110 protein-coding genes (2 of these 110 only partly in view) are annotated in these 113,802 nt (G+C 61.6%); 53 read left to right on the top strand and 57 right to left on the bottom strand.

What is annotated here, in order from left to right; all coding sequences use genetic code 11:
• The 14 genes from AB8B20_RS06460 to radA all read right to left on the bottom strand — a co-directional run.
• Positions 1-869: the 5' portion of an HlyD family type I secretion periplasmic adaptor subunit gene (locus tag AB8B20_RS06460; protein WP_439072041.1), read on the bottom strand. It extends 442 nt beyond the left edge of the window; the window shows 869 of its 1,311 coding nt (coding positions 1-869); the start codon lies at positions 867-869; its stop codon lies beyond the left edge, outside the window.
• The gene (locus AB8B20_RS06455; protein WP_439072040.1) at positions 859-2,706 is read right to left on the bottom strand and encodes a type I secretion system permease/ATPase; all 1,848 of its coding nucleotides are present in this window, start codon (positions 2,704-2,706) and stop codon (positions 859-861) included. The genes AB8B20_RS06460 and AB8B20_RS06455 overlap by 11 nt, the downstream gene beginning before the upstream one ends.
• 11 nt (positions 2,707-2,717) lie before the next feature.
• On the bottom strand, positions 2,718-3,473 hold the full coding sequence (locus AB8B20_RS06450; RefSeq protein ID WP_439072039.1) for a hypothetical protein: 756 nt from the start codon (positions 3,471-3,473) through the stop codon (positions 2,718-2,720).
• A 146-nt stretch (positions 3,474-3,619) separates the two neighbouring features.
• Entirely contained in the window at positions 3,620-4,309 is a 690-nt protein-coding gene (locus tag AB8B20_RS06445; protein WP_439072038.1) for a hypothetical protein, read from the bottom strand.
• Positions 4,252-4,434 (bottom strand): hypothetical protein, encoded by a 183-nt coding sequence (locus AB8B20_RS06440; RefSeq protein WP_439072037.1) that lies wholly within the window; start codon positions 4,432-4,434, stop codon positions 4,252-4,254. Before AB8B20_RS06440 ends, AB8B20_RS06445 begins: the two co-directional genes overlap by 58 nt.
• 75 nt (positions 4,435-4,509) lie before the next feature.
• Positions 4,510-7,083, bottom strand: coding sequence for a TonB-dependent hemoglobin/transferrin/lactoferrin family receptor (locus tag AB8B20_RS06435; protein ID WP_439072036.1), 2,574 nt, complete (start codon positions 7,081-7,083; stop codon positions 4,510-4,512).
• Between the two features lie 220 nt (positions 7,084-7,303).
• Entirely contained in the window at positions 7,304-8,248 is a 945-nt protein-coding gene (locus tag AB8B20_RS06430) for a FecR family protein (protein WP_439072035.1), read from the bottom strand.
• A 112-nt stretch (positions 8,249-8,360) separates the two neighbouring features.
• Positions 8,361-8,891 (bottom strand): RNA polymerase sigma factor, encoded by a 531-nt coding sequence (locus AB8B20_RS06425; protein ID WP_439072034.1) that lies wholly within the window; start codon positions 8,889-8,891, stop codon positions 8,361-8,363.
• Between the two features lie 311 nt (positions 8,892-9,202).
• Entirely contained in the window at positions 9,203-10,015 is an 813-nt protein-coding gene (locus tag AB8B20_RS06420; protein WP_439072033.1) for a class I SAM-dependent methyltransferase, read from the bottom strand.
• A 241-nt stretch (positions 10,016-10,256) separates the two neighbouring features.
• A complete protein-coding gene (locus AB8B20_RS06415; RefSeq protein ID WP_439072032.1) occupies positions 10,257-11,390 on the bottom strand; it encodes a hypothetical protein in 1,134 nt (377 codons plus the stop codon).
• Between the two features lie 199 nt (positions 11,391-11,589).
• On the bottom strand, positions 11,590-12,330 hold the full coding sequence (locus AB8B20_RS06410; RefSeq protein ID WP_439072031.1) for an SDR family NAD(P)-dependent oxidoreductase: 741 nt from the start codon (positions 12,328-12,330) through the stop codon (positions 11,590-11,592).
• 163 nt (positions 12,331-12,493) lie between these two features.
• Positions 12,494-13,987, bottom strand: coding sequence for an amidophosphoribosyltransferase (purF, locus tag AB8B20_RS06405; protein ID WP_081421779.1), 1,494 nt, complete (start codon positions 13,985-13,987; stop codon positions 12,494-12,496).
• Positions 13,988-14,022: 35 nt separating this feature from the next.
• Positions 14,023-14,655: a CvpA family protein gene (locus tag AB8B20_RS06400; RefSeq protein ID WP_068731040.1), complete on the bottom strand. Its 633-nt coding sequence runs from the start codon at positions 14,653-14,655 to the stop codon at positions 14,023-14,025.
• 238 nt (positions 14,656-14,893) lie between these two features.
• Positions 14,894-16,354 (bottom strand): DNA repair protein RadA, encoded by a 1,461-nt coding sequence (radA, locus tag AB8B20_RS06395; RefSeq protein ID WP_184517454.1) that lies wholly within the window; start codon positions 16,352-16,354, stop codon positions 14,894-14,896.
• 472 nt (positions 16,355-16,826) lie between these two features.
• Here radA and AB8B20_RS06390 point away from each other — a divergent pair, with 472 nt between their 5' ends.
• The 4 genes from AB8B20_RS06390 to map all read left to right on the top strand — a co-directional run bounded on the left by AB8B20_RS06390 (position 16,827) and on the right by map (position 18,877).
• Entirely contained in the window at positions 16,827-17,093 is a 267-nt protein-coding gene (locus AB8B20_RS06390) for a hypothetical protein (RefSeq protein WP_139285819.1), read from the top strand.
• A gap of 276 nt (positions 17,094-17,369) precedes the next feature.
• Complete coding sequence (locus tag AB8B20_RS06385) at positions 17,370-17,729, top strand: hypothetical protein (RefSeq protein ID WP_439073038.1); 360 nt, start codon at positions 17,370-17,372, stop codon at positions 17,727-17,729.
• A gap of 159 nt (positions 17,730-17,888) precedes the next feature.
• Positions 17,889-18,101 carry a ParD-like family protein gene (locus tag AB8B20_RS06380; protein WP_439072030.1) on the top strand — a complete coding sequence of 71 codons (213 nt, stop codon included), beginning with the start codon at positions 17,889-17,891 and terminating at the stop codon, positions 18,099-18,101.
• A complete protein-coding gene (gene map, locus AB8B20_RS06375) occupies positions 18,098-18,877 on the top strand; it encodes a type I methionyl aminopeptidase (RefSeq protein WP_439072029.1) in 780 nt (259 codons plus the stop codon). Before AB8B20_RS06380 ends, map begins: the two co-directional genes overlap by 4 nt.
• 94 nt (positions 18,878-18,971) lie before the next feature.
• Here map and AB8B20_RS06370 read toward each other — a convergent pair whose 3' ends face one another.
• The gene (locus AB8B20_RS06370) at positions 18,972-22,448 is read right to left on the bottom strand and encodes a bifunctional diguanylate cyclase/phosphodiesterase (RefSeq protein ID WP_439072028.1); all 3,477 of its coding nucleotides are present in this window, start codon (positions 22,446-22,448) and stop codon (positions 18,972-18,974) included.
• A gap of 326 nt (positions 22,449-22,774) precedes the next feature.
• On the bottom strand, positions 22,775-23,503 hold the full coding sequence (locus AB8B20_RS06365; protein ID WP_439072027.1) for a sulfite exporter TauE/SafE family protein: 729 nt from the start codon (positions 23,501-23,503) through the stop codon (positions 22,775-22,777).
• 77 nt (positions 23,504-23,580) lie between these two features.
• Here AB8B20_RS06365 and AB8B20_RS06360 point away from each other — a divergent pair, with 77 nt between their 5' ends.
• Positions 23,581-23,967: a tautomerase family protein gene (locus AB8B20_RS06360; protein ID WP_439072026.1), complete on the top strand. Its 387-nt coding sequence runs from the start codon at positions 23,581-23,583 to the stop codon at positions 23,965-23,967.
• Here the strand turns inward: AB8B20_RS06360 and alr are convergent.
• The 3 genes from alr to AB8B20_RS06345 form a co-directional block, all read right to left on the bottom strand.
• Entirely contained in the window at positions 23,964-25,154 is a 1,191-nt protein-coding gene (gene alr / locus AB8B20_RS06355) for an alanine racemase (RefSeq protein ID WP_439072025.1), read from the bottom strand. The two genes, AB8B20_RS06360 and alr, sit on opposite strands and share 4 nt — an antisense overlap.
• Positions 25,155-25,252: 98 nt before the next feature.
• Positions 25,253-26,752 carry a replicative DNA helicase gene (locus tag AB8B20_RS06350; RefSeq protein ID WP_439072024.1) on the bottom strand — a complete coding sequence of 500 codons (1,500 nt, stop codon included), beginning with the start codon at positions 26,750-26,752 and terminating at the stop codon, positions 25,253-25,255.
• A 594-nt stretch (positions 26,753-27,346) separates the two neighbouring features.
• Complete coding sequence (locus AB8B20_RS06345) at positions 27,347-28,597, bottom strand: class I SAM-dependent methyltransferase (RefSeq protein WP_439072023.1); 1,251 nt, start codon at positions 28,595-28,597, stop codon at positions 27,347-27,349.
• 256 nt (positions 28,598-28,853) lie between these two features.
• On the opposite strand from AB8B20_RS06345, the gene AB8B20_RS06340 reads away from it, so the two are divergent.
• The gene (locus tag AB8B20_RS06340) at positions 28,854-29,999 is read left to right on the top strand and encodes a hypothetical protein (RefSeq protein ID WP_439072022.1); all 1,146 of its coding nucleotides are present in this window, start codon (positions 28,854-28,856) and stop codon (positions 29,997-29,999) included.
• A 92-nt stretch (positions 30,000-30,091) separates the two neighbouring features.
• Here the strand turns inward: AB8B20_RS06340 and rplI are convergent, their stop codons facing one another.
• From rplI to rpsF, 4 genes are all read right to left on the bottom strand, one after another.
• Entirely contained in the window at positions 30,092-30,676 is a 585-nt protein-coding gene (gene rplI, locus AB8B20_RS06335) for a 50S ribosomal protein L9 (RefSeq protein ID WP_089263933.1), read from the bottom strand.
• 49 nt (positions 30,677-30,725) lie between these two features.
• The gene (locus tag AB8B20_RS06330) at positions 30,726-31,694 is read right to left on the bottom strand and encodes a hypothetical protein (RefSeq protein WP_439072021.1); all 969 of its coding nucleotides are present in this window, start codon (positions 31,692-31,694) and stop codon (positions 30,726-30,728) included.
• 124 nt (positions 31,695-31,818) lie between these two features.
• Complete coding sequence (gene rpsR / locus AB8B20_RS06325) at positions 31,819-32,058, bottom strand: 30S ribosomal protein S18 (RefSeq protein WP_002711478.1); 240 nt, start codon at positions 32,056-32,058, stop codon at positions 31,819-31,821.
• 5 nt (positions 32,059-32,063) lie between these two features.
• Complete coding sequence (gene rpsF, locus AB8B20_RS06320) at positions 32,064-32,537, bottom strand: 30S ribosomal protein S6 (protein WP_068731054.1); 474 nt, start codon at positions 32,535-32,537, stop codon at positions 32,064-32,066.
• Between the two features lie 369 nt (positions 32,538-32,906).
• Between rpsF and fabD the strand changes: the two genes are divergently transcribed.
• The 12 genes from fabD to AB8B20_RS06260 all read left to right on the top strand — a co-directional run bounded on the left by fabD (position 32,907) and on the right by AB8B20_RS06260 (position 44,155).
• On the top strand, positions 32,907-33,866 hold the full coding sequence (gene fabD / locus AB8B20_RS06315) for an ACP S-malonyltransferase (RefSeq protein WP_439072020.1): 960 nt from the start codon (positions 32,907-32,909) through the stop codon (positions 33,864-33,866).
• A 21-nt stretch (positions 33,867-33,887) separates the two neighbouring features.
• The gene (fabG, locus tag AB8B20_RS06310; protein WP_089263936.1) at positions 33,888-34,625 is read left to right on the top strand and encodes a 3-oxoacyl-[acyl-carrier-protein] reductase; all 738 of its coding nucleotides are present in this window, start codon (positions 33,888-33,890) and stop codon (positions 34,623-34,625) included.
• 296 nt (positions 34,626-34,921) lie between these two features.
• Positions 34,922-35,161, top strand: coding sequence for an acyl carrier protein (locus tag AB8B20_RS06305; RefSeq protein ID WP_006020277.1), 240 nt, complete (start codon positions 34,922-34,924; stop codon positions 35,159-35,161).
• Between the two features lie 124 nt (positions 35,162-35,285).
• Entirely contained in the window at positions 35,286-36,551 is a 1,266-nt protein-coding gene (fabF, locus tag AB8B20_RS06300) for a beta-ketoacyl-ACP synthase II (protein ID WP_089263937.1), read from the top strand.
• A gap of 113 nt (positions 36,552-36,664) precedes the next feature.
• Positions 36,665-37,942, top strand: a complete 1,278-nt coding sequence (gene mltG, locus AB8B20_RS06295; RefSeq protein WP_439072019.1) for an endolytic transglycosylase MltG — start codon at positions 36,665-36,667, stop codon at positions 37,940-37,942.
• 119 nt (positions 37,943-38,061) lie between these two features.
• Positions 38,062-38,949 (top strand): YicC/YloC family endoribonuclease, encoded by an 888-nt coding sequence (locus AB8B20_RS06290; protein ID WP_439072018.1) that lies wholly within the window; start codon positions 38,062-38,064, stop codon positions 38,947-38,949.
• Between the two features lie 2 nt (positions 38,950-38,951).
• Positions 38,952-39,626, top strand: a complete 675-nt coding sequence (gene gmk, locus AB8B20_RS06285) for a guanylate kinase (protein WP_089263940.1) — start codon at positions 38,952-38,954, stop codon at positions 39,624-39,626.
• A gap of 4 nt (positions 39,627-39,630) precedes the next feature.
• Positions 39,631-40,254: a TIGR00725 family protein gene (locus AB8B20_RS06280; protein WP_089263941.1), complete on the top strand. Its 624-nt coding sequence runs from the start codon at positions 39,631-39,633 to the stop codon at positions 40,252-40,254.
• Positions 40,255-40,339: 85 nt separating this feature from the next.
• Positions 40,340-41,128, top strand: coding sequence for an ABC transporter permease (locus AB8B20_RS06275; protein ID WP_439072017.1), 789 nt, complete (start codon positions 40,340-40,342; stop codon positions 41,126-41,128).
• A complete protein-coding gene (locus tag AB8B20_RS06270; RefSeq protein WP_439072016.1) occupies positions 41,125-42,165 on the top strand; it encodes an ABC transporter ATP-binding protein in 1,041 nt (346 codons plus the stop codon). The genes AB8B20_RS06275 and AB8B20_RS06270 overlap by 4 nt, the downstream gene beginning before the upstream one ends.
• An 11-nt stretch (positions 42,166-42,176) precedes the next feature.
• Positions 42,177-43,256, top strand: a complete 1,080-nt coding sequence (locus AB8B20_RS06265) for an extracellular solute-binding protein (protein ID WP_439072015.1) — start codon at positions 42,177-42,179, stop codon at positions 43,254-43,256.
• 74 nt (positions 43,257-43,330) lie between these two features.
• Positions 43,331-44,155 carry an ABC transporter permease gene (locus AB8B20_RS06260; RefSeq protein WP_439072014.1) on the top strand — a complete coding sequence of 275 codons (825 nt, stop codon included), beginning with the start codon at positions 43,331-43,333 and terminating at the stop codon, positions 44,153-44,155.
• Positions 44,156-44,168: 13 nt separating this feature from the next.
• Here the strand turns inward: AB8B20_RS06260 and AB8B20_RS06255 are convergent, their stop codons facing one another.
• The 5 genes from AB8B20_RS06255 to AB8B20_RS06235 form a co-directional block, all read right to left on the bottom strand.
• Positions 44,169-44,666, bottom strand: a complete 498-nt coding sequence (locus tag AB8B20_RS06255; RefSeq protein ID WP_439072013.1) for a hypothetical protein — start codon at positions 44,664-44,666, stop codon at positions 44,169-44,171.
• 6 nt (positions 44,667-44,672) lie between these two features.
• The gene (locus tag AB8B20_RS06250; protein ID WP_439072012.1) at positions 44,673-45,170 is read right to left on the bottom strand and encodes a hypothetical protein; all 498 of its coding nucleotides are present in this window, start codon (positions 45,168-45,170) and stop codon (positions 44,673-44,675) included.
• A 30-nt stretch (positions 45,171-45,200) separates the two neighbouring features.
• Entirely contained in the window at positions 45,201-46,580 is a 1,380-nt protein-coding gene (locus AB8B20_RS06245; protein WP_439072011.1) for a caspase family protein, read from the bottom strand.
• Positions 46,581-46,661: 81 nt separating this feature from the next.
• A complete protein-coding gene (locus AB8B20_RS06240) occupies positions 46,662-47,720 on the bottom strand; it encodes an alcohol dehydrogenase (protein WP_439072010.1) in 1,059 nt (352 codons plus the stop codon).
• 118 nt (positions 47,721-47,838) lie between these two features.
• Positions 47,839-49,152, bottom strand: coding sequence for an HdeD family acid-resistance protein (locus AB8B20_RS06235; RefSeq protein WP_439072009.1), 1,314 nt, complete (start codon positions 49,150-49,152; stop codon positions 47,839-47,841).
• Between the two features lie 52 nt (positions 49,153-49,204).
• Between AB8B20_RS06235 and AB8B20_RS06230 the strand changes: the two genes are divergently transcribed.
• Positions 49,205-49,414, top strand: coding sequence for a hypothetical protein (locus tag AB8B20_RS06230; protein ID WP_439072008.1), 210 nt, complete (start codon positions 49,205-49,207; stop codon positions 49,412-49,414).
• Here the strand turns inward: AB8B20_RS06230 and rsmA are convergent.
• The 6 genes from rsmA to lptF all read right to left on the bottom strand — a co-directional run bounded on the left by rsmA (position 49,398) and on the right by lptF (position 57,102).
• Complete coding sequence (gene rsmA / locus AB8B20_RS06225) at positions 49,398-50,270, bottom strand: 16S rRNA (adenine(1518)-N(6)/adenine(1519)-N(6))-dimethyltransferase RsmA (protein WP_439072007.1); 873 nt, start codon at positions 50,268-50,270, stop codon at positions 49,398-49,400. The genes AB8B20_RS06230 and rsmA overlap by 17 nt on opposite strands.
• The gene (gene pdxA, locus AB8B20_RS06220) at positions 50,267-51,271 is read right to left on the bottom strand and encodes a 4-hydroxythreonine-4-phosphate dehydrogenase PdxA (RefSeq protein WP_439072006.1); all 1,005 of its coding nucleotides are present in this window, start codon (positions 51,269-51,271) and stop codon (positions 50,267-50,269) included. The genes rsmA and pdxA overlap by 4 nt, the downstream gene beginning before the upstream one ends.
• 42 nt (positions 51,272-51,313) lie before the next feature.
• Complete coding sequence (locus AB8B20_RS06215) at positions 51,314-52,243, bottom strand: SurA N-terminal domain-containing protein (protein WP_414717154.1); 930 nt, start codon at positions 52,241-52,243, stop codon at positions 51,314-51,316.
• Positions 52,244-52,337: 94 nt separating this feature from the next.
• Entirely contained in the window at positions 52,338-54,788 is a 2,451-nt protein-coding gene (locus tag AB8B20_RS06210; protein ID WP_439072005.1) for an LPS-assembly protein LptD, read from the bottom strand.
• 50 nt (positions 54,789-54,838) lie between these two features.
• A complete protein-coding gene (gene lptG, locus AB8B20_RS06205) occupies positions 54,839-55,936 on the bottom strand; it encodes an LPS export ABC transporter permease LptG (protein ID WP_175366134.1) in 1,098 nt (365 codons plus the stop codon).
• The gene (gene lptF, locus AB8B20_RS06200) at positions 55,933-57,102 is read right to left on the bottom strand and encodes an LPS export ABC transporter permease LptF (RefSeq protein ID WP_309945670.1); all 1,170 of its coding nucleotides are present in this window, start codon (positions 57,100-57,102) and stop codon (positions 55,933-55,935) included. The genes lptG and lptF overlap by 4 nt, the downstream gene beginning before the upstream one ends.
• Positions 57,103-57,616: 514 nt before the next feature.
• On the opposite strand from lptF, the gene AB8B20_RS06195 reads away from it, so the two are divergent.
• From AB8B20_RS06195 to AB8B20_RS06185, 3 genes are all read left to right on the top strand, one after another.
• Positions 57,617-59,119 (top strand): leucyl aminopeptidase, encoded by a 1,503-nt coding sequence (locus AB8B20_RS06195; RefSeq protein WP_439072004.1) that lies wholly within the window; start codon positions 57,617-57,619, stop codon positions 59,117-59,119.
• Between the two features lie 9 nt (positions 59,120-59,128).
• Positions 59,129-59,581, top strand: coding sequence for a DNA polymerase III subunit chi (locus AB8B20_RS06190; protein ID WP_093758304.1), 453 nt, complete (start codon positions 59,129-59,131; stop codon positions 59,579-59,581).
• An 84-nt stretch (positions 59,582-59,665) separates the two neighbouring features.
• A complete protein-coding gene (locus AB8B20_RS06185) occupies positions 59,666-60,259 on the top strand; it encodes a hypothetical protein (RefSeq protein ID WP_246297406.1) in 594 nt (197 codons plus the stop codon).
• A 40-nt stretch (positions 60,260-60,299) separates the two neighbouring features.
• Here AB8B20_RS06185 and AB8B20_RS06180 read toward each other — a convergent pair whose 3' ends face one another.
• The 3 genes from AB8B20_RS06180 to AB8B20_RS06170 all read right to left on the bottom strand — a co-directional run bounded on the left by AB8B20_RS06180 (position 60,300) and on the right by AB8B20_RS06170 (position 62,864).
• Positions 60,300-62,162, bottom strand: coding sequence for an ABC-F family ATP-binding cassette domain-containing protein (locus tag AB8B20_RS06180; RefSeq protein ID WP_439072003.1), 1,863 nt, complete (start codon positions 62,160-62,162; stop codon positions 60,300-60,302).
• Between the two features lie 84 nt (positions 62,163-62,246).
• Positions 62,247-62,423 carry a hypothetical protein gene (locus AB8B20_RS06175; protein ID WP_439072002.1) on the bottom strand — a complete coding sequence of 59 codons (177 nt, stop codon included), beginning with the start codon at positions 62,421-62,423 and terminating at the stop codon, positions 62,247-62,249.
• Between the two features lie 180 nt (positions 62,424-62,603).
• Positions 62,604-62,864 carry a sulfur globule protein precursor gene (locus AB8B20_RS06170; protein WP_439072001.1) on the bottom strand — a complete coding sequence of 87 codons (261 nt, stop codon included), beginning with the start codon at positions 62,862-62,864 and terminating at the stop codon, positions 62,604-62,606.
• 278 nt (positions 62,865-63,142) lie between these two features.
• Here AB8B20_RS06170 and ndk point away from each other — a divergent pair, with 278 nt between their 5' ends.
• Together ndk and AB8B20_RS06160 are read left to right on the top strand one after the other, a co-directional pair.
• Complete coding sequence (gene ndk, locus AB8B20_RS06165; RefSeq protein WP_068731078.1) at positions 63,143-63,565, top strand: nucleoside-diphosphate kinase; 423 nt, start codon at positions 63,143-63,145, stop codon at positions 63,563-63,565.
• Between the two features lie 83 nt (positions 63,566-63,648).
• Positions 63,649-64,482 carry a TerC family protein gene (locus AB8B20_RS06160; RefSeq protein ID WP_089263957.1) on the top strand — a complete coding sequence of 278 codons (834 nt, stop codon included), beginning with the start codon at positions 63,649-63,651 and terminating at the stop codon, positions 64,480-64,482.
• 75 nt (positions 64,483-64,557) lie between these two features.
• Here the strand turns inward: AB8B20_RS06160 and AB8B20_RS06155 are convergent, their stop codons facing one another.
• The gene (locus AB8B20_RS06155; protein WP_439072000.1) at positions 64,558-65,727 is read right to left on the bottom strand and encodes an autotransporter outer membrane beta-barrel domain-containing protein; all 1,170 of its coding nucleotides are present in this window, start codon (positions 65,725-65,727) and stop codon (positions 64,558-64,560) included.
• Positions 65,728-66,190: 463 nt separating this feature from the next.
• On the opposite strand from AB8B20_RS06155, the gene AB8B20_RS06150 reads away from it, so the two are divergent.
• Positions 66,191-66,394, top strand: coding sequence for a cold-shock protein (locus tag AB8B20_RS06150; RefSeq protein ID WP_089263958.1), 204 nt, complete (start codon positions 66,191-66,193; stop codon positions 66,392-66,394).
• Between the two features lie 93 nt (positions 66,395-66,487).
• Here AB8B20_RS06150 and AB8B20_RS06145 read toward each other — a convergent pair whose 3' ends face one another.
• Positions 66,488-67,414 (bottom strand): ketopantoate reductase family protein, encoded by a 927-nt coding sequence (locus tag AB8B20_RS06145; protein ID WP_439071999.1) that lies wholly within the window; start codon positions 67,412-67,414, stop codon positions 66,488-66,490.
• Positions 67,415-67,656: 242 nt separating this feature from the next.
• Here AB8B20_RS06145 and AB8B20_RS06140 point away from each other — a divergent pair, with 242 nt between their 5' ends.
• Genes AB8B20_RS06140 through AB8B20_RS06120 form a run of 5 tightly spaced genes read left to right on the top strand, consistent with a single transcriptional unit; the run spans position 67,657 to position 72,316 of the window.
• Positions 67,657-68,952 carry an ABC transporter substrate-binding protein gene (locus AB8B20_RS06140; RefSeq protein WP_439071998.1) on the top strand — a complete coding sequence of 432 codons (1,296 nt, stop codon included), beginning with the start codon at positions 67,657-67,659 and terminating at the stop codon, positions 68,950-68,952.
• Positions 68,953-69,012: 60 nt separating this feature from the next.
• A complete protein-coding gene (locus AB8B20_RS06135; RefSeq protein ID WP_439071997.1) occupies positions 69,013-69,918 on the top strand; it encodes a branched-chain amino acid ABC transporter permease in 906 nt (301 codons plus the stop codon).
• Between the two features lies 1 nt (position 69,919).
• Positions 69,920-70,885 (top strand): branched-chain amino acid ABC transporter permease, encoded by a 966-nt coding sequence (locus AB8B20_RS06130; protein ID WP_439071996.1) that lies wholly within the window; start codon positions 69,920-69,922, stop codon positions 70,883-70,885.
• Entirely contained in the window at positions 70,882-71,637 is a 756-nt protein-coding gene (locus tag AB8B20_RS06125; RefSeq protein ID WP_439071995.1) for an ABC transporter ATP-binding protein, read from the top strand. Before AB8B20_RS06130 ends, AB8B20_RS06125 begins: the two co-directional genes overlap by 4 nt.
• A 1-nt stretch (position 71,638) precedes the next feature.
• Positions 71,639-72,316 (top strand): ABC transporter ATP-binding protein, encoded by a 678-nt coding sequence (locus AB8B20_RS06120; protein ID WP_439071994.1) that lies wholly within the window; start codon positions 71,639-71,641, stop codon positions 72,314-72,316.
• Positions 72,317-72,365: 49 nt separating this feature from the next.
• Here the strand turns inward: AB8B20_RS06120 and AB8B20_RS06115 are convergent, their stop codons facing one another.
• Entirely contained in the window at positions 72,366-72,728 is a 363-nt protein-coding gene (locus AB8B20_RS06115) for a hypothetical protein (protein WP_439071993.1), read from the bottom strand.
• Positions 72,729-73,058: 330 nt separating this feature from the next.
• Here AB8B20_RS06115 and AB8B20_RS06110 point away from each other — a divergent pair, with 330 nt between their 5' ends.
• Positions 73,059-75,044: an adenylate/guanylate cyclase domain-containing protein gene (locus AB8B20_RS06110; protein ID WP_439071992.1), complete on the top strand. Its 1,986-nt coding sequence runs from the start codon at positions 73,059-73,061 to the stop codon at positions 75,042-75,044.
• Between the two features lie 57 nt (positions 75,045-75,101).
• The gene (locus tag AB8B20_RS06105; protein WP_439071991.1) at positions 75,102-75,683 is read left to right on the top strand and encodes a TetR/AcrR family transcriptional regulator; all 582 of its coding nucleotides are present in this window, start codon (positions 75,102-75,104) and stop codon (positions 75,681-75,683) included.
• Here AB8B20_RS06105 and AB8B20_RS06100 read toward each other — a convergent pair whose 3' ends face one another.
• Positions 75,684-76,634: a fatty acid desaturase gene (locus AB8B20_RS06100; protein WP_439071990.1), complete on the bottom strand. Its 951-nt coding sequence runs from the start codon at positions 76,632-76,634 to the stop codon at positions 75,684-75,686.
• 20 nt (positions 76,635-76,654) lie between these two features.
• A complete protein-coding gene (locus tag AB8B20_RS06095) occupies positions 76,655-77,692 on the bottom strand; it encodes an alpha/beta fold hydrolase (RefSeq protein ID WP_439071989.1) in 1,038 nt (345 codons plus the stop codon).
• A gap of 337 nt (positions 77,693-78,029) precedes the next feature.
• Between AB8B20_RS06095 and AB8B20_RS06090 the strand changes: the two genes are divergently transcribed.
• Positions 78,030-78,854, top strand: a complete 825-nt coding sequence (locus tag AB8B20_RS06090) for an alpha/beta fold hydrolase (RefSeq protein ID WP_439071988.1) — start codon at positions 78,030-78,032, stop codon at positions 78,852-78,854.
• A 267-nt stretch (positions 78,855-79,121) separates the two neighbouring features.
• A complete protein-coding gene (locus AB8B20_RS06085; protein WP_439071987.1) occupies positions 79,122-81,098 on the top strand; it encodes a DNA/RNA non-specific endonuclease in 1,977 nt (658 codons plus the stop codon).
• A gap of 38 nt (positions 81,099-81,136) precedes the next feature.
• On the opposite strand, the gene purN is transcribed toward AB8B20_RS06085, so the two are convergent.
• Together purN and purM are read right to left on the bottom strand one after the other, a co-directional pair.
• On the bottom strand, positions 81,137-81,829 hold the full coding sequence (gene purN / locus AB8B20_RS06080) for a phosphoribosylglycinamide formyltransferase (protein ID WP_439071986.1): 693 nt from the start codon (positions 81,827-81,829) through the stop codon (positions 81,137-81,139).
• Positions 81,801-82,874 carry a phosphoribosylformylglycinamidine cyclo-ligase gene (gene purM, locus AB8B20_RS06075; protein ID WP_439071985.1) on the bottom strand — a complete coding sequence of 358 codons (1,074 nt, stop codon included), beginning with the start codon at positions 82,872-82,874 and terminating at the stop codon, positions 81,801-81,803. Before purM ends, purN begins: the two co-directional genes overlap by 29 nt.
• 168 nt (positions 82,875-83,042) lie before the next feature.
• Between purM and AB8B20_RS06070 the strand changes: the two genes are divergently transcribed.
• The 5 genes from AB8B20_RS06070 to AB8B20_RS06050 all read left to right on the top strand — a co-directional run bounded on the left by AB8B20_RS06070 (position 83,043) and on the right by AB8B20_RS06050 (position 88,630).
• Positions 83,043-83,597, top strand: coding sequence for a CDP-alcohol phosphatidyltransferase family protein (locus tag AB8B20_RS06070; RefSeq protein WP_068731090.1), 555 nt, complete (start codon positions 83,043-83,045; stop codon positions 83,595-83,597).
• Positions 83,598-83,643: 46 nt separating this feature from the next.
• Positions 83,644-84,321: a DnaA ATPase domain-containing protein gene (locus AB8B20_RS06065; protein ID WP_089263968.1), complete on the top strand. Its 678-nt coding sequence runs from the start codon at positions 83,644-83,646 to the stop codon at positions 84,319-84,321.
• A 157-nt stretch (positions 84,322-84,478) separates the two neighbouring features.
• Positions 84,479-86,680, top strand: a complete 2,202-nt coding sequence (locus AB8B20_RS06060; protein WP_120292383.1) for an RNA degradosome polyphosphate kinase — start codon at positions 84,479-84,481, stop codon at positions 86,678-86,680.
• Between the two features lie 12 nt (positions 86,681-86,692).
• Entirely contained in the window at positions 86,693-88,198 is a 1,506-nt protein-coding gene (gene ppx, locus AB8B20_RS06055; RefSeq protein WP_439071984.1) for an exopolyphosphatase, read from the top strand.
• Between the two features lie 138 nt (positions 88,199-88,336).
• The gene (locus tag AB8B20_RS06050) at positions 88,337-88,630 is read left to right on the top strand and encodes a hypothetical protein (RefSeq protein WP_439071983.1); all 294 of its coding nucleotides are present in this window, start codon (positions 88,337-88,339) and stop codon (positions 88,628-88,630) included.
• 93 nt (positions 88,631-88,723) lie between these two features.
• Here the strand turns inward: AB8B20_RS06050 and rnd are convergent, their stop codons facing one another.
• From rnd to AB8B20_RS06035, 3 genes are all read right to left on the bottom strand, one after another.
• Entirely contained in the window at positions 88,724-89,872 is a 1,149-nt protein-coding gene (gene rnd / locus AB8B20_RS06045) for a ribonuclease D (RefSeq protein WP_309945700.1), read from the bottom strand.
• Positions 89,873-89,973: 101 nt separating this feature from the next.
• A complete protein-coding gene (locus AB8B20_RS06040) occupies positions 89,974-91,449 on the bottom strand; it encodes a protein adenylyltransferase SelO (protein ID WP_439071982.1) in 1,476 nt (491 codons plus the stop codon).
• A gap of 50 nt (positions 91,450-91,499) precedes the next feature.
• Positions 91,500-93,179 (bottom strand): methyl-accepting chemotaxis protein, encoded by a 1,680-nt coding sequence (locus AB8B20_RS06035; protein ID WP_439071981.1) that lies wholly within the window; start codon positions 93,177-93,179, stop codon positions 91,500-91,502.
• Here AB8B20_RS06035 and AB8B20_RS06030 point away from each other — a divergent pair.
• The 4 genes from AB8B20_RS06030 to AB8B20_RS06015 all read left to right on the top strand — a co-directional run bounded on the left by AB8B20_RS06030 (position 93,151) and on the right by AB8B20_RS06015 (position 98,490).
• Positions 93,151-93,378, top strand: a complete 228-nt coding sequence (locus AB8B20_RS06030; RefSeq protein ID WP_439071980.1) for a hypothetical protein — start codon at positions 93,151-93,153, stop codon at positions 93,376-93,378. The two genes, AB8B20_RS06035 and AB8B20_RS06030, sit on opposite strands and share 29 nt — an antisense overlap.
• A gap of 309 nt (positions 93,379-93,687) precedes the next feature.
• Positions 93,688-95,460 carry an aspartate--tRNA ligase gene (gene aspS / locus AB8B20_RS06025; protein WP_175366117.1) on the top strand — a complete coding sequence of 591 codons (1,773 nt, stop codon included), beginning with the start codon at positions 93,688-93,690 and terminating at the stop codon, positions 95,458-95,460.
• 67 nt (positions 95,461-95,527) lie between these two features.
• Positions 95,528-97,837: an NADP-dependent malic enzyme gene (locus AB8B20_RS06020; RefSeq protein ID WP_068731100.1), complete on the top strand. Its 2,310-nt coding sequence runs from the start codon at positions 95,528-95,530 to the stop codon at positions 97,835-97,837.
• A gap of 197 nt (positions 97,838-98,034) precedes the next feature.
• On the top strand, positions 98,035-98,490 hold the full coding sequence (locus AB8B20_RS06015; protein ID WP_089263975.1) for a DoxX family protein: 456 nt from the start codon (positions 98,035-98,037) through the stop codon (positions 98,488-98,490).
• A 7-nt stretch (positions 98,491-98,497) separates the two neighbouring features.
• On the opposite strand, the gene AB8B20_RS06010 is transcribed toward AB8B20_RS06015, so the two are convergent.
• The 4 genes from AB8B20_RS06010 to AB8B20_RS05995 form a co-directional block, all read right to left on the bottom strand.
• On the bottom strand, positions 98,498-99,055 hold the full coding sequence (locus tag AB8B20_RS06010; RefSeq protein WP_439071979.1) for a dihydrofolate reductase family protein: 558 nt from the start codon (positions 99,053-99,055) through the stop codon (positions 98,498-98,500).
• Positions 99,056-99,077: 22 nt separating this feature from the next.
• On the bottom strand, positions 99,078-100,022 hold the full coding sequence (locus tag AB8B20_RS06005) for a polysaccharide deacetylase family protein (RefSeq protein WP_231080493.1): 945 nt from the start codon (positions 100,020-100,022) through the stop codon (positions 99,078-99,080).
• Positions 100,023-100,172: 150 nt separating this feature from the next.
• On the bottom strand, positions 100,173-100,748 hold the full coding sequence (locus tag AB8B20_RS06000) for a glutathione peroxidase (protein ID WP_231081120.1): 576 nt from the start codon (positions 100,746-100,748) through the stop codon (positions 100,173-100,175).
• A gap of 97 nt (positions 100,749-100,845) precedes the next feature.
• Positions 100,846-102,480, bottom strand: coding sequence for a L,D-transpeptidase family protein (locus AB8B20_RS05995; RefSeq protein WP_439071978.1), 1,635 nt, complete (start codon positions 102,478-102,480; stop codon positions 100,846-100,848).
• Positions 102,481-102,709: 229 nt separating this feature from the next.
• On the opposite strand from AB8B20_RS05995, the gene AB8B20_RS05990 reads away from it, so the two are divergent.
• From AB8B20_RS05990 to AB8B20_RS05970, 5 genes are all read left to right on the top strand, one after another.
• A complete protein-coding gene (locus AB8B20_RS05990; RefSeq protein ID WP_439064636.1) occupies positions 102,710-103,225 on the top strand; it encodes a CreA family protein in 516 nt (171 codons plus the stop codon).
• A gap of 616 nt (positions 103,226-103,841) precedes the next feature.
• A complete protein-coding gene (locus tag AB8B20_RS05985; RefSeq protein ID WP_439071977.1) occupies positions 103,842-104,003 on the top strand; it encodes a hypothetical protein in 162 nt (53 codons plus the stop codon).
• Between the two features lie 48 nt (positions 104,004-104,051).
• Positions 104,052-104,438: a hypothetical protein gene (locus tag AB8B20_RS05980; RefSeq protein WP_439071976.1), complete on the top strand. Its 387-nt coding sequence runs from the start codon at positions 104,052-104,054 to the stop codon at positions 104,436-104,438.
• 175 nt (positions 104,439-104,613) lie between these two features.
• Positions 104,614-105,063 carry a nuclear transport factor 2 family protein gene (locus AB8B20_RS05975; protein ID WP_093758327.1) on the top strand — a complete coding sequence of 150 codons (450 nt, stop codon included), beginning with the start codon at positions 104,614-104,616 and terminating at the stop codon, positions 105,061-105,063.
• Positions 105,063-105,899, top strand: coding sequence for an SDR family NAD(P)-dependent oxidoreductase (locus AB8B20_RS05970; RefSeq protein ID WP_244558278.1), 837 nt, complete (start codon positions 105,063-105,065; stop codon positions 105,897-105,899). Before AB8B20_RS05975 ends, AB8B20_RS05970 begins: the two co-directional genes overlap by 1 nt.
• 15 nt (positions 105,900-105,914) lie before the next feature.
• Here the strand turns inward: AB8B20_RS05970 and AB8B20_RS05965 are convergent, their stop codons facing one another.
• The 3 genes from AB8B20_RS05965 to pdxR all read right to left on the bottom strand — a co-directional run bounded on the left by AB8B20_RS05965 (position 105,915) and on the right by pdxR (position 107,941).
• On the bottom strand, positions 105,915-106,160 hold the full coding sequence (locus AB8B20_RS05965) for a DUF6719 family protein (protein ID WP_089263984.1): 246 nt from the start codon (positions 106,158-106,160) through the stop codon (positions 105,915-105,917).
• 13 nt (positions 106,161-106,173) lie between these two features.
• Positions 106,174-106,326 carry a hypothetical protein gene (locus AB8B20_RS05960; RefSeq protein ID WP_165826841.1) on the bottom strand — a complete coding sequence of 51 codons (153 nt, stop codon included), beginning with the start codon at positions 106,324-106,326 and terminating at the stop codon, positions 106,174-106,176.
• 121 nt (positions 106,327-106,447) lie between these two features.
• Complete coding sequence (gene pdxR / locus AB8B20_RS05955) at positions 106,448-107,941, bottom strand: MocR-like pyridoxine biosynthesis transcription factor PdxR (protein WP_439071975.1); 1,494 nt, start codon at positions 107,939-107,941, stop codon at positions 106,448-106,450.
• 118 nt (positions 107,942-108,059) lie between these two features.
• Here pdxR and AB8B20_RS05950 point away from each other — a divergent pair, with 118 nt between their 5' ends.
• The gene (locus AB8B20_RS05950; protein WP_439073037.1) at positions 108,060-108,767 is read left to right on the top strand and encodes a pyridoxamine 5'-phosphate oxidase family protein; all 708 of its coding nucleotides are present in this window, start codon (positions 108,060-108,062) and stop codon (positions 108,765-108,767) included.
• A 42-nt stretch (positions 108,768-108,809) separates the two neighbouring features.
• Here AB8B20_RS05950 and AB8B20_RS05945 read toward each other — a convergent pair whose 3' ends face one another.
• Positions 108,810-109,592, bottom strand: coding sequence for a cobalamin-binding protein (locus AB8B20_RS05945; RefSeq protein WP_439071974.1), 783 nt, complete (start codon positions 109,590-109,592; stop codon positions 108,810-108,812).
• Positions 109,593-109,705: 113 nt separating this feature from the next.
• Between AB8B20_RS05945 and AB8B20_RS05940 the strand changes: the two genes are divergently transcribed.
• Complete coding sequence (locus AB8B20_RS05940) at positions 109,706-110,104, top strand: PaaI family thioesterase (RefSeq protein ID WP_439071973.1); 399 nt, start codon at positions 109,706-109,708, stop codon at positions 110,102-110,104.
• 173 nt (positions 110,105-110,277) lie between these two features.
• Positions 110,278-110,910, top strand: a complete 633-nt coding sequence (locus tag AB8B20_RS05935) for a GNAT family N-acetyltransferase (protein ID WP_439071972.1) — start codon at positions 110,278-110,280, stop codon at positions 110,908-110,910.
• Positions 110,911-110,999: 89 nt separating this feature from the next.
• On the opposite strand, the gene AB8B20_RS05930 is transcribed toward AB8B20_RS05935, so the two are convergent.
• Positions 111,000-111,299, bottom strand: a complete 300-nt coding sequence (locus tag AB8B20_RS05930) for a hypothetical protein (protein ID WP_089263988.1) — start codon at positions 111,297-111,299, stop codon at positions 111,000-111,002.
• 126 nt (positions 111,300-111,425) lie between these two features.
• Positions 111,426-112,109 carry a DUF2161 domain-containing phosphodiesterase gene (locus tag AB8B20_RS05925; RefSeq protein ID WP_439071971.1) on the bottom strand — a complete coding sequence of 228 codons (684 nt, stop codon included), beginning with the start codon at positions 112,107-112,109 and terminating at the stop codon, positions 111,426-111,428.
• A 128-nt stretch (positions 112,110-112,237) separates the two neighbouring features.
• Here AB8B20_RS05925 and AB8B20_RS05920 point away from each other — a divergent pair, with 128 nt between their 5' ends.
• A complete protein-coding gene (locus AB8B20_RS05920; RefSeq protein ID WP_439071970.1) occupies positions 112,238-112,717 on the top strand; it encodes an MgtC/SapB family protein in 480 nt (159 codons plus the stop codon).
• A gap of 264 nt (positions 112,718-112,981) precedes the next feature.
• Positions 112,982-113,802, top strand: partial view of a DEAD/DEAH box helicase gene (locus AB8B20_RS05915; protein WP_439071969.1) — the start only. Its footprint extends 1,285 nt past the window's final position; only the first 821 of its 2,106 coding nucleotides appear in the window; the start codon lies at positions 112,982-112,984; the stop codon falls past the right edge of the window.

Here is a 113,802-nt window from a genome sequence, read left to right as displayed (position 1 = left end):
GCGATAATATCGATCCGCTTGAGCTGATCTTCTGCAGTCACCTTCCGTTCGACATATTCCGCCGTCTGGCCCTCGATGTCGCGCAGGCTGCTGGCGACTTCGCTGCGGAGGTCCTGGTCGACCTGAAGCATCTGCAACTGTGTTTCGGAAATCTTGCCGCCGGATTGCGCCTGGGCTTCAACGAGCCGGCCGCGTTCGCCGTCGAGGTTTGCCGCTTCGCGTTCCAGCGCCATCATCCGCTGAATGGGCACCAGCCCTTTCTCCCAGAGTTCGCGCACGCCAGTCAGTTCGCGTTGGATCAGGCCGATGCCGCGAATTTTCGCTTCCTCCTGAGCCACGAGGCCGCGCACTTCCTTGCCGTATTGAAGGGCGCGTTCGCGAAGCTGCGCCTTCTGGCCTAGGCGGGCCTCGCGGCGCAGTTCAAACAGTCTGCTTTCGCCTGCCATGAGCTGCGCTATCTCCGGATCGGCGGCGCGCGATCTGATTTCGTCGGGAAAGGCGATGACGCCAGCCTCGTCGCGCTCGGCGCGGAGTCGCGCCCGTCGCACCGCGAATTCATCGAGCCGCTTGGTGACGATGGCGAGATTGGCGCGCGTTTGCGTCGCGTCGAGGCGCATCACCATGTCGCCTGCGGTGACGCGTTGTCCTTCGCGGACCAGAATTTCGCCGACCACGCCGCCGGTCGGGTGCTGGACTTTCTTGACGTTGGTATCCACGACGAAGTGCCCTGCGGCGACGACCGCACCGGCCAGATTGGTCGCGGCGGCCCATCCGCCGATGCCGCCCACCAGCACAACACCCGCCAGCGTGGCGATTCCGAGATGGCGCAGGATCGAGTGGGAGACCGCCGAGACATTGCTATCGGGCATCGCGATCTTCCATATCGTCGTGAGGATGTGTGCTCATTCCCGACTTGTCGGCGGGATTTGCGATCACCCGCAGCGGCGCCAGAGACCGCGCGGTGGCCGCATGGCCGGTCGTCGTGCCACTGCCGTGTGCTGCGGGGGCGGGAGTCTTCAGCGTTTTGCTGAGGACGTCCGCGCGCGGACCGAATGCCTTGGCGCGACCGCCTTCCATCACCAGGACGAGGTCGACGGCGCCGATCGCACTCGGACGATGTGCGATGACAATGGCAATGCCCTTGCGCTCGCGGATGGCGGCGATGGCGCGGATGACCGCCGCTTCGCCCTCGACGTCGAGATTGGCATTGGGCTCGTCGAGCACGACCAGGAACGGATCGCCATACAGCGCGCGTGCCAGCCCGACGCGCTGGCGCTGGCCGGCGGACAGGGCGGAGCCGGCTTCGCCGATCCGCGTCTGGTAGCCATTTTCCAGGCGCAGAATGAGATCGTGCACGCCGGCAGCTTTAGCCGCGGCGACGATGGTCTCCGAGTCCGGGTCGTCTTCGAAGCGGGAGATATTCTCGGCAATGGTGCCATCGAACAGTTCGACGCCCTGCGGCAGATAGCCGATATCGCGACCGAGCATCTCGCGGTCCCACTGGTCAAAGCTGGCGCCATCGATGCGTACCTTGCCGCTGGCCGGTCGCCACGCGCCGACCAGCGCGCGTGCCAATGTGGACTTGCCGCTGCCACTATGACCGATGATGCCAAGAGCACTTCCGGCGGAGACGGTAAAGCTCAGCCCCGTGACCGTCGGCCGTTTCTCTCCGGGCGGCGCGATGGTCATCGCCTCGACGCGCAGATCGATATGGGCGCGTGGCAGTGCCATCGTCTTCGGGGCTTCTGGCATGCGCGTCAGCAATTCATCGAGCCGTGCCCAGCTCTGCCGGGCCATCAGGAACGGCTTCCATGTCGAGATGGCCAGATCCACGGGCGCAAGCGCGCGGCCCATCATGATCGAACTCGCCACCATCACGCCGGCGCTGGCTTCCTGCCTGATCACGAGATAGGCGCCCACACCGAGCATGGTCGACTGCAGCAGCGCACGCAGCGCGCGGGCCACACCACCGAGGCCTCCTGCCACGTCGCCAGCCCGCCGATTGGCCGCCAGATAATCCGCATTGGTGCGATGCCAGCGCGCGGCCATCCGGCCGCCGAGGCCCATCGCGCGCACCACTTCGGCATTGCGACGGCTGGCCTCCATCACCGCATTACGAAACATGCCGTGTTGCACGGTCTCGCGGGCTGGTCCCCTGGAGCGGGCATTGGTGAGAAGGGTGAGGGAGACGAGGACGATCGCCCCCGCGAGTGCCGTAATGCCTATCCAGAAGTGAAACACGAAACAGATGGCGAGGTAGAACGGCATCCACGGCAGGTCGAAGAAGGCGGTGGGACCGGGGCCGGACAGGAAGCCGCGCACATTGTCGAGGTCGCGCAACGGCTGCAGGCCATCGCCCGGCAAGGGCATTTCAAGCGGCAGGCTGACAACGGCATCATGCACGCGGCCGGAGAGCTGGTGATCGAAGCGCTCGCCGATGCGCAGCAGAATGCGCGATCGAATGATGTCGAAAAGGGACTGAAAGGCGTAGAGCACTGTCGCCAATACGCCAAGGCCGATCAGTGTTGAAACGCTGCGGCTGGCCAGCACGCGGTCATAGACCTGCAGCATGAACAGCGGCGCGGTCAGCGCGAGCACGTTTACGATGCCGCTGATCACGGCGATCCCCGCGACGGCGGGCTTGAGTGGCGAGATGGCCGCCGCAGCCAATGGCTGCGACGGAATGCGCTGTGAAGCTTTCACCACGACAGCTCTGCTCAGACGGTGAAGTGGCCGTCCAGGATCAGACCAAGCATGTCTGTCCCGACATAGCCGTCGAGCTGGATCGAGTTGGCACCATCAGTGATGGTGAGCACGTTGCTATTGTCCCACCAGTTGCTGTGGTTGAAGAACAGGTCGACATAGTTCGAGATGTTGGTCACGCCCTGCAGGTCGAGGGTGTCGAAATCGCCCGCGGCCGCGTGAAAATCCAGCACGACGTCATTGGCCCATCCGTCGGCGAAAACGAGCGTATCGTTGCCAAGACCGCCAGTGAAACTGTCATTGCCACCGAAGCTCAGCATGACATCGTCGCCGGCGGTTCCGGTCTGGATGGTGCCTTGTTCGGCAAAATAGCCGTAGAGGCCGTTCAGGCTGCCATTCTGCGACAGATCGGCGATCGCGGCATCGAAGGCCGGCGTCAGCGTTGCGCCGCTGAATCCAATCGACAGACCGGGGTCCTGGACCCACAGGTCGGTCGATGAGACATAGGCCAGATTGCTGCCGAGTGTCAGGTTGGTGACCGTGCCATCGATGACGCCCGGCGTATAGGAGAAGTCATCGCCGTTCACGATGACCGACGATTTGTCATTGTCGACGCCGCCGACGATGCGTGTGCCTGCATACCATTGGTCGGTGGTGTTCTTCACGGCGTTGAAATTTCCGGTGCCGCGATATTCGAAATTGTCGATCCAGTTATCCAGGTAAGCGGGCAGGTTGCTGCTTGCTTCGCTGTAGGTGATGGTCAGTGCCATTGTCGTTCCTCAGGATTTGGGGTGTCGGGACGTCGTGGTCCGGCGTCGCGTCGGGATCAGCTTGCGGGCGATCCCGATGCAAGGGCTGACGCGACATCAGTGTCGCGTCAGCAAGTCGCGTGGTTGCCAGTTCGTAGCGAAGCCTGTTAGACGAAGGCGATATCGCTCCAGTCCAGTGTGCCGCCGCCGTCGAAGTTCACGATGATGGTGCTGGTCAGCCCGTTCGTTGCATCGGCATAGGTGATGACATTGCCGGACAGGCTGCCGCCTGCACTCTGGAATGCCGCGGCATTTGCCCAGCCGAAACCTGAGAACTGGATCTGATCGGCGTCGTCGAAGAAGTCGGTGATGACGTCGTTGCCCCAGCCCTGGGCAGTGGTACCCGCGGCAGTGTCGTAATAGTCGGCGCTCCAGCGGAATGTATCCACCGATACGGCGCCGTTGCCGCTCAGCACGTCATTGCCCGCGAAGCTGAGGAGAACGTCGTCGCCCGTCGTGCCGGTTTGGTTCGTTCCCTGTTCGGCGAAGTAGTCCGTCAATCCCGCAAACGACTGACCGAAGAACGTCCCGCCATCGACCTGCCCGCCATGCGATAGCGAATAGATCGCCTGATTGAAGGTGGTGGTGACGGGCATGTAGCCGCTGCTATTGGTGATGATCAGTTCCTGATCTTGCACCCACAGATCCGTGGCCGGCACATATTCAAGATTATGGCCGAGCGTGAGCGATTCCACGTCGCCGTTGAACGCACCGGGCGAATAGGTGTAGTCATGGATATTCATGATGACGGAAGGCAGATTGTTGTCGGTGCCTTCGGTATCGACACCGGCGACCATTGATCCTGGCCGGTGAACGAGGTGGAGAACCAGCCGTTTCCGTTGTAGGTGAAGTTGGCATCGTACGACGCCAGATAAGTCGCGAGATTACTGCTCGCAGCCGTGAGCTGAATATTTAAGGTCATTCTGGATATCCTTCTCTGCTGTTATGCCCGTCGTGCGACGAGCGACCCATCCCCGGCAAGGGAGCTTGGGGATTCCTAAAATTTGTAGTTCAGTGACACCGTCGCAGTGCGGCCCGGCGCGGCGTAGAAACTGGCGCCGACCGCGGGTGCATAAGCGAGGTCGGTGACATTGTTCACGGCGAAGCGCAGCTTGGTCGCTTCGTCGAAGCTGTAGGACCCATAGATGTCGTAAACACGGTAGCCCGGCATCTCGTAGCCGCTGCGCAGCGAACCCAAAGCAGGGGCGGTCTTCGAGACGTCGACGATGCGTGTGCCGAGCGTCAGCTTCTCGTCGAACAGTCGGATGCCGGCATCGAGCGTGACGCGCAGCTTCGGCTGTTCGAAGATGACGGCGGCGCCGAGGCCGCTATTGATAGGCATGTTCCTGCCCGACGGGGTCGTGAAGCTGTCGGCGAAGTCGGTGTCTATGCGCGTCACCGTGCCGCCGATATAGAGGAATCGCGCGTCGTAATTGGCCTCGATCTCGACGCCCTTCATGCGGGTGACGCCATTGAGATTGACGTAGGTCTGGTACTGTTTGGCGGCTTCCGTATTCCGGATCTGACCGAAGCTGATGTAATCGGTGATCTCGCGATAGAAGCCGACGCTCTTGAAGCGGATTGTGTCGCGCTCGGTCAGGATGCCGTTGGCTAGGACATTGAACCCGGCCTCATAGGTGTCGCCGCGTTCCGGACGCAGGAATGGGTTCGGCGCGTAGCCATTGATTTCATTTGCGTCGTGGCCGCCATTCAGGAACGATTCCATGATTGTCGGGGGCCGATAGCTCTTGGAATATTTGGCGAAGGGCTGCAGCCAATCGGTGGGCTGAAAGGCAACCGTGAAGCTCGGTAACCAGGCGCCGCCGGATTTATCGATCTCCACATCATAGCTCGGATAGACAGGGGGACCGTAGATCGGCTCATATTTCGGCAGAATAGTGTCCCAGCAGCCGCGCCGGTTACAGCCGGCCGGCTTACCGGGGTCGGTCATCTTCTGACCGATGACCGGCGGCTTCGGATCGCCATAAATCGTCGCATTGCCAGCGATATGATACCAGTCGTAGCGGACACCGCCGATCAGGGTCACCCATTCCGTTGGCTTGAGAGTGGCCGTGCCGAAGCCACTGGCGACGTCGCGATCTCCGCTCGGTGTGCCGCCGGTCAGGGTGCTGGAATAGTCGACGCCGTTGGCGTCGGTGAAGCCGCGTTGCAGCTTCGTCTTGCCGGTGTCACTGAACGCTTCCAGGCCGTAATTGAGCGCCAGCGCGCCAATTCCCGTCTCGAAGCGACTGGTGTTCTCGACGCTGCCGCCCAGCGTCGAGAATACGAAGTTCGAAGGCCCGGTCAGCGCAAAGGCGCCATCGGAGACCGTGTCGTTCTTGAGGTGGTTGTAGTAGAGCTTTGCTTTCAGATTGACGATGTCATTGCCCGGATTCCAGTCGAGCGCTGACGTGAATGTGTCGTTGGCGACCTGTTCGCTGGACTTGAGGATGCCCCCGCGTGCGATCGTGTCATCGTAGTTTCCGGTATTGTACCGGGAATCGTTATGCAGCCAGCCGATCGTGATCTTGACGTCTTCGGTCGTCAGTGCCTCGGCCTTGAGGATCGTCGAGAACACCTCCTGGCCGGAGAACAGGAAGACATTGCCGTCATAGGCCGTGGTGCCGCCACCGATCGTGCCGTTCTTGCCGATATCGTAGGCGCCGATGTTCTTGTAGCTGACGCCGCCGAGCACCGAGAAACGCTCCGACACGCGGACGGCTGCGGCCGTCGAACCGTCGAAATTGTTGGTACCCGTAGTGGCATTCACCATGCCGCCATATTGATTGCCGGGCTTGATCAGGTCGTCGGCGATGAAGGTGCGGAAATTGACAAGGCCGCCGAGCGCGCCGGCGCTTCCAACGCCCGATGTCGTGCTCTTCTCCACGTCGATCTGGCGCAGGAAGGCGGTGTCGACATAGGTCCGCTGCGTCGCACCGTGGCCGCTGCGCTGGAAGTTCTGCCGCGCGCCGTCGATCATGGTGGCAATGCGGTCCTGGTCCTGCAGGCCGCGGATATTGACGCTGATGCCAGGGTTCTGCGCCGCCGAGCGGTTGGCATAGACGCCGGCGACATTGTCCAGGAGATCGCGTGCGTTGCGTGTCGGGCTGCTCTCGATCGCCTCGCGGGAAATCACGCTGACCGCGGCCGGTCGCTGATAGACCCAGTCCGGCGTTCCCTGATAACCGGAGCCCGTCGTATTATCGCTCCTGGCCGCATCGACGACGATCGTATCGAGCTGGACGCCGTCGCCCGAAGGGACGGGCCCCGCGCGGCTCTGCGACGGATCGATCAGCAGCGCGGCTTTCGGGCCGGTGATGCGATACGTAATTCCCGTGCCGGCCAGGAGCTGTGCGAGCGCCTGTGCCACGGTGTAGTTGCCGTTTAACGGTTGGCTGCGGATGTCTGGCGCGAGCTGGATCGTGTAGAGGATGCGCCATCCGCTGCTGGCGCCGAGGTCGGCAATTGCGGCTGCAAGAGGTTTGGCGGAAATGTTGAGCGGGTAGGTCGTGGAAGCGGTCGCTGTTGCGTCGACACTGTTTTGGCCAAAGGCCGGTATTGTCGTGATCAACGGCAATATGCCGATCAGCCCGCTCGCCACATGGCGAGCGACGCCCCGTCTACCCCCGAACCGCATTACGCACGAACTCCGCTGTCTCGTTGTTTGCTGTGCGCCGCCCCAGCGCCGCGAAGAGCTTCTGCTCTTCACCCAGTTCAACGAGTCACGAAATCAAACCCACATCAGGTCGGTGCGTGTTGCGGTTTAGAATTCCGGTAAACAGCGGAGGAATTCAGTAGATAACGGTCACCCAGGGGGTGATCTGGGCGACGTTGCCCTCGATCATGCCAGCAATGGCTGTGAGGCTTTCATCGACATTCGTGGTCGGAAACGTGCCGGAGACGAGCAGATCGCTGAAGCGACCGCGGATGACGATGCGGCTCGATGTCTGACGCTGCAGCGCTTCGACGACCCGATATAGCGGAACGCGGTCGAAGACCAGGCGACCGGATATCCACGCCAGCCTCGCCTCAATATCTCCGGTTTCGACGGTGCCGAGTTTTCCGCCTGACACGCGCATATGCTGGTTTGCCGATAGCTTGACGGTCGTATCGCGGTCCTGGCCGGCGACCGACACCAGTCCGCGTTGAACCGTCACCTCGACACCATCAGCCGTTCGGTCGATATTGAAGGCAGTCCCGAGCACGCGGATTTCGCCTGCGCCGCTGTCGACCATGAAGGCCGTCTGGTCTGGCTTTACATCGAAGAAGGCCTGGCCACGGCGTAGGACGACCCGGCGTCGACCATCCTTGAAGTCCAGGTCGAGGGCAGTGTCGGCACCGATGTTCAGGCGGGAGCCGTCCGGCAGGTCGCGGGCGACCACCTGACCACGCGCCGTGACAATATCTGCTTGCCAGTTCTCGACCATCGATGGATTGACGAACCAGATGACGCAGGCCGCTGCGATCGCTGCCGGCAATGTCGGCCACCATCCCATCCGGCGCCGGGCCGCGATGTTGCCGCGACGATGGTCGCGTGCAGCCAGCCGAATGGCAGGCTCCTCAAGCTGCTGCCAGATCGCCGCTGCTTCGCGATACGCAAGTTGATGACGATGATCCTCATTGAGCCATTGCCGAAAGGACGCTTCGTCGGCCTCAGTTGTCGTCCCGTCGCGTCGGATGAGCCAGAGATCAGCGGCGGCGCACTGTGCTTTCGTTGGCCGGTCGCCAGGTTTCATCAGCAATTCCTTCGATCGATCGAAAAGGCGACGCGGGAATGCTCCTGCCGTTAGAAGCGTTCCAGCTACTCCTACCTTTACAACGAGCGACGAGAAAGAACCCACATCCATTTTAGCGGAAATCTTTGCTGGCGAGGTTGAGATGATCATTCACAGCGGCGCGGCAGTGTTGCATGGCGCGTAGCAGATGTTTTTCGACGGCACTCACGGAAATGCCGAACCGCTGTCCGATCTCGGCATTGGATTCGCCATTGACACGTCGGCGAATGAAAATCTCGCGGGTTCGGGTGGGGAGCTGCGCGAGCGCGCGATCCAGTGCAGCGACGGCTTCGCGCGCCTGCAATGCTGCATCTTCCGATGGCTGCCCGGGGCTGAGCTGTTCAGGCAGTACGTCGGCGAGCATATGATGCCGCCGCGATGCCGTCAGGTTATGGTCGATCGCGGCGTTCCGGGCTGCAGCGTAGAATACTCGCTTGTTGTCTTCATCCGAGCCGTTAGTCCCGGCGGCAAGCACCCGGGCGAAGACATCCTGGACGATCTCCGAAGCCACTTCACGATCACGGACCCGGCGACGCACGAGCGTTTCGAGATGAGCGCGATGTGACGTAAAGAGCCTCGCGATCGTGCTCTTCCAGAGGGTCATGATGTCACGCGTTCGAACAAGACGGGCTTCGATGCGTTGCGGCGATCATTGAGAACGGGGCAATAGCTGACCCATACAAACGATATGTTGTCTGTATGACGAGATCGTCGACCATGTCACCGACGGCGCCAATGTCGCTATCGGAAATCTCGCTCATCACCGGTTCCTGTAGTCAGGATATTCCTGATTGTCCGGCAGAGATAGACGGTACCACTGTCCAGCTCAAGTTATTGATGAGGACATGATATAGAACGGTTCGAAATTCACGGAAGCCCGGCCATGCGAAGTGCCGGCACGGGATATTCCGACACTCAGGCCGCAGCCACGATCATGTGTGCCTGAATTTTAGCAGCAACCTCGCCGTTGCCATGTCTGCGCGCAATTTCAGATGCTGCGTAGTCAGTTGCAGCTTCCAGTTTTCCCGCGTCTCTGGCTTCGATTTCGGTGCGAAGAACAGTTCCCTGACAATAAGCAACGGCCGGAAGGCGCGGCGAGGATGCACGGCTTTGTTCGGCTCTTGTCTCGATCATCACATGGGAGAAACCTGCGTCCTCCAGCTCGCGACGGATCAGTGCCGTATCGTGGTAGCCGTGTGGCGTGCGCGCCAGAAAGCGCGGCGGATCGTCCGGGAAGATCTTTGCGAGAGCATTCGTCACATCGTCAGCAAATACATTGTCCTCGATGCGATCCCATACATTGAATAAAAGATGTCCTCCGGGCTTCAGAACTCGCTTCGCTTCGCGGTAGGCAGATGGGCGATTAGGAAAGAACATCGCACCGAACTGACAACACACGAGATCGAAGGCCGCATTTTCAAACGGGAGCGCCAGAGCATCCGCTTGTCGCCATGTGATGCGATTGTCCGGAGCTTGCCGCGACGCAGCGTAGTCGAGCATCGGCTGGTTGAGGTCGGTGACAATATAGCTTGCGCCGGGGGATAATCTTGGCGCCAACGCGCGGGTGACAACTCCGGTGCCCGCGGCGATTTCCAGAACGGCGCCTGGCGCGAAAGACGCTGCGCGTTGTGCGAGATCTGCGGCGTAGGGCTCGAAAATCAACGGCACCATATAGCGGTCGTAGTTTTCCGGAATCGAGCCAGCGAACAACTTGTCGGTTTCCAGCATTGCTATCACCCGTCGTCCGTTTGATGGCGCGCGAGACTAGCATGGATTGTCGGCTTCGTCCCGAAGGGCGAGAGCCGGGCCAGGGCCATTGCGTCTGGCCGAACGTCAGTGATTCAAATTCTCCAACCGGGAGCTCGAACGATGCGGCTGTCCAGATGAGGGACAGCTCCATTGTCCGTGTGCATCAGGATGGGGCGTGCATCGTCAGGACCAGAAACAGTCGGTCTGATTGTCGCGATGACTACTTCAGCGCATCCGAGACCAGCCTGAATTTCTGGATGCGCTTTCCGGTGTCGACTTCGGCCGTGTAGACGTTGCCCTTGGCATCGACAGCCATGGCGTGAATCCAGTGGAACTGGCCGGCCTGGCGGCCGTTGCGGCCGAAGGTGCCGACGACCTTGCCATCGTCGCGATTGATGACGCGGATCTCGTTGTTCTCGCCATCCGCCGTCAGCAGCCAGGTCTGTTTCGGGTCGGGCCACACCGCGAGATCCCACACCGCGCCGTTGCCGAGCGTGGCCTTCTCGTAGAACCACTCCTTCACGAAGCTGCCGTCCTTCTTGAACACCTGCACGCGGTTGTTGATGCGGTCGCAGACATAAACAAGGGCGTCATTGGCGAGCTTCACGCAATGCACGGGATTGCCGAACTGCTGTGCCACCGGCGCGTTCGGGTCGTAAGCCGCCTGCTTGTCGTCATTCGGCTTGTTGCCATAGGCGCCCCAGTGCCGCTTGTAGGCGCCGGTGGTGGCGTCGAATACGATGACGCGGCGATTGCCGTAGCCGTCGGCGACATAAATCTCGTTGGCATCCTTGTCGATGGCGGTCTCGGCGGGCTTGCCGAGCTGGGTGGTGTCGTTGCTGCCCTTGCTCGGCGCGATCTTGCCGATCTGCATCACGAACTTGCCGTCGGTGGTGAATTTCAGGATTGCATTGTCGTTGTCCAGATTGCCGCCGACCCAGACGAAACCATCGTCGCTGACCTCGATGCCATGCTCGCGGCCGACCCATTCATAGCCTTCGCCGGGCCCGCCCCATGAGCGCAGCAGATTGCCGGCGGCATCGAACTCCAATACGGGCGGCGCTGAGACGCAGCACTTCGAACGCGGCGGATTGAGTGCCGCGCCTTTCTCGTCATCGGTCAGCGAGCGCGGGCGGTGGATCACCCAGATGTGGCCGTCCTTGTCGGTCGTGATGCCGCCGACCTGGCCGAGGATCCAGTTGTTCGGCAGCGGCTTCGGCCAGGACGCGTCGACCTCGAAGCGGGGGATATCGGCGGCGCGGGAGGAGGGAGGTGCGAGGGACAGCGCGGCGAAAGCGAGGGCTGCTGTTGCAAGTGCACGCAGTGACCGCGCGCGATGAGTTGGCGACGCCATGACGACCTCCCTGATTGTCGGTGCGGGTTGTCCCGCTTGGGAGGGAGTGAAGGCTTGAGATTGGGAAGAGTCAATCCTGTGCACTCTCGGTCGTCATGCCCGGACTTGTTCCGGGCATCCACTCCTTGGCCGCAACGTTAGACGTGGATGGCCGGGACAAGCCCGGCCATGACGGAGTGAGGGGCGTTCTACGAAATCGTCATGACGGCGCATGGAAGCCCATCACCTTGCCGGTCTTATAGTCATAGAATTTCCCGGTCTCGGTCCAGGACGGCAGGCAGAGCGGCACGATGGTCTCGGCAACTTGCGCCGGCGTGTCGAGTGTCTCGGGATCCTCGCCGGGCATCACGATGGCGCGCATGTGCGTGCGCACGGGACCGGGATTGAACAGGTTGACGCGGATGTTCGTCGTGGCGGTCTCGTTGGCCCAGACGCGCACCAGCGTTTCCAGCGCAGCCTTGGAGACGGCATAGGGGCCGCGATAGGCGGAAGCCTTGCTGGCGGTGCCGGATGTGAGGAACACCGCGCGCCCGGCATCGGACTGCTGCAGCAGTGGCTCCATGCAGCGGATCAGCTGGAAGTTGGCCGTGAGGTTGGTGGCCATGGTGTCGTTCCAGGCCTTCAGCTCGATATGGCCGAGCGGCGACGAGGGGCCTGCGACGCCAGCATTGCCGACCAGAATGTCGAGCTTGCCGTGGCGCTCATGCAGAGCGGCGCCGAGCCGCGACAGGCCGTCGAGATCGGTGATGTTCAGCGGCACCAGCGTGGCGCTGCCGCCCTCGGCACGGATCGCGTCGTCGAGTTCTTCGAGGCCGCCCTGGGTGCGCGCCACGGCGACGATGTGCGCGCCGGCCTTGGCCAGCGCCAGCGCAGTGGCATAGCCGATGCCGCGCGAGGCGCCGGTGACGAGGGCGATGCGGGAGGCGAGGGGAAGGGTCATGGCGCGGCTCATAAATCTCAGGCGTCATCCCCGCGAAGGCGGGGATCCATACACGGGAGGGTTATGATGCGGAAAGGTGGTTGTGTCTAATCCAGAGCCAAACAAATTAGATCGTGGCTATGGATCCCCGCTTTCGCGGGGATGACACCCGATAAGACTGCGATCAGCTCGCCTCGGCCAGCAGCGAGAGCTGCCGCGGGGCATCGATCTCGCTCATGTCGGTGAGCGGGGTCGGATAGTCGCCGGTGAAGCAGTGGTCGGCGAATTTCGGATGGGCGGGATCGCGGCCGGGTTCGCCCATGGCGCGGTAGATGCCGTCGACCGAGACGAAGGCCAGCGAGTCCGCGCCGATCAGGTCGCGCATTTCTTCCAGCGTGTGCGTGGCGGCCAAAAGACCCGCGCGGTCCGGCGTGTCGATGCCGTAATAGTCGGGATGGGTGATCGGCGGCGACGCAATACGGAAGTGGACTTCCCTGGCGCCGGCGTCGCGCATCATCTTGACGATCTTCTTCGAGGTGGTGCCGCGCACCAGACTGTCGTCGATCAGCACAATGCGCTTGCCTTCGATGGCGGCGCGGTTGGCCGAATGTTTCATGCGCACGCCGAGTTCGCGCACGCTCTGGGTCGGCTGGATGAAGGTGCGGCCGACATAGTGATTACGGATGATGCCGAGTTCGAACGGCACGCCCGAAGCGCGGGAGTAGCCGATCGCGGCAGGCACGCCGGAGTCCGGCACCGGCACGATCACGTCGGCTTCCACATGGGTCTCGCGGGCGAGCTGTTCGCCCATTGCCTTGCGGGTGTCGTAGACCGAACGTCCGCCGACGATCGAGTCCGGACGTGCGAAATAGATATATTCGAAGATGCAGGGGCGCGGCGCTTGCGGCGCGAACGGCTTGTGGCTCTGCGCGCCGTTCTCGTCGAACACGATGACTTCGCCAGGCTCGATGTCGCGAATGTACTTGGCGCCGATGATGTCGAGCGCGCAGGTTTCCGAGGCGAGGATCGGCGAGCCGTCAAGTTCACCCAGCACCAGCGGGCGGATGCCGAGCGGATCACGGGCGCCGACCAGCTTCTTGTTGGTCAGCGACACCAGCGCATAGGCGCCTTCGATGGCGCGGAGTGCTTCAATATAGCGGTCGATGAAACGGTTGCGCTTGGAATGCGCGACGAGGTGCAGGATGACCTCGGTGTCGGTCGTCGACTGCATCATCGCGCCGTTCTTCACGAGCTCGCGGCGCAGGGTCAGACCGTTGGTGAGGTTGCCGTTATGGGCTACTGCAAAACCGCCGGCATTGAGTTCGGCGAATAGCGGCTGGACGTTGCGGAGAATGGTTTCGCCCGTGGTGGAGTAGCGGGTGTGGCCGACGGCGGCGGTGCCGGGCAGGCGCTCGATCACTTCGCGGCGGGAGAAGGTGTCGCCGACGAGGCCGAGGCGACGTTCGGAATGGAAGCGCTTGCCGTCGAAGGCGACGATGCCGGCCGCTTCCTGGCCGCGATGCTGGAGGGCGTGGAGACCGAGCGCGGTGATCGCCGCCGCATCGGGATGGCCGTAGATACCAAATACACCGCATTTTTCGCGGAGCATGTCGCCGTCTAGATCGGGATTTCGCATGGTGGTGCTCGCGTCGTCGGAAGGGCTCTGCATCGGATCCATCGCGCCTTTCAGGTGTCGCGAGAAACTAAGAACGCCTAGCGTCCCGCCGGTTTGCCATCGATCAGCTTTTTCAGGCTGTCGCGGGCAGGTTTGGAATAGCCATCCGCGGCGCCGGGCGCTGCGGGCTCGGCGTCGGTCGTATCCTCATCGGGTTTGTTTTTCTTGAACCTCTTCAAGATGGTGTTTTCAGGGTCATCCGGCAAGAGTGCCATCAGCCAATCGCCGGTTCCCTGCAGCACGACGCGCGATTTGGCACCCGTGACCCAGTCCGGACGCTGCTTGTCCGGGACCAGCCATGAGAAGAACAGGAAGGCGACGACCACGATCAGGAGGCCGCGGGCGAGGCCGAACAGGAAGCCGAGCGTGCGGTCCAGCGCGCCGATGCGCGAATCCAGGATCATGTCGGAGATGCGGACGGTGATGATCGAGACCACGATCAGCGTGCCGATGAACACGCCGGCCACCACCACGATGCTGGCGACGGTATCGTTGTTGAAATAAGTTTTAGCGGTCGGGAGCAGCTTCTGGAAAGCAAATAGCGTGACCAGCGCCGCTGCGCCCCAGGCCGCGATCGACAGGATCTCGCGCATGAAGCCGCGGACCATGGCCAGCAGGCCGGAGATCAGCATGACGCCGAGCAGGACAAGGTCGAGAATCGTGATCGGCATCGGCTGGTTAGGTCCGCTCGTGAATCAGAAACCGCGAATCGGCACAGGCTGCCGCTTCAGGTGACGGTGATATGGCACGTCTCGCAAGGCCGGAAAACCGCTATCGGCCGCAAGAGCACACCTGATCACACCATTGTTCCGCTTTCGGCAGAGTGCCTTAACGGAGCGTGTTGCACATCTGCGCAGTCTGTCGCGCGCGCATTCTATAGCGGCCGCGGCAGCGCAGGTCACGTCGCTGTCAGCCGTCCTGGCGCTTGAATCGCGCCGGTACGGTATTTTTCTCGGTATCTGTGCTTTTGCTGTTGTCGCGCGTGGGTTTGACGCCGCGCGCAGCGATATCGGCGACCAGCGAGGTCAGGCCGCCGATGGTATTCAGCGACAGTCCGGCGTCGCCGCCGGGGTCGCCGCGCGCCGATTCCGGCAGCACTGCGCGGCCGAAGCCGAGTTTTGCCGCCTCTTTTAGCCGCGCCGAGGTCTGCGCCACCGGGCGCACTGCGCCGGACAGCGAGATTTCGCCGAAATAGACCGCGTCGGTGGGTAGCGGGGCATTGCAGAGCGACGACACAAGTGCTGCGGCCGCGGCCATGTCGGCGGCGGGCTCGTTGATGCGCAATCCGCCGGCGACATTGAAATAGACGTCGTAGCCCGACAGCTTGACCCCGCAATGGGCCTCCAGCACGGCCAGCACCATGGACAGCCGGGATGAATCCCAGCCCACCACGGCGCGGCGGGGGGTGCCCAGTGTGGTCGGCGCAACCAGAGCCTGCAGTTCCACCAGCACCGGGCGGGTGCCCTCCATGCCGGCGAAGACGGCGGTGCCCGGCGAGCCGAGATCGCGATCGGACAGGAACAGCTCGGACGGGTTGGAGACCTCGCGCAGGCCGAGACCGGTCATCTCGAACACGCCGATCTCGTCGGTGGGGCCGAAGCGGTTCTTCACTGCGCGCAGGATGCGGAACTGCTGCGAGCCTTCGCCCTCGAAGGACATCACGGCATCGACCATATGCTCGACCACACGGGGCCCGGCGATCTGGCCGTCCTTGGTGACATGGCCGACCAGGATGATGGTGGCGCCGGATTTCTTGGCAAAGCGAATGAGCGCCTGCGCCGAGGCGCGGACCTGGGTCACGGTGCCCGGCGCGGATTCCACGGTGTCGGTCCACATGGTCTGGATCGAGTCGATCACGATCAGCCGCGGCACCGTGCCTTCGGACAGCGTGGCGATGATATCTTCGACCGAGGTCTCGGACGCGAGCTGCACCGAGGCGTCTGCAAGGCCCAACCGCGACGCGCGCAGCCGCACCTGTGCCACGGCTTCTTCGCCGGAGATGTAAACCACGCGATGGCCGGCCCGCGCCATCAGGCTGGTGGCCTGCGTCAGCAAGGTCGATTTACCGATGCCGGGATCGCCGCCGATCAAGAGCACCGAGCCGCGCACGAAACCGCCGCCCGTGACGCGGTCGAGCTCGCCCATCCCCGAGGCAATGCGCGGCGCATCGTTGCTCTGGCCGGTCAGGCTTTCGAGATTGAAGGTGCGCCCCTTGCGCTTGGAGCGCGCGCTGACCGGAATCGTGGTGACGCCGGTGGTGTCCTCCTCGGCCAGCGAATTCCACTCGCCGCAGGCGTCGCACTTGCCCTGCCACTTGTTATAGGCGGCACCGCAATTCTGGCAGACGAAGGAGAGGAGGTTTTTGGCCATTGGTGGAGGGAATCGCGGCTGTGGGTGTTTTTGGTTTGTTCTCTTGGTCTACGCGGTTGAACGGGGCATTTGCAAGTTTCTTCTCGAAGGGTTCGCCAGCCTTGCCGGGTGGGACGCATTGACCGGCACATGGGCAAGGTCTATTTGGTTGCCAAAATTCCGACGCGCGAGAACTGGTCGGCAATGTCGGCCTGGATCGCCTTTGCCGCGGCGATGCCGGAGGTGCAACCTCTGCAGTGGTCCTGTTCAACTTGGCGATTGCTTACGCTCGGTAGACGCGCCGCGAGCAGAATCCAGATGCAAGCAGTGGTGAGCAATCGAGGCTGCTTGACCAACCAGCTGAGCTGCAGTCCAGCGCTTCGCGAGTCCAATTTGTTCCGCGCAGGAGCTCGCGTGGAACTGCCATGCGACGAATCCTTCATTAACCTCCGCCCGATAGCCTCACCGCAGTGACGTCAGCGTGAGGTGTGCCGTGCGTATTTTGATAATCGTGCTGGGTGCAGCGACGCTGGCGACGCCGGTACTTGCCTCTGACTACCGTGATGCGCGCTATCGCGCCGGCACCGCGCGCTATCCCATCACGATGGATACCGGCATTCGCGCGCCGCCGCCGCTTTACTATGTGGAAGCGCCGCCGCGTTATGTGCGGGATCTGAGAACGGGCGAACCGGGCCAATGGGTGGTTCGCCAACCGAGTGTGTTCGAGCAACTCTTCGGGCTGCCCCGCGACGGTTATTAGGTTGGCTGCTGAGGCCGATTGATCTCAGGTCGGGCTCTGCGGTGAATCCAGGCGCAGTGCAGCTGTGTCTGCCTTGGCATCCTCATATGTTGCCGTCATCAAATCTTAAGCACGTTCATCAAGGTAAATATCAGGACCGCGTTGACCGGTGGTGGTGCTTGGCTGAGTGTCGCGCATCAGAGCGATACGAACTCATTTCAAACAAGCTCGCCACGGGGTCTCATCATGAAGAAATTGATTGCTGCTGCGATGTTCGCCACTGTCGCCGGAATGGCGATGCCCGGTGTTGCCTCGGCGGGTTGCTATAACTGCTACACACCGCCGCCGTGCCAGACCTGCTATCAGCAGCAGGTGGTGCCGCCGCAGTATCGCACGGTCGAAGAGACGGTGATGGTCGCTCCCGGTCGCACCGTCGCGCGCCGCACGCCAGCGCAGTACGAGACGGTGATGGTGCCGAAGACCGTGATGGTCGCGCCTGCGCGCGTCGATTACGAGCGCATTCCGGCGCAATACGCCACGCAGCAGCGTGTCCAGATGGTCGCTCCGGCGCAGGTCTATTACGCACCGGTGCAGCAGGGCTGCTCGACCTGCAATCGCGGCTTCAGCTTCGGCTCAAGCTACGGATACGGCTACTAAGCCGCGGATAGCTCAGATTTTCAGGACTGCGATCGGCCGCCTCAGGGCGGCCGATTTGCGTTTGGGGAGGGCGGTGCAGGCAGTCAGGACAAACCGCTCTTGGCTTTCTCGCATGCGTGGAATATATGATTCATATACGAATCATATATGAGGCCCCCGATGGGTATCGTGAATATCGATGACGATCTGCACGATCAGGTGCGCAAAGCGAGCACAGTATCGTTGCGTTCGATCAATGCGCAGGCCGCCTATTGGATCAAGATTGGCATGCTGTGCGAGACCAATCCGACGCTCAGCTTCAACGAGATCATGGCGCGTGAACTTAGCTCTGCAGGCGTTTCGGCTCGGCCACTGGCTGTCAGCGCAGCATGACGAAGCGGCCTGAGGAACTGGCCTTGCTGGCCGAATCCGGACGGCTGCTGGCGTCCGTCTTCGGGCTGCTGGATCGCAGCTCGCTCGCCGGCCTATCGACGCTTCACGTGAATGAAATGGTCGAGCGGTTCATCGTCGACGATCTCCAGGCCCGACCCGCAAGCAAGGGCCAATATGGCTATGGTTTCGTGTTGAATGCGTCGGTGAACGATGTGGTCTGCCACGGCGTCCCATCTCAATCGCACGTGCTTCGCGACGGCGACATCGTCAATTTCGATATCACGCTCGAGAAGAACGGCTACATCGCGGATTCCAGCAAGACCTATCTCGTTGGCGAGGTGAATCCGGCCGCCAAAAGGCTAGTCGAGACCACCTATGAGGCCATGTGGATGGGCATCCGGGCGGTTCGCCCGGGCGCACGGCTCGGAGACATCGGCTGGGCGATCGAACGACATGCCAGGCGCAACGGCTATTCCCTGGTGCGTGAATATTGCGGTCATGGCATCGGCCGGGAGATGCATGAGGAACCGCAGGTTCGGCACTTCGGAAAGCCGGGGACGGGCCTCGCCCTGCGTGAGGGCATGGTGTTCACGATCGAGCCGATGCTCAATCGCGGCCGGCGGAGTGTGAGAACCATGGGTGACGGTTGGACTGTTGTGACGAGAGACGGGTCGCTGTCCGCCCAATTCGAGCACACCGTTGCCGTGACAGCGTCCGGCGTGTCGGTGCTGACGCTGCGTCCCGACGAACCAGGGCGTGGACTCCAAAGCGCGTAGCCAAATCCGAATGGCGCTTTCGGAGCCGTGGCCGATATCGTGCTTCGTTGCAGCGGCGGCGCGGCTCACCTGATCGCCGTTTGAAACGCGGCGGTCATCTCCCCGCGGTGATGACCTCTGCGCACAACTCGCCGTCAGCAGCACCATTTCCAAATGAAACTGCGGCATCGAGGTCGAATTCGGAGAGCGGGACGGGCCGACCGAACAGAAAGCCCTGGACGAGGTCCACGCCTGCAGCCTGCAGATATTCAAATTGCTCTTCGGTCTCGACACCCTCCGCCGTCGTTGCGATGCCAAGACCATGGGCCAGCGCAAGCACCGAGGACACTACCGCTGCGCAATCGCGGCGATTGGGAGCGCCTTGTGCGAAGGATTTGTCGATCTTGATCCTGTCGAACGGGAAATTGGTCAAATAACTTGCCGTTGAATAACCAGTGCCAAAATCATCGAGCGCTATGGAGATGCCGAGATTCTTCAGCTGCCGTATCGTCCCCAGATGCGCCGTCGCGTTCTCAAGAAGAGCCGTCTCCGTAATTTCCAACTCCAGCCGTTCAGGCGAAAGACCCGTCTCCATCAGAGTATCCAGCATGACGTCGAGCAGCTTTCCCTTGCTGACTTGAACCGCAGAGATGTTGACCATGATCTTGAGGTGAGCCGGCCACGACGCTGCATCCGTGCAAGCCTGGTGCAGGATCCACTCGCCAAGAGGAAGGATCAGCCCCGTCGCTTCCGCGAGCGGAATAAATTGGTCGGGAGCGATGAGCCCTTTCGACGGATGCCGCCAGCGGACCAGCGCCTCGGCGCCGCGGATCTGCCGTGTCTTGGCGTCAACCACCGGCTGATAGTGCACTTCGAATTCATTTCGCGCGATCGCGTCCCGCAGTTCGTTTGCCAATATCTTCTGCGAGTGGGCAGCCTCAATCATTTCGGACTGGAACAGGCGGAAATCGTTTCGCCCGCCCGTCTTGGCGTCGTAGAGCGCGAGATCTGCTTTTCTCAACAGGTCCTCGGGATCGACGCCCTGTTCCGGAGCGAGGGCAATTCCAATGCTGATCCCGATGCTGGCCTGGTGGCCGTTGAGATCAAATGGCTGAGCAATGGCATCGATGATCCTGAGGGCAAGCACGATTGCACCCTCCTGCTGATTGGGGCCGCCGTCCTGGATGATCGCAAACTCGTCACCGCCAAGGCGGGCCACCACATCGGTTTCGCGAGTCGACGATTTCAGTCGTTGTGCGAACTCAACAAGCAAACGATCCCCAGCGGGATGTCCCAGCGTGTCGTTAACGGTCTTGAATCTATCGAGGTCGAGCATGACCACGGCAAAGCCATCGTCATGGCGGCCAAGACGCTGGCTCGCCTCCTCAAGTTTCTCGGTAAACAGTGTTCGGTTGGCAAGTCCCGTGAGCGCATCGTGACGCGCCAGGTGAACGATCTCGGCCTCTGCGCGCCGCCGTTCGGTGATGTCTTCGTGCGTTGCAACCCAACCGCCGTCCTTCATCGGCTGTCGGGTGACGAGCATCAATCGCCCATCCGCAAATTCATCGACCCTGGCCGAGCTTGAATCGGTCGAGTGCTGGCCCAATTCAGCTATCTTTTTCCTGATGGCTGGTTCGCTCGTCCCGCCCTTGAGAATGCCACGGGAGACGCGATCGGCGATGATAGCCTCATGAGGCGTCCCGACTTTCAACAAAGCCGGAGGCAACTGGTATAGTTCCGCATAACGATCATTCCAGACAACGAGCCGTTTCGCTCCGTCGAACATGCAGAGACCCTGCGACATGTTGCTCAGCGCAATGTCGAAGCGTTCGTTGGTCTGCTCCAGCTCCACGGCTTTCGTGGCCAGCAACTGCTCCCTGTGTTTTTGCGCCGTGACATCTTCATGAGTCGCCAGCCACCCTTCGGTCGGCATCAGATGGCGCGTCATCGAAATGAGGCGCCCGTCGACAAGCTCCTGGACCTCTTTCTCCAGCTTCAGTTTGGCGTCGACAAGGACATCCGCAGCCATTTCGCAATTTGTTCTCTTCGCCCGGCGATATTCAATGATTTGCCGCAGCGTAGTCCCTGGCTTCACCTGTTCCTCGCTGAGGTGATAGATTTCCGCATAGCGCGCATTTGAAAGAATGATCCTCTGCTCACCATCAAATAGCGAAAGACCCTGCGACATGTTGTTCATCGCGGCGTCGAAGCGCATGTTGATCCGCTCGAGTTCAGCAGCTTTATCAGTCAACAAGCGCTGTGCGCGTTTCTGCTCGGTGATGTCTTCATGGGTTGCGACCCATCCGCCATCCGCAATCGACCTGCGTTGAATTAAAATCACGCGACCGTCGGCAGTCATAAAAATCTGTCTTTGCTTCGTCGGAATCTCCTGAACATCCCCCTCGATGGACAAATCGTGCTTTCCGCGATCTTTGAGGGCCTGCAGCATGAGAGACAAAGGTGTTCCGGGCCTGACGAGTTCTTCCGGGAAACCGTACATCTCGCGGAAGCGGCCATTCGAAACCACCAGATTCTTGTTCGCGTCAAACAGGCAGAGCCCTAGCGACATGTTGCTCAAGGCAGCATCGAACTGCATGTTCGTTCGTTCCAGAATCCTAGTTTTCACGGCAAGACTATTCGTCTGGCGCAAAATCCTAAACGTGCCGAACAAGATGACGGCAACGATCATGGCGACGAGCGGGCCCACCATGTAAAGGTGCTGGCGCCATGGTCCCAGCACCTCACTGCGGGCGTATGTGATGACCAAGACCAGCGGCAGTCCGGGCACAGCCTTGTACCCCGCGAGGCGCGCGATGCCGTCGATAACGCCTATCGTCTCGTAGGTGCCCGCTTCCGATTTTGGCAGATATTCGGAGACGAGCGGGCTATCCGCGAAAGATTTTCCGATGGCTCCTTTTCTCGCGGGCTCTCGCGCAAGAACCCGCCCCGTGCCCGCGCGATGCAGCAACAGCACGGATCCGCCCTTGCCGACATCGATCGCGCGATAGACCTGCGTGAAATGTGTCGGGTCGAGCGGCGCAGTTACGACCCCTGCAAAGCCGCCGTCGGCGTTGCTTAACCGGCGCGACGCCGCCGTCAACCATTTGTCGGTGACAGCCGAGGGATAGGGGGGCGCAATAAACAGCCGGCCATCGGCCTGATCGCGTTGAGCGGTGAAGTGCAACATGTCGGAGATGTTGCTTCGCGGCGGCGTGCGATCGTAGGAATGCGCCAGAAGGTTACCAGCTGCATCTGTCCAGCCGACGGCAACGACGATCGATGAGGCCTTCTTGAGAAGACGCAACGCGGTATTTGCGGCTTCGGGCGTTGCATACTTTCCCGAAAGGTTATCTTCGCGAATTCTCTCGGCTTCGAGCAGTGTTCGATCGATCCCCTCAAAGGTCAGCGCCGTGTGTTCGGCGAGAATCTCGGCGATGTTCAGTGCTGCCTTTCTTGCCTCAGAGAGCGCCGCATGATGGCGCGCCTGCAGATCCACCAAAAACACAACGATGATCGACGTCGCAAAGAAGACGCCGAGCACCACCAATGAAAATCCTGGCAGCCGGGCCAGTCTTCCATAGAACGCGCGCATGAAGCGTCCAGTAGTCGTTACAAATGAAACAAATGAAATTCCGGATTTCAGCGTGGATGACGAACCTTAATAATAGGTTGGAAATATTGGCTTTACTGTACGCGGCGAGGCAAAGGATTATGTTGCACTGCGCACGTTGGAAATGCGGATTCGCGAGATACTAATACCTGTTGCTGGTTGATCGCCATCTATGAACATCAGTCGTACGTACTTGTAAGTAATCGATACAACTTTAAACAGCGCCAGTTTCCAGCGGCCTGCAGTCCGGTTGAGTCTGCAATTAGCGGGGTAGCGGACATATTTACCGCGATTTGTGAGTCCACTCCCTAGATCAGCGCCATGCCTGACAGCACCATGCTTGCGCCAGCCAGAAGCATGATCCCGTCCATGACCAGGCGGAACGTCTCGACGCTCAGTTTCAGTACGTAGCGCTTGGCGATGAACGCGCCGGCCATCAGCGAGGCGCCGGCGATCAGGCCTTTCACGAGCACGTCGAGATCGAGCGCGCCAAACCGCTGGAAGGTGACAGACTTGCTGAGATACAGACCGAGCGAACTCGCGGCTTCGGTGGCGAGGAAGGCGCCCTTGGCGAGGCCGTAAAACAGAAACAGTGGCACGCTGAGGGGGCCGCTGGAGACGACGATGCCGGTCAGATAGCCAATGATCGCGCCGCCCAGCGCGAGTTGCCACAGGCTGATGGTGAAGGAGCGCCGCGCCAGCCAGTGGCGCAGTGGCACCATGGCAATGAAGAACAGTCCGATCGTGAGATCGACCACATGCGACGGCAGCGTCAGCAGCGTGCGTGCGCCGAGGGCTGCAGCTGGAATGCCGGTGAGCGAATAGGCAGCGGTGGCGCGCCAGTCGACCTCGCGCCACCAGGCGAGGATGCGCGACAGGTTGGCCATTACGGCGGCGACCGCCATGATCGGCACGGCTTCCTTCGGGCCGAACTGCCAGACCAGCACCGGCATCAGCATAATCGACGAGCCGGTGCCGACGATCCCGGAAATGGTGCCGGCGATAAGGCCGACCGTGCAGACGAAGATGAAGTTCACGGCGCGACTCTCCAAGCGCGGGACGTTACAAGAGCGCTCCAGTGGTGTAGGTGCAACCGATCCGATGGGAGAGGGCGATGCCAGTCACAAGAATGGTCACCGGAGAATGGGCGCGGGGCCGCGAGATCGAGGTCATCGAGGCCGTGCAGTCGGCGATGCTGGCGCCGCTCAAAATTCCTGACTGGGACCGCGACGTGACGGTGGACACCTATAGCGACACGCAGCGCATCGTGCCGACCGGGCGCTCGCAGCGCTTCACGCGGGTCGAGATCACGATGTTCGCCGGCCGCTCCATCGAGGCCAAGCGCAGCCTCTATAAGATGATCGTGCAGAACCTTGCAGCGCTCGGCGTTCCGGAACTCGAGATCAAGATTGTCCTGAACGAACAGCCTTTGGAGAACTGGGGCGTGCGTGGCAGCCTGCCGGCCTCGGAGATCGAACTCAGCTTCAAGGTCGACGTCTAGGACGCGGCAGTGGGCTCTGCGGCGGCGGTGCCTTCGCCGCCCTTGTAGACCCGCAGGTAGCGTCGGCCGAGGCTGGTCAGCACCTCATAGGCGATGGTGCCGTAGTGATGCGCGAGTTCGTCGACGGTGATGCCGTCGCCGATCAGCGTCGCCAGATGGCCGCGGCGGGCGGCGTTGTGGGGCAGGTCGGTGATGTCCACCGCGAGCAGATCCATGGAGATGCGGCCGGCGATCTGGCAGCGCTGGCCGGCGATGATGACCTCGGCGCCGCGGGTGCCGTCGCTGCTGCCGGCCGCGCGGAAATAGCCATCGGCGTAGCCGGCCGCGATGATCGCAAGTCTGGTCGGACGCCGCGCCACCCAGGTGGCACCGTAGCCGACACTGTCGCCGCGCTCGACACTGCGGGTCTGCAGGATGCGCACCTTGAGATCGACCACAGGTGCCATCGGGTTGTCGGCTTCCGGCGTCGGATTAACGCCGTAGAGCGCAGCACCCGGACGCATCAGATCGAACTGATAGGCCGCGCCGAGATAGATGCCCGACGAATTCGCGAGGGACGCAGGCACGCCGGAGAACAGCGATGACGCCTCGCGGAAACTGGAATATTGCCGGGCGTTCATCGGATTGTGCAGTTGTTCAGCACAGGCGAGGTGGCTCATCACCAGCGTGAAGCCGTGATCGCCCGAGCCGAGGCGCGGGATAAGGCCCTGGACGTCAACCAGGCCGAGGCCGAGCCGGTTCATGCCGGTGTCGATATGCACCGCCGCGCCGCCCTTCCAGCCTGTGCGGCGGCAGAACATGTCCCATTCGGCTAGTTCGTTGAGATCGCCGATCACCGGCTGCACATTGATGGCGGCCAGCGCATCGCCGGAATTCGGCGGAAAACCGTTCAGTAGATAGATTGCGGCTTCGGGCGCGGCCGCGCGGGCGGCGCGAGCTTCGTCGAAGGTCGCGACAAAAAAGGTCTTGCAGCTCGCCTTCGCCAGCGCGCGCACCACGGGGGTGATGCCGCAGCCATAGGCGTCTGCTTTCACCGCCGCGCCGCATTCGGCGGGCACGCCATGCTTTTCGAGTTTGCGCCAATTGGCGACGATGGCGTCGAGATCGATAGTCAGGATGCCGCTGGCGTCTGCGGGCAACTCCATATCCGCGGGAGTTGTTGGTTTGGGGGCGGAGACGCTGTTCATCGAAATGTCCTGGCACAGGGATCGTGTGATGGGATCACACGATCGAATTCTGCGCCGCACAATATGCGCGCGTCAGAGACGGTTCAACCGCACCCGCGTCACTCCTGCGGGGCGCGGAACTGGGCGCCACCGGCGAGATCGCTGAAGCGGGTGAACTGGCCTTCGAACTGCAGGTCGACGGTGCCTGTGGGGCCGTGACGCTGCTTGGCGATGATGACTTCGGCCTTGCCGTGCGCAAGATCCATCTCGAGCTGCCATTTCTCGTGTTCGGGCGTGCCGAGTCGCGGCTCCTTAGCCTGCAGATAGTATTCCTCGCGATACACGAAGACCACCACGTCGGCGTCCTGCTCGATCGATCCGGATTCACGCAAGTCGGACAGCTGCGGATGCTTGTCTTCACGATTTTCGACCTGACGCGAGAGCTGCGACAGCGCGACTACCGGGCAGTTCAGTTCCTTCGCCAGCGCCTTGAGGCTGGTGGTGATCTCGGTGACTTCCTGCACGCGGTTGTCGGAGCGCTTGCCGGAGCCCTGCAGCAGCTGGATGTAGTCCACCATGATGACGTCGAGGCCCTTTTGCCGCTTCAGGCGGCGGGCGCGGGCGGTGAGCTGCGAGATCGATAGGCCGCCGGTTTCGTCGACGTAAAGCGGCAGGTTCTGCAGCTTGATGGTGTAGTCGCGGATCTTGTCGAATTCGGCTTGGGTGATGCCGCCGCGGCGGATCGCGCTGGAGGAAATCTCGGTCTGCTCTGCGAGAATACGCGTGGCGAGCTGTTCGGCCGACATTTCGCACGAGAAGAAGCCGACGACGCCGCCATTGATGGTCTTCATGCTGCCGTCGGGCTGCACTTCGGACTGATAGGCGGCGGCGATGTTGTAGGCGATGTTGGTGGCCAGCGAGGTCTTGCCCATGCCGGGACGTCCGGCGAGGACGATCAAGTCGGAGCGCTGCAAGCCGCCCATGCGGGCGTCGAGGTCGCGCAACCCGCTGGAGATGCCCGACAGTTTGCCGTCGCGCTGATAGGCGTTGGCCGCCATGTCCAGCGCGGTGGTCATTGCCTGGGAGAAGCGCTGGAAGCCGCCGTCATAGCGGCCGGCTTCGGCCAGCTCATACAGCCGACGCTCGGCGTCCTCGATCTGGGCGCGGGGGGCGAAATCCACCGGAGCGTCATAAGCGACGTTGACCATGTCCTCGCCGACATTGATCAGCTGGCGGCGGATTGCCAGTTCGTAGATCGTGCGGCCGTAATCCTGCGCATTGATGATGGTGGTGGCTTCGGCGGCGAGGCGGGCGAGATATTGGCCCACGGTCATGCCGCCGAGATCCGTGTCGGTCGGCAGGAAGGTCTTCAGCGTCACGGGTGTGGCGATCTTGCCGGCGCGCACGATGGCAGCGGCCGTTTCGAAGATGGTCTGGTGGATCGGCTCGAAGAAATGCTCGGCCTTGAGGAAGTCCGAGACCCGGTAGAAGGCGTCGTTATTGACCAGGATCGCGCCCAGCACGCCCTGTTCCGCCTCGATATTGTGCGGCGCCGACCGATAGGCCGGGGTGCCCGCCTCGGGGGAGAGCTTGAGAACGTTCGAATCGAATGCGGCCATGGTCTCTATTGGGTCTTCCGAATTGGGCGGATGAACGGCGTGGTTACGCGGGCGTCGGCGACTAAGCGCCTGACGGTCTCCGAGTGGAAGGACGAAGCGGCCTTATGCACGATTCACACATCAAGGCGGGGGAATTCCGGCCGGTGGCGCGCATTGCGCTTGACGCTTCCACCGCAGCAAGGGGAGGGGTCTGAATCATTGCTTAAGGAACCTGGAAAAATTGCGCCCCGCGCCTGAACCGGATGGCGATCTCTCGCACTTACAAGAGAGCCAGCCGCTGGCAGGCACGGCAGTGGCGGAACCCCACGGGGAGCCGGGCGTTGGCTTCAAAACGAATAAGAGGCGAAGGATAGATCCATGAGCCAGCGTCACCAGCATCCCGATGCCGGAACTCAGGCTGCCGGAACCGACGGTTCTGCGTGGTTGTCCACACTGATCGACACGTTCGAGCGCACCGCGCAGCTTGAAAATGTCCCATGCGATACGAAAGCGCTCTCAGCCGCCAAAGCGCGCCTCCAACGCCCCGCCATTCTGCGGCCACGGCCTGTCTTGCGCCGCCGGCATGCGACGCTCCTATTCCAGCACTAAACCAGCCTATTCGCCGGCAATCTGCAGACGCGGTTGCTGGCTCCGTTCCCTGGCTCGAAGCCGAGCTTCCTCCCGCCCGATATAATCGCGCGTGAGCGGCACAACGTCCTGACGTTTGGTGAGCTGGATCTGGAAGTTCATCACGTTCTGCATGCGAAACGACATTTCGGACGCCGCCAGATAGAACTCCCACATTCGCGCAAAGCGCTCGTCATAGAGCCGCACGGCTTCCTCGCGTCGTGCCATGAAGCGCTCACGCCATGCCTTGAGCGTCTCGGCATAATGCAGCCGCAGGAATTCGATGTCCGAGACCAGTAACCCGGCCCGTTCGATGGCCGGGAGAACTTCCGACAAAGCGGGGATGTAGCCGCCGGGGAAAATGTACTTGGCGACCCATGGATTGGTGATACCGGGTCCCTCAGGGCGGCCGATGGAGTGCAGCACCATGACGCCGTCCTCTGTCAGGAGTTCAGCGCATCGCTTGAAGTAGGTGTCGTAATGGTCGACGCCGACATGTTCGAACATGCCGACGGAGACGATGCGGTGGAATGGACCGGGGATGTCGCGATAGTCCTCGAGCAGGAATTTTGCGCGGTCTTTGAGGTTTTTCTCGCCGGCCCGGGCATTGGCGACCTGCAGCTGTTCGGTGGACAGCGTAACGCCGGTGACATTGGCACCGGTCATCTCTGCTAAATAGAGCCCAAGCCCGCCCCAGCCGGAGCCGATGTCGAGTACGCGTTGGCCTTTTTCGATGAGCATCTTGGCCGCGAGGTGGCGCTTCTTGGCAAGCTGGGCGTCGTCCAGGGTCGCGTCCGGTCCTTCGAAATAGGCGCAGCTATATTGCTTGTCGGCATCCAGAAACAATGAGTAGAGCCGGCCGTCCAGATCGTAGTGATGGGCAACGTTGTTGCGGGAGCGCTTGCGGGGATTGAACTGCTGGGCGTGGCGCAGGACGTAGCGGAGCCACCATTGCAGCTTGGCCCAGCGGGGCGCCATGTCAGGCTGGTTCAGGGCGATGGCGAGCAGATCGGCAATGGTGCCACGCTCCATAACGAGGAGCCCGTCCATGAATATCTCGCCGAGTGCCAGTTCGGGATCGAGAAGTAGTCGGCGTTGGGCGGCTTTGGTGACGAAGCGGGCAGAGACGGGAGGCCCGGAGCCATCACCGAAGGTGAATTGTTGGCCGGAGGCCGTAGTGAAGGTTATTGCCCCTCGGCGAATGTACTGACTCAGGAAGAATCGCAACAGACGGTCCATCGAAATCACCCCAATGATCCGATCACGCGCAAACTGAAGCAACAGCGTAACTTCCCGCCGTGCACGAGATCAACTGTCTCCCTAGCTCTTGACTAGAAGATAGTAGCGGCGCACCGCCTGTGCCAATGCGCACGCTGCAATGCCGCTATCCCGATTGTTCCGATCACATCGTTGCGATATGTCGATGCTTCCATTCACGTCACAATCGGATACAAGGTGATCCGCGTGATTAAGCTAGCCACATCAGGAGATTGAAATGTTGAGCCGAGCGCTCAGTTTAGCGACGGTGATGCTCCTGATTGGCTTCGCGGCAGTCCCGGCACAGGCCCAAAACCTCGAAGCCGGAAAGTCACCCTCCCAGATTTTCGCGGGCGGCTGTGCCGTCTGCCATAAAAGTCCGCGCGGGCTGCTGAAGACGGTGGCACCCGGTCAGTTGCCGGCCTTCCTGCGCCAGCACTACACCACAAGTACAGATATGGCGGCGTCGATGGCCGCTTATGTCGTGTCCAACGGGACGGCCGACCGCCGTCCTGCCGGGGATAACCTGACGCGTCAGGGCCGTGAACTCACGACCGAGCAGAAGCCGGCCCCGGCCGATGCCAAGCCCGGTGCTGCGCCGCCGTCCGAGGCTCCGCCGCCGGGACGCCGGCTACGTCCGCAGGAGGCCGCCAAGCCCGATGCCGATGTTGCACCAGCTCAGGCCGAGCCCGGCACGCGCCAGGGCCGCAATGCCCGGCGACAGGCGCGCCCGGCGACAGACAATCCCGAAGCGAAGCCCGATGCGGCCAAGCCCGTAGACGCACAGTCGCCGGCTGCCGCCGAAGCAGAGCGTCCCGCGCAGAAGCAAAAGCTCGGCAAGAAGGGGCGCCGTCATCAGGAAGAGCCGCCGAAGGCCGAACCTGTGAAGGACGAGCCCAAGGTCGACCCCAAGACGGAGCCGAAGGCTGAACCCAAGTCTGAGCCGAAGGCTGAGCCACGGCCGGAGCCGGCGAAGACCGAGCCTGCGAAGCCCGCTGAAGAGAGCAAGCCTGAGGCGAAGCCCGAAGCCAAGCCTGAGACGCCGGCACTTCGTCCAGATCCCGTTCCGTCGGTCACGCCGGCACCGAAGGCGCCTGAAGGGGAAAGCCGTCCGGCGCCAGCCGAGCCGGCGCCTCCTGCGCCGGCAGCCCCTGCGTCTCCGCCCGCAGCAACGCCGGCCCCGGCTCCAACGCCTCCGCCAGCCGCAGCTCCGCCGCCAGCGGTCGTGCCTCCCGCAACTCCGCCAGCGTCCGCGCCGACTCCTGTAGCTCCAGCCGCGCCTTCGCCGGCACCGGCCTCGCCGCCACCACCGCCTCCCGCGTCGGCTGCACCACCGGCGCCTCCGGCCTCGTCAGGCTCGCCGGTGCCGCCGATCTCGCAGTAGTAGATCAGCCGTCGTTTGAGTGAGGATACAAAAAAGCCCGGCCAATCTGGCCGGGCTTTTCTCGTTTGAGCAGAAGCTCCGAGGTCCGTAGCTTAGCCGTTGTCTTCTTCGGCGTTGCCCTGTGCGTCCGGATCGAAGAACTCGCCGGCGGCGGCGAGTGCTTCGGCGGCTGCGTCCTGATCTTCCTGACGGCTCGAGATGTCTTCGCCGCGGTTGATGCGCTCGGCTTCGTCGGCCGAACGGGCAACGGTGACGCTGACGCTGACTTCGACTTCCGGATGCACGGCGATCGAGATCTTGTGCTGGCCGATGGTCTTGATCGGCGCGTCGAGCAGAACCTGGCTGCGGGCGAAGGTGACGCCGTCAGCTTCGAAGGTGGCGATGATGTCGCGCACCGACACCGAGCCGAACAACTGACCGGTTTCTGACGCCTGACGGATGATGACGACGTTGCGGCCGTCGATCTTCTCGGCAACCGTGGTGGCTTCCGCCTTGGCCTTGATGTTGTTGGCTTCGAGGTCAGCCTTCATGCCGTCGTACTTGGCGCGGTTGTCGGCGGTGGCGCGCAGCGCCTTGCCACGCTTCAGCAGAAAGTTGCGGCCGTAGCCGTCCTTGACGCGGACGACTTCGCCCATCTGGCCGAGCTTGGCGACGCGTTCGAGCAAAATGACTTCCATGATCGTTCTCCTTTAAGTGTTGAGCAGGTGTTGAGTTGAGGTGAGTTGGTCAGGCCACCGTCGAAGAAGGTGGCTTGCGTGCGAGAAAACGTTGGCGAAATCCGAAGAAGGCATCGGCGAGGCCGAGGCCAACCATGGTGAGGATGGGCCAGCCGAGGACGAGCACCATGGCGTAGGTCAGACCGAGCACCATCACGCGGCTTTTCATGCCCATGGTCAACGTATGCAGCGCGGCGAAGCCGGTGAGGGCATAGGCCATCATCAGCGCCGAGGTGACGATCTGCGAAAAGATGCCGACGATGCCGCCCATGAAGGACAGCGCGATGGCCAGACACAGCGCGACCATCGTCATCGGCGGCAGTGCTGCGGATTTCAGCTCAGGCCACGGCCGATTCAGCCGGCCCGATGTCACGATGATGCGGCCGGCGAGCCAGAGATTGAGCGTCAGCGTCATGATCGCGACGATGGCGGCGGCAGCCGGAGCGATCGTCACCAGCGCATTGATGACCTGTTCGGAGTCGCCAGCGCCGCCGCGCGATCCCAGGATGCGGGTCAGAGCGCGGCGCAGCGCCGAGACGATAGTGTCGCCATCGGTGCCGAGCGTCAGCAGCGCGCCCATAGTCGTGAATGCGGCGAAACCCGCTGTCCACAGCAGCATACGGCCGACCGGATACCATTCGACCACGGGCGGTGTCGCGGCTGCGCCATTCACGCCCGGCACTTCTACAGTCACTGGACGGCCGAGCAATGCGAGATGGCCGAGCCACCATGCGGGCAGTGCCACGGTGAAGACGAAGGCGGCGAGATAGGGCATGCCGAACAGCAGGCCGAGCGAGGTGCCGGCTGCGATGCCGCCGATGGCAGCAGTCACCGGACCCCAGCCGAGAGCGGCCACCATCAAGGGCAGCGGCGCGAGATAGAACAGCAAAAGGGAGATCAACGCGCCCGAAATGATCGAGGCGAACATCAGCGCCGAGGCAGCGCCGGCGGCAAACGCGATGAGAAGACTTGCGATCATCAGCTGTCCCGCCCCCTTTGAGCGGTTAGAGGCACTTGCCCCAACCATCGGCGACCGGACGACCCGGAAGCCTTATGAGAAATAGAAGCGACCGGCGGCGCGAGGCCGCCGGTCGAAAACCGCCTTAGCGGATAACGTAGGGGAGCAGACCGAGGAAACGCGAGCGCTTGATGGCGCGGGCGAGTTCACGCTGCTTCTTGGCGGAGACGGCCGTGATGCGGCTCGGCACGATCTTGCCGCGCTCGGAAACGTAACGCATCAGCAGCTTGGAATCCTTGTAGTCGATCTTCGGCGCGTTCGGACCCGTGAACGGGCAGGTCTTGCGACGGCGGAAAAACGGACGACGTGCACCAGCTTCAGCCATTATTCTTACTCCTCAACCGATGCTGCTTCGTCGTCGCGCGGACGACGCGGACCACGATCACCACGGAAGCCACCGCCTTCACGGTCGCCACGGAAACCGCCGCCTTCGCGGTCGCCACGGAAGCCACCGCCACGGTCGTCGCGCTCACGATCGCGATCGGCCTTGCGCATCATGGCGCTTGGGCCTTCCTCGTGCTCTTCGACGCGGACGGTCAGATAACGGATGACGTCTTCGCTGATGCGCTCCTGGCGCTCGATCTCGGTGACCGCCGCGGACGGGGCATCGAGGTTCATCAGCACGAAGTGCGCCTTGCGATTCTTGTTCATGCGATAGGTCAGGGAGCGCACGCCCCAGTTTTCCATCTTCACGACCTTGCCGCCGAGACCTTCGACGATGCCGGTCATCTGGGTGGTGAGGTCTTCGACCTGCTGTGCGCTCGCATCCTGACGTGCGAGAAATACATGCTCATAAAGAGGCATGGCTGTCCTTTCCAAGGTTAGCGCGTTTCCCGGCGGCAAGCCCTTCGAACCCTTATGGAAAGGACTCGATATTGCTCAGAAGGCGGGAGCACGGGACGACGGACCAACTGGCCCTATCGCAACAAACCTGTGTGTGATTTTGCTGTGACCGTCCGTTCAGCTCCCGGCCGGGATCTGCGGATCGGGGCCTTATACGGATTTTCCCAGTAATGGCAAGCGAAACAGGGGCCAAATGAGTGGATTCCGGGAGCGGGCGGGAACCCGGATCGTGGTGCATCCTGGGCGCTGCGGCTTGACATTCCCCGTCGTGCCAGTGTCTTACGGCGCACGTTTGAACGAGTTTAAGCCAAAAAACATGACGGGGCGTCAATGACCGCAGCATTTACCTTTCCGGGGCAGGGTTCCCAGGCGGTCGGCATGGGCAAGGCGCTCGCGGATGCATTTCCAGCCGCCAAGGCCGTGTTCGACGAGGTCGATTCGGCACTCAACGAGAAGCTCACGGGAATCATCTGGGATGGCCCGGCCGAGACGCTGCAATTGACCGAAAACGCCCAGCCGGCGCTGATGGCGGTGTCGCTGGCGACCATGCGGGTGCTCGAGGCCGAGGCCGGCATCTCGCTGGCCAAGGACGCCGCTTTCGTGGCCGGCCACTCGCTCGGCGAATATTCGGCGCTGGCAGCGGCGGGAAGTCTCTCGGTCACGGATGCGGCCCGCCTGCTGCGGACCCGCGGTCTGGCCATGCAGAAGGCCGTGCCGGTGGGTGTCGGCGCCATGGCGGCGTTGCTCGGCCTCGATTACGAGACCGCCGTGGCCGTGGCTGAAGAAGCTGCACAGGGCGAAGTGTGCCACGCCGCCAACGACAATGGCGGCGGTCAGGTGGTGGTGTCCGGCAACAAGGCTGCGGTCGAACGCGCACTGGAGATCGCCAAGACGAAGGGCGCCAAGCGTGCGATGTTGCTGCCGGTGTCGGCGCCGTTCCATTGCAGCCTGATGCAGCCCGCCGCCGACGTGATGGCGGAGGCGCTGGCCAAGGTCACGATCAACAAGCCGGTGGTGCCGCTGGTGTCCAACGTACTGGCCGCGCCGATCTCGGATCCCGATGAAATCCGCCGCCGCCTGGTCGAGCAGGTCACCGGCACCGTGCGCTGGCGCGAATGCGTATCCTATATGGCAGGCCAGGGCGTGACGCGTTTCCTTGAGGTCGGCTCCGGCAAGGTGCTGAGCGGGCTCGTCAAACGCATTGCCGAAGGCGCCGTCGGCGTCGCTGTTGGTGGACCCAATGACATTGCCGCCGCCAAGGATGCGCTCGCAGCAGCGCGTTCGGCTTAAGCGGCCAGAGGAGAAGACAAGATGTTCGATTTAACAGGCAAGACGGCGCTCGTGACCGGCGCGACCGGCGGCATCGGCGAAGCCATCGCCACGGCTTTGCATGCGCAGGGCGCGACGGTGGCACTGTCCGGAACGCGCAAGGCGGTTCTCGAAACGCTGGCCGCGAAGCTCGGCGATCGCACGCATGTGCTGCCGTGCAATCTTTCCAACGCCGCTGAGGTCGAAGAGTTGGTGCCGTCAGCCGAGAAAGCCATGGGCCAGCTCGACATCCTCGTCAGCAATGCCGGGATCACCCGCGATAATCTGTTCGTCCAGTTGAAGGACGAAGACTGGGATGACGTGATCAACGTCAATCTGACCGCGACCTTCCGCCTCGCACGCGCCGCGACCAAGCTGATGATGCGCAAGCGCTTCGGCCGCATCATCGCCATCACTTCGGTGGTCGGCGTCACTGGAAATCCCGGGCAGGGGAATTACACCGCAGCGAAAGCCGGCCTGATCGGCATGATGAAAACGCTGGGAGCGGAATACGCCAAGCGCAACGTGACGGCCAATTGCATTGCACCCGGTTTCATCGCAACGCCGATGACCGATGTGCTCAATGACAAGCAGCGCGAAACGATTCTGACCAAGGTGCCGGCAGGGCGTCTTGGCTCGCCGGAAGATATTGCGGCAGCAGCGGTCTATCTGAGCTCAAATGAGGCGGCTTACGTCACCGGACAGACGATTCATGTCAATGGCGGCATGGCGATGATCTAAGCGTCGGGGAACCCCAACGTCGTGATTTAATTGAGGTTTGGACAGTCGCCGGGCTATGTGGCCAAGCCAAATGAAGTATGGTAACCGAACCTCCAACGGTGGGGCAAAGAAGGCCATTGCAGGAATTTGAAACCCTGTATATTGGCGGGGACGAGCCTGCCGTTTTCGCGAGGCTCCGTCCGGGACGACGGGGTCAATCCAGAGACGCGCAACTGCGCAAGGTTTAACGAGTTAAACGCTCCACGATGGCTCGTATCGTCTGCGGACGGGCCCAATGTAACAAGCACGAGGTTGATATGAGCGAGATTGGCGAGCGAGTGAAGAAGATCGTGGTTGAACACCTTGGTGTTGAACCCGAGAAGGTGGTCGATGCCGCGAGCTTCATCGATGATCTCGGCGCTGACAGCCTCGACACGGTCGAGCTCGTGATGGCGTTCGAAGAAGAGTTCGGCTGCGAAATTCCGGACGATGCCGCCGAGACGATTCTGACCGTCGGCGACGCAACCAAGTTTCTCGAGAAGAACGCAAAGAGCTGACACCTTCGCGCGACACATTTTGAAGCCGGCCGGATCGCGTTTGTGCGATCCACCGGCTTCTTGCTGTGACGCGTAGGCATTGCTCAAAGGCATTGGCTCAAGGATGGGCCATGGAGGTACGACAATGAGGCGGGTGGTCGTCACAGGCCTTGGCATGGTGTCGCCACTTGGCTGCGGCGTCGAGCCGACCTGGAAGCGCATCCTCAACGGTGAGAGCGGCGCAAAGCGGATCGATACATTCGATGTATCCGATCTCACCAGCCAGATCGCCTGTGTGATTCCACGCGGCGACGGCACGGGCGGTACCTTCAATCCCGACCAGTGGATGGAGCCGAAAGACCAGCGCAAGGTCGACGACTTCATCATCTATGCGATGTGCGCCGCCAAGCAGGCGCTCGACGATGCCAACTGGCACCCCGACAATGAAGACGATCGCTGCGCCACCGGCGTGATGATCGGCTCCGGCATCGGCGGTCTGTCCGGCATTGCCGATACCGCATTGCTTCTGAAAGAGCGCGGCCCGCGCAAAGTGTCGCCGTTCTTCATTCCCGGCCGCCTGATCAATCTCGCTTCGGGATATGTCTCGATCGAGCACGGCCTTAAAGGCCCCAATCACTCCGTCGTCACCGCATGTTCGACCGGCGCACATGCGATCGGCGATGCCGGCCGTCTGATCGCGCTCGGCGACGCCGATGTCATGGTCGCCGGCGGTACCGAGTCGCCAATCAGCCGTTTGGCGATGGCCGGCTTCGCGGCAGCACGCGCGCTGTCGACCAATTTCAACGAAGCGCCGGAGAAAGCGTCGCGGCCCTACGACAAGGACCGCGATGGTTTCGTCATGGGCGAGGGTGCCGGGGTCGTGGTGCTCGAAGAGTACGAGCACGCCAAAGCGCGCGGCGCACGCATCTATGCCGAGATCATCGGCTACGGCATGTCGGGCGATGCCTACCACATCACCTCGCCGACGCCCGACGGCGATGGTGCGTTCCGCAGCATGAACGCTGCGATGAAGCGCGCCGGCATTGCCGCGGCCGACATCGACTACATCAATGCGCACGGCACCTCGACGCCACTCGGCGACGAGATCGAACTCGGCGCGGTTCAGCGCCTGCTTGGCAATGCCGCGTCAAAAGTGTCGATGTCATCGACGAAGTCGTCGATCGGCCACCTGCTCGGTGCGGCTGGTGCGGTCGAGGCCATCTTCTGTGTGCTTGCGATTCGGGATAACATCGCGCCGCCGACGATCAATCTCGACAATCCGTCGGTGGAAACTGCGATCGATCTCGTCGCATTGACCCCGCGCAAGCGCGAGATCAACATTGCCTTGTCGAATTCATTCGGTTTCGGCGGTACTAATGCGTCCGTGATCCTACAGCGCGTGGCTGGTTAGAGAACCTCCACCGTTTCGCCGTATTCCGCGCTAATTCCTACACTGGGCGTATGTTATTGACGGGGATCGTGTTGTCCCCGTCACGATTGAACCGACAGGATCAGGTACTATCGATGAGTGAGAGGCCGCCCATTTCGCCGAGGAGTCCGCGTGCCGCGCTGGAGCCGGAGCAGGTTCCGCCGCCGCCGAAGCGTTCTGATCATGCGCGTAATCCGCTCGTGGTTGCCGGTAATGCCATCATCACCATCATTATCGTCGCCATGCTCGGTGCAGGTGGCGCGTATGTCTATGGTCGCCAGGCGCTGGAAGCGCCGGGACCGCTGCAGGAAGAAAAGGTCGTCAATATCCCCGCGCGTGCGGGCAAAGGCGACATCGCCGAAGCGTTGCTGCGCGAAGGCGTGATCTCAGCCAATCGCTGGGTTTTCATCGGCGCCGTGTTTGCGCTGAAGGCCAGCTCGGAACTGAAGCCCGGCGAATATCTGTTCCAGAAGAACGCCAATCTGCGCGATGTCATCGGCACCATCGTCGAAGGCAAGGTCGTGCAACACTCCATCACGATTCCCGAGGGCTTGACCTCCGAGCAGATCGTCGCGCGGCTGACCGATAGCGACATCTTCACCGGCTCGATCCGTGAAATGCCACGCGAAGGCACGTTGTTGCCCGAGACATACAAATTCCCCCGTGGCACGCCGCGCGACCAGGTGATCCAGCGCATGCAGCAATTGCAGAAGCGCGTGCTGGCCGAAGTCTGGGAACGCCGTAACGCCGACATTCCGGCGAAGACGCCTGAACAACTGGTGACGCTCGCCTCGATCGTCGAGAAGGAAACCGGCCGCGCCGATGAGCGCAGCCGAGTGGCCGCCGTGTTCGCCAATCGTCTGCGCCAGAAGATGAAGCTGCAGTCCGATCCGACGATCATCTATGGCATCGTCGGCGGCAAGGGCACATTGGGCCGTCCGATCAAGCGCAGCGAGATCCAGCAGCCGTCGCCCTACAATACCTATGTGGTGGAAGGCCTGCCCCCGGGTCCGATCGCCAATCCGGGCCGTGCGTCGCTTGAGGCGACTGCCAATCCGGCACGCACCCGCGACCTGTTCTTCGTTGCCGACGGCACCGGCGGTCACGCCTTCACCGAGACCTACGACGCGCATCAGAAGAACGTCAGCAAGCTGCGTGCGCTCGAGAAGGCCGTCCAGAACGACGCTGTCGAGCCGCCGGAAGAGGCTACGCCTACCGGAGCGGCGACGGATCCTGCCGCCGCGACGGGTACAAGTCCGGTCAGGCCCGCCGCACCGGCCAAACAGCGTGCCCGTACGGCTCCTGCGCCAGCCGCGCCGGCCCGTCAGGGCGCTGCGCAGTCGACGGGTACACCGCCGGTTGTCCAGCAATAGGCCGTACCACCAAGCCTGCGCCGGCTTCTGCTTCGAATTCCCCTTGGCCTGAAAAGGCCCTAACCTGAGCCGGTTCGCGCCTTGCGAATCTTACTCGTATTCTTTGGAGACGTTCCGCGATGGCGTTGTCGAGCATGACCGGCTTTGCGCGAAGCCACGGCACCAGCGGGCCTTACAGCTTCGAGTGGGAGCTGAAATCCGTCAACGCCAAGGGCTTCGACCTGCGCTTCCGGATGCCCCCGGGTTTCGACGAAGTCGAGGCGGTCGCCCGCAAGCGCGCCACTGAAGTGCTGTCACGCGGCACGGTTTACGCGAACCTCACCGTTAAGCGCAGCAATGCGGCTTCGACCGTGCGGATCAACGAAGAGGTGCTGAATTCGGTGCTGAGTATTGCCGCCGAATTGGCCAGCAAGATCGATGCTGTCGCGCCCAGCGTCGATGGCCTGATGAATATCAAGGGCGTGATCGAAGTGGTCGAGCCGGAGACGGATGAGGCCGAGGACAAGGCGGCGAAGGCTGCCGTGACCGCAGCATTCGAAGAGGCTCTCACCGCGCTGGTCGCCATGCGCAAGCGTGAGGGCATGACGCTTGGTGACATCCTGTCCCAGCGTCTGAATGAAATCGAGGCGCTGTCGAAGAAGGCTGAGGCTGCGCCCGGCCGCAAGCCGGAAGCCATTCGTGCACGGCTTGCCGAACAGATCGCCACACTGCTGGAAGCCTCGGATCGTTTCGATAGTGATCGGCTGAATCAGGAAGCGTTGATGATGGCGACCAAGGCCGACATCCGCGAAGAACTCGACCGCATCGCGTCGCACATTTCGCAGTCGCGCGAAATGATCAAGAAGGGTGGTCCGGTGGGGCGGCGGCTGGATTTCCTGTCGCAGGAGTTCAACCGGGAGGTTAACACCTGCTGCTCGAAATCCAACGATCTGGAATTGACTAGCACCGGCCTGGAAATGAAGAACGTGGTCGAGCAATTCCGTGAACAGGTACAAAATCTGGAGTGACCATGTCCGGGGGCAGCCGAAATTTTCAAGAAGCTGGCTTTGACGGAGTCGAGCGGCGTGGGCTGATGTTCGTGCTGTCATCGCCATCCGGTGCCGGCAAGACGACGCTGACGCGGCTGCTGATCGACCGGATGCCGGGGCTGCAACTGTCGGTCTCGGCCACGACGCGCCCGATGCGGCCCGGCGAGGTTGACGGCAAGGACTACATCTTCGTCGACAAGCCGCGCTTCGAGAAGATGGCCAAGGGCAATGAACTGCTCGAATGGGCCACGGTGTTCGATAACCGCTACGGCACGCCGCGTGCGCCAGTGGAAGCCGCGCTCTCAGCCGGCAATGACGTGCTGTTCGATATCGACTGGCAGGGTACGCAGCAATTGCGCGAGAAGGCGCGGGCCGACGTCGTCAGCGTCTTCATCCTGCCGCCCTCGGCGGCCGATCTCGAAAAACGACTTCATACCCGCGCGCAGGATTCGGACGAAGTGATCCGCGGGCGCATGAGCCGCGCCAGCCACGAGATGAGCCACTGGGCCGAATACGACTACATTGTCATCAACCACAATGTGGAAGAGGCCTATAGCGAGGTGCAGTCGATTCTCAAGGCCGAGCGCCTGAAGCGCGAACGCCGCACCGGCCTGACATCTTTCGTGCGCGGATTGCAGCAAGAACTCGAAGGCTAACATCATGCAGGCATTGTTCTGGAATGAGCGCACGCAGCAGCTCAGCGATGGCGCACGGCTATTCGATCCGCTGGCGCTCACGTGGCGTGATGATGCCGTGGAGCAGGGTGGAGAAGCTGTGACGGCTTCCGAGGCGTTGCTGCGGCTCGCAGTAACGCGCAAGCTGCGCCGCGTGCCGATCGGCATCATCGGGCCGCGAGACGCGACACAAGCGCAACGCGATCTCGCCGAACAGATGGGCGCAGCATTGGCGCGCCATGGCCTGCAACTGTTGTGCGGCGGCAAGAACGGCGTGATGGAAGCTGCGTGCAAGGGCCACGCGCAGGAAGGCGGCATGCCTGTTGGTCTGCTGCCCGATGAGGAATGGCACGCAGCCAATCCCTATGTTGCGATCCCCATCGCAACGGGCATCGGCCCCGCACGGAATGCCATTATCGCGCGCGCCTGTCTCGTGCTGGTCGCGATTGGCGGAGGTGTCGGGACACTCTCGGAGATGGCGCTGGGACTACAGTTCAATCGTCTGGTGCTGGCGATGGCCGATGCGCCAGAGGTGAATACGGTCGAGCGCGTCGCTGATGTCGACGGCGTCATTGCTCGCATCGCAGCACGCCTTCTCGCAAATGCATAACTTTGCCGCTCTGTCATAAAACTGATATGCCGCCGTTATACTGAGGCGCAGACTTCAGCATCACATTTGACAGGGGACATGGCTCGTGCCGTTCGTCGCGATCGCCTATCTGATTTTTCTCGCGGCGCCAGTCCTGTTGCTATTTGTCGGTTCATTTGGAGAAGTTTGGAGCGGCACGCTGCTGCCGTCAGGCTTCACTTTGCGCTGGTATCAGGAAGTCGCGGGCGACCCGAGCTTTCGCCGCGCTTTCACCACCAGCCTGAGGATCGTCGCGACCACCTGCATCCTCAACATCCTGATCGGACTTCCGCTCGCTTACGCCATTCATGCCGGCGCGCGGGGTGGTGTGCGGCTTGCGGCGCGGATCGTCACGCTGATGCCGATTGCCGTGCCCGAACTGGTTCTCGCTTTCGGCTTCATCCTCGTCTTCTCGTCGGACGCATTGCCGTGGCTCGGCAGTTTTTGGCTGCTGGCGGCGGGGCACCTCGTATTGACGCTGCCCTATACGGTGACGGCACTTGTCGCCGATATGGATCAGCTCGGGCTCGCCGAATATGAGCACGCAGCCGCAACGCTCGGCGCATCGTTTCCGGCACGTATGTGGGACGTCACACTGCCGCAGCTGCATACGAGTCTGCTGTCCTGCATGCTGACAGTGGCAGCGCTGTCGATCGGCGAATTTCAATTGTCCAACCTGGTCTCGGGCTTTCTGTCGCGGACCTATCCTGTGGTGCTGTTGCAGGCGTTCTATGGCGCGACGGGCTTTGCCTGCGCGGCCACCGTCGTATTGCTTGGGCTTGCGATGATCGCATCGCTGACCAGCGGGCTGACGGCGCGGGTCACCGGCCGGCGTAAAGTGGGGGCAGGCGCGTGACGCTGCGATACGATCAAGTGAGCTACAGCTATCCCGGCACGAGCACTGGTGTGTTCGACATTGCCCTGGAGATCGGCCGCGGCGAATTGCTGGCGATCATCGGCGCGTCGGGGTCGGGCAAGTCGACGATTTTGAAATTGCTGGCGGGCTTCCTCAAGCCTGACTCCGGGCGCATCCTGATCGATGGCAAGGACGTCGGCGCGTCACTGCCCGAGGCGCGTCGTCTGGGTGTCGTGTTTCAGAACTATGCGTTGTTCCCGCATATGCGGCTTTGGGAAAACATCGCCTATCCGCTGAAGGTGCGCGGTATCGCCAAACAGGATCGGCGCGCGCGTGCCATCGAGATGCTCGGACGTGTCGGCATGGGCAAGCGCGCGGAAGACTATCCAGCAGAATTGTCCGGCGGCCAGCAGCAGCGCGTTGCGCTGGCCCGTGCGCTGGTGTTCGAGCCGCAGGGACTGCTGCTCGACGAGCCGCTGTCGGCGCTCGATGCGGGGTTGCGACTGGAAATGCGCGACGAAATTCTGCGCGTGCAGCGTCAGGCCGGCATTGCGACGCTGCTTGTGACGCATGATCAGGAAGAGGCGCTGTCGATTGCCGACAAGGTCGTGATGATGCGCGACGGCCGCATCGTGCAGATCGGCACGCCGCGCGAATTATACGAGACACCGGCCGATGCCAGTGTCGCGGCCTTTGTCGGTCAATCCAACCTGTGGTCCGGCAGCGTCTCCGGTGATGGCATGGTGACAACGCCGATTGGCGCGCTGGCCTGTAACACGCAGGGCAAGAGCGTTGGTGCGAAGGTCATCGTGTTCGTGCGTCCCGAGCGCGTCGAGCCGATCACCGGGCCGGTCGATGCGAGTAATCCCTGCTGCTTCGCAGGCAGCATGTCGGCCGACCGCTATCTTGGCCCCGTCAGGCGGATCGATATGGCCGTCGCCGGCGGGGCCATCCGTCTCGAAACCCATCTGCGCGGGCCGATCACCGGCGTGACGATCCCGCACGATGCCATCCGCCTTCTTCCCCCGACCTCATAAAGGAGATCGACATGAACCGACGCAAGTTTCTGAGCGGTGTTGCCGCAGCTTCCCTCGCCATTGCCATCAGCCCGGCCGCATGGGCTTTCGAAGGCGCCGAACTCTATACCGGTGAAAAAGCGCTGTACGAAGCCGCCCGCAAGGAAGGCCTCGTCGTGTCGTTCGATACCGGGCCGACCTGGGCCAACTGGGCCAACCAGTTCAAGGCCTTCCAGAAGCGCTATCCCGGCGTCGAGATGGTCTATAACGACCTCGGTTCGGCCGCGACCGTCGTCGCCCTCGACAAGGCGCGCAATCGTCCGCAGGCCGACACGGCCTATTACTTTGCAGCGTCCGCTCTGGACGCAGCAAAGGCTGGCGTCGTCGATGGCTTCAAGCCGGTGAATTTCGACAAGCTCGCCGATCCGCTGCGCGAGGCCGAAGGCCGCTGGTTCACCATCCACACGCTGAGCGTGGCGTTTCTCGTCAACACCAAGCTGGTCAAGACCGTGCCGCAGAGCTGGGCCGATCTTCTGAAGCCGGAATACAAGAACGCCATTGTGTATCAAGACCCGCGCTCGACGGGGCAGGGCCAGGTGGTGGCCTTCGCCGCGGCCTTCGGCAATGGCGGCAGCATGGACAATGTCGCGCCGGGTATCGACTATCTCGGCAAGCTGACCAAGGCCGGCAACGTGCTGCGCACGGTCGGCACCACGCCTTACGCGCAGTTCCTGAAGGGCGAGATCCCGATCTGGATCGGCTACGAGAACGACGGCCTGAAAGCCAAGTTCACCGACGGTCTCGGCGATGGCGTGTCCGTCGTCATTCCGAAGGAAGCGTCGGCAGCCGCGCCATACGCGATCTCGCTGGTGAAGAACGGCCCGAACCCGAATGCCGGCAAGCTCTGGCTCAACTTCATCATGAGCGATGAAGGCCAGAAGATCTTCGCCGAAGGTTATGTGCGTCCGGCTGTGCCCGGTGTCAGCCTGCCGCCGAGCGTTGCCGACAAGATGCCGGCCGCGCCGCAGGTGCAGGCGATGGATATCGCCAAGGCCACCGCGAAGAAGGCCGAGATCGACGCCGGCTGGGCCAAAGCCGTCCTCGGCCAGTAAGCCGAAACCCACCACAGCGATCCCCGCGTCAGTGCAGGGATCGCCTCGTTCGTCATGCTGCAACAAGGACCACGATGAGCGCCCGCGTCCCGACATCCATGCTCGCTGCATTCGCCGTACCCGGCAGCGTGGTGCTGGGGCTGTTCTTCCTGATCCCGGTTTGTGCGGTGTTGGTCGGCGCCTTCGCGGACGGCGGCAGTGCATTCGGTCGTCTCGCGGGCGATCCCGTGTTCTGGAACGGCCTGCGCGGCACGATGGTGCTGGGGACTGTCGCGCCGTTGTTCTCGCTCGTCGTCGGCTTCTGCGTGGCGCTTGCACTGGCGCGGTTCGCGCCGGGCCTGCGCACCGCAGCGCTGATTGCCATCTCGCTGCCGCTGACATTTTCGGGGCTGATCGTCGCCTACGGTTTTATCCTGCTGCTTGGCCGCGCCGGCTTCGTAACATTGTTGCTGGCTAAGCTCGGCTTCGATCCCGCGGTGATCGGCGGCTTCATCTTCTCACCGGTAGGACTGGGACTGGCCTATTCCTACTATCTCGTGCCGCGTGTCGTGTTGATCGTGCTGCCCGCGATCAGCAACTTCGATCGCAACCAGATGCTCGCCTCGCGCTCGCTCGGTGCGGGGAGTTTCCGAACGCTCATTGAAGTGATGCTGCCGCAGATCCTGCCGAGCCTGATCGCGGCCTATTGCCTGACGGCCGCAGTTGCCGTCGGCGCTTATGGTACGGCGCTGGCGCTGGCCGGTACGCAAGTGAACATTCTGCCGCTGGTGCTCTACAGCAAGATCTCGGAGACGGGGACCGATCTGCCGGCGGCGTCCGCTGCCTCGATCGTGCTGGTGGCCATCTGCGCCGTCGTGGTGTCCATCGGTGAGGCCATGCGGCCGCAGCGGAAGTCGTAGTCGCTACCGCCGATCATTGCTTGCTGGCCGTCCAGCGACCGGTGCAGCCATTCGACATTTGCATCGAGCCGCCGCCACCGCGGCCGGACAGGCGGCCGGTCATGACCGCACTCACACTGCCGCTGCTGCCGACTCCCTGCAATACGCCGCTCGGACTGATGCTACCGCCCCCGCCGACACTCCCGCCGGAGATCGTTAATGTGCTGCTGGCGGTTTTGCCCGCGCACACCGCCGACTGACCGGTGAAAGTGATCTGCCACATGCCGTCGAATCTGGCGGCGCTGCCGCCCTCACCAGCGCCGCGGCGGGCCGGAGCGGCACGCTGCTCGGATCGCTCGCGGCGGGCTGGTTTGGCGGCAGGCGGCTCGGAGGACGAGCCGGACAGCGACTTACTGTCATTGCCGAGACTTCCGCCGGTTGCGCCCTGACTCCATGCGTCGCTGCTGCCGAGTGCGATGATGAGCAGACAGGGGAGAATGACGGATTTCATGATGATGTGCGGGATTGTCATGGGCGCTTACTGCTTGCTTGCGACCCAGCGGCCCGAGCATCCATCGGATCGCTGGAAAACTCCCGAGCCGGTACGGCCGGAGAGGCGACCCTGGCTGGTGACGCGGATACCGCTGTAGTTTCCGCTTCCGCGCACTGTCCCGTTGGCGCTGACCGGGGCGCTGCCGTCTTTGCCGATCATCCTTCCGTTGGCCACGACGAAGCTTTCCGTGAATGTGTCGGAACAGCCGGAGGTGCCTACGCTCGATATCGACCAGGCGCCGTCGAAATTTCCGCCGCCTCCCGCGCCCTCGCCACGGTTGCGCGGCGCGGTCTGACGGCGCGGCGCGCGGCGTTCGGAACTTTCGCGTTGGGCAGGCGCCGCTGATCGGGATTCGGGGGAGGAGCCCGACAGCGTCTTGCTGTCGTTGCCAAGGCTGCCACCGGTTGCGCCCTGTGCCAGAACTGCGTCTCCCGAAAATGTCAGAATGGCCAAACCAAACAGAAGTCCAGATCGAAAAATCATGTTCAATAACTTTCAAAAAACAGATCGAACTTACAATTTCGCGTCAGGCCCCATCGTGGCGTTGGCGCAGATGGCGCCGACAATCGGACATGATTTTCCTGTTTTGGTGCATTGATCGATGGCCGCATCGCGCGCCTGTGCAAGCGTGGGCCGCGCGACAAGCGACCAGTTGCCGCCGAGAGCTGCGAATGCACCGCAATTCGTTCCGTAAAACGACAGTTCGAGCGGGCAGGGAGCCGTGCCGCATTGGGCGCGTGCCTTGGTCACGGCTGACTTGCGGGACGGTTGATCCCACGACATGCCCCATTTCTTGTTCTTGATGTCGTAGACGATCGAGCCCCATTGTTTCTGGTCGCTCGCGCTGCGCAAACGCTGCAGCAGCCCCTCGGTCGGCTCTCCCGTTGGCGGCATGCCGCCCTTGACCTGGAAATCGCGGATCGCAACCGCGATTCCATTCTTGCTGTTCAGTGGCTCGGGATCGAAATTCAGCTCATAAAGCCGGTCGCTGATTTCCGTAAGCTTGATTGGATCGGTGATCGGCAATTTGTCGAAGTCGATCCGCGGCGCATCGGGCAGGCGTGCTTCCTGCACGGGCTTCTGCGGCACGACGAGCGGCACGGTGGCTGTTGGTGCCACGAAGTAGAATGTGCCATCGATCGGCGATGACGACACCCAAGGCTGTTGCGAGCCGCCAGTGGCGCGCTTCACCGCAAGGCCGACCTGATTGAAGGTCTGGAAAATATCGAGCCCGGCCTGACGCACAGTACTTGCCAGTGCCTTGGTGTAGGGGCTGTTACCATCGCTGCCGTCCTGCGCCACGCTGCCGGGCTGGGTCGCATAGGAGATCAGGGTGCCTTCCGGTGCGCGCATCTGGGCAAGGCCGCCTTCCGAGGCGCGCAGGCCACGCGACCCGAACGGATTGTTCCGGCAGGCATCGAGGATGACCATGTTGAGGCGCGTGCCGGAGCCCTGCATCTGCCGCAGCACCAGATTGATATCGACCATCTGGAAGTCGACATCCGCCTCGCGGGTGGGATTGGCGTTCACCGGCACGAGGTAATTGGAGCCGCTGACCTGCACGCCGTGGCCTGCGTAATAGAACAGGGCGACGTCAGCGCCCTGAACCTGCCGGCCGAAATTCTGCACGGCGAGATCAAGTGCGCTTTTGTCCAGGTCCAATTGCGCAGTGCCGCCGATCAACGTGAAGCCGAGACCGCTCAGCGTCTCCGCCATCAGCTTGGCGTCGTTCTTCGGGTTATCGAGGCGGGTGATGTTCTGGTAGCCGGAGTTGCCGACCACAAGCGCGATGCGCTTCTCGGCCAATGCAGCGCTGACCGAGAGCAGCAAAGTCAGGGCCATCAGCGCGGCAATTCGCGCAAGCGACCTGACCGGTTGGACGAAATGGTCCATGAATCCCATCCTGCAATGGGACATATCCTAGCCCGGATCGCATGAAGCGCAATCCGGGCCGGAGCCTGAGTGCAGTCTAATTCAGTTGGTCAGCATGATCCGGCCGACGACCTTGCCGGCGCGCAATTCGTCGATCCACTTCTGCGCATCGCCCATCGGCTCCGCCTTCATCGGCGTCGGCTTGAGCTTGCCCGCGCGGGCCAGAGCCATCAGCTCCTTGGCTTCCTCAAGCGTGCCGACCATGAAGCCTTCGACGGTCATGCGCTTGTAGATCCATTGCACCATGGGCAGGCTGAACTCGCCGCCCATCAGGCCGGACACCACGATCTTGCCACCCCGCGCAACAGTGGCCACCGCGAAGTTCATGGATTTGTCGTTGCCGGCAAAGTCGACCACGCCATCGAAGCCGCCGTCATTTTCCTTCACCATGCGCCTGGCGACATCGGGCTCGGAAGGGTCATAGGCGAAGGCTGCGCCGTTCTTCAGCGCGGCTTCGCGTGCCGCCGGATTGAGATCGGCCACCGAGATCGGCTGCTTGAACATCGCCTGGGCCAGTGCGAGACCGGCCATGCCGACGCCGCCGAGACCCACCAGCAGCAGGTTGCGTTGCCGCGGACGATCGACGAGACGTTTGAGTGCGCCGTAAGCGGTGATGCCTGAGCACATCAGCGTCGCGGCCATGTTGATCGGTAGTGGATCGTAATCGAGCAGATACTTCTCGTCCGGCACCAGCACATGCGTCGCAAAACCGCCGTCGAGTGACACGCCGAGGAAGCGGTTCTTGGCGCAGAGGTTCTCATCGCCTGCCAGGCAGTCGCGGCATTTGCCGCAGCCGATCCACGGGAAGACGGCCTTCTTCTTGCCGATCAGCGATTGATCGCCATCAGGACCGACTTCATCGACGATGCCAGCGATCTCGTGGCCGAGCGTAAAGGGAAGCGTCATGCCGCGGGTGGTGTCGAGCTTCTTGCCACCGCCCAGATCTGCATAGCCGTCCTGGATATGCAGGTCGGAATGACACAGCCCGCAGCATTCGATGCGGACGAGTACTTCCTTGCCTTGCGGCTTCGGTGTGTCGACGATGGTTTCGCAGAGCGGAGCGTCGAATTTCACCAGAGACTGGCGTTTCATAAGAGCCATTTTTGTTTTCCCTAGACTTCGTTGCATCCTAGCAATCACAGGATGGGGGCAAGTTCAAGGGTGCGAAAGATCGCCAGGTTCGCACCTTCTTGCCCACGTCGCGGTCGTCTTGAGAGACTCATGTCGCGCGCATGCGGGCCCGGGCTGCGCGACGAATGCTGAGCCTTCTAAGGCGCGACCATGCGGGGGAGATTTGTTCTGGCTCGGGCTCGACCACCGCCTGCAGCAGCCGCGCATAGTCGAGGATCAGACCGGGCGTCCATGCCATTGCTTCGGCGCGGCGTCGCAACACGCTTGCAACCCACAATTCGGGCGTGGCCACGGCCTGGAAAAATGCACGCCAAGGCCGATCGGTGCGTCCAAGCACACCTTCGAGTGCCGCATCGAGCGCGTGTGCCACGGCGGTCGAGCAGTTGCGGCTGGTGAGGTTATAGGTCGTATCAACGCGGTATGTGCGCCAGAAGTGGCGGACGCGAACGCGGTCGATGCGCGTGAAACGGATATGTTCAGTGGCCTCGCACCATCCTTCTGCTTCCTCGGCATAGCTCGGCTGAAAACGGCCGGGCAGGTCGTTCTCGACGCCAGCGCGCAGCACGCGGCCGAACTCATCCGGCGCGCGATCAATTTCGACGGCGGGGTAGTGGCTGACATAGACATTGGGCGCCAGCTCGAGTGCTGCATGCCCGGTAGAAACAATCCCATTGGCATCAACGGCGGCAATGTAGCGATCCACCAGCGGACGGCGCCGCGCGTTGCGGCCCGGACCTGCGGGTGTCCAGACATGCACGACGAGATCGTCCTTGCCGGCATCATCCGGCGTGGCGGGCACCCACAATGCGGTCGGAAACGCGCCGCCCACCAGCATCGAGATGGGTGCATCCGGTGGCAATCGCCGCAAGCGATTAGCCAGCAATGTCGTGCTCAACCCCGACACGATCAGGAGCGCGCCGATGTTAAAGCCGATCGTGCCCTCGTACCAGGTCGGCCACGGCTCCAGTGTCGTGGCGGCGAGCATCAGCTCGACAGTGCCGGCACCGATTGCCATCCGCCAGTTCTCGAAGCGCACCAGCCACGCGCTGACGATGCGCGCGCTGCCGTCGAGTAGCAGCACGCCGCCCAGCAGCATCGCGATCAACAGGTTGGAATGACGCGGCTGCGCGATGATGATAACGGCCGGTACGATCAGGATAACGGCCTTGGCGAACTGATAGGGCCGACGTGTGACGGCAAGCAGAGCAGCCAGCAGGCTGACAATGCCTTCCAGCAGCAGCAGGTAGCCGAAATAGTGAGGGCGCACGATCGTGCTGCCATCGAACGCGTCGATCACGATAGCGAGGCCCAAGGCAGCCCACAGCACGCCGATCGCGAGCAGCAACCGCCAGCGCCGTTGCACCACTTCCGCGCCCAGCAGGAGGAGCAGCAGACGTATCATCGGTTGCCCATGATCCCAGTTTCCAGGGCCAGATATAGCCAGCGGATGATTAATGTTTTTAGCGAGGAGCCCGGCTCTGGTCGGTATCTATGCGGCGATGGGACTGATGTGGGGCGCAGGCGCGCTGATCGGCCCGGTCTTCGCCGGCGCTGCGATGCAGGGACTGACGCATGGGCTGCCGATGTTCGTGGCACTCGCCTGCACATGTTTCATGTGGGCCGCGATCAGGAGCCCGGCGCAGGAGATCAAGGCGTCGGCGTAACGCTCTTGGTTTTTCGGATCTCGGATAATTCGCGTGCCATTGCGACAAAACCTGACACCGGAACCGTCTCGGCACGCCGGGTAACGTCGACATCGGCAGCTGCGGCGAGCCGCTCCGGATCGACGCCGAGGGATTTCAGGCTCTGCCGCAGCATCTTGCGGCGCTGATTGAATGCTGCAGCGGCCACCTGTTCCAGCAGGCGTCGTTCGCAGGCCTCTGGCTGCGCGCGGGGAACGAGGCGCACAACCGATGACGTCACCTTCGGGGGCGGCGTGAAGGCGGCCGGCGAGATGTCGAACAGGATTTTGGTTTCGGCGCGCCAGTTCGACAGCACACCGAGCCGGCCATAAGCCTCGTCATCTTCGACCGCGACGATGCGTTCGGCGACCTCGCGCTGGAACATCAGCACCATCATGTCGTACCAGGGCGGCCACGGCTCGGTGCACAGCCAGTCGATCAGGAGCTGCGTGCCAATATTATAGGGCAGGTTGGCGACGATCTTGGCGCGCTCGCCTGATAGCATCGGGCGCGGATCGAAGGTCTGGGCGTCGCCGATAACGATCTCGAGCCGACCAGGATAGTGCGCGGCGATTTCCTTGAGCGGGCCGAGTGCACGCTCGTCACGCTCAACGGCGATAACGCGCCTGGCGCCGGCGGCCAGCAATGCACGGGTGAGGCCGCCGGGGCCGGGACCAACCTCGATGACCGTGCAATCTTCCAGCGGGCCGGCGGCGCGGGCGATGCGTGCGGTGAGATTGAGGTCGAGCAGAAAATTCTGGCCGAGCGATTTGCGCGCCTGCAGATCGAAACGTTTGATGACGTCACGCAGCGGCGGCAGATCGTCGATCCCGCTCATGCGGATTGCGTCGCAGCCATGCGGGCCGCGAGTTTCAGCGCCGCAATCAGGCTCGATGGATTGGCCTTGCCGGTGCCGGCGATGTCGAAGGCGGTGCCATGATCGGGTGAGGTGCGGATGAAGGGGAGGCCGAGCGTGACGTTGACGCCCTCATCGAAGGCGATGGTCTTGATCGGGATCAGCGCCTGATCGTGATACATGCAGATCGCACAGTCATAGGTCGCGCGGGCCGCGGGATGGAACATGGTGTCGGAGGGCAAAGGCCCGCGTGCGTCGATGCCTTCGTTCTGCAACACGGTGACCGCGTGCATGATGAAGGCCTGCTCCTCGTCGCCCATCGAACCATCTTCGCCGGCATGCGGATTGAGGCCAGCAATGGCCAGTCGCGGCCGCTTGATGCCGAAACGGGTCTTCATGTCGTTGACCACGATGCGCGCGGTGGCAGTGATCAGCGGGCCGCTCAGTTGGGCAATGGCATCGGGCAGCGAGACATGGATCGTGACCGGCACCACGGCCAGTTCCGGCGACCACAACAGCATCACCGGCAGCGGGACCTTTCCGTCGCGGGCGGCAAGCTCGGCGAGAAATTCGGTGTGACCTGGGTGGGTGAAACCGGCGCGATAGAGCACGCTCTTGGCGATCGGATTGGTCACGACGGCGCCGGCATGGCCGGCTTCCACGTCCGCGACCGCTTGACGGATCGAGGCAATGGCTGCGGGCGCGCTGGAAGCGTCAGGACGGCGCGGAGGCGCGGTGATCGTCTGTCCGATCGACACCACTGGTAACGCGTCAGCAAAGGTCTCAGTAGCACCGGCGGGCGTTGCATCGGCCAGCTTGACGTCGAGGCCGAGCGTCTTGGCACGTTCCGCCATGAAGTCACGGTCACCAAGCAAATAGAACGGGGGCAGGTCGAGTTCGTGCCGACGCAGCCAGGCAGCGATGGCAATGTCCGGGCCGATGCCGGCCGGTTCGCCCAATGTCAGCGCAAGAGGTTTGGTCATGGTGCCGCCCTAAGCCAGTCGCGGCCTAAGCCGGATCGGAAATTACCGATATTCGATCATCGCCGCTTTGCGCACTTCCTGCAGGTAGGATTTCGACTTCGCTTCGAATTTGTCGGCAAACATCTTGTCGCGGACTTCCCGCTTCTTCGGTGTATCGACCTTGGTCGGCTTGCGCGCGCATAGAGCGACCATTTCCACGCCCTGACGGGTCACTTCCGGAGGCGTGAGACGTCCGATCGGGGTCTTGTCGAGCAATTCTCTCAGCGACGGCGGCAGATCGGCAGAGGTCTTGACGACCGTATCGCGGATAGTCGCATTCTGCATCGACTTGAAGGTACGGTTGGCGTCTTCGCAGCTCTGGATACGCTCGCGCAGCCCTTCGGCTTCCTTATGCCGCGCTTCCATCATGCCGGACGCTGCCCCGCGGGGGACGACCAGTACAACCGGTCGCATCTGATATTCGAACGCTTCGGTCATGGCATCGCCGCCAGCGCTCTGGACGGCTGCATCGACTTCCTTTTCGCCGACCTGCAGGCTCTGCTTGAAGCGCCCGCGCACGATCGCGTTCCAGACCATGTCGGCTTTCAAACGGCTTTTCAGCGTGTCCGGGCGGATGCCTTTGGACGCCAGCGACTGCACCAGCTGATCCGGCGTGAGACGCATGCGCGAGCTCATGTTCTGAAATGCACCATCGACTTCCGAGGCACCGGGATCGACGCTGTATTTCTTGCCTTCTTTGATCTTCACCTTTTCGCTGATCAACTCCTCGATCACGTCCTGGCGGCTGTTTGTCTTCGCGCCCGACAGCGCATTCAACTTGGTGCGCTGTTCGATATCGAAATTGGTGATGGGCTCGCCATTGACCATGACGGCGACGGACTGGGCCCGAGCCGGTGATCCCGCACAAATGAGAAGGGTAACTGCCGTCGCCAAAGTGGCTCGCAGAACGCGTCCGGAAATCATCGTACCCATCATTGTCAAAACCGCGGTGTCAAAGCTCTCTTGAAAGCAGAATTCGCATACATCGCGACGGAAAACGGAGATTTCACGGCACAAAGGACCGATACTAGTAAGTGCCGCCGGTTCCGCTCGCAGACGTGGTATTGCCAATTGTCCGCAAGCCAAGCTGGAACATGAATGTATGGCTCAGAACGGGCGGCGTGCTCAGGTTACTCACGTAGTTGTAGGACGTGACATAATTGACGCCGAGCACGAAACAATCGTCCACATAGCCGGCACCGACCGTGTACTGGTTGATCTTGTTGGCCTCGAGATCCCAGCGAGCGCCACCGGTCACCACCCAGTTCGATGCCAGTTTGATCGAACCGGTGCCAAGGAGGCCTTCGCGGCGAGTGAGGTAGCCCAATTCCGCCTGCGGTGCGTAGTTGCCATACATCAGACTGACCGACCAGCGGTCGAAGCTCGCGCGACCCTCCGCCTCAAAGCGCGAGATGTTGCCGGTCGCTTCGTCGATACGAGCACGGGTACTGACCGTATAAGTGCGGTTCGGCGAATAGGCGAGGCTGGCGACGTAGTCTGACCGCGAGGTAGCCAGTCCTGAGTTGACGCCGGTGTTGGTCGTATCGGCGACTGCGAACGAGTTCAGGCCGAAAAGTTGATAGGACTGACCGAACAAGACTTTGACGGAACCGCCACGATCGAACTGCGTGGTGGCCTGCACGCCGACGTTGGCGCGGCCGCCGCCTTCGACACGGTCGTAACCGGAGAACTTGTTGACGCTGAACAGATTGCTCGCGTCGAAGCTCATGCTCTGCGCGTCTTCGTTAGGCAACTTACCGGCGTAGGTTTCGTTCGGACGAATGATCACCTGAGCGATGGGTTCGAGTGTCGTGGTGCCCCACGGCTGAACGTTGATGAACGGATAGCGATATTCGACGCCTACGGTCGGCATCACCCGCAGCGCTGTCGTGTCACCGGTCGGCAGGAAGTTGGACACGCCGGGCTGGTTTGAGATCGAGGCATCGATCGCATCGACGCGCAGGATCGCGAACGGCGTGAAGATCTGGCCGAACGAGTCCGTATAGGAACGGCGCCACTGTGCTTCACCGGTAACGCGGGTATAGGTGCCGGGAATGCCGTTCATCAGGCAGTTTGTTGGCGTCCGTGAGGCCGTGTCCGCTGAGAGAATATTGCAAGGGCTCAAGCCGGTCAGTGGATCAATCTTACTATTGATTGCAGTGAACGCAGCCTGATCACGGCTCAGGCTGGTCATGTTAAACTTGTAGCTGAACTCGCCGCCCAGAATGTTCTGGTTGAGCACATTGTTGTAATCGATCACCGGGTGAATGACCGGGACCTGGCTCTGATTACCGGAGAAGCTCAGGTAGTAGATCGTGCGTGCATCGAAGAAGCTACGCTTGCCGACGCCCGTTAGATATAGTTGCGAAACGGCCTCCGTCTGCAGATTCAAAAACGAGGCATAGGGATCCCGGTACATCGACAGCCGGTAGTCCTGCAGGAAGTTGTAATCGCTGAGTGCGACCGCGTCCCAGCCCCAGACCCATTTGTCGTTCAGCGCGAACTGGCCTTTGGACTCGACTCCGCCGCGCCAGTCTTTGTCGCCGACCGTGTTGGCGAAGGCGCTGCGATCCTGCTGATTGATGCCATAGGCACGGATCTGGTAGGCGCCATCCATCAGGCGCTGCCGGAACTCGCCTTGCATCAACAGGCCCTGCTTGCTGGTGTAGCGTGGCGAGATGGTTGCATCGTAATCAGGCGCGATCGCCCAATAGAACGGCGTTTCAACGCCGAAGCCTGTATTGGTGTTCTGCGTGAAGCCCGGCATCAGGAAGCCGGTCTTGCGCTTCACCGTCGGATCGGGCGTCGAAAAATACGGGATATAGGCGAGGGGCACGCCGAAGAACTCGATCCGGGCGTCCTCGAAATACATCATCTTTTCGGTCTGATCGTGGATGACACGGGCACCCTTGACCTGCCACAGCGGTGGCTTCTTCGGATCTTCCTTACAGGCGGCGCAGGCGGTGTAGACACCGTTCTGGAACACGGTGTAGTTGCCGGCGGTGCGCTCGGCGCGTGTCGCGGCCATGCGCGTCGCATCGGCCGTATCGACGCGCAGCGAATCCACGAAACCGTCGCGGTAGTCGTCGCTGAGATCGAGCAGGTTGGCATAGGTGATCTTGCCGTCGGCGTCCGTCATGCGGACATTGCCTTCGGCGTGCAGGCGCTTGGTCTTCTGGTCGTAGATGACCTTGTCGGCTTCGACGGACGTACCGTTGTAATACATCTGCACGCTGCCGACTGCGGCGACGCGCGAGTTGTTATAGTCGTAATTGACCTCGGTCGCCTGGACCAGCATCTGCCCGGTCTGGGCGGCAGGCGGCGGCTTCGGCCGGGTGGCGGGGCGATTGTAAGTGAAACTCTGGGCAGCCGCCGGGGTCGTCGCCGCGACGCCAAATGCAGTCGCCAGACCCAAAACGGTTGCGAGCACCGGGGCCAGTACGCCAGACGTGCAGAAACGGTCACTGCGCATGGTCATGCGCAGCTTCCAATCAAATGCCTGCTCACGGAGGGCGGCAAACACAGCCACTATCCGTCCTCCTGGTACAACAAGGCCAAAAAGCCGGTGAGGCCGCCCACACACACAGGCAGCCACGCCGCAGCAATCGGATGCATCAACTCAGCCTTGCTCAAATCTTCCGTAACTTTCGACAGGACGTAGAGCAGAAAGCCTGCGCCCACGCCACTCAAAACCATCTTCTGGACACCGCCCATCCGAAAGAACCTCAGGCTCACGGAAGCAGCCAGCATCACCATCGCAACCAGCAAAAACGGCTGTGCGATAAGCTTATGATACTGCAAGCGATACCCCGCCGTCGCGAAACCCGAACTCTCTGAGGATTTGATATACGAAGGAAGTTGCCAAAATGACACTGTTTCGGGGGTCGAAAAACTGTTTCTGACCTGCAGCGGGGTCAGGGTCGTGGCTAGGTACATGCTGTCCTGCTCAACCACGGGCGAATCGAGGGTGTAGCGTCGGACCCCTTTGAACAACCAGCGGCCGGGCTCCAGCGATGCCTCGCGAGCTTCGATCCGTTCCTTGAACTGGGATTCGGTGTCGAACCGGAACACGGTCAGGCCGGTCAGGCGGACGCCCTGCTGCTCGCTGCGGGCGGCATTGATGATGGATTGGCCCTCGCGGTTGACCTGGTTGATCCAGAAGCCGGAGGCGTCCTGGACGCCGCCGCCCGGCGCATCGCCGAACATCTGGGCCTCCATCCGCTTCGATTCCTCGCGCAGGTTGGCCGACAGGGGATTGTAGCCCACAGTCGCCAGCACGCCCAGGATGAGAGCGCTGGCCAGTGCAGGGGAGATAAACTGCCAGGCCGAGACGCCGGCGGCGCGGGCGACCACCAGTTCGAGCCGCCGCGACAGGGCGAGATAACAAGTCATGGCGCCGATCAGGATGCAAAACGGCATCATCTTCTCGAGCAACTGGGGCACCCGGTACAGCGACGTCTGCGCCACCATAAGAGCGGAGGCCGAGGCCAGCCCGGAGGTGCGCCTGACCATCTCGATGTAGTCGACCAGCACCAGCAGCATGAAGATACTGGTGAACACGCCCAAGGCCGCCACCAAGAAGCGACCGGCGAAATACCTGCCAATGGTGTTGGTGATCATGCTCATGCGGCGGCCGGCCGTCGGAAGAGGCGCAACAACCGCTCGTTGGATCTGTTGATTGCTTCCACCAGCTTGGCCGGCGGCTCCACGACAATCCCGGCTGAGATGATCCAGAAGCTGACGCCGATCGCTGTCGCCAGCAGGGCATATTGAAGCGGTGCGGCGAAGTCCGATTTCGCTGCCACGACGGAACAGGCAAAGCCCGCCATGCGTAGGCCGAACACTGCGGCAATTGCGCTGCCCATCGAGAAGTTGCGGCTCTGCCGCGTTGTCCGTGGCGAGCCCAGGAATGCAAAGGTCAAGGCGGCAAAGGCAAGCGGATAGATCGGCGCCATCAAGCGGTCGTGCATCTCCGCGCTGAACTGCCGCGGCACCTGCTTGTAAAGCGGGTCATCCACTGGCGGCACCATCAATTCCCAGAGATATCGTTCACGAATTCCGTAGGTGACGTCCTGGCTGCGATTGGAGAACTTCGACATATCGAAAGCGTAGCGGCCGAACGCCACCATGGCGGGGTCGGTCTTGCCCGTCTCGAAACGCTGCAGATTGCCGTCTTCCAGAATCAGGAACGAACCATCCTTGTTCTTCAGCACCGTGCCATGGTCGGCAATGATGGTGACGCGCTCTTTGGGATCGCGACGATCATCAACAAAAATCCCGACCAGCAATCCGCCGGGCTGACGCTCCCGGACGCGAATCGTCAGGTTCTGGTCGAGCTGCGCAAAGCGGCCTGGCTGCAGGATGTTGGCCAGCACGTCGGCGGTGATCTCGGCGTCCCAGCGCTTCAGGCGGCGCATACCATCCGGTGCCAGATATGAGCCGATGAAGGCCACGAGCAGCGATACGACCATCGTCGCGAACAGGAAGGGACGAAACAGCCGTCGCGGCGACAGGCCGGCGGCATTCATCACGATGATTTCGGAGTCGGTCGCGAGCTTGGTCAGGGTGTGGGACACCGCGATCATCAGGGCGATCGGAGCAATGATCAGAACGAGAACGGGAATCGCGAGGCTGGTGACGCCGAGGAAAGTCAGAATGGTTTGACCCTGGCTCGTCATCAGGTCGATTCCGCGCAACGCTTGCGTGATCCAGATCACGCCCGTCAGGCTGACCAGAACCACCGCAAACGACGCCAGCGTCGTGCGGAAAATATACTTGTCGATAGACCCCATCGGTCCGATCAATCCCCATTCCGGCCGTTAAAGCCGCCCGCATGCCCAATCCCGCAAGGGGACCCCCGAGGACATGCCGCGATCTTCACAAGCCCATCATCTCACTTAGCATCCCTTTGATTGGTCAACAAAATGGCCGGGGGATGGCTCGCTCAAGATATGGTTAATTATGTGCCCGATGTGTCCCTTGGGCCACTGAAATGCTTCGCAACTCAGTTGGCGGCGAGGAACCGGGTTAGTCGGCAGGGCCCATTTGTTGGCAAGACCGTCACCTAAGGTCAGAGTCGACACATTCGGACACAGGCAATGCCCGAATCGTGGGTTACGGGCGGTTTGGTTTCCCTCGGGGGAAACACAAGAAACTATCGATAAAACTATCGATCCTTGGCGGTTTCGGTCAGAACCTGTCTTGACGGTTCACGCTGCGACGACAACAAAACACTTCAACCCCGCCGCACTGACCGGATTCCGCGCCGACCCCTGCGACAGCCCTGATCTTCTGGAGGAATTTGCCATGTCCGACGCCGTCAAGGTCGGCTTTGTCCCGTTTGCTACTGCTGTGCGCGGTGCTCTCGTGGTGTTCTGCGACGAAAAGCTGAAATTCGGTCCTGCCGCGACCAAGGCTCTCGGGGATGCGGCAGCAACTGTGAAGCGCGCGGCTACAACCAGCAAGTTCAAGGGCAAGAGTGCATCGACGCTCGACATCCTGGCCCCGGACGGCATCAAGGCGTCGCGTCTCATCGTGATCGGCACCGGCAAGCCGGCCGATCTGAAGGAGACCGATCTGCTGAAATTTGGCGGCGTGCTCGCCGGCAAGGTCGGCAGCAGCAATGAGGCGGTGACCGTCATCGTGGAGCTGGCTTCGGGTGCAATGACGCCGGAGCAGGCGGCATCGGTCGCCTCCGGCGTATTGCTGCGCGCTTACAAATTCGATCGTTACAAAACTAAGAAGAAGGATGCCGACGAGACGCCCGGCAGCGTCGCGGTTTCGTTGGCCGTCGGTGACGTCGCCGCAGCCAAGAGGGCCTTTGTGCCGGGCAATCATATCGTCAACGGCGTCGTGCTGGCCCGTGAACTCGTGAATGAGCCGCCGAACGTGCTGTTTCCCGCCGAATTCGCGCGCCGCGCAGATGAGTTAAAGAAGCTCGGCGTCACGGTCGAAGTGCTCGACGTCAAGGCGATGACCAAGCTTGGCATGGGCGCGCTGCTCGGCGTGTCCCAGGGATCTGTGCGTCCCGGCCGCATGGTGGTGATGCGCTGGAACGGTGGCAAGAAAGGCGAGCAGCCCGTCGCCTTCATCGGCAAGGGCGTCACCTTTGATACCGGTGGCATCTCGATCAAGCCGGCCGGCAGCATGGAAGACATGAAGGGCGATATGGGCGGCGCAGCCTGCGTCGTTGGCCTGATGCATGCACTCGCGGGCCGCAAGGCCAAGGTCAATGTGGTCGGCGCCATCGGCATCGTCGAAAACATGCCGGATGGCAACGCGCAGCGTCCGGGCGACATCGTGACGTCGATGTCCGGTCAGACCATCGAAATCATCAACACCGACGCTGAAGGCCGTCTCGTACTGGCCGATGTGCTCTGGTATGTGGCGAAGAAGTTCAAGCCGAAATTCATGGTCGATCTGGCGACGCTGACCGGTGCGATCATGGTCGCGCTCGGTACCGAATATGCCGGCATGTTCTCCAACAATGATGAACTCGCAGAGCGCCTGTCCACCGTCGGACAGACCACCGGTGAACGTGTTTGGCGGATGCCGCTCGGTCCGGAATACGACAAGCAGATCGACTCGCAATTCGCCGACATGAAAAACACCGGCACGCGCAATGGCGGCTCGATCACTGCGGCGCAGTTCCTGCAGCGTTTCGTCGACGATACGCCGTGGGCGCATCTCGATATCGCCGGCACCGCCATGGGCGCGCCGAAGACCGAGATCAATCAGAGCTGGGGCTCGGGTTACGGCGTGCGGCTGCTCGATCGGCTTGTGGCCGACTATTACGAGGCGAAGAAGTAGTCTGACACGATGACCGAGGTCCTGTTCTATCACCTGCAGAACATGACGCTGGAGAGCGTGCTGCCGCCGCTGCTTGAGAAGTCGCTTGAGCGCGGCTGGCGTGTCGTGGTGCAATCTACATCGGAAGAACGCGCCGACGCGCTAGATGCGCATCTGTGGACCTATCGTGATGATTCATTTCTGCCGCACGCGACCTGGCGTGTGGCAGACGCTGCGGATCAGCCGATCATTCTCGCGATCGAAGAGGGTAATCCCAATCGTGCCCAGGTCCGGTTCCTTGTGGACAGCGCAGCAGTGCCGGCGGATGCCGACGGCTATGAGCGCATGGTGCTGGTATTCAACGGCGACGATGCCGATGCGCTCGCTGCAGCGCGAGCAGCCTGGACTGATTGTAAGGCGAGGGGCTTTACCGCCACTTACTGGCAGACCGATGAACGTGGCCGGTGGCAGCGTAAGAATTAGCTGGCGATTGGCGATCTGCTGCAATTAATGATAATTGTAGATTTCCTCACCGGTATCTGCCGCTGTGTCATGGTGGTGCCGCAAATGAATGATGTTACAGGCGCTTATCGCCTGTCTTGGGGTTGCGTAATCGTGCGACAAGAAAAGCTTCATCGAAACGGTCTGCTCGTGCTGCTGCTTGCTGCGCCGTTGCTTGCTGGCTGCGCCGGCGTGGGCGGTGACGCATTCTCCACGGACCTGCTGTCCAAGGATGCCGACTGGTTCTCCAAGCCAGGTCGCGTGTTCATCAAGAATGTTTCGATTGAGACGCCGCCGCTGTCGCCTGAGCAGGCCGTCAGTCCGCAGGATCTCATCAGCGCTGACGGTGCGTGCCCGGGCATGGCGCCGCGTGATGCCAACGCGCTTGCCGATGGTACCGCAGGTGCGCCGGTTCAAACTGGCGTCGTGGCGCTCGGCCATACCGAATGCGACGTGGCGCGTGGTGCAGGCGCACCCGACAATGTCAGTCTATCGACCAGCCCGCGCGGCGATCGCGTTGCCGTGCTGACCTATCTGCGCGGTCCGCGCGCTGGCATCTATACGTTTACCGCCGGTCGTCTGACCGTGGTCGAACGCGGTCCGGAAGTTGAGCAGCCGAAGACCGCGCGTCCGAAGGCGAAGAAGCGCGCCGCGACCTGATCTTTTCGTGATGATGTCGAAGTAAGCGACGGCTGCGTTTTCAGCCGTTCGCTTCTTCATGTTGCGAGCTTGCCGTGAGCCACTTCTCCTCGGCGCGCTGCAATGCATCCGCTGCGGCCGCCCGCGCCTTGGTGAGTTGAGTTGCCTGCTTCGGATCTTTCTTGAACAGGTCAGGCAATGCGAGCGCAGTATCGATCTTGGCGATGATGGCGGTGATCCGCTCCATCTCAGATTCTGCTTCGGCGACCTGCTGCTTGAGCGGAACCTTCTTTTCTTTAGGCTTCGCCAGCTTTTCGCGGTCCGTGTTTGCGCGGTCGCGTGTCGGCGCGCGCATGCCGCGGGCTTGCATGACGACTTTGCGATAGTCGTCGAGATCGCCGTCGAAATTGGTGACGGTGCGGTCGGCCACGACCCAGAGCTGGTCAGCGCAGGCCTCGATCAGATAGCGATCATGCGAGACCATGATCACCGCGCCAGGGAATTCGTTGATCGCTTCGGCCAGCGCTGCGCGGCTGTCGATATCGAGATGGTTGGTGGGTTCGTCCAGAATGATCATGTTCGGACCGTAGAAAGTCGCGAGCCCCAGCAGTAGCCGCGCCTTTTCGCCGCCGGACAGGCTTTTTACGATCGTATCCGCGGCCTTGCCGGAAAAGCCGATATTGCCGGCACGCGCGCGGATTTTCGATTCCGGCATGTCGGGCATCAGCTTGCGCACGTGATCATAGACGGAGTTGTCCATCACCAGCTCGTCGAGCTGATGCTGGGCGAAGTAAGCAATCGACAGTTTGTCGGCGCGCGTAATCGATCCCGAAAATGGCTTCAGCTTGTTTGCCAGCAGCTTGACCAGCGTCGACTTACCGTTGCCGTTGGAGCCGAGCAGGGCAATGCGATCCTCGGTATCGATGCGGAGTGTCACCTGATTGAGTACCGGCTTGCCGGGCTCATAGCCGACCGACACATTGTCCACCGCGAGAATCGGCGGCGACAGGATCTTTTCGGGCGCAGGGAAGACGATCTCGCGCACGTCTTGCGTTACGAGCGCCGAGATTGGCTTCATGCGCTCAAGCATCTTTACGCGCGATTGTGCCTGACGTGCCTTGGAGGCCTTGGCCTTGAAGCGATCGACGAAGTCTTGTAGCCGCTTGCGCTCGGCTTCCTGACGCTTGACGTTCTTGGCGTCGAGCGCCTCTTTGTTGGCGCGGAACTCTTCGTAATTTGAGTAAGTCCCGCGATAATGCACGAGCTTGCCGCGGTCGAGATGCAGGATCTCGTTCACCGACGTATCGAGCAGGTCGCGGTCATGGCTGATGACGATGACCGTGCGCGGATAATTAGCGAGATGGTCCTCGAGCCACAGCGTGCCTTCGAGATCGAGATAGTTGGTCGGTTCGTCCAGCAACAACAGATCCGGCGCCGAGAACAGCGTCGCTGCAAGTGCCACGCGCATGCGCCAGCCACCGGAGAATTCAGAACAGGAGCGCAACTGGGCTTCCGCCGAAAAGCCAAGGCCGCTCAGGATCGCTGCGGCGCGAGCGGGCGCGGAATGCGCATCGATATCCACAAGGCGGGTCTGGATGTCGGAAATGCGCTCCGGATCGGAGGCGGTCTCGGCTTCCTTCAGCAGTGCGTCGCGCTCGATATCGGCTTTCAAGACGACGGAGATCAGGCTTTCGGGGCCGTCCGGCGCCTCCTGGGCGAGGCTGCCAATACGCCAGCGGGGCGGAATCGAGATACTTCCGGTTTCGGTGGCCAGATCGCCGCGAATGGCGTGAAAAAGTGTCGATTTACCGACGCCGTTGCGGCCCACGAAACCCACGCGGGCTCCCGGCGCAATCTGTACCGTGCTCTCGTCAATGAGCAGGCGTCCGGCGATCCGGATCGAAATGTCTGTGATGGAAAGCATGCGGGGTTGTCACCGCTGCGACGCACAAAGGCAACCCCGATTTGCTCGCTGCTGGTGCGCGGAAGGTCAATATGCCGTCAACGGCTACCGCTTTTCGTCCTGCTGCCGCATCCGGTCGATCAACGTCTGGAGATGGGAGGGCAGGGTGTCATCATTCGACCCGATATCCCGGCGCAGCCGTTCGCCGATGGCATTGCAGATCGCCACGCTGGTGGTGCGGTCAATGTGTTCTTCGCGATCATTGATGAACTGGTTCTGCATTGTCTTCCCGGCGCTCGTGGCAGTTGAATGACACTAAGGCAAATCGTGCGGGCCGAAATTGTTTCAAGATTTATGGATTTGAGGCTGTTTGAGTCAAAATTCGATGAATCGTCGATGGATCTGCCAAGAAAAAGCCCGGCCGAGGGAACGGCCGGGCGGTATTTCTCTGCTCGTGGAGCGTCAGTAGCAGCGATTGACCAGTCGCCAACGCGGTCCCCACGGGGTCGGAACGACCCGGCGGACGAGAAATCCGCCGCCATAGCCGTAAACCGGCCCGCCGACGAAGCGTGGCCCGCCCCAGCCGCGATGCCATCCGCCGCCATGCCAGCCACCGCCGTGCCATCCGCCGTGGCCGCCCCAGGCGGAAGCCGAGGTCGGAGCCAGCGCCGCGGCGCCCAATGAGGCCGCTGCAGCCAAAGTCAGTGCTATCTTGCGGAACATTCTCATCTCCTCTGGTACGGCGCGTGTTGCGCCTGCCGTGAACATGGCACCGGGGGCAAATGCCGTTGGCCGGGGTCATTGCACGCAGTCTAGGAGGAGGAAGCTGAACCGGATCGCGCCAGCCCTGTCAGGAATGGTTCATGTGGATGACATCTAGGTAATTTCGAGCGCCGGATCTGCCAAAATGGGGCTGCGACATTTGGACGGATCGCTTGCCGTTCCCGGATAGCGTCGATATAAGCCGCCATCTTCCAGTGACTGTTATTCAAGGATAAATCATGGCTATCGAGCGTACCTTTTCGATTCTGAAGCCCGACGCGACCGAGCGCAATCTGACCGGTGCGATCAACGCGCTGATCGAAAAGGCCGGCCTGCGGATCGTCGCGCAGAAGCGCATCCGCATGACCCGCGAACAGGCCGGCACTTTTTACGCCGTTCACAAGGAACGCCCCTTCTTCGGCGAACTGGTGGACTTCATGACCTCGGGTCCGGTTGTCGTGCAGGTGCTGGAAGGCGAGAACGCCGTCCTCAAGCATCGCGATGTGATGGGCGCAACCGATCCGTCCAAGGCTGCTGATGGCACCATCCGCAAGCTTCACGCCAAGTCGATCGGCGAGAACTCGGTGCACGGTTCGGATGCTCCGGAAACTGCAGCGATCGAGATCGCACAGTTCTTCTCGGGCAACGAGATCGTCGGCTAAACTTCCAGCCGAATTGACGACCGGTCGGCGCGCGGGGGCGCGCCGGCCTTTCCAATCAAAACGAACAAACAAAGGGGCGCGCTGTGGACTGGTTGCTGCATATTCTCGATCCGGCGACGATCAAGTCGGTTTTCGTTCAGTTTCAGGTCGAAATGCAGCAGCCCGCATTTTGGGTAGCCGTCGGCAAGATCATCTGGATTAACGTTCTGCTGTCCGGCGACAACGCGCTCGTGATCGCACTGGCCTGCCGTGGTCTGGAACCGAAGCAGCGCATGTGGGGCATGATCCTCGGCGCCGCTGCCGCCGTGATCCTCCGTATCATCTTCACCGGCATCGTCGCCTCGCTGATGGCGCTGCCCTATCTCAAGCTGGTGGGCGGCCTCGCACTTATCGTCATCGCAGCCAAACTGCTGGTACCCGAACCGGAAGAAGAGGACGGCGTGAAGGCCGCCTCGCATCTGTGGGCCGCTGTGCAGATCGTGGTCGTAGCCGACATTGTCATGAGCCTCGACAACGTCATTGCAGTTGCTGCCGCTGCCAATGGCAGCGTGCCGCTGCTGATCCTCGGCCTTGCCATCAGCGTCCCGCTGATCGTCGCCGGCGCGGCGCTGATCATGGCGCTGCTGACCCGTCTGCCCGTTCTGGTCTGGCTCGGTGCGGCCCTGCTGGGCTGGGTCGCCGGCGAAGTGATCGCGACGGATCCGGCGGTCCTGCCGCTGATGCACAGCTTCTTCAGCGGTTCGGTCGGCACTGGCCTCGACAGCCTGATGTCATCGCTGGGCCTTGGCGTTCGTTTCACCAATGGGGGACATGGTGGCGAGATCGTCTGCGGTCTGATTGGTGTCGCTGTGGTGCTCGCTGTCGGAACGTTGTGGCGTCGTCGCAGCATGGCAGGGCACGCCGAGCAGGCGGCCTAACTCAATAAAAACTCAAAGCGGGCGAGGGGCATTTGCCTTTCGCCCGCTTTTTTTGTTTCTGGAATCTGACGGTTTCTAGAACTTGAATTCGACGCCCAGCGTTCCCTGATGGGACTGCGAATAGGCGCGGAACTTGCCGTCATAATTGAGATAGAGACGCGCGGTGTTGCTGAGGCTCAGCGACGTCGATGCGCCGGCGTCTGCGCCGTACTGGCTTTCGCCGATCCCCTGAACGGTGATGCTCTCGGAACCCAGGCTAACCGTGACGTTGCTAAAGCGCTGATGCACGTTGTCGACGAATTTGGCATAGCCCGACAGATCCAGAATCTTCTGATCAAATATCCAGTAACGGCCGACTTCTGCGCCAATCAGGATACGCGCACGCTCGGCTGAGGCGCCGCTCGCGTTGACAGGATTGAGGCCGCCAAGCTCCTGCATCGCGCCGGTTGTCGCGCGGGTGTATTCGAAGGCAGCCTTGGGCACGATCCGTGCCTGTTCGTAACTCCAGTAATAGCTCAGCTCAGTGAGCGCGCCGTCGATCCGCGCATTGTAGCCGGCGCTCGCGAGCCCCAGGCCCGTGTCGCGGCGCGAGTTGATGTCGCCGAAGCCGTGCACCAATGCGATTGCCCAGGTCCATGCACCTTGGTCAACCGACGCATTGAGGCCGATTTGCGTGAGGTCGAGCGTCGCTGATTGCAGCGCCAGCGGAACGTCGATCGTGGTGTGGCTCTGGTCCACCGACAGCCCGACATTGACACCCGGCATCAGCCGCGCGCCGATCCCGGCGACGCCGCCGATGGTCCGGCGCTTGTCGCCGACGAAATCCCCGATCGTGCTGGTATGCGCGCCAACGCCGTAGAATTCGGCCCAGCTTCGGAAGCGGGGCGTCTCGGTGGTCTCCGACGCACCGCCGCCGCCGGGATTGGCGCGCGACGCGCGGTTGAAGCCGTAGCTCGCCTGATCGCCGAGGCGCCGCAGGAACTGGCTACCGAGATCGCCAATGGCAATACCTGCGGATTGCCCGGCATTGAAGTCGGTCGATGATGGCAGCGGTGCGGCTGCTGGCGGTGGCGTCGTCGGTGGCGGCGTGGTTGGGGGCGGCGTGGTAGGAGGCGGCGCGACCTGGGCGGATGCAAGCGAAGGCGCAACGACAAGCGCGACGGCAAGGCAGAGTACAATGGTCCGGCGTTGCCGACTGGCAGCCGGGCTGCTGTCCGTTTGGGCGTATCGCGATGGATCGCGCATTGTCACTCGTTTCGAAATTATCGCTGCAGTGCCGTTCGACTGCGGCAGAGCATACGCGATCCCTTCAGCATTGCCGCTGCGCATTGAGCGCCTCCGGTGGCGATTGACGCGTATTGTTGTGCGATTGCCACAGCGGATTCGTGTCGCTTTTCATCACGTTATGGCCATTCACGCAGAGCGGGCTGACGATGTTTCAATCCGGCGCGTCTGCTCATGGGTCCGGTCAGCGGCTTTCGATAGGTACGCTTGAACGCGGCCGGTGATATCAAAACCTCTGCCGTAAAAAGCCAAAGACTTGCGTAGCCAAAATTTTCATGTTGGAATTCTTGCGCAATCGGATTGAGGCCGTTCGACTGTGCGTTTTGCGAGCAGGACATTCAGCAGACACCGGGAAGCCCGCTTGTGGCGTGGTACGCATGATGCGTGGCCGCGTCTTTTTTGTATCTAGATCGGGAGACAGACGATGCAGAAGGGCACCGTCAAATGGTTCAACCCAACCAAGGGTTATGGCTTCATCAAGCCGACTGTCGGCGACAAGGATGTCTTCGTGCACATCTCCGCTGTCGAGCGCGCAGGCCTTAGTACCCTCAACGAAAACCAGACCATCGAATACGACCTGGTGGAAAATCGCGGCAAGGCGTCTGCCGAGAACCTCAAGGTCTCATAACTAAGTCTTGCTGTGCCGGCCCTGACATACATATGGGCCGGCCGACTGATCTAGTCCCGGCACAGACCGGCGGCAATTGTGGATGATGCCTTATCAGCCGAGCATCGCACGTTCGCGCGCCTTGATGATGCCGACGACGGTGTCGTTAACCGGAGTAGCGACGCCGAGCGGTTTGCCGATCCGCGGAATCGAGCCGTTGATGGCGTCGATTTCGCACGCGCGTCGGGCCTGATAGTCCAGCAGCATTGATGGGCGCGCGCCCGGGATCTTGCCGCCGAGCCTGCGGATATGCGCGACCGGATCGCCCACGTCCAGTGTGATGCCCGATGCGGTTGCGACCGCGATAGCTTCCTCGGCGCAGCCGCGCGCGACGCTCCAGGCATCGCTATCGTCGAGGATCTCACCAATCGTCAGGCCGGTGGTGCAAGACGTTCCTGAGAACGCGACATTCATGATCAGCTTTTCCCAAACCATCTGCTTGATGTCGTCGAACAGCGCGACCTTGAAGCCGGCCGATTCCCAGATCTTGGCTGAGGCTTGCAGCAACTGCTTCGGCAGTCCGGCATAGGAGCCGAAGCGGATCATTTCCATGCCGTTGTGATGCACATGGCCGGGACCGCGCATCGAGGCACCAAAGCCGCCAACGACACCGACGGCAATGCGATCGGCGCCGAGGACGGGCGCTGCAATTTCGGGCGATCCCAATCCGTTCTGGATCGTTTGAACTATGGTGCCGGGGCCAAGCAGCGCTGCGCAGCTGTTCGCGGCGGCTTCAACATCGAAAGCCTTGGTGGCGATGATGACGAGATCGCAGGGACCGATATCGTCGGTGGTAGTCGAGGCATGGATCGAAACGGTGCGGTCGCCGCTGGCGCCTTCGCAGCGCAGGCCGTGGGTGTTCATGGCCTCGGCATGGTCAGGCCATAGCGTCACGGCATGAACCTCGTGACCGGCATTGACCATCAGCGCCGCATAGACCGAGCCCATTGCACCGCAGCCGACGATTGCGACTTTTGCCATTTGTATTCTCTCCCTGATGATCCGGCGACGCTTGAATTGCGTTTTTGAGGGCCGACTATTCCTGCGCGTGCAGGTGCTTCATTGAGGTCGAGTTTAGAATGATGGCTTTGCCGTTGCACGCCCCATCGGCTCGCGATTGCGGCAAAATAGTCTTTTGAGATGAGCCGGACCAATGCAATATGAGTCGTCCGCTTGGCGGGCCTAAAAATAACAACCGCATGTGCGGAATGGGAGAGACCTCGATGATACGTCGCTTTTTGGCGGCAGCGGCCCTGTCGCTGCTCGGTATCGTGTCTGCCGCAGCGCAAGACAAGCCATCCGAACTCAAGATCGGCATCACCACTTACAATTCAGGCGCAGCCTCGGTATTTGGCGTTCCCGCGCGCGATGCGGCGGAATTGCTCGCCGAGGACATCAACAAGCGGGGCGGCATTCAGGGCGTTCCGGTGAAGCTTTATTTCATCGATGAAGGTGCCGGTATCGAAACGCTAATGACGGAATATCGCCGTCTTGCGCAGGACACCAAGGTCGACGTGATGTTCGCCTCGATCTCGTCGGGCGTCTGCAATAAGATCGCGCCGCTCGCCGAAGACCTCAAGATGCTCAATTTCATGTGGGATTGCGGTACGCAGCGCATTCTCGAAGATGATAAATATCAGTACGTTTTCCGCACCCAGGCCAATGCAACGCCCGAAGTGCTGGCACCGTTGCTGTATCTCCTGAAGACGAAGCCGGATTTCAAGACCGTTGCGGTGGTCAATCAGGATTACGCCTGGGGCCGTGATAGCTGGGAGATCTTTTCGGCTGCGCTCAAGGTGCTGAAACCCGATGTGAAGGTTGTCGCCGAGTTCTTCCCGAAGTTCGGCGCGCCCGACTTCTCGACGGAAGTCTCGCGCCTGCTGGCGCTGCGTCCGGATGTCGTGCTGTCGACCTCATGGGGCGGCGACCTCGACACCTTCGTGCGCCAGGCCAATCAACGCGGGCTGTTCAAGAACTCGCAATTTGTGTTGCCGCTGGCTGAATCATCGCTGGAGCGCCTCGGAGCCGATCTGCCAGAAGGCGTGATCGTCGGCGGTCGCGGTGACCACTATTTCCTTCACCCGGAAATGAAGAACGATCCAAAGTTCAAGGCCTTTGTCGATGCGTTCAAGGCCAAGACCGGGCGCTATCCGATCTATTCGGTGTATCACATGGCACAGGCATTCGCGGCGCTGGAAGCGGTCTACGCCAAGGCGGTGCCGGCCAATGGCGGCAAGTGGCCCACCAAGGAGCAGGTCGCCAAGACGATGCCAGGCCTCAAGTTCCAAGCCTTTGGCCGTCCGGTGGAAATCCGTGCTGACGGGCAGGGCGTCGAGGATCAGCTGATTGGTACGACGCGCCGTGTCCCGGCCTATCCCTTCGCCGTGCTCGATCAAATGACCATCTTCCCGGCATCGCAACTGATGCCGCCGGTCGGTCAGAAGTCGGATGCGTGGATCAAGACGCTGACCCCAGCGATCATCAACATCAAGGTCGATAACTTCTCGTTCGACAAGTGATCGATACTGGTTGGCGCGGCGCGTTGGGAGCATGCCCGGGCGTCGCGCCGGAGGTCTGTGATGTCGTTTGATACTCTGATGCTCGCGATCTGCGACGGCGTCGCCTATGCGTCGCTGGTGTTCCTGGTGGCCGTTGGTCTCACCTTCGTATTCGGCGTACTGGGCGTGCTGAATATTGCCCATGGCTCGTTTTACGCGTTCGGTGCCTATCTGGCGGTGTCAGGCGGGATTGCGCTGACCAAGGCCGGATACAGTCCCTGGCTGACCTTTCCGGTGCTGTTCGTGGCGGCCATTGTCGTTGGTGCCGTACTCGGTGGCGCCATGGAAAAATTTCTGCTCCAGCGCATCTATGACAAGGAGCAGGTGCTGCAGATCCTCGTTACCTTTGCCGTCTTCATGATGCTGGAGAACGTGCAGCGGCTGATCTGGGGCGTGCAGCCCTATTTCATGTCGGAGCCATTGCAACTGCTCGGTAACGTCTCGGTGTTTGGGATCACTTATACGGCGTATCAAACCATCTTTTTGCCGGTCCTGGCGGTGTTGGTATTGCTCTGCCTGCGTTATTTCCTGCGTTACACCAATATCGGTGCGCAGATATTGGCCGTTACCGAAGATCGCGAAGCCGCCTGCGCCATCGGCATCAATGCGCAGAAGATCTATTTCGTGACCTTTATCGTGGGCGCAACGCTAGCCGCCCTTGGCGGTGCATTGGCGGCACCAACCACCTCGCTGATCCCCGGCATGGGCGCCGAGATGATCGTGCTGTCCTTCGCAGTGGCGGCGACGGCCGGTCTTGGCCAGATTGAGGGTGCAGCGGTCGCGGCACTGATGATCGGCCTCGGCCGTTCGCTCGCGGTCTATACCGCGCCGGAATTCGAGGTGCTGGTTCCTTATATCCTGATGGTGATTGTGCTGATCTTCCGCCCAAGCGGGCTGTTCGGCGTGCAGCAGTTGCGGAAAATCTGACATGACGCTGCGTAATGTTTCGCTCGTGGTGCTGGCGATCGTCCTCGGGGCCGTGCCGCTATTCGCCGGCTCCATGCAAACTTTCATGGCCATCGTCTATGCGAAGAGCCTCGCAGTGCTGGGCATCATCTTGCTGCTGCAGGCCGGGCAGGTGTCGTTCGGCCATGGCATGTTCTTCGCGACCGGTGCATACACGGCAGCGTTCCTCGGTCGTGCGCTCGGCGGCGGCGATTTGATGTTGCTGATCGTGGCCGGACTGGCGAGTTCGCTGGTGCTCGGGCTCGTGGTCGGCCTGTTCGTAGTGCGTTATCGCTACATCTTTTTCGGCATGCTGAATCTCGCTTTCTCGATGGTGTTGTACTCGATCCTCGAGAAATTCTTCCACATCACCGGCGGATCCGACGGTTTGCGTATCCGGCGGCCAACGCTGTTCGGACAATCTTTTGAACGCAGCGAATTCGACACGGTGCTGTATTACGTAACGCTGGTCATGACGCTTGGCGCGGCCATTCTCGTTTGGCGCTACCTGAAGAGCCCGCTCGGTCAGGCCCTGAAGGCGATCAAGACCAATGAAACCCGGCTGGAATATATCGGCCTGTCGGCGCGCTCGGTGTTGCTGGTCGGCTATGTAATCTCGGCAGTTTTGTGCGGCCTCGGTGGTGCCTCGCTCGGCATCATCCAGGGCATCGCCACGCCGGAATACACCTATTGGACCCGCTCAAGCGAATTCGTCTTCATCGCCATTCTCGGCGGTGTCGGCAATGTGGCGGGCGCGCTGACTGGTTCGCTGGTCTACGAGGCCGTTCGCACCTATGCCGCAGCTTTCGTCGCGGATTCCTGGCAGTTGATCCTCGGCTTCGTGCTACTCGTCATCATCTTGCGGGCACCAGAGGGCATCGTCGGCCTTGCGCAGTCGATCGCCGCGCGCCGAGATTCGGCACGCAAGGCTGTGGAGGCCGCCAAATGAGCAGTGCAGCGCCTTCCGTTCTGCTTGAAGCACGCGGGCTTGAAATCCGCTTTGGCGGCGTCATCGCTGCTGATGGCATCGATCTCGATGTTTATGCTGGTGAAAATCTCGCCATCATTGGCCCCAATGGCGCCGGCAAGACGACCTTTCTGAATATCTGCACCGGATATTTGCGCCCGAAGGCCGGATCGGTGCGATTTGAAAACAAGGAAATCACGGCGCATCCGCCACGTGAGATCACGCGGCTCGGCATCGCGCGCGCGTTCCAGATCCCGCAGCTGTTCGCTGAACAGACCGTGCTGGAGAACATGCTGCTGGCGGCGTCGGCGCGGGAGCGGCGCTGGAATCCGTTCCGGCCGCTCGATGAGATCGCCGAGCGTGACGAAATGCTGGCACTGCTCGACCTGGTCGATTGTGCGGATCATCGCGATAAACGCGCCGGCGAGTTGCCGGAAGGCCATCGGAAGCTTGTCGATATTGCCATCGCGCTGGCGCTGAAGCCGAAGCTGCTGTTGATGGATGAGCCCACCTCGGGCGTGGCGTCGGCCGACAAGTTTGGTGTGATGGAAATTCTTGTCGCAGCGTTGGCCAGGGCGAAGGTTGCCTCGGTGTTCGTTGAACACGACATGGACATGGTGCAACGCTATGCCAATCGGGTGGCGGTGTGGAGTAGCGGCAAGATCCAGCGCGTGGGGCCGCCCGTCGATGTGCTGCAGGATCCGGAAGTGATCCGCACGGTGATAGGTGTCTGACATGCTCACGCTCGACAAAGTGACCGTTTCATTCGACACAGTGCCGGTGCTGCGTGACGTATCCTTTACGCTGATGCAGGGTGAAACCGTCGCCTTTGTCGGCCGCAATGGCGCCGGCAAGACCACGACGCTGCGCACCATCATGGGCTTCACCCGGAATGGCGGAAGACTTGTCTTCGATGGTCAGGATCTGGCCAAGGTCGAGTCCCATCTGCGACCGGGGCTCGGCATCGGCTATGCGCCGGAGGATCGCCGATTATTTTCACGCTTCACGGTCGAGGAGAACATCCTGCTGCCGGCGCGCGTTGCCAAGCTTTCGGCGGTGGAGACCGAACGCCGACTTGGCCGGGTCTATGAGATATTGCCTGAACTCAAGGAGATGGCCCGACGCCCGGCAGGCTCGGTGTCAGGCGGGCAGGGCAAGATGGTCGCGCTCGGCCGCGCTCTGATGATCGCGACCCGACTGATCCTGCTGGACGAGCCGTTCCAGGGGCTGGCGCCGATTTTGGCCAATCGCTACGCCGAGGCGTTGCGGCGGCTCCGCGATGCCGAGCCCAATCTGGCGCTGATCATCACCGAGTCCAATCCGCATTTGCTGCGCAGCTTTGCGGAACGCATCATCACGATCGAGCGCGGCGAGATTGCGCAGGACGTGCCGAATGAGGGATTGGCGGCATAGCCTTGAGGCTGACCGCCCCTAAGGGCGGCGGTCGCGACCGAAGGCAGGCTCAGGCCTTCTTCTTTTTGGCTTTCTTGGCGCTCTTCTTCGCCGGCGGCTTCTTTGGTGCGGGGGCCGGCTTGGTTTCGGGGGCAGGAGGCTTGGCGTTCAGCACTTCGACGGCCTTGCGCATCGAACGTGCATAGCTGTCAGCGGCATTGTCGGCAGACATCTGCAGGCGGCGGGCGGCGGCGGTGCCTTGCTCGGTCGCATCCTTTGCCAGCTGCTTGAAGCGATCCTTGCCGGCCTTGTCCTTCGCCTTGGCGGCGAGACCGAGATAGCGATCACGCCGGGCCTTCACGGCGGACATCAATGTCTTGTTCTGCTGCTTCGCAGTTTGCCGGATGACCACATCCAGATCGGCGTCCGCCATACTTCATTTCCTTAAGTGACAGCCAGAATAGTCAATGGTTTCAATTATGCAGTCGCCTCAGAGGCTTTGCAATCGTCGCATCCTACACGCGCATGAACTGGCGAATGCCGAGACATCCCGAGCCCCATGTCGCTGAGCTCGATGAGGCCGTTTGCCGAACTAGGCTCCGTGTCAGGTCTGGTAAGCATGGATTAGGTTTCTTTACCGTAAAGACATTCCCAAGTTGTGTGTCACATACGGAATCGTGGTACCGCGGACTTCCGTCACCGAGACCTCTGTGGCTCTGAACCCAGGGGTATGTTTCTGCGCCAGATTGTGGGGAATTGAACGGTGGTGGATCATGCGCAGATGACGGTGCCGGTGAGATCGCGTTTTCGGATTGGCTTCAGGACGTCGATCATTGCGCTGTTCGTCGGCGTCGTCCTTACCGTCGGCCTGGCGCTGGTTTATCTCAGCTTCAGCAGGGTCAACACGATCATCCGGACGGCGGCTTCGTCGTATCTCAGCGTGGTCGCGCAGGCTGCGACCGATCGCATCGATGCGCAGCTCAAGAGCGTTCACGACAATCTGGATATCCTGCGCGGTATCACATCGGTCCAGTCCGCGGAGCTCAAGAATAACCCGCGGCTGAACATCCTGCTGGCGTCGATGCTGCGCAACAACAAGCAGCTCTTCAGCCTGTACATGGGATATGAGGACGGCTCGTTCCTGGAAATGGACCTCATCGACCGAACGGGAGCTGGGGTGAAAGCGCGCTTCGGGGCGCCGGACGGGGCCAGATTTCGCCTGTTCACGATCGTGAAGGCAGGCGATTTTGGACCGCTTCAGACCACGACCGCCTATCTCGACGATGCGCTGCGGCCTTTGGCAAGTCTGCCCGGGCCTGTCGATTTCGATCCTCGCGTTCGGCCGTGGTATCGCGGCGCCTTCGAGCCCAATGCCAGTCTGCTGACCGAGCCCTATATTTTCTATCAGACCGGTGACATCGGCTACACGCTGCGAATGCCCATTGTGGAGGGGCAGCGGGGTGTTGTGGCCGGCGATATCCTGCTCAGTGAAGCCGAGGCCATGCTGCGTAAGCAGCAACTCGGGCATTCGGGCGTGGCCTACCTGTTTGATGATGCCGACCGGGTGCTGGCGCATCCCGAGATGTCCCGCTGGCTTGAAGCCACGAGCGTGCCGAACAAACTGTCGGAGCTACCGCGACTGAGCGATGTCGATACGATCGGCGCTACTGCGGCCATCAAGGCGTGGCGCCAGACCGGCGTTGAGCAACAGTTCTTCGATGACGGAACCGGGCGTGCCTATGCGGCGGCATTCAGGCCCGTAGAGATGGCTGGATCGGCCAATCTTCGCGTTGGCTTCTTCGCTCCGCTCGATGAATTCTATGCCGAGATAGAGCAGGAGAAACGCACGCTCTTCATTCTCGCATTTTGCTTCGTCATCGCCGCCGTACCGATTGCGTTCTGGATCGGCAACAAACTGTCGCTGTCGCTGCGGATTCTGGCGCGCGAGGTGGATCGGATCCAGAACTTCCGCTTCTCGTCCATGCCACAGCTGCATTCGCCGATCCGCGAAATCGACGATCTCGGGCGATCGGTTTTCACCATGCGTACGCTGGTGCAAACATTCTCGAATTTCGTTCCCAAGCGTCTGGTTCAGCAACTGGTCGAAACCGGCACGGCCATGCAATTGGGCGGAGAGCGCCGCGAGGCGACCATCCTGTTCACGGATGTCGAGAATTTTACAGGCATGACCGAGAACGAGGATCCGACCCGGGTGATGCTCTATACGTCGCGCTACTTCGCTGCGATTTCGGACGTCATCGCCACCCATCAGGGCACGGTCGATAAATATATCGGCGATGCCGTCATGGGACTCTGGAACGCGCCGATCGAACATACGAACCATGTGGCACAGGCCTGTGCCGCCGTGCTCGATTGCGTCGAAGCCAATCGCAAGCTCAACGAGGAATTCGAGCGCGAGGGATGGCCGGTCTACAAGACCCGGTTTGGCCTGCATGTTGGTGATGTCATGATCGGCAATATCGGGTCGCCCGACCGCATGAATTACACGGCGCTCGGAGCCACGGTGAATCTCGCGTCGCGGCTGGAAACCCTGAACAAGGACTACGGAACCAGCGTCCTGGTCAGCGAAGCCGTCAAGGAGCGGGTGGACTCCCTGTTCCTTTTCCGCAGCGTCGCCCGGATCAAGCCGAAAGGCTTTGCCGCGGAAGTGCAGATCTATGAGTTGCTCGGCGCGCGAGACCAACATTCCGCCGCCGCGTCTGATCGCCACGCCAATTTCCCTGTTTGATCTATGGGGGCGGCGCTATAGTAGGCGTATGGCAGCCCATAGAGTGAAGTTGCGGAGATGACCGAGGTGATACCCGTGCGGCGGGGGCGCCCTCGATCGGTCGAGACCGAGGATGCGATCCTGGAGAGCGCCTATCGCATGATGGCGGCTGAGGGGCTCGCTGCGACGACGATCGATGCGATTGCGCGGGATTCCGGCGTCTCCAAGATGACGATCTATAAATGGTGGCCGTCGCGCGAAGCGGTGCTGATCGACGCGTTCCTGCGGCAGGCGTCCACCATGCTACCGCTTTCCGAGAGCGGCGATCCGTTTACCCGCATCACGAAACATGCCGCCGCCTATGCAGTGGCGCTGAACAGCGATTTTGGCAAGGTGCAGCTCGCTGTCATTGCCGAATGCATCTCGCGGACCGGTTCAGCGAAGATCTTTTCCGAACGCTATCTTGGTATCCGCCGGGACATATCGCTGGCGATTATCAAGGACGGCCAGAAGGACGGCAGCATCGTTGCTTCGGAGCCAGCCGGCGATCTCTATGACCGGATCTATGGCACGCTGTTTTATGAGTATATCTTTGGATTTCGGCCGCTGACGGCCGACTATGCGCGCAAGCTCGTCAGATCCGTATTGTCGGCGCAATAGTCAGATGCCGCCTTGCCGCGCGCGGCGAAACCAGCGCCAGGTTTCGCGCGTGACGGCCCGGTAGCCCCAACCGCGATGCGTGATGCGTTCGTCGATGATGGCGTTGAGCTTTGGCAATGCGTGGAAGGGCACCGACGGGTAGGCGTGATGCTCGACATGGAATGGCATATTCCAGGTGAACCATTTCGTCAGCGCGTCGGTATAGGTCGTGCGGGTGTTCTCATAGGCGCTGCGGGTACGCTCGCAGCCGGTGTGTTCGGCATAGAGATAGGGCCGCAGGAATAGCTGGCCGACATAGAGCGGGACGAGCCAGCACCACAGCAGCATCGTGCTGGAGAAGGCGATGGAAGCGATCAGTAGCGCCAGATAGACGAGGGCATAGATGCGGGCTTCGCGCACCACCATGCCTTGCTTGGATTCCGGGATCCACGGCGCTACGGCTTGTCCGGTCACGGCACGCCGGACCAGCAGGCGGATCCGGTTGGTCAGTTGCACGATGCCGGTATAGGCGATGGCGAGTCTGGTGTCGGACGAGGGGATCGTTGCGGTGACGAGTTCAGGATCGCGGTCGGGATCCTGCGTGAAGCGGTGATGGTCCCAGTGAAATAGCGCATAGTGTTCATAGGGTAGAACGATCATCAGCGACGAGACATGGCCGAGGGCCTCGTTCAGCCGCCGGCTGGTGAACACAGTCTTGTGCGCGGCCTCGTGCACCGCCATGAACAGGAAGGCGATGAGATAACCCTGGATGACGATCAGCGGGATCGCCCACACCACGCCGTAGCGGGTGGCGACCTGCCAGATCAGCGTTCCAACCAAAGCGATCAAGGCATAATGGCTGATCGAGCGAATGAGCCCCGGAAGATTGGCGCGAACCGACAGGTCCTTCAGCTGTGCGGGCGTTAGGGCGCGGGTTTCGATCTTGCCATGGCCAACTGCATCCATCGTCATCGGTTCGTCCCGTTCTCGGTTCAGGCGTCGGCGGCGAGCAGCGCCGAGACTCTCGTGTTGATGAAGGCGGCATCGACCGGGTTCTTGACCGGGTTGCCGGCGCGGTGTCCGTGCAGCGAGGGGATAGGGCACAGTTCGGCCGCGCGTGCGTTCGTCAGCAGGGGGAGTTCGTCTTCGTTGTCGCCGACCTGAAAATAATTGTCCGTCTGCCCGGGCATCAGCAGAACGCGTGCCTTGATAGCAGCCATGGCTTTCCGGAAGTCGGCACGGAATGCATCGCAGCGGCTGATATCGCCATTCTGCCAGGTCCGGAGCTGGGCCAGCAGATTGTTGGCATCACGATGCGCGAAAGCGACGTCCCATGATCGCGCCAGATAGTCTTCCAGCGAGGTGAAGCCGGCTTCGCGCCAGATTTCGTCGCGGTAGAAGCCATGCGACATTGCCCAGCCGGCATAAACCCGCCCCATGGCGCGAAGTCCGGCAGATGGTTTCGAAACGAAGCGGCCATCGACAAAGGCAGGATCGGTGGTCAAAGCGGCCCGCACACTTTCGAGGAATACGGCGTTGAACGGCGAACAACGGGCGCTGCCGCAGACCACTGCCGTGCGTGCCACCATGTCCGGATAGCGGGCGGCCCAGTGATAGGCCTGCATGCCGCCCATCGACCAGCCATAGACCAGTGCCAGACGGGCGATGCCGAATTGCTCGGTCAGCAGGCGATGCTGGATCGAAATAGCGTCATGATAGCTGATGTTCGGATAGGGGGCGCCAGCCAGAGCTTCCAGCGAATTCGATGGCGATGACGACAGCCCGTTTCCGAACAGATTGGGGATGACGATGAAGTAGCGGTCCGAATCGAGTGCGGCGCCCGGCGCGATCAGCCACTCAGTGTCGTAGTGTTGTGCGCCGAACGACGTTGGATAGAGGATGACGTTATCTTTGGCAGCATTGAGTGCGCCATAGGTCTTGTAGGCAAGCTGCAGGCGCGGGTGCCGCTGGCCGGATTGCAGCAGCACGTCACCCGCCTCGAAGATCTGGTAGTCGTTCGGCGTATTCATGCTGCAGCTCCGGAAGGTCCATTGACGCTTGCCGAGGGTGCGACAAGCGATCCGCTCGACAAAATTTAATAACTGTACTATTGGTATATTAATTTGCGAAGAGCGCAATGCCGAAACTTCGGCATTGCCGCCTGAATAGCATGCAGCTGGTCGTCGCCCGTTGGCGGTTCGGCGACATCTTGTTTTTGTATTCGAAACGTACAAGAGACTTGCGGCCCGTTAGTCTATTCACTGGCCTGTCATCGGCGCAGAGGCGGAAAGCGGCCAGGTTGTCCGCATAAGCCGCTGCGAACTCGAAGTCGCGCTTGCCCGCAACCCACTCAAAGGAGTCTGGATCATGGGAACCATCACCACCAAAGACGGCACCGAGATTTTCTACAAGGATTGGGGCACCGGGCAGCCGATCGTGTTTCATCACGGCTGGCCCCTAAGTGCGGACGACTGGGACAACCAGATGATGTTCTTCCTCAATCAGGGCTATCGCGTCATCGCGCACGACCGCCGTGGCCATGGTCGCTCCAGCCAGACCGCGACCGGTAATGAGATGGACACCTATGCGGCCGACGTCGCCGAACTCACCGACAAACTGGATCTGAAGGACGCCGTGCATATCGGTCACTCCACCGGCGGCGGCGAAGTTGCGCGTTACGTCGCGCGTGCCAAGAAGGGACGCGTCGCCAAGGCGGTGCTGGTCAGCGCCGTGCCGCCGATCATGCTCAAGACCGAGAACAATCCCGGCGGCCTGCCGCTCGAAGTGTTCGACGGCTTCCGTGCTGCGCTTGTTGCCAACCGTGCGCAGTTCTACGTCGATGTCCCGGCCGGGCCATTCTACGGCTTCAACCGGCCGGGCGCGAAAGTCTATCAGGGCGTGATCGACAACTGGTGGCGGCAGGGCATGATCGGCGGCGCCAAGGCGCACTATGATTGCATCAAGGCATTTTCGGAAACCGACTTCACCGAAGACCTGAAGGCGATCGATGTGCCGGTGCTCGTTTTGCACGGCGATGATGACCAGATCGTGCCTTATGCCGACGCTGCACCACTGACGGTGAAGCTGCTCAAGAACGGCACGCTGAAGACCTATCCGGGCTTCCCGCACGGCATGCTGACCACCCATGCGGATGTGATCAACCCGGATCTGCTGGAATTTGTTCGCAGCTAAACGAACCGGTGTGAACGACGCAGTACGTGTTGCGTCGTTCGCATTGTCTTCAATGGTCCTGCGACCGGTGCTCGCGAACTGAGCGGTCCCCCGTTGATGACCGGGATATGACAGTTCGGGGCGCCTGCCGAACAATAAATGCGTTGTCCTCGTTGCGGAAAAGTTACGATCAGGCAAATATGCAACCTTTGATAGCGCGCGCCGTGCCGACTTGGTACGGGCGCTTTGTTGACGATGCATTTTTTGGGCGGTTTGTGGGGACGCGCAATGGATTCCGGTCACGAAGCGAGTGAGTCTCAGAAAGACGTTGTTGCAACGACATCGACGGCACTGTCCGCACAGCTGGAGAAGATCATATCCAGGGCGGATTCGAGTTATGTGCCGCCTTCAGCGCGCGCCAAACGACGCAGCCGAGCCAAGGCAGATGATCGTTTTGCTATCCGCAAGAATTTCCTCGAGGCGCCGCGCAGCGATCCCAATGCGTTCGAGCGTATCATCGGCGAAAGCGATCTGCTGTCGATCAATTTTCTGGATCGGGGCAAGCGTGCAGCGGCGGCCGTGTGCCGGATCAGAGTGCCGAGTGACGGCGGGGCGTGGTACGGCACCGGCTTTTTGGTCGGACCACGACTGTTGCTCACCAATCATCACGTGCTTGGCGACGAAGACGAGGCGAGCCAGTGTGAGGCCGAGTTCGGCTACGAGCACGACATCGATGGCGTGTTGCGCGATCCGGTCTGCTTCAACCTGCGTCCGCATGAAATATTCTATACCAACGCCGAACTCGATATCACCTTTGTGGCGATTACGCCGTTGTCGGATGACGGCGTACCGCTCGATCGCTACGGCCGGCTCCCGCTGATCCCGCTGTCGGGCAAAGCAGTCGATGACGAATGGGTCACGATCATTCAGCATCCGGGCAGCGAGCCGAAGCAGATCGCGATCCGCGCCAGCCAGATCGTCACGCTTGACCCAACCTCGGCTGTCGGGATCGACCTTAGTCAGTTCATCCATTATTCGACAGATACGCAACCGGGGTCTTCGGGCGCGCCAGTGCTGAATGACCAGTGGCAGGTGCTGGCGTTGCATCACAAGGCGGTTCCTGCGCCGAGCAAGCCCGGCGCAGTCGTCAAGGATCCGGTATGGATCGCCAATGAAGGCATTCGGATCAGTGCCATCTTTTCACTGCTCGAAAAGGAACGATTTGCAAAACGGCAGGCAGGGCTCGTTCTCGACAGGCTCGACAAGTCGCTCGGCCTCAGTCCGATGTCCCAGGGCATATCGGTTGGCGAGACGCTTCTGGAGGCTGACCGTAAGCCGCTTCAAGTGTCACGCTGGGCAGGTGTTCGTGGCTATGATGCGGGGTTCTTCAAGAGCAATCCCATCGATCTTGCGACGATCTATGCACCGCTGCTTGCCGCCGGCAAGGTTGCGCCATTGCTGGATGGCTCGGGATATGAACTGGCCTATCATCATTTTACGTCGGTGATCCATGAAGAGCGCAAGTTTCCACTGATCACGGCGGTCAACATTGCCGGGGGGAAACTCATCCATCCCGGTAAGCGAAAGGATACGTGGCGGCGCGACGCGCGGATCGCGGACGAGTATCAGCCGGACGGTGCCTTCTACGAAAAGGCCAAGGGTAACGATCCAGTTCAATTCAGCCGGGGGCATCAGGTCCGTCTGCTCGATCCATGCTGGAGCGCACTATCCGACGATGTGGAACGTCTTGAGGAAGCCCAAGCGGGTTCCGAGGATACGTTCCACTACACCAATGCAGCGCCGCAGGTGCAAAGCTACAACGATATCGACTGGGGCAATCTCGAGGACTATCTGCTGGATAAGGCGCAGACCTCCGAGAAGCGGTTGACGGTTTTTACCGGACCGATCTATCGCGATGACGATCCCTATTATGGCAAGGGTCGCAAGGGCGGACTGTGGAAGGTGCCGCTCTCGTTCTGGAAAGTGGCGGTGCTGCAAAAGACGACGACCAAGATCGCCGCGGCGGCGTTCATCGTTGGGCAGACCCAGTATGTCCAGGCGCTGTATGAGGCCAAGGTGTTCTCCGGATTGAAGCCGTACACCGTGGATGAAATGCGCAAGCGCAGGATTCAAACCACGATCGTGGCGATCGAGGAGGCGACCGGTCTGGATTTCTCGGTGGTGAAGCCGTTCGATGCACACGGGACGCTGGAATCGACGCGAAGAACCCGGCGGATCAACGATATGGACGACGTCGTAATCTGACCTGCGGGCTGCACTGCATGGCAGTGCGACCCCGAACGTTAGATCACTGTCGGCGAGATCAGCGTGTCGTCGCGGCTGGCGCTGGCGCCGGTACTGGTGGTGCAGGTGTCGCCGGTGATGCCGACGCTGTTGGTGGCCAACAGTCGTAACGCCTGCGGATAGATCTTGTGCTCGATGTCGAGCACGCGCGCGGCGAGGGTGTCGGGGGTGTCGTTATCGGCCACGGCCACGGCGCCCTGCATCACGATCGGGCCGGCATCGGTCTCCGGAATGACGAAATGCACCGTGGCGCCGGAAATCTTGACGCCGGCGCGCAATGCCTGGCCGTGCGGATCGAGGCCGGGGAAGGACGGCAGCAGCGACGGGTGGATGTTCAGCATCCGGCCGTACCAGTGTCGCACGAATTCCGCCGTGAACAGGCGCATGAAGCCGCCGAGGCAGATCAGCTCGATCTTGTGCTCGTCGAGGGTCGCCTGCAGCAGCTTCTCGAAGCCGGCGCGATCCTTGCCGAACGGCTTGCTCTCGATCACCAGCGTCTTGACGCCATTGGCCTGCGCAGTGGCGAGGCCGGGAGCGTCGGCCTTGTTCGAAATCACCAGCGCAATGTCGGCCGGGAAGCCATCTGCGGCGGCGGCCTCGATCAATGCGGTCATGTTCGACCCGCGGCCGGAAATCAGGATGGCGACGCGACGCATCACGGCCTCACAGGTCGAGTTCGAGATGTCCGTCATAGACGACGCGCTCGTCGCCCTCAGCTTCGATGACGTCGCCGAGCAGCGACACGGTCTCGCCGCCCTCGCGCAGGATGTCCATCACCTGTTGCACGGCTTCGCGCTTGACGATGGCGATCATGCCGACGCCGCAGTTGAACGTGCGCAGCAGCTCGAGTTCGGCGATATCGCCTTCCTTTGCTAGCCACTTGAACACCGGCAGGACGGTGAGGGAGGGCAGGTCGATGCGAACGCCGAGGTTCTTTGGCAGCACGCGCGGGATGTTGTCGGTGAAGCCGCCGCCAGTGATATGCGCGAGGCCCTTCACGGCGCCGGTCTCGCGGATCGCGCGCAAGCAGGATTTCACATAGAGCCGGGTCGGGGTCAGCAGCGCACCGCCAAGCGTCATCACCGGCGAGAACGGCGCTTTGTCGGCGTAAGAGAGGCCTGTGCGCTCGACAATCTTGCGGACCAGCGAGAAGCCGTTGGAATGGACGCCAGACGAGGCCATGCCGATGACGGCATCGCCCACGCCGATATCCTTGGTCGGCAGCAGCGTGCCGCGCTCCGCAGCACCCACCGAGAATCCGGCGAGGTCGTAGTCGCCGTCCTTGTAGAGGCCGGGCATTTCGGCGGTTTCGCCGCCGATCAGCGCGCAGCCGGATTCACGGCAGCCCTCTGCGATGCCAGCGACGATTGAGGCGGTGGCTTCTGGGTCGAGCTTGCCGCAGGCGAAGTAGTCGAGAAAGAACAGCGGCTCGGCGCCCTGGACCACGAGGTCGTTGACTGACATGGCGACGAGATCGATGCCTATGCCGTTATGGATGCCGGCTTCGATAGCGATCTTGACCTTGGTGCCAACGCCGTCGGTGGCGGCGACGAGAACCGGATCCTTGAAGCCGGCGGCCTTGAGGTCGAACAGTCCGCCGAAGCCGCCGATCTCGGCGTCAGCGCCGGCACGGGCGGTTGCGCGAACCATCGGCTTGATGAGGTCCACCAGACGGTTGCCGGCATCGATATCGACGCCCGCGTCCGCGTAAGTGAGGCCTTTTTTCTGGTCGGTCATGCCGGGTATCCTGCCGGAGCTGCGAAACTGTGTATTTTCGGCTGGTTACGTCGGAATCCCCGCCTGCGCAATGGCTCGTAAACGCTATCCCGATTACTATGTAGGCGGTAAGCCGGTCGGAGCCCCCAAGCTCGGATTGCGAAACAGGCCGGAGCCGGGAAGCGCCGCGTGAGTATCCCCAATTTAATCACCCTCGGGCGTATCCTGCTGGTGCCCGTGATTGTCTGGGCGATTGCCTCGAACCAGATGGAAATCGCCTTTGCAATCTTCGTGATTGCGGGGGTCAGCGATGCCGTGGACGGCTTTCTCGCCAAGCGTTTCAACATGGCCAGCGAACTCGGTGCGCTGCTCGACCCCTTGGCCGATAAGGCGCTGCTGGTCTCGATCTATGTCTCCCTGGGGATATGGGGGGCAGTTCCGCGTTGGATCGTGATTCTCGTGGTGTCGCGGGATATCATGATCGTGGGCGCCGTGATTGTGTCATGGTTGTTCGGCAAGCCGATCCCGATGAAGCCGCTGATGGTGTCAAAGCTCAATACGGTGGCGCAGGTGGCGTTCGCAGCCTTGGTCCTTGCTGCTCTCGGATTTGGTTTCAAATCCTCGCCTTACGATTTGATTTTAATGGGCTTTGTGACCGTCTTGACGCTGCTCTCTGTGTCCTTCTATCTCGTCGAGTGGATGCGACACATGAGCACCATCGAACCCGGTCAAGAGCCCCGGTAAACCGGTATTCGTGACGTTCGCCGGCCGAGCCGGCAGGAGTATTTGCGTGGTCGCCCGCGTCCAACCCCGTCAATTGGCGTTCGCGCTGCCCCATGCGGAGAGTCTGTCCCGCGACAACTTCCTTGAGGGCCCGGCCAATGCCGAGGCGCTGGGACTGATCGACTGCTGGCCGGACTGGCCGAACCGGGTCATGCTCCTTGTCGGCCCGGAGGGGTCCGGCAAGAGCCATCTGGCAGCGATCTGGGCCGAGGAGGCCGGCGCGCGCTCCACCATGGCGCACAGCCTGACAGCTGCGACGGTTCCAGCTGAGTTGGTGACCAACGCACTGGTGGTGGAGGATCTCAATGCCGGTGCCTTCGACGAGCGGGCGCTGTTCCACCTTCTTAATCTGGCACGTCAGGACAACGCCTATGTGCTGATTACGGCGCGGGTCGCCCCGGCCGCCATGGAGGTCGAGTTGCGCGATCTGCGGTCGCGGCTCCGTGCGATCCCGGTAGTCAATTTGCTGCCGCCGGATGACGGGTTGTTTCGGGCGCTGATCGTGAAATTTTGTGCCGATCGCCAGCTCAGCATCGACGAGAGCGTGGTCAGCTATGTGGCCAGCCGCATCGAGCGGTCATTCGCCGCCGCCCGCCATACGGTGGAATTGCTGGATAGCGAGGCGCTCCGGCTTGGGCGGCCGGTGACCCGTGCATTGGCTGCGGAACTGCTGCGCGACGCCTGACTTAAGCCTTGGACGTCAAACGCGGCGCGTCACACCGTGCCTTGACGGCGCGGCAGGCAGGTTCCTCAATGTCATCGAAGCGTCACGCAACTGACGCAATGTCCGCTGTGATTTGTCGGCACTATAGCGCTGCTTGAACTGGATGGATTGCTGCCTCATGGACTCCGCAGAAGAGATTGTTATTGAAGAGAAAAAGGGCGAAGCGAAGCCGGCAGAGGTGGTCGCGTCGGGTCCCGAGCGCTTCATCAATCGCGAGCTGTCCTGGCTGCATTTCAATCGCCGCGTTCTTGAGGAATCCGTCAATCCGGGCCATCCGGCGCTGGAGCGCGTCCGCTTCCTGTCGATTTCCGCAAACAACCTTGATGAATTCTTCATGGTCCGCGTCGCCGGCATCAAGGCGCAGGTCCGCGAGGGAATCAGCGAGCGCAGCCCGGACGGCCTGACCCCGGCCGAGCAACTGGTGCTGATCAACAGCGCGGTCTCCAAGCTCGGCAGCGACCAGCAGGCGATCTGGCGCGACCAGCGCGGCATGCTGGCCGATGTCGGAATCGTGCTGCTCGACGGCAAGGAGGTCAGCAAGGCCGACCGGACCTGGATCGAGGACCACTTCCTCCACAACATTTTCCCGCTGCTGACGCCGCTGGCGATCGATCCGGCGCATCCGTTCCCGTTCATTCCGAGTCTGGGCTTCACCATCGCGCTGCATCTGTCGCGGGTGTCCGACGGCAAGACGATGAATGCGCTGATCCGCATGCCCGGCAAGATTGATCGCTTCATCCGCCTGCCGACCCCCGGCAAGGACGGCGCGGTCCGCCTGATCACGCTGGAACAGGCCACCGGCCTGTTCATCGCGCGTCTATTCCCGGGCTACACTGTTCAGGGGCAGGGTGCCTTCCGCATCATCCGCGACAGTGAACTCGAAGTCGAAGAAGAGGCCGAGGATCTGGTCCGGCTGTTCGAGACTGCGCTGAAGCGTCGCCGCAGAGGATCGGTGATCCGCCTCGAAATCGAAGCCAGCATGCCGGCAGAACTGCGTGCCTTCGTGCAGCGCGCGTTGGCGACTTCGGATGACGAAATCCTGCTGGTCGACGGCATCCTCGCCATGAACGAGGTTTCGCAGCTCACGCGACTCGATCGGCCCGATCTCGAGTTCGTGCCTTATGTGCCGCGTCATCCGGAACGTGTCCGCGATCATGGCGGCGACATCTTTGCCGCGATCCGTCAGAAGGACCTGATTGTCCATCATCCCTATGAATCCTTCGACGTTGTCGTGCAATTCCTGCAGCAGGCTGCGCGCGATCCGGACGTGGTGGCGATCAAGCAGACGCTCTATCGCACCTCCAACAATTCGCCGATTGTCCGCACGCTGGTCGAGGCCGCCGAAGCCGGTAAGTCGGTAACGGCGCTCGTCGAGCTGCGTGCGCGGTTCGACGAAGAGGCCAATATCCGCTGGGCGCGCGATCTCGAACGCGCCGGTGTCCAGGTGGTCTATGGCTTCCTGGAATTGAAGACCCACGCCAAGCTGTCGCTGGTGGTGCGCCGCGAGGGCGGCTCGCTCACGACCTATGTGCACACCGGCACCGGCAACTATCATCCGGTCACAGCGCGCATTTACACCGATCTGTCATATTTCACATCCGACCCGATCATCGGTCGCGATGCCGCACGCGTGTTCAACTATATCACCGGTTATGCCGAGCCGAGCGACATCGAGAAGATGGCCGTATCGCCGCTGACCTTGCGTGGACGCATGCTCGAACACATCCGCGGTGAAGCGGCATTCGCCCGCAGCGGCAAGCCGGGTGCGATCTGGCTCAAGATGAATTCGCTGGTTGATCCGGAAATCATCGATGCGCTCTATGAGGCGTCGAATGCCGGTGTATCCGTTGAACTGATCGTGCGTGGCATCTGCTGCCTGCGGCCGGGCGTGCCCGGCCTGTCCGAAAACATTCGCGTCAAGTCGATCATCGGCCGCTTCCTTGAACATGGTCGAATCTATTGCTTCGGTATGGGCAATGGCCTGCCGAGCCCGAAAGCGGCGATATACATATCGTCGGCTGACATGATGCCCCGCAATCTGGATCGCCGCGTCGAGGTTCTGTGTCCGCTGCAGAACCCCACCGTGCATACCCAGGTGCTTGAGCAGATCATGGTGGCCAATCTCAAGGATACGGAACAGAGCTGGCAATTGTTGCCGGACGGGTCGTCAACGCGTATGAAGGCAGCGAAGGGCGAGGAACCCTTCAATGTGCACAATTACTTCATGACGAATCCGAGTCTGTCTGGCCGTGGAAAGTCGCTTGAGAAATCATCCCCGCGCCGGCTCACCCGCCGTTCGGAGCGTCACCAATCCTCGTAAGGAACCAGCAACGTGGTAGCGCGTGCCAATCAACGCGCGACCAGCGTCGCCGTCATCGATATTGGCTCCAACTCGGTGCGTCTCGTGGTCTACGAGACGCTGACGCGAAGCCTTGTCACGCTCTTCAATGAAAAGGCGCTGTGCGGTCTCGGCCGCGAAGTGCAGAGCACTGGACTGCTAGCCAAGGACGCCGTCGACAAGGCGCTGACGGCGCTTCGGCGTTTCCGTGCGCTGTGCAGGGTCATGAAGGTCGGTCGCGTCTACGCGATCGCGACCGCTGCGGCGCGCGATGCGAGCAATGGACCTGCCTTCATCGCAGCAGCCGAGAAAATCTGCGGCTGCGAGATCCAGATCATATCGGGGCCGCGCGAAGCGAAGCTCTCGGCGCTGGGCGTAATTTCAGGCGTGCACAAGCCGGATGGCCTGGTTGGCGATCTCGGTGGCGGTTCGCTCGAATTGATCGATGTCAAAGGCAATGCGGTCCGGCAGGGCGTGACGCTGCCGCTCGGTAGTCTCGCATTGCAGGACGCCTCACAAAAATCGCCGAAGAAGGCCGAACGCATCGTCAAGCTGGCGCTGGCTGACGTCGCGCAACTTAAGGCGGGCGTGGGTCGCAATTTCTATGCGGTCGGCGGCACCTGGCGTGCTCTTGCCCGGCTGCACATCATCCAGAGCGGCTATCCGCTACGTGTGATGCATGGTTATTCGATCCCGGCCACCGAAGCGCTCGATTTCGTCCGCCGCTTGCGCCGGCTGGCAACGGCCAACATTCTTGCCAACATCGAAGCCATCGCCGAACAGCGTCAGCCGCTGCTGGTCTACGCGGCGCTCGTGCTTGAATACGTCATTCGCACCGCCAAGCCGAAGACTATCGTGTTCTCGACCTATGGCGTCCGTGAAGGCTTGCTGTACGAAATGCTGCCGCAAGCACAGCGCATGCAAGATGGTCTGGTCGGTGCCGCGCAGACGATGAACGAGTTACTGTCGCGTTCGGCCCGCCACGCACAGGAGCTGAGCGACTGGAGTGATCGGTTCGCCCGTGTCGCCAAGCTCAAAGAGACCGACGAGGATCGTCGGCTGCGCCGAGTGGCGTGTCTGTTGTCCGATATCGGCTGGCGCGTTCACCCGGATCATCGCGGCGAGCAGACGCTCAGTCTGATCACGAACGGCAATTTCGGCTCGGTCGATCATCACGGTCGCGCATTCCTCGCGCTCTGTGTGTACTACCGCTACGCAGGATTCGGCGCCGAGAACGAGCCCCCGGAGCTGGTCCGCGCGCTTGTCTCGCCGGCGCAGGTCGAACGCGCCCGTTTGCTCGGCGCGTTGTTCAGGGTCGCGCATCTCATTTCGGCGGCGCGGCCGGGCGTGCTGCCCGCCACGCATTTCGCCACCAAGGATCGCAAGATGATGCTCGTCTTCGAGCATCGCATGGTCGATCTCGTCGCCGACCGCGTCGGCAGCCGCTTCAAGCAGCTGGCACGATTAGTGGGGAAGTCCGGGACGATCGTCAGGCGATAGCCACCGTCGCTCATTCTGAATGACACTACTGATTGCACCGCGGCGTGACTCTCGGTTTCCGTGCGTATACTCTTTTCCGGTGCGGCCGTTTTGGTCCACGCGGCAAGTACATACGATTTCCGGACCGGGAGAATCGAAATGTCAGCCCTTCTGATCAACCTTATCGTTCAACTGATTGGCGGCGCGATTGGCGGAAATGTTGCTGGTGGTGCATCGAAGTCTGTCGACCTTGGTACACTCGGCAACACGATCGCGGGTGCAATAGGTGGCGGCGTTGGCGGTCAAATTCTCGGAATGCTGATTCCTATGCTTTCAAACGCATCGGCAACCACCGATATCGGTTCGCTAATCGGTCAGGTGGCCGGAGGCGGTGTCGCAGGTGCGGTGCTGACGGCAATCGTCGGAGCCATCAAGAACAGATCGGCGGCGTAAAACGATCGTCATTGCGTCTCGCAGGGCGAGGAGTAGTGCGCCCCGTCCTGCTGTTTGCGACAGGCAATAGAACGCTACCTTGTACGACGCAGCCTACGCGCGATCCACCCGGATCACCCGGCCTTTTTCCATCGCCAATGCAAGGCGGCCATGCTTGAGCGCCAGGGCGGCCTCGCCGAACAACTCACGCCGCCAGCCGTGCAGGGCGCCGACATCGGCATTGTCGTCGGTGGCGATCTGCTCGAGATCGTCGACCGTGGCGATGACCTTGCTGGCGACGGCGTGACGTTCCGACGTCATGCGTAGTAGCACTTTCAGCAGTTCGACGGTGGCCGCGCCATTGGAATTGCCGCGCGGCTTCTCGATCTTCGGCAATGTGGCGGGATCGCGGGCGATGCCACGCTGGACGGCGGCGACAATGTCGCTGCCCCACTTGGAGCGATCAAAGCCCTTCGGCAGCGAACGCAGATTGGCAAGTTTCTCCAGTGAGGTCGGCGCGTGGGTCGCGATATCGCCGACGGCATCGTCCTTCAGCACGCGTGAGCGCGGTACATCGCGGCTCTGTGCTTCCTGTTCGCGCCAGGCCGCGACTTCCATCAGCACTGCGAGCTCTTTCGGCTTGCGGACGCGGGTCTTCAGCCGTTCCCAGGCGCGCTCGGGATGGAAATCATAGGTCTTTGGCGAGGTGAGAATTTCCATTTCCTCGCTGACCCAGTCGCTGCGGTCGCGCTTCTTCAGATCGGCATCGAGCTTGGCGAACACGTCGCGCAGATGCGTGACGTCGGAGACGGCGTAGTGCAACTGCTCTTCGGTCAGCGGACGGCGCGACCAATCGGTAAAGCGGTGGGTCTTGTCGGGGCGGTGGCCGGTGACGCGTTCGACGAGTTGGTCATAGGCAATGCTGTCGCCGTAGCCGAGCACCATGGCTGCGACCTGGGTGTCGAAGATCGGATGCGGCACCACGCCGGCGCGGTGCACGATGATTTCGATGTCCTGCCGCGCGGCATGGAAGACCTTCAGCACGGCCTCGTTGGCCATCAGGTCGAAGAACGACGTGAGGTCGATGCCTTCGGCAAGCGTGTCGATCACCACCGCGTCTTCCGCGCTGGCCATCTGGACCACGCAGAGCAGCGGGTAATAAGTGGTCTCGCGGAGGAATTCCGTATCGACCGTAATGACGGGGTGCTTGGCAAGTCGCTCGCACGCGGCGGTCAGCTGGGCAGTGGTCGTGATCAGTTCCATGGACGGTCCATAACGCTTTTGCCAAGGCGTTCGGCCGAAAAACCTGTTGAGTCAAGGTGTTTCGGGCAGATTGGAGGTCTGCTCCGATAGAATGAGGGTGTTTAGGTGCCGCAGAAGGTCTTCAGTACGCGCTGATCCGGCTCCGGCGGCTCGGCGTAATCCGCCATCTCCGGTTGATCTTCATAGGGTTTCGCCAGCACCGCCAGCAATTTCTCGAACGGCGCGTAGTCGTCGGCCAGGGCCGCCTGGATTACCGCCTCGACGCGATGATTGCGGGGGATGAAGGCTGGATTGATCGTCTGCATGGCCTGATGGCGGGTACCGGCGTCCTGCGACTCCCGGCCGAGTCGTGCCCGCCAGTTCACGGCCCAGGCGTCAAACGCCGTCGGATCGATGAACAGTCCGCGGACGGCTTCGTCGCTGTCTGCGTCAACCGCGGCGGCGCCGAGGCGGCGGAAGGTCAGGGTGAAATCGGCCTGATTGGCGGTCATGGCGGTCAGCAGATCCTGCGCCAATGCGGCATCGTCCGGCTGGCTGGTGAACAGCCCGAGCTTTCGGCGGAGACCGGCCTGATAGGCCGTGTCGAAAATATCGGAGAATTCGCCCAATGCGGCCTGCGCGATCTCGATGGCGGTCTTCTCGTCGCTGTCGATCAGCGGCAGCAGCGTCTCGGCGAAGCGCGTCAGATTCCACAGCGCGATGCGCGGCTGGTTCGCATAGGCGTAGCGGCCCATCTCGTCGATCGAGCTGTACACCGTCGCGGGATCGTAGGCGTCCATGAAGGCGCAGGGGCCGTAATCGATGGTCTCGCCGGATACCGAGCAGTTGTCGGTGTTCATCACACCATGGATGAAGCCGACATGGAGCCAGCGTGCGACAAGTTCGGCTTGACGGCGGATCACTGCATCGAGCAAGGCGCGAATGGGATGTTCGGCTTCGGCTGCGTTGGGATAGTGCCTGTTGATCACATAATCGGCGAGTTGTTTGACGCCGGCGATATCCTCGCGCGCAGCGAAAAACTGAAACGTGCCGACGCGAATATGGCTTGAGGCGACGCGAGTCAGCACGGCGCCCGGCAGCATCGTCTCACGCTGAACCCGTTCGCCCGTGAGGACGGCGGCGAGGGAGCGCGTTGTGGGAATGCCCAGGGCCGCCATGGCTTCGCTGACGATATATTCCCGGATCACTGGACCAAGCGCAGCACGGCCATCACCGCGGCGCGAGAATGGCGTCGGACCGGAACCCTTGAGCTGGATGTCGCGGCGCACGCCGTCGCGGTCGATGACTTCGCCGAGCAGGATCGCGCGCCCGTCGCCGAGCTGCGCCACGAAATGTCCGAACTGATGTCCGGCATAGGCCATCGCGAGGGGATCGGCGCCATCTGGCACGCGCTTGCCAGCGAGAACCTCGACGCCTTCGGGACTGGCCAGCCAGTCAGGATCGATGCGGAGTTGGTCGGCCAGTGCGCGGTTCAGCTTGATCAGCCGCGGCGCTGTCACAGGCGTCGGTGCAACGCGGGCGAAGAAATTCGCGGGCAGGGCGGCATAGCTGTTGTCGAACGGGAAGTGGACTGTCATGGCCCCAAGATGGGGGGCCACGACGTGTTAGGCAACTGCTGAAAGCGGTCTCAGGCGGCGCGAACCGTGTCGAGGAACCGGTCGACTTCGTCCTTCAGGCGATTGCTTTCGAGCGACAGCGACTGCGCTGCGGCTAGCACCTGGGTCGATGCGGAGCCAGTCTCGCTGGCGCCGCGATTGACCTCGGTGACCTCGCTGGCGACCTGGGTGCTGAGCTGGGCCGACTGCTGGACATTGCGCGCGATTTCCTGTGTCGCTGCGCCCTGTTCCTCGACCGCCGCTGCGATGGCCGACGAGACTTCGGAAATCAGCGTGATGGTCGAGCCGATCTCCTTGATGGTCTCGATCGTCTCGGCACTGGCCGCCTGCATGCCGGCGATCTGCATGCTGATTTCGTCAGTGGCCTTGGCGGTCTGCGACGCCAGCGCCTTCACCTCGGCGGCGACAACGGCGAAACCGCGGCCGGCGTCACCGGCGCGCGCGGCCTCGATGGTGGCGTTGAGCGCCAGCAGGTTGGTCTGTTCGGCAACGGCGGTGATGAGCTTCACGACGTCATCGATGCGTGCAGTGGCCTGCGTGAGTTTGACAATGCTTTCATTGGTCTTCTCGGCCTGCAGCACGGCGGTCGAAGCGATACGGTTCGATTCATGAACCTGGCGGCCGATTTCATTCACCGACGAGGTGATTTCTTCCGTTGCCGCGGCCACCGACTGAACGTTGCTCGACACCGTATGCGATGCAGACGCTGCAGAGCCCGACAGCGTCATGGTGATATCCGACGTGCGGGTCAGCGTGGTGGCAGAGGCTTCGAGTTCGGTCGAGGCGGATGAAAGCGAACCAACAAGCTCGCTGATCATCGACTCGAAGTTGCTGGTCGCCTTCGTGATGGTTTCCGCACGGGCAGCCTTGATGGCGGCCTCGGCACCGGTAGCCTGATCCGCAGCACGCTTGGCGATGAGGGCGTCCTTGAAGATCTGCAACGCGCTGGCGATGCGTCCGATCTCGGTGCTCTCGCCCTGATGCGGGATAACGGCCTCCAACTGGCCGTCGGTCAGTTGGCCCATCGGCTTCAGGATCGAGGCGATGCCGCCGGAAATGTCGCGCACCAGATACATGGCAGCGCCGAGGCCGAGCACGACCGAGGCGCCGAGAATGATAACCATCATCCAGATCGCGTTGGCATAGGTGGCGTTCGCATTGCTGCCGGCTGCTTCGGCGCCCTTGTCGTTCAACTCGACGAGCTTGGCCAATGTGCCGTCCATGGCGCGGCCGGTCGGGACGACCTTTTTGGCGTTGATCTCTTTGGCGGCGTTCACGTCGCCCTTGTTGGCGAGGGCCTGGACGTCGTTGCCCGCGGCGATGAAAGCCTTCCATTCTGCGTCGAGCTTGTCGGCCAATTCGCGCTCTGCCGGCGACGACACCAGCGGGGCATAGGCCTTTGCGGCCTTTTCAAAGTCCGATTTGCGGGCGGCAAGGTTCTTGTCGACATCCGGACGGTCGGCATCGGCCACGATCAGGTGGTCGCGCAGCACTGCGCGATACCGCGCCGACTGAACGCGCATTTCGCCGATCCAGCGGACGCTGGGGAGCCACTGCGTCTGGATATCCTGGGTTGCTGCGTTGATGGCTCGCATCTGCATGAAGGCGAGGGTGCCGATGCCCGCGATCACCACGAAGAGAAAAGCGACAATGACAAACAGCTTGGTACTGATCGAATATCTGGCGAGCACGAACATATTCCTCGGCGGTTCTAAGGCTGCGACGCCGGTCAGCCGAAATGGCGGCTGCCTTGGGTTGCGGCAGGGCAAGAAGCAGCAAGTTCCAGTTGAATCACCTGCCTTCAAAACGGGCTGGGTTCACGGCAAGACAGTGAATGGTGGTCGTCAACGTTCAGTAAATTTTGACACAAATACCGCTTTAAGTGGTTGAATCTGGTGCTGAAATACCGACGTGACGTATCCGGGTGCAGATGGTGCTTGACCCGAGGTAGCTGGTTATTGCGTGTGCAATCATGTAGTTCCCGCGTTGCGGGAGGTTTTCCGATCACTCGATTGCATTTGGAAATGGTAATCCGAAATTCATCGGTCGGAGGCCTCCGGTGATGCAGTCGCGGCCCGCAAATTCGGCCGATCTGATCACCGAGCTTTGGTTGCCGCGTCGGGTGCGGTCGGGTAAACCCTGCGCTTCGCGCTTGATCGCGAACCCGATTCCGCCCTCTGACGTATTTCCAGGATACCCATGCATCGCTACCGGTCTCACACCTGCGGCGCGCTCCGCGACAGCCATATCGACCAGACCGTTCGCCTGTCGGGGTGGTGCCATCGTATCCGCGACCATGGCGGCGTGCTCTTCATCGATCTGCGCGACCATTACGGCCTGACGCAATGCGTCGCCGACCCGGACTCGCCGGCATTCAAGGTTGCCGAGACGCTGCGTTCGGAATGGGTCGTGAAGATCGACGGCAAGGTGCGTCGTCGTCCCGGCGGCACCGAGAATGCCGAACTGCCCACCGGCGATGTCGAGATCTATATCGATGCCATCGAGGTGCTCGGCCCTGCGGCCGAACTGCCGCTGCCGGTGTTTGGTGATCAGGACTATCCGGAAGACATCCGACTGAAATATCGCTTCCTCGACCTGCGCCGCGAGAAACTGCACCAGAACATCATGACCCGCGGCGCCATCGTTGACTCGATGCGCAAGCGGATGAAGGAGCAGGGCTTCTTCGAATTCCAGACGCCGATCCTCACCGCGTCGTCGCCGGAAGGCGCACGTGACTTCCTGGTGCCATCGCGCATCCATCCCGGCAAGTTCTACGCGCTGCCGCAGGCGCCGCAGCAGTACAAGCAGTTGCTGATGATGTCGGGCTTCGACCGCTACTTCCAGATCGCGCCATGCTTCCGCGACGAGGATCCGCGCGCCGATCGTCTGCCGGGCGAATTCTACCAGCTCGATCTCGAAATGAGCTTCGTCGAGCAGGAAGACGTGTTCGCCGCCGTGCAGCCGGTCATCACCGGCGTGTTCGAGGAATTCGCCAAGGGCAAGCCGGTCAACAAGGACTGGCCGAAGATCCCTTATGCGGAGTCGCTCCGCAAATACGGCACCGACAAGCCCGACTTGCGCAACCCGATCGAGATGCAGAACACGGCAGAGCACTTCCGCGGCTCCGGCTTCAAGGTGTTCGCGCGCATGCTCGAAGACGACAAGAATCAGGTCTGGGCGATCCCCGGTCCCGGTGGCGGCAGCCGTGCATTCTGCGACCGCATGAATTCCTGGGCGCAGGGCGAAGGCCAGCCGGGCCTCGGCTACATCATGTGGCGTGAAGGCGGTGAGGGCGCTGGTCCCTTGGCCAACAACATCGGACCGGAGCGCACCGAAGCGATCCGTCAGCAGCTCGGCCTGAAGGCTGGCGATGCTGCGTTCTTCGTCGCGGGCGATCCCGAGAAGTTCTACAAGTTCGCCGGTCTCGCACGCACCAAAGTCGGCGAAGAGCTCAACCTCATTGACAAGGAGCGCTTCGCGCTCGCCTGGATCGTCGATTTCCCGATGTACGAGTACAATGAGGACGACAAGAAGGTCGACTTCTCGCACAACCCGTTCTCGATGCCGCAGGGTGGCATGGATGCACTGACAGGTCAGGATCCGCTGACCATCAAGGCTTTCCAGTACGACATCACCTGTAACGGCTACGAGATCGCGTCGGGCGGCATCCGTAATCACAAGCCAGAAGCAATGGTGAAGGCGTTCGAGATCGCCGGTTATGGCGAGGAGACGGTGGTCGAGCGCTTTGGCGGCATGTATCGCGCCTTTCAGTACGGCGCACCGCCCCATGGCGGCATGGCGGCAGGCGTCGATCGTATCGTGATGCTGCTCTGCGGTACGAACAACCTGCGCGAGATCTCGCTCTTCCCGATGAACCAGCGTGCTGAAGATTTGTTGATGGGCGCACCGTCAGAGGCTTCGCCGAAGCAGTTGCGTGAAGCGCATATCCGTCTCAATCTGCAGGACAAGTAGCCCGGCAAACCAACAAGAAGAAACGCCCTTCTACCTAACTTTTGTTTTATGACGCGCGGGAGCACGCATGTCTTCTTCATCTTCTGACGATCTCTCGCGCGCGGCGCTTGCCTATCATCGCCTTCCCAGGCCGGGTAAGCTGGAAATCCAGGCCACCAAGCCGCTCGCCAACCAGCGCGATCTGGCGCTGGCCTATTCGCCGGGCGTGGCGGCGCCATGCCTCGCGATCGCTGCCGACCCCAATGAAGCGGCGTCGCTGACCTCGCGTGCCAATCTCGTGGCTGTCGTCTCCAACGGCACGGCTGTGCTTGGTCTCGGCAATATCGGTCCGCTGGCGTCGAAGCCGGTGATGGAAGGCAAGGCGGTCCTGTTCAAGAAGTTCGCCGGCATCGACGTGTTCGACATCGAGATCGCCGCCGACACCATCGAGCGCGTGGTCGAGGTCGTCTCGGCGCTGGAGCCGACCTTCGGTGGCATCAACCTTGAGGACATCAAGGGTCCGGAATGTTTCGAGATCGAGGCGCAACTTAAAGAGCGCATGAAGATCCCGGTGTTTCACGACGATCAGCATGGCACCGCCATCATCGTCGGCGCCGCGATCAAGAATGCGCTGCTGCTCAACGGCAAGAACATCAAGAACGTCAAGATCGTCTGCTCGGGTGCTGGCGCTGCGGCGATCGCCTGTCTCAATCTTCTGGTGTCGCTGGGCGCGCAGAAGAAGAACATCTGGGTCTGCGATATCGACGGTGTCGTGCATGAGGGCCGGAACACCCTGATGGATCGCTGGAAGGCGGTCTATGCGCAGAAGACCGATGCGCGCGTGCTGGGCGATGTCATCGCCGGCGCCGATATTTTCTTGGGCGTCTCCGCTCCGGGCGTGCTGAAGCCCGAGATGGTCAAGGCGATGGCCGACAAGCCGCTGGTGATGGCGCTGGCCAATCCGACGCCGGAGATCATGCCGGACGAAGCGCGCAAGGCACGCCCGGACGCGATGATCTGCACCGGCCGGTCGGACTTTCCGAACCAGGTCAATAACGTCCTTTGTTTCCCGTTTATCTTCCGCGGTGCACTCGATTGTGGTGCGACGGCGATCAATGAGGCGATGAAGATCGCTGCCGTCGATGCCATCGCGCAGCTTGCGCAAGACCCGCCGTCGGATGCCGTGACCGCCGGCTTCGACAACGAGACCCAGGGCTTCGGTCCGGGGTCGCTGATCCCGAGCCCGTTCGATCCACGCCTGATCCTGCGCATCGCGCCGGCCGTCGCCAAGGCGGCGATGGAATCCGGCGTGGCCTCGCGCCCGATCGCCAATTTCGAGGAATACACCGCAGGTCTCGAGCGTTTCGCATTCCGCTCCGGTCTGGTGATGAAGCCGGTCTTCGCGAAGGCAAAGACCCAGCCGGTGCGCGTGATCTATGCCGAAGGCGAAGACGAGCGCGTGCTGCGCGCCGTGCAGGTGGTGCTGGAAGAGAAGCTGGCGCGTCCGATTCTCGTTGGCCGTCCGTCGGTCGTCGAAGCCCGCATCAAGCGGTTTGGTCTGGCGATCCAGGCCGGCCAGGATTTCGACCTGATCAATCCCGAGGACGATCCGCGTTATCGCTCTTACGTGCAGTCCTATATCGACGTGGCCGGCCGTCGCGGCGTGACGCCGGATGCGGCGCGCACGGTCGTCCGCACCAATGCGACGGTGATCGCCGCGCTCGCCGTGATCCGCGGCGAGGCGGATGCAATGATCTGCGGCGTCGAAGGCCGCTACATGAGCCATCTGCGCCATGTGCGCGAGATCATCGGCTTCCTGCCGGGCGTCAGCGATTTTGCAGCGCTGTCGCTGATGATCACCAGCAAGGGTGCGCACTTCATCGCTGATACGCAGGTGCGTCCGAATCCGAGCGCGGAAGAACTCGCGGAAATCGCGGCGCTCGCTGCCAACCATGTGCAGCGCTTCGCCATGAAGCCGAAGATCGCTTTCGTGTCGCATTCTGACTTTGGCAGCTACGATACGGACTCTTCGCGCAAGATGCGCCGCGCCGCAGCATTGCTGCGTGAGAAGCATCCGGAAATCGAGTCCGATGGCGAAATGCAGGGCGACACCGCGCTGTCGGAAGCGGCCCGCAAGATCGTGCTGCCGCATTCGAAACTCGAAGGCTCGGCGAATGTCCTCATCATGCCGACGCTCGATGCCGCCAATGTCGCTTATCAGATGATCAAGACGCTGGCGGATGCGCTCCCGGTCGGCCCGATCTTGATCGGCCCGGCGCGTCCGGCGCATATCCTGACGCCGGGGGTGACAGCGCGTGGTATCCTCAACATGACGGCGGTGGCCGCTGTCGAGGCGCAGGAGCGGGCTGGGCGTCCGCAGGCGAGCCTGTTCGGCTAGCGCGTTCAGTCAGCCTCGCGCTGGCTGGATGCTGCCCGGCTATTGCGCTTTTGGATAGTTCGCCAATCTGAGAAGCATCGCGACAAATGGATGACGCCAACGAGGTCATCCATTTGTTCGTTTGAAAAATGTGATGGAATGATCATACTCGTCACGTATTTCGACGAGTATTCATTGCAGTCCAGCGAGGCCGACCAATGCCAGCGTTTATTACTTTCGGGCGCATTCTCTTTGCCGTGATCTTCATTGCGTCCGGCGCATCCAAGTTTCTCGACCTCAGCGCAACTGCGGATGCAATCGCGAACAAGGTTATCCCGACGATCCCCGCAGTCGTGACGCCCTATGCGACGCAGCTCGAAGGGCTGGCGGGCATGGAATTGAAGCAGATTCTCGCAATCGCCGTTGCAACACTGGAACTGGTCGGCGGTATTCTCGTCGCGCTGAATCTGGGTGCGCGCTTTTTCGCCCTGGTGCTGGTGCTGTTCGTGATGGCCGCGACTTTCTACTTCCACGACTTCTGGAACCTGACAGGCCCTGAGGCCAAGAACCAGATGATCCACGCGCTGAAGAACCTATCGCTGATCGGCGGCCTCTTCATGATCGCCGGTATCGGCCGCAGCGCGCGGCTGCCGGGCGGCTACAACGAAGTGTAGTTGTCGTTCAGGACACCCGCCGCCAGGCCGTTACTGTGACTTCACGCGCGGCGTCGAGGATTTGGACCTCGCTCGCTTGCAGGCCGTGACTGGAGAGAATGTCCTGCGGTGATCGTTCGGGGACGCCGGGGAAGCATCCCTCGCCGCCGGGCAGGCGGACATGCGGCGCCTGCGACAGCCAAAACACGTCGATGCGATCAAAGAACATCTCGAATACGCTGGGGCCGCCGATGACGGCGACGGTGCCGGCATGAACGCCCGCATGCGCGCAAGCGTCTTCGAAAGATGCGCCGGCCGGATTCCACAGCGTGGCTTTGTTGTTTTCGGGATCGGGGCCTATGGCAGCGATGCTGCGGCTGACGATGATGCGCTTGCGTTTCGGTGAGTTCGGCTGATCCTCGAACGAATGCCTGCCGTGCACGATTAGGTCGGCACGGTCGAGACCTGCGGTGAAAAAGGCGAGGTCGCCGGGAAATTTGAGGGTATCGGGCATCACGCCACTGGCGTCGGCGAGCATGCCGTCCGCCGAGACGATGACGTAGCCGTTGAAACGAAATGCGGGCATCAGGGGCGTCGACGAGTCCTCATTATTCCGAGATCGTCTGGACGACGCTGTTCACGGGACGGCTGCTGACCGTCGGCAGCTTGGCGTCCTTGACGATCGCTTCATCATAGGACGCGATGGTCTGCACGGGTGCCTTGGCGCGCATATGCACGACCTTGTAGCCACCGGCCTTGAGCTTGCGCAGCAGGGTCGGCAACGCTTCGGCGGTGTGTTTCTGGAAGTCGTGCATCAGGATGATACCCTTGCCGAGCTTGTCGAGCTTGGTCATCACATTGGTGATGACCTGTTCAGACTTGCGCGTCTTGAAGTCGAACGAGTCGATGTCGCAGGAGAAGATCGCCATGTTGCGCGTGCCCAGATAGGTGACGATTTCCGGCGGGTGCTGCAGCGCCGGAGCGCGGAAGAACGGTGCTGGGGCTGAGCCGAGTGCCCACTTCACGGCGCTGAAGCCTTTCTCGATTTCATCGATACGCTGCTGCTGGGTCAGTTTCTTGTTGGTCAGCGCGATATGAGCCCAGGTGTGTCCGCCGATGGTATGGCCGGCCGCAGCGACCTGTTTGAGCACCTCCGGATAATAGGTAGCGTGCTTGCCGATCGGAAAGAACACTGCCTTGACGCATTCGTCGGCCAGCGTCTTCAACACGGTCGGCGTCGTAGTCTGCCACGGGCCATCGTCGAAGGTCAGCACCACTTCCTTGTCGCGCAGGAAGTCGAGCTGCTTGAAATGTTCGAAGCCGAAACCCGGACCGCCCGTCGTGTCGATCTCGACCACACGGCTGACGCCGAGCGCATCGGGATTGGCGCAGGTCGATTTGGCGGGAGCAGGTGCAGCCGCGGGCGCCGGTGGCGGCGCGGGCGTTGCCGCGGGGGCGGGCGCTGGGGCTCCGGCTTTGGGTGCCTGCGCCTGTGCGCCTGCCGCCCACAATGAAATCGCGCTCGCAAAAATCAGACCTGCCGCACTGCGCATCACGTTCCCCTTGACCTGCGACCAGCGTCGTCAGCGAGGTGGCCGGGCTGATCCAGATGGTCGTGGCCGCAATTCTAGCGCGATTTCAGGCGGTACCGCTATGGCAACGGCCCTTATCCCCAGTCAGTGGCTGGATCGATATTGAACCGCTCAAGCCGCGGTCAGGGCACGTCCGACGGCGGTCTTGATGCGTGTATCGGTCGGTTCGAATTCGGAGGCGAAGGAGTCGGTGAGATAGCCATCGCGGCCGACCAGATATTTGTGGAAGTTCCACCGCGGCAGGTCGCGCGGCCGTGCCTCTGCCGCCCATTTGTAGAAGGGGTGCGCGTTCGGTCCCTTCACGACGGTCTTGGCGGCCATCGGGAAACCGATGCCGAAATGTCCCTCGGTAATCTCGGCGATCTCCTTGGCGCTGCCCGGCTCCTGTCCGCCGAAGTCATTGGAGGGCACGCCGACGATCATCAAGCCGCGCTCGCGGAATTCGGTCCACAGTGTCTGAAGCCCGGCATATTGCGGGGTGAAGCCGCATTGCGAGGCGGTGTTGACCACCATGATCGGGCGGCCGGCATAGTCGGCAAGTTTGATGTCGCCACCCTTGAGGCCGGGAAACGCGAAGCCATAGGCGGTCATGCGGCTCACGGCGCCTTGCGCCGAGGCGTGACGCGCGACCGCCACGGCACTTGCCGCGCCCAATACCGTTGTCAGTATCTGCCTGCGATTGATCATCGCCATTCGTCGTAGCCCAGCCTGTTTCGCGAGCAGAGTAGCGTTATCTCCGAGATGACGCACTCAACAAGCTGTTACAAGGCCGGAGTGAACGAGGCTAGCGCAGCGGCACCACGAATTCAGTGCCCTGGCCGGTCTCGCCGCCGGCGGCAATGCCCTGATCGGACACCACGATGGAGCCGCCACTCGCGAGCGCTTCGGTGATCTGGGCCATCGCGTCCGCAGGGATCGTCAGGCGGTCAAGCGCCTCTGCGGCGCTGTTTGGCAGCGGACGGGTTTTCACCTCAACCGCACCAGTGGATTTGCGGCGACGCGAAACATTGTCGTCTTCGTCCGCGTGACGCGGGACGGCAGGCAGCGAGACTGCGGTCCAGTGAAATGCCTTGGCATCATCCTTGTCGGTGCGGGCGGTAAAGATGTGAGTGCCGAGCGGGCGATCGCTGGGCTTGATGGCGATCGGCGTCTCGAACAGCGGCGCGAAATTCTGCCGCACATAGAGCTTGCCGTCCTTGCCGCTGACCAGCACGGCAATCTGGCCGGACCGCTTTGGCGTCGCATCGGCAGCGGGCGCCGGGGAGGCCGTAGACATTTCGGCCTTCGCTGCATCCGCAGGGCGCGTTTCGTCCTTCTTGGCGTCGGGCACACTGGCGGCGACCGGTGCGACATCAGCTTTTGCGATTTCCGCCTTCGGGGCTTCCGTCTTGGCAGGCTCAAGCTTGGCTGGCGCTTCCGCGACGGTCTCTGCCGATTTGACCTCGGGGGTCGGCAATTCGACGACCTTGGCGATCGCGGCGTCGAGATCGCGGCGCGTCATGATCTCGGGCTCGGCGGCTTTGACGGCGGTTTCGACCTTTGTAGGTGTGGCGTCCGACATCACAGTCGCAGGCGCCGGTTTTGTCATCGCATTGCTGGCATCGGCGGTCTGGGTCTTGTCCTGAGTCTTGGAGCGGTCGGCGGCGGATGGCCTCAGACCGAGGTCTTGGAGCTTCGCATCTGCCGATGCCTTATCGGCCTTGGGCGACGCCTGGACGTCTTGAGGCGCCGCTGCCGCGACTGGACCCGGCGCGGCCTTCTGAGCGGCGAGCAGCGGATGCGAGATTTCCGCCGGGGAGATTTCGCCGGGCGCGATGATCACGCGGGCGCCCATGCGGGTCCAGCCCCAGATCTTGGTCGCAAAGGCCATCGGCATGCGGATGCAGCCGTGGGACGCCGGATAGCCTGGCAGCGCGCCGGCATGCAAAGCAATGCCCGACCAGGTGATGCGCTGCATGTAGGGCATCGGCGCGCCGCTATAGATGTTGGAGCGGTGCCATTTGTTCTTCTGGATGATGCTGAACACGCCCATGGGCGTCGAATGGCCGCGCATGCCGGTGGAGACCGGCGTCTCCGCGAACAGGCCATTGGCGTCGAATACCCGCAGGGACTGTCGCTCGATCGAGATGGCGATCACCAGCGGGCCGACCGGCTTGGCGTGTTCCTTGACCTGCTTCTCGAGCTTGGCGCCAAGGCGCTTCAGCTTCTTCTGGCGCTGCTGCGGTTGCGGCGCCGGCGGTTCGATCTCCCGCATGATCATCGGGTTTTCGTCGGTCCAGAACACCGCGGCGTCCGCAGGCGCCACGGTCATGCCGGCCATGGCGACCAGCGCGATCCGCAGGAGGCCGCCGGAAAAAATCGTGCTGCTCAGAAAACGGCTTTTTTCCCCTGGTTCACGCGACAATTGAAATGCACTCACGTCCAATATCCTCGAATCCATCTGAAAACATTAGTCTCGCAGGCGCGAGATGGGTTCACCAGCATGAGTGATCTGGCTACCGCTGAGTCGGGATCAGCCTAGCAAAAAAGCCTCACATTGAATTAACAGAGGGGCATCCTGGCTTCCGAATCCGCTTGGAATGCCTACATATTCTGGATCAGTCACGGAGAGTTGCATGACGTTTAATGGATCTGGCGCGCTCACCAAGATGCTGCGGCGCGGCGTCCTGGCGCTTTCGGCATTCGCGGCGTTGGCAATTGTCCCGGCACACGCTGCGGACGAGCCGGATCTGATTTTCCGGCGCTCCACCGTGTTCAAATGGCTCAGCCCAAACGACAAGCTGGCGACTTACGGCGTCGACGACCCCGAAGTCGACGGCGTCGCCTGCCACTTCACGGTGCCTGAAAAGGGTGGCTTCAAGGGCTGGCTCGGTCTGGCCGAAGAAGTTTCGGACATCTCGCTCGCGTGCCGGCAAATCGGCCCCATCACGTTCAAGGCCAAGAGCGATCAGGGCGAGGATATGTTCCGGCAGCGCCGGAGCCTTTTCTTCAAGAAAATGCAAATCGTCCGCGGCTGCGACGCCAAGCGAAACGTGCTGGTTTACATGGTCTATTCGGACCGGATCATCGAGGGGTCGCCGAAGAACTCGACGTCGTCAGTTCCGATCATGCCCTGGGGGCAGTCAGACGCCGCCGTGCAGAAATGCGGCGACTTCATCAAATAAGCGAGCTAATGGCCGCTAGAACTTAGCTGTGCTTCGCTATTCAACGGAGTGGGTGACGACGCGTTTTGTGCGCAAGCGGTCCCATGACTGCTGCGGCTGCGGGTCACGATAACCCACGAGCTGGACCAGCTGCTGCGGATAGCACTCGTTGCCGTGTGAGCCGTAGCCCTGCTGCGACATAGCGCCTTGGCATTTGGCGCGCGCGTGTGCCGTGGAGATCAGTGGCCGTCCGGGTGCGCTGATCGGGGTATCCTTGCCAACGTCGTTGTTGCCAGTTCCCACGACTGCATTCCTTCTCTTCGAGGTAAACAGAAACGCGCAGTCGCCTGAAAAGGTTGCATACGCTCTCCTGAAGTCGCTTTAGCCGCGTTTCGGTTCAGTTTTGTTAAGGGCGTGCGACAGCCGGACGAACTTTCGAGACATCCTTTCCAAGGCGTTCTTTCTAAGCCGTTCGCAGATTTGCCGCCCGGATTGTGTCGTCGGCATGGGCGCCACGAAACAATTCAGCAGGGGGACGAAACCATTTTCCTCTTGGGCCGCAGACGTGCCGAAACCCGCATTGGCTATCCATTTGTCAACGACGCGGCGGGCAGCACTGCCGAACTGGAGACGTCAGATGCGCACCATCAGCTTCATCCTCGCTTTCGCCTTTATCCTGGCTGGCCCGTCGATGGCCGGTTCCACCGATGGTAACCTGCCCGGTATCGGTACGTTCGCCTTTACCGGTTCGCCGGTGATCAGCGCTGCTGCGCCGATGGTTGTGGCCTACGCACGCTGATTTCGATCGCGGGCGGACAACCTGAAAAACAACAAGAAAAGTTTTGAAATGACCCGACCACATGTTGTGACCGCCATTGTTGTCGCTGCCACCCTTGCAAGTTCCATCACGGGAAGTGCAGCGCAGGCGCAGATCTGGTCGTGGCGGAAGTTGCCGGACCAGCGCGGCGAATTCGTACGTCTATGCTCGCCGCATATGGTCGGGCGCTGGGCGCATCCGGAAGAGGTGTGCGGTTGCCTGCATGATCATGCCGTGGCAACGGTGGAAGACGTCGATTTGCGCGAGGCACTGCTGCGGGGCATTAGCGAGCGCGGCGTGCCTACCATCGAGAAGGACTGGATCCCGGCATCCAAGCAGTCGATGATCAGCGCGACCTTCACGCAGATCGCGAAGCCGACCCTGCAATGCATGTATGATCCGGCGCCGCTGGATTGAACCACTCAGTTAGTTCGCGTGATCTTTTTGCGCTGCGTCGTCGCGCCAAAATGATCGCGGATTTCTGTCTTTCCCTCTCGTCATCCCGTTACTGCCGATGATAGCGTTTTGCTACACCACCGTTAGGTGGGTGGATTCGCTATTAATTGAATTGGTGGGAACCGAGGGATTTTTTATGCGATTTGTTTCGATCGGCTTGACGTGTGTCTCGATATTTCTGACCGGCGCGGCGTTGGCTGCAGATGCCAGCACCCAGGACACCAACAAGAAAACCGTCGTTGAATTCTATGAGAAGGGCCTCAACCAGAAAGACTTCGAGGCGGCGTCCAAATATTTCGGTCCGCGTTATGTTCAGCACAATCCCAACGCGGCTGATGGTGTCGAGGGCTTCAAAGGCTTTATCGGTTTCCTGCGGGAGAAATTCCCGGACTCGCATAGCGAGATCAAGCAGGTCTTCGCCGACGGCGACTATGTGATCCTGCATGTGCATGCCGTGCGCGAAAAGGGCACGCGCGGTAACGCGATCATCGACATCTTCAAGCTTGAGAACGGCAAGATCGTCGAACATTGGGATGCCGTTCAGCCGATCCCGGAAAAATCCGCTAACACCAACGGCATGTTCTGATGGATATGGCGCAGCCCCAGCGTGACGATCGATTGAAAGGCAAGGTCGCCATTATCACCGGTGCGGGTTCCCGCGGCGATGGCATTGGCAACGGACGTGCCGCAGCGGTGTTGTTGGCGCGGCATGGCGCGCGCGTCGCGTTGGTCGACACCGACGTAGACGCTGCCGAAGAAACCGCGCGATTGATCGCTGTGGAGGGCGGCATCACGCAGATCTATGACGGCGATGTCAGTGATCGCGCGTCATGCGAGGCGATCGTCGAACGCACCGTCGAAGGCTTTGGCCGTCTTGATATCCTCGTCAACAATGTTGGCCTCACCGGGCCGCGCGGCGACGCCATCGAGGTCGACGACCGCGCCTGGGACGGCGCCATGCGTATCAACGTTGCCTCAATGATGCTGATGGCGAAGTATGCGATTCCGGAAATGATGAAATCCGGCGGCGGCTCGATCATCAACCTGACGTCGATCGCCGGCCTGCGTGGTGGCCACCCGAGCTTGTTGTATCCAACGTCGAAATCGGCGGTGATCGGCCTCACCAGAGCGATGGCGGCACATCACGGCCGCGACGGCATTCGCGTCAACTGCATCGCGCCCGGCACGGTCTATACGCCGATGGTGGCGTCGCGTGGCATGAGCGATGAGATGCGCAAGGCGCGCGCAGCGGGCACACTGCTGGGCACCGAAGGGACCGGCTGGGATATCGGCTATGGTGTTCTGTTTCTTGCCAGCGACGAGGCGCGCTGGATCACAGGGATTACGCTAGCGATCGATGGCGGTGCGAGTGTGGGCCAGACCGGTTCACCGGTGCCGCCAAGCGAGCCACTGCGGCATTGATGAGCATGTCTTGGACTAGCGCGTCTTGGTACCCGCGCGGGGAACGCATTTGCGAACACGCGTCACACCGGACGTGGTCAGCGTCGTGCCGGACACTTCCTTGATCTGGCCGGTGGGGCAAGAGCCGTCATCGACCAGAATGCGTTGGCCGAGGCGGACATCAACAATGTCCTGTTCGCGGTTGACCTGATCGATCGCCAGCGCCGGCGTCGCTAACGCAAGCGAAGCCAGAATTCCTGATAGCCAAATTGCCGAGCGCATTGTGCGACCTTTATTACTTGTTCTGGATCTTGAGGCCGTCGGGGCCGACATTGATCTGCAGCCCGCTGGGTTCTTTCTTGGTCTGGTAGAGATTGTAGCCGAGCACGCCGATGCCGACGATCAGCGCGCCGATGATCAGGTAGAGCACGTTGCGATTGCCGGACATGAGGTCTCCGTTGGGGGCAGATCTGCCTGCTGGGCATTTTGTCTGCCTGGATTGTAGGGATGCGCATCCGATTCTAGAAGCGCAGCGGTTGCCGGCATTGAGTGCCAGCCAGCCTCAAGTTTTAGCCCCCCACGCGGGTTCCACGCGTCTTTGCTGCAGGCTTGCGGTGGGCGCGCAAACTCGCCGCTGAGGCTTTCGCCAGTCTTTCCGCCGATGTGACAAGCTCACGAATGGGATGGCCGGCGAAGCCGAGCACGAAGCCCGGCGCAGGGCGGGCGCGCAGATAGGTGTCAGCCAGCAACCAGCCCTCGACGCCGGCTGCAGCCTTGGCCTTTGCGGCGATCTCAAGCGACGTCGCGGGCGCGAACTTCGCCACCAGATGCAGGCCCTGTGACGGCACCGGCACGGTCAGTTGCCCGTCCGACCCATCTGTCAACGTCGTCGCCAGAGCGTCGCGCGCCTCGCGATAGGTGTTCCGCATCTTGCGCAGGTTGGCTGCGAAGGCGCCGGAGTTCAGCATGTCGGCGACCGCGCCTTCCATCAATGTGCCGGGAAAGCGGTCCATCGCCGCGCGCGCCGTCGTGACCGGGCCAATCAGGCGTTCGGGCAGGGCGCAGTAGCCGATGCGCAGACCGGGAAACAGAGTCTTGGCAAACGTGCCCATATAGATCACGCGTTGCAGGTGATCGATGCCGGCGAGCGACAGCAACGGCGCGCCGTCATAGCGAAACTCGCTGTCGTAATCGTCTTCGAATATCCATGCGCCGGCGTCCTTCGCCCAGTCGAGCAATTCAAGACGCCGCGGCATCGCCATTTGCACGCCGAGTGGAAATTGATGCGAGGGCGTGACATAGGCCGCGCGCGCAGATGGCGCCGTGGCACGGCCCCTGGCGACGATCAGGCCGAAGTCATCGACCGGCACCGACACCGGCCGGGCGCCGCAATGTTCGATCGATTTTCGTGCGGCGGGGTAACCGGGGTCCTCGCACCAGATCTGTTCGCCTGGCTTGAGAATGGCTGACAGCACGATGCGCAGCCCGTGCTGTGTGCCCGATGTCAGCATGATCTGATCGGGATCGCAGCGCAGCCCGCGCGCTGACAGAAGATGATTGGCGATGGCGGTGCGTAGTTCATGACTGCCGCGGGGATCGCCGTAGTGCAGATGCTCGGCGCCGAAAGCGCGCAGGCGGCGGCCGGCGAAAGCGCGAAAACGGCGCAGCGCCTGCTCGTCGATATCGGTACAGCCGAGAGCGAGCGTGCCCCGCTGCGGCGCGTCGATGGCGATGGCCTTGGCTGGCTTGCTGTTGGTCCGCGTCGGAATCCGCGCGGCGACGAAAGTGCCGGAGCCGACGCGTGCGACGGCAAAGCCATCGGCGATCAGACGCTCATAGGCATTGGTGACCGCATTGCGTTGAAAGCCGGTTTGCTTTGCAAGGATGCGCGACGGCGGCAGTGCTGCGCCGGGCTTGGCGACGCCGCCGGTGATGGCATGGCACAGCGCCTGATAGAGCCGATCCTGCGAGGACGATCCTTCGGTGATATGTGCGCCCGTGAGATCGAGCGGTAGCTCGGGTTTCGGAATTGGCTTCGCCAAATTGGTCGGAATTTTTCGCATGGAATTGGCACTATCGCAGACCAAATGCGGCGGTACAACACATTCGAACACTTCCAATTGACGGGGGATTGCCGTGACTACAGCCGAACTGAAGACCGCTGAACCGACGAACGCAGACATCGCGTCATATCCGCTCACGGCGCGCAATCGCGTGAAGCGACGCCATGACCGCGGCTTCTACGACCACGAGACCGTGCATAAAATTCTGGACGCATCGATGATGTGCCATGTGTCCTACGTGATCGACGGGCAACCCTATTGCACGCCGACCTTCTTCTGGCGCGAAGGCACGAAACTGTACTGGCACGGCAGTAGCGCGAGCCGCATGCTGAAGAACCAGACCGCGCAGCAACGCGTCTGTCTCACGGTGGCCTTTCTCGACAGCCTTGTGCTGGCACGTTGCGGCTTCAATCATTCAGCGGACTACCGCGCGGTGATGGCATTCGGAAACGCTTATCTCGTCACCGATCCCCACGAGAAGGAGCAGGCTGGCATCGCGATGGTCGACCGTTTCTTTCCGGATCGTACGGCCAGTCTGCGCGAGACCACGGCACAGGAGATGAAGGCGACGTCCTTTATCGCCATGGAGATCGAGGAGGCGTCGGCAAAAATTCGCGCCAAGGGCGTGGCTGACGATGACGAGGATTACGAACTGCCGATCTATGCCGAGCGCATTCCGGTGAGGACGGTGATCGGTGCGCCGGAGCCGTGTCCGCGGTTGTTGCCCGGCATCGAACGGCCTGCATCCTTGCAAGCATATTCGGAAGGCCGGCTGCTCGAAGATGCGCTGACGGATGCCTATTTTCTGCAGTACCCGAAGGGGTAAGGGGCGAGCATCTCAGGATGACGGCGTCGGTGCTCGTGCCGGTTACGGCCACAGCGCCGCGACGATCGCGTCGAGTCCGTCCGTCAACGCTGCTGGTCCTGGCTGCAGGATCAGCGGCGATTTGATCTCATAGATGCGATTGTCGCGCACGGCAGGAATCGTGTTCCAGCCCGGTCGCTGCCGGATTTTATCGGGCACGACTTTCTTGCCGCACCACGAGGCGAGGATCACATCGGGGGCCGTGGCAATCACATCGGCTGGCATGACGATGCGATCCTTCGCTGCCTTCTGATGTCGAAGCTGCGGAAAAGTGTCTTCGCCGCCGGCGATCTCGATCAGTTCGGACACCCAGCCGATCCCGGTAATCAGCGGATCATCCCATTCCTCGAAATAGACGCGCGGCTTGTTCTGCCGCAAGTTTGCCGCAGCATTGACGCTGGAAAGTCGCAGCTCCAAGCGCGCTGCGAGCTGATTTGCGCGTTCGCTGGCGTCCACCATCGCGCCGAGCGTGCGGATCATCGCCAGAATGCCGGCGATGTCGCGCTGGTTGAATACATGAACGGCGACGCCGGCGCGCGTCAGGTCTGCGGCGATTTCAGCCTGCAGATCGGAGAAGCACAGCACAAGGTTAGGATCGAGTGCGAGGATCTTCGGCACATCGGCTGAGATGAACGCGGACACCCGCGGCTTCTCGCGCCGCACCTGCGGCGGCCGCACCGCATAGCCGGAAACGCCGACAATGCGATCCTGCTCGCCGAGTAGATACAGCGTCTCCACGGTCTCTTCCGTAAGGCAGACGATCCGGCGTGGCGGGAAGTGGCGCATGACGTCGATATGCCTGTTAACAAAGAGCTTGTCACGGCAGGGTGTTGTGTCGTGAAATTTCATCAAGCCCGCACGACGATAGGCGAGACAGGTTGCAGGGAGACGATGCCAGCATGACGCCACTCGACAAGATTCACAGCCTCGCGATGCCGTTTTCCGTCTCGATGGGTGTGACCTTTACCGACGCCGACCTGGAACGCGTCGTTGCCACAATGCTGGTGCGCGAGGACCTGTGCACACTCGGCCATACGATCCATGGCGGCGCGGTGATGGCGCTCGCCGACGCGGTTGGTGCGGCGGCGACGGTCATCAATCTGCCGGAAGGCGCCAAGGGAACGACGACCATCGAGAGTAAGACCAATTTCACAGGCGGGGCGAAAGCAGGAAGCATCGTGCGCGCGATCGCAACGCCGGTTCACCGGGGGCGCAGAACGCAGGTATGGCAGACCCGAATCGAGACCGAAGAGGGCAAGCTGGTCGGCGTCGTGACGCAGACCCAACTGGTGCTGTAAGGCGGTGGTATGTCGCGCTTAAGGTTTTGTTAATGCTGGATAATTGCATAGCTCACCTGCAGTGGTCGCTGGCAGGTGCGGCATCTGCGCCCTTGTATTTTATGGTGCGTCGCACAATATAGGACGTCTAGGGAATCGACGCTTTCCTCGAGGGCAACTTGAGGATTTTGACCATGTTAGACGCAGCTACCACCATTGCCATTTCGACACGCGCTCCGGCCCGCGGACATGTGCGTGTCCTTGCAGCCCGCGAGCTGCCGCTGTTCCGCGATCATCTCTTGAGATTGGACCGCGAAAGCCGCCGCGATCGTTTCAACGGTTCGCTCGACGACGAATGGGTCGCACGTTACGCCGAGAAGTCCGTCAATACCGGCACCGTCATTCTCGTTTACTTCGAGGATGGCGTCGTACGCGGCGCCGCTGAACTGCATCAGGCCGACCTGTCGCCGGACTCGCTGCCCGAGATCGCCTTCAGCGTTGAATCGATCGTGCGCCGCAAGGGCGTTGGCAGCATCCTGTTCACCAAGCTGATCGCCAAGGCGCGGTCGATGGGCTACGCGAGGCTGCGTATTACCACCGGCGCGCAGAACGATGCGATGCGCGCACTGGCCAACAAGTTCGGTGCGCACCTGTCGTTCCGGCACGGTGAATCCACGGGAGTTATAGACCTGCGCGATCCCATGGGCGCAGGTGTCGCGCCGCAGCCCAAGATCTCGGCGCTCGATGTGGCGCGCGCGGTGGCCGACTATAACCGGGCTTACTGGGGTCTGTGGTTGAAGCTCGCCGGCTGGGGCAAATCGTCCTGAGCCAAGAAACTATCGCGACAAAGAAAAAGGCCTCGTGGTGAACGAGGCCTTTTTTGCGACTGCGGGGAGGGCTGTGAGCGCCCTCAAAATCAGATGCGCTTGTCGTTACCGAATTTGCGCGTCACGCGACGTTCCACGACCACCGAACGCTGAGCACCTTGCTCGCCTGCGATGACGCGGGTGACGCGTAGCGTGCCAGTCGAACGATTGGCCTTCTTCACTTCAGCCTGCACGGCGTCGAACGGCATGCCCATCAGCGAGGCGGCGATCTCCGCCTGCTGATCGAGATCCTCGGTGATACCCATCGCGGCGAAGATCGCTTCTTCCAGGGTCGGGGGATCGCGCCGTACGCGCCGCGTTCCATATTTCGTGTTCCAGTCTTCGCTCATCGCTCGCCTCAGTGTTGATTTGCGATACCTAAGCGAGCAGTTGTTGCATTGCAATATGGAATTACCGCGACAAAGCAGCCATGCAAACTTGTTCTCGGAAAACGAGAAAGAGTTTGGTCAGTAGCTTTACGACAAAGCGGATAGCGGGGCGGTATCCCGTTGGGGTTGCGGCCAGCGTTTCAGCGCCGCGTGGCCGGCATCGGTGAGCGCGTAGGTGCCGCGCGCGGGACTTTCGAACCAGCCATAGACGTTGCGATGCAGGATCTTCTGCGCGTCCGGATAATCAGGCGTGAGCTCGCGCACCTTGCGCGGACCGACGACAAGCATCGCAGCGCAGGCCAGCGCCTGCTGGCGATAGGCCGTCATGATCGGCGCGCGCGTGCTGCCGCCAAGGGCAGGATCGCCTTGACGTTTCTTGTGTTCGGTAATGAGGCGTGAACGCTTCTTCGGATTGCGCCGCGGCGCAACTGTGGCAGGCGCGACGAGAACCTCGACACCGCCGGCTTCGGTAATTCCGAGCATGCCGAAACCGAGTCTGCGGCACAGGTTGCGGTAGCGCGCATCGCTTTCGCGCCCCTTGCCGCGGATGGAGAGCTTGGCCGCCACCCAGACTTCATCGCTAGCGCTAGCGCGATCGACGGCCTGCAGGATCAATTCGAGATTGAAGCTGAGCTTGAGCTCGCCAATCACGACGATCGGCGGATCATCACCATTCAGCGCCACGAGATCGCAGCCTGATATCTCACCTTTGACTGTAAAGCCAAGGCCTTCAAGGAAGTGTTTCACCGGAAGGTAGAGCGAGGTTTCCAAATCGAACGTCCAAGCCGAGGTCCATGAGACGATGCGCCGCTGCAACCGCGACTCACCGGCCGAGTTTATCCGGGTTGGCCCGCGGCGACACCCGAGGCGCCTTATCCCTGTGCGATCGGAGACCCGCGGTGAAGACCCTTCTGGAAATGTCGGACAGCTTTCGTCTGTTGCCGCATCTGATCGCCATGTCGATCGCCTATGTTCTGGCGCTGCCCATCGGCTGGAATCGTGAGCGCGCCGAGCGCAGCGCCGGGCTGCGCACCTTTCCGCTGGTCGCGCTCGCCACTTGCGGCATCGTCCAGGCGACCGAGGGGTTTCTGAACGGTCATCCCGAAGGCACAGCGCGCATCATCGAAGGTCTGATGACCGGCATGGGGTTTATCGGCGGCGGCGCCATTTTGAAAGACAACGGCTCGGTGCGTGGTACCGCCACTGCAGCCAGTCTGTGGGCAACCGGCGCAACTGGCGCTGCCGTGGGCCTCGGCGCCTATGACGTGGCGGTCGTCATCTCGCTGTTCACCTTCCTGACTCTTTGGCTCCTGGTACCTTTCAAGCAGGAGGGGCCAAAGACGGAAGAGGACGTTAAAAAGTCTCCCAGCGAAATTTGAGCGACAAAATACCGGTGCTGGCGCAATTCTGTGAGGGTTAACCTCAATTCGCCCGATTTCGCCGGCACATGGCAGCAATGATTGGCCTTTTGCTGCGAAGCAGCGTAAAGATCCGTCGATCCCGATACGCACCGGACTCCTGGACCCGACGTGACCGCCAACTGAAGGGCGGCAGATTCGTTTCCGTTTGGTCCCAAGTATTGATCCCGTGGATCTCAATGAGTCCGACCGCGACGCGGTCCGCTGCAACCAAGGTTTACATCTGTGTCATTTCTCTCGACTGGTCCGTCGCTCGCCCGCGCGTTGGCTGAGCGCAACTACAATGAATCCACCCCCGTCCAGGCCGCCGTCCTCGCTGACGATGCTGTCGGTCGTGATCTTCTCGTGTCTGCGCAGACTGGCTCCGGCAAGACCGTCGCTTATGGTCTGGCGATCGCCGAAAATCTGCTCGAAGGCGCGGAGAAGCTGCCGAAGGCTGGATCGCCGCTGGCGCTGATCGTCGCACCGACGCGCGAACTCGCGCTGCAGGTGCATGGCGAGCTGACCTGGCTCTATCAATATGCCGGCGCACGCGTCGTTTCCTGCGTGGGCGGTATGGATCCGCGCAAGGAGCAGCGCGAGTTGGCCGCAGGCGCGCACATCGTTGTCGGTACGCCCGGGCGTCTCTGCGACCATCTGCGTCGCAACCGCCTCGACGTCTCCGAACTGAAGGCCGTGGTGCTCGATGAAGCCGACGAAATGCTCGACATGGGCTTTCGCGAGGACATGGAGTTCATCCTCAAGACCACGCCGGCATCCCGCCGTACGCTGCTGTTCTCGGCGACGCTGCCGCGCGGCATCGCCAATCTCGCCAAGCAGTATCAGCAGCAGGCCTTCCGCGTCGAAGTCGCAGGCACCGAAGGCGGTCACTCCGACATCGAATATCGCGCGATCCGGATTTCGCCGAACGACGTCGAACATGCGGTCGTCAACGTGCTCCGCTATTTTGAATCGCCGAGCAGCATTGTGTTCTGCAACACCCGCAACGCGGTGAACCATCTGCAGACCGTCCTGCTGGAGCGCGGCTTCTCGGTCGTCGCTCTCTC

It is taken from the genome of Tardiphaga sp. 866_E4_N1_4, from assembly GCF_052076075.1.
GTDB lineage: Bacteria > Pseudomonadota > Alphaproteobacteria > Rhizobiales > Xanthobacteraceae > Tardiphaga > Tardiphaga robiniae.
The sequence above is the reverse complement of the archived record's forward strand: the minus strand, read 5'-3'. Positions and strand labels throughout refer to the sequence as shown.

Coding starts and splice junctions, on each gene's coding strand:
- AB8B20_RS06450 (WP_439072039.1), bottom strand. CDS start 3,473: ATGGCACTGACCATCACCTACAGCGAAGCAAGCAGCAACCTGCCCGCT.
- AB8B20_RS06445 (WP_439072038.1), bottom strand. CDS start 4,309: ATGGTCGCCGGTGTCGATACCGAAGGCACCGACAACAATCTGCCTTCC.
- AB8B20_RS06440 (WP_439072037.1), bottom strand. CDS start 4,434: ATGACCTTAAATATTCAGCTCACGGCTGCGAGCAGTAATCTCGCGACT.
- AB8B20_RS06430 (WP_439072035.1), bottom strand. CDS start 8,248: ATGAAACCTGGCGACCGGCCAACGAAAGCACAGTGCGCCGCCGCTGAT.
- AB8B20_RS06425 (WP_439072034.1), bottom strand. CDS start 8,891: ATGACCCTCTGGAAGAGCACGATCGCGAGGCTCTTTACGTCACATCGC.
- AB8B20_RS06420 (WP_439072033.1), bottom strand. CDS start 10,015: ATGCTGGAAACCGACAAGTTGTTCGCTGGCTCGATTCCGGAAAACTAC.
- AB8B20_RS06415 (WP_439072032.1), bottom strand. CDS start 11,390: ATGGCGTCGCCAACTCATCGCGCGCGGTCACTGCGTGCACTTGCAACA.
- AB8B20_RS06410 (WP_439072031.1), bottom strand. CDS start 12,330: ATGACCCTTCCCCTCGCCTCCCGCATCGCCCTCGTCACCGGCGCCTCG.
- purF (WP_081421779.1), bottom strand. CDS start 13,987: ATGGATCCGATGCAGAGCCCTTCCGACGACGCGAGCACCACCATGCGA.
- AB8B20_RS06400 (WP_068731040.1), bottom strand. CDS start 14,655: ATGCCGATCACGATTCTCGACCTTGTCCTGCTCGGCGTCATGCTGATC.
- radA (WP_184517454.1), bottom strand. CDS start 16,354: ATGGCCAAAAACCTCCTCTCCTTCGTCTGCCAGAATTGCGGTGCCGCC.
- AB8B20_RS06385 (WP_439073038.1), top strand. CDS start 17,370: ATGCCCGGTGTTGCCTCGGCGGGTTGCTATAACTGCTACACACCGCCG.
- AB8B20_RS06380 (WP_439072030.1), top strand. CDS start 17,889: ATGGGTATCGTGAATATCGATGACGATCTGCACGATCAGGTGCGCAAA.
- map (WP_439072029.1), top strand. CDS start 18,098: ATGACGAAGCGGCCTGAGGAACTGGCCTTGCTGGCCGAATCCGGACGG.
- AB8B20_RS06370 (WP_439072028.1), bottom strand. CDS start 22,448: ATGCGCGCGTTCTATGGAAGACTGGCCCGGCTGCCAGGATTTTCATTG.
- AB8B20_RS06360 (WP_439072026.1), top strand. CDS start 23,581: ATGCCAGTCACAAGAATGGTCACCGGAGAATGGGCGCGGGGCCGCGAG.
- alr (WP_439072025.1), bottom strand. CDS start 25,154: ATGAACAGCGTCTCCGCCCCCAAACCAACAACTCCCGCGGATATGGAG.
- AB8B20_RS06350 (WP_439072024.1), bottom strand. CDS start 26,752: ATGGCCGCATTCGATTCGAACGTTCTCAAGCTCTCCCCCGAGGCGGGC.
- AB8B20_RS06345 (WP_439072023.1), bottom strand. CDS start 28,597: ATGGACCGTCTGTTGCGATTCTTCCTGAGTCAGTACATTCGCCGAGGG.
- AB8B20_RS06340 (WP_439072022.1), top strand. CDS start 28,854: ATGTTGAGCCGAGCGCTCAGTTTAGCGACGGTGATGCTCCTGATTGGC.
- rplI (WP_089263933.1), bottom strand. CDS start 30,676: ATGGAAGTCATTTTGCTCGAACGCGTCGCCAAGCTCGGCCAGATGGGC.
- AB8B20_RS06330 (WP_439072021.1), bottom strand. CDS start 31,694: ATGATCGCAAGTCTTCTCATCGCGTTTGCCGCCGGCGCTGCCTCGGCG.
- rpsR (WP_002711478.1), bottom strand. CDS start 32,058: ATGGCTGAAGCTGGTGCACGTCGTCCGTTTTTCCGCCGTCGCAAGACC.
- rpsF (WP_068731054.1), bottom strand. CDS start 32,537: ATGCCTCTTTATGAGCATGTATTTCTCGCACGTCAGGATGCGAGCGCA.
- fabD (WP_439072020.1), top strand. CDS start 32,907: ATGACCGCAGCATTTACCTTTCCGGGGCAGGGTTCCCAGGCGGTCGGC.
- fabG (WP_089263936.1), top strand. CDS start 33,888: ATGTTCGATTTAACAGGCAAGACGGCGCTCGTGACCGGCGCGACCGGC.
- AB8B20_RS06305 (WP_006020277.1), top strand. CDS start 34,922: ATGAGCGAGATTGGCGAGCGAGTGAAGAAGATCGTGGTTGAACACCTT.
- fabF (WP_089263937.1), top strand. CDS start 35,286: ATGAGGCGGGTGGTCGTCACAGGCCTTGGCATGGTGTCGCCACTTGGC.
- mltG (WP_439072019.1), top strand. CDS start 36,665: ATGAGTGAGAGGCCGCCCATTTCGCCGAGGAGTCCGCGTGCCGCGCTG.
- AB8B20_RS06290 (WP_439072018.1), top strand. CDS start 38,062: ATGGCGTTGTCGAGCATGACCGGCTTTGCGCGAAGCCACGGCACCAGC.
- gmk (WP_089263940.1), top strand. CDS start 38,952: ATGTCCGGGGGCAGCCGAAATTTTCAAGAAGCTGGCTTTGACGGAGTC.
- AB8B20_RS06280 (WP_089263941.1), top strand. CDS start 39,631: ATGCAGGCATTGTTCTGGAATGAGCGCACGCAGCAGCTCAGCGATGGC.
- AB8B20_RS06265 (WP_439072015.1), top strand. CDS start 42,177: ATGAACCGACGCAAGTTTCTGAGCGGTGTTGCCGCAGCTTCCCTCGCC.
- AB8B20_RS06260 (WP_439072014.1), top strand. CDS start 43,331: ATGAGCGCCCGCGTCCCGACATCCATGCTCGCTGCATTCGCCGTACCC.
- AB8B20_RS06255 (WP_439072013.1), bottom strand. CDS start 44,666: ATGACAATCCCGCACATCATCATGAAATCCGTCATTCTCCCCTGTCTG.
- AB8B20_RS06250 (WP_439072012.1), bottom strand. CDS start 45,170: ATGATTTTTCGATCTGGACTTCTGTTTGGTTTGGCCATTCTGACATTT.
- AB8B20_RS06245 (WP_439072011.1), bottom strand. CDS start 46,580: ATGGACCATTTCGTCCAACCGGTCAGGTCGCTTGCGCGAATTGCCGCG.
- AB8B20_RS06240 (WP_439072010.1), bottom strand. CDS start 47,720: ATGGCTCTTATGAAACGCCAGTCTCTGGTGAAATTCGACGCTCCGCTC.
- AB8B20_RS06235 (WP_439072009.1), bottom strand. CDS start 49,152: ATGATACGTCTGCTGCTCCTCCTGCTGGGCGCGGAAGTGGTGCAACGG.
- AB8B20_RS06230 (WP_439072008.1), top strand. CDS start 49,205: ATGTTTTTAGCGAGGAGCCCGGCTCTGGTCGGTATCTATGCGGCGATG.
- rsmA (WP_439072007.1), bottom strand. CDS start 50,270: ATGAGCGGGATCGACGATCTGCCGCCGCTGCGTGACGTCATCAAACGT.
- pdxA (WP_439072006.1), bottom strand. CDS start 51,271: ATGACCAAACCTCTTGCGCTGACATTGGGCGAACCGGCCGGCATCGGC.
- AB8B20_RS06215 (WP_414717154.1), bottom strand. CDS start 52,243: ATGGGTACGATGATTTCCGGACGCGTTCTGCGAGCCACTTTGGCGACG.
- AB8B20_RS06210 (WP_439072005.1), bottom strand. CDS start 54,788: ATGACCATGCGCAGTGACCGTTTCTGCACGTCTGGCGTACTGGCCCCG.
- lptG (WP_175366134.1), bottom strand. CDS start 55,936: ATGAGCATGATCACCAACACCATTGGCAGGTATTTCGCCGGTCGCTTC.
- lptF (WP_309945670.1), bottom strand. CDS start 57,102: ATGGGGTCTATCGACAAGTATATTTTCCGCACGACGCTGGCGTCGTTT.
- AB8B20_RS06195 (WP_439072004.1), top strand. CDS start 57,617: ATGTCCGACGCCGTCAAGGTCGGCTTTGTCCCGTTTGCTACTGCTGTG.
- AB8B20_RS06190 (WP_093758304.1), top strand. CDS start 59,129: ATGACCGAGGTCCTGTTCTATCACCTGCAGAACATGACGCTGGAGAGC.
- AB8B20_RS06185 (WP_246297406.1), top strand. CDS start 59,666: ATGAATGATGTTACAGGCGCTTATCGCCTGTCTTGGGGTTGCGTAATC.
- AB8B20_RS06180 (WP_439072003.1), bottom strand. CDS start 62,162: ATGCTTTCCATCACAGACATTTCGATCCGGATCGCCGGACGCCTGCTC.
- AB8B20_RS06175 (WP_439072002.1), bottom strand. CDS start 62,423: ATGCAGAACCAGTTCATCAATGATCGCGAAGAACACATTGACCGCACC.
- AB8B20_RS06170 (WP_439072001.1), bottom strand. CDS start 62,864: ATGTTCCGCAAGATAGCACTGACTTTGGCTGCAGCGGCCTCATTGGGC.
- ndk (WP_068731078.1), top strand. CDS start 63,143: ATGGCTATCGAGCGTACCTTTTCGATTCTGAAGCCCGACGCGACCGAG.
- AB8B20_RS06155 (WP_439072000.1), bottom strand. CDS start 65,727: ATGCGCGATCCATCGCGATACGCCCAAACGGACAGCAGCCCGGCTGCC.
- AB8B20_RS06150 (WP_089263958.1), top strand. CDS start 66,191: ATGCAGAAGGGCACCGTCAAATGGTTCAACCCAACCAAGGGTTATGGC.
- AB8B20_RS06145 (WP_439071999.1), bottom strand. CDS start 67,414: ATGGCAAAAGTCGCAATCGTCGGCTGCGGTGCAATGGGCTCGGTCTAT.
- AB8B20_RS06140 (WP_439071998.1), top strand. CDS start 67,657: ATGATACGTCGCTTTTTGGCGGCAGCGGCCCTGTCGCTGCTCGGTATC.
- AB8B20_RS06135 (WP_439071997.1), top strand. CDS start 69,013: ATGTCGTTTGATACTCTGATGCTCGCGATCTGCGACGGCGTCGCCTAT.
- AB8B20_RS06130 (WP_439071996.1), top strand. CDS start 69,920: ATGACGCTGCGTAATGTTTCGCTCGTGGTGCTGGCGATCGTCCTCGGG.
- AB8B20_RS06125 (WP_439071995.1), top strand. CDS start 70,882: ATGAGCAGTGCAGCGCCTTCCGTTCTGCTTGAAGCACGCGGGCTTGAA.
- AB8B20_RS06120 (WP_439071994.1), top strand. CDS start 71,639: ATGCTCACGCTCGACAAAGTGACCGTTTCATTCGACACAGTGCCGGTG.
- AB8B20_RS06115 (WP_439071993.1), bottom strand. CDS start 72,728: ATGGCGGACGCCGATCTGGATGTGGTCATCCGGCAAACTGCGAAGCAG.
- AB8B20_RS06105 (WP_439071991.1), top strand. CDS start 75,102: ATGACCGAGGTGATACCCGTGCGGCGGGGGCGCCCTCGATCGGTCGAG.
- AB8B20_RS06100 (WP_439071990.1), bottom strand. CDS start 76,634: ATGACGATGGATGCAGTTGGCCATGGCAAGATCGAAACCCGCGCCCTA.
- AB8B20_RS06095 (WP_439071989.1), bottom strand. CDS start 77,692: ATGAATACGCCGAACGACTACCAGATCTTCGAGGCGGGTGACGTGCTG.
- AB8B20_RS06090 (WP_439071988.1), top strand. CDS start 78,030: ATGGGAACCATCACCACCAAAGACGGCACCGAGATTTTCTACAAGGAT.
- AB8B20_RS06085 (WP_439071987.1), top strand. CDS start 79,122: ATGGATTCCGGTCACGAAGCGAGTGAGTCTCAGAAAGACGTTGTTGCA.
- purN (WP_439071986.1), bottom strand. CDS start 81,829: ATGACGGACATCTCGAACTCGACCTGTGAGGCCGTGATGCGTCGCGTC.
- purM (WP_439071985.1), bottom strand. CDS start 82,874: ATGACCGACCAGAAAAAAGGCCTCACTTACGCGGACGCGGGCGTCGAT.
- AB8B20_RS06060 (WP_120292383.1), top strand. CDS start 84,479: ATGGACTCCGCAGAAGAGATTGTTATTGAAGAGAAAAAGGGCGAAGCG.
- AB8B20_RS06050 (WP_439071983.1), top strand. CDS start 88,337: ATGTCAGCCCTTCTGATCAACCTTATCGTTCAACTGATTGGCGGCGCG.
- rnd (WP_309945700.1), bottom strand. CDS start 89,872: ATGGAACTGATCACGACCACTGCCCAGCTGACCGCCGCGTGCGAGCGA.
- AB8B20_RS06040 (WP_439071982.1), bottom strand. CDS start 91,449: ATGACAGTCCACTTCCCGTTCGACAACAGCTATGCCGCCCTGCCCGCG.
- aspS (WP_175366117.1), top strand. CDS start 93,688: ATGCATCGCTACCGGTCTCACACCTGCGGCGCGCTCCGCGACAGCCAT.
- AB8B20_RS06020 (WP_068731100.1), top strand. CDS start 95,528: ATGTCTTCTTCATCTTCTGACGATCTCTCGCGCGCGGCGCTTGCCTAT.
- AB8B20_RS06015 (WP_089263975.1), top strand. CDS start 98,035: ATGCCAGCGTTTATTACTTTCGGGCGCATTCTCTTTGCCGTGATCTTC.
- AB8B20_RS06010 (WP_439071979.1), bottom strand. CDS start 99,055: ATGCCCGCATTTCGTTTCAACGGCTACGTCATCGTCTCGGCGGACGGC.
- AB8B20_RS06005 (WP_231080493.1), bottom strand. CDS start 100,022: ATGCGCAGTGCGGCAGGTCTGATTTTTGCGAGCGCGATTTCATTGTGG.
- AB8B20_RS06000 (WP_231081120.1), bottom strand. CDS start 100,748: ATGATCAATCGCAGGCAGATACTGACAACGGTATTGGGCGCGGCAAGT.
- AB8B20_RS05990 (WP_439064636.1), top strand. CDS start 102,710: ATGCTGCGGCGCGGCGTCCTGGCGCTTTCGGCATTCGCGGCGTTGGCA.
- AB8B20_RS05985 (WP_439071977.1), top strand. CDS start 103,842: ATGCGCACCATCAGCTTCATCCTCGCTTTCGCCTTTATCCTGGCTGGC.
- AB8B20_RS05980 (WP_439071976.1), top strand. CDS start 104,052: ATGACCCGACCACATGTTGTGACCGCCATTGTTGTCGCTGCCACCCTT.
- AB8B20_RS05975 (WP_093758327.1), top strand. CDS start 104,614: ATGCGATTTGTTTCGATCGGCTTGACGTGTGTCTCGATATTTCTGACC.
- AB8B20_RS05970 (WP_244558278.1), top strand. CDS start 105,063: ATGGATATGGCGCAGCCCCAGCGTGACGATCGATTGAAAGGCAAGGTC.
- AB8B20_RS05965 (WP_089263984.1), bottom strand. CDS start 106,160: ATGCGCTCGGCAATTTGGCTATCAGGAATTCTGGCTTCGCTTGCGTTA.
- AB8B20_RS05960 (WP_165826841.1), bottom strand. CDS start 106,326: ATGTCCGGCAATCGCAACGTGCTCTACCTGATCATCGGCGCGCTGATC.
- pdxR (WP_439071975.1), bottom strand. CDS start 107,941: ATGCGAAAAATTCCGACCAATTTGGCGAAGCCAATTCCGAAACCCGAG.
- AB8B20_RS05945 (WP_439071974.1), bottom strand. CDS start 109,592: ATGCGCCACTTCCCGCCACGCCGGATCGTCTGCCTTACGGAAGAGACC.
- AB8B20_RS05940 (WP_439071973.1), top strand. CDS start 109,706: ATGACGCCACTCGACAAGATTCACAGCCTCGCGATGCCGTTTTCCGTC.
- AB8B20_RS05935 (WP_439071972.1), top strand. CDS start 110,278: ATGTTAGACGCAGCTACCACCATTGCCATTTCGACACGCGCTCCGGCC.
- AB8B20_RS05930 (WP_089263988.1), bottom strand. CDS start 111,299: ATGAGCGAAGACTGGAACACGAAATATGGAACGCGGCGCGTACGGCGC.